Below are 96,721 nucleotides of genomic sequence, written 5' to 3' on the forward strand. Positions count from 1 at the left end.
CCCAGCTCGACCAAGAACAAAGAGCAGCAACGCGATCCGGAGATGCATCAGACCAAGAAAGGCAATCAGTGGCACTTTGGCATGAAGGCCCACATTGGTGTCGATGCCAAGAGTGGCCTGACCCACAGCCTAGTCACCACCGCGGCCAACGAGCATGACCTCAATCAGCTGGGTAATCTGCTGCATGGAGAGGAGCAATTTGTCTCAGCCGATGCCGGCTACCAAGGGGCGCCACAGCGCGAGGAGCTGGCCGAGGTGGATGTGGACTGGCTGATCGCCGAGCGCCCCGGCAAGGTAAGAACCTTGAAACAGCATCCACGCAAGAACAAAACGGCCATCAACATCGAATACATGAAAGCCAGCATCCGGGCCAAGGTGGAGCACCCATTTCGCATCATCAAGCGACAGTTCGGCTTCGTGAAAGCCAGATACAAGGGGTTGCTGAAAAACGATAACCAACTGGCGATGTTATTCACGCTGGCCAACCTGTTTCGGGCGGACCAAATGATACGTCAGTGGGAGAGATCTCACTAAAAACTGGGAATAACGCCTTAAATGGCGAAGAAACGGTCTAAATAGGCTGATTCAAGGCATTTACGGAAGAAAAGATCGGCTCAAACTGAAAAAATGAAATGACTGAGTCAGCCGAGAAGAATTTCCCCGCTTATTCGCACCTTCCCAAGATGGCCATCAAGCGACGAGCATGTCCTTTATCACGGGTGGCATGGATGATTTTGTGAATGCGGCGCCGTTGTGGTCGTGGCAGAGGTAGTAGGATAGGCATCAACTCAGTCCTTTGGGTGTGGCTTGTTTTGTTTAGCGACTAATCAGATCGCACAAACTGGACTGAGTTCCCTTCCTCCGGTGATCTACTATTCGGAACAGCTATTTAGATGATTAGCTTTGCAGGCATTCAAGAAATACGCATTTGACCAATATCAAGCAATGTTAACAATCCTTTATTCGTTGTTTAATTCTTGCTGCGTATCAAATAAATCCAGTTAGGGCTGTGATCTACATCACCTTCAACACTAACGAAAAGGCACTGGGATCACAAAAGTAAGTAAATAAGAACCATTTCTAGTTATATGGCTGACTTTATGTCAACGATCTCTGTATGGTGATGGAATTCACCGCAATCGTTAATAATTTTACAGGTTTTTTTCTTATATCTGTTCCATTCTGACAACTACAACGTTAGCTATCCCAAATCCTTTTAGAGTGTCACCGTGTTTTTTCTCATCATCAGGATCATAAAAAGTCACAACCCATTTAGCATCAGGTCTGACTGATTGAACCAACTTCTTGAAGTAAGGTAAATCTACGTCAGCTAATGAGTGACCGAGAACATATACTTCATCAATGTTGCCGAGTTTTGCAAAGAAGTCTTCATTGTTTTTTATGACCTGACCTGTGCCCTTGAAAGTGGCTGAGAAATACTGATTAATAGCATTTTTACCAAGATCGAATGAGTAGTCATATTGATCAGATTGATAATCCATCCAACGTTCTAAGTCTTCATCACTCAATCCTGATGGTGGTTCAGCAGGTTTCTCTTTGAAATTATCAGGGTTAACACCATGACCGAGAAATAACTCATCAACATGTGTATTGGCTTTTCCGTGAATAAATAATATGTTCTCATCGGGGACAGCGTAGTATTGAGAAAGTGTATCTGTGTAGTTGAATGTGAGGTAGACAGCGTCCCTATCAATATTTACTGAACGGCCATTATCAAACATAGGAAACTGCACAGCCAAAATGAACTCTTTGAATGCTTTATACAATTCAGTGGTTAGAAGGCCAAGTATTCTCTCCATTTCAATTAAAAGTGTGTATCTGTCTCGGTCTCTAAAGTCATCTGAGGAATAGTTTGGCATTGCATCCATGTTTGCTTCCAAAACAGAATCTTTATCAAGTAGTGACATACTTGTTTCAAATTCAGACCATAAAGGGTCTGACATTATTGTTGGATAATCTGGGTCTAAGTCAGCAAACCCGTAATAGTCGAGAAGTAGTTCATAAGTTTCCCTGTAGTTTTTTTTGAGATAAAGTCCAAAAGATGTATACCTAGTATCAAGGCCATGATGAACATCAAATCCATTACCTATTACATATAGCTTCATGTTATTCACCATTAATATCTAGTTCTTTGAAGCTAATGACTTTCGAGTCACCATCAGTCAGCTCAAAATATGTGTCTTGGAAGTAAAGCTCTTCAATGTGCGCGTTGGCTTTCAATCCATCTGGATAGGCAAGTGTTAGGTGAGCAGTATATGTTTCTTTGTGTTTTACGATTGACTCATTACTCAAGATTAATACATATTTCTTGTCTTCAGGATCCCAAGGCGAACGGTCATAATCTGAAAATTGGTACTCTGCCGTAACAACCACCTCAAACTCTACTTCGTATTCAGCACGCTCGGCATCGACATTCTGCAAGTTTTTCTTTTCAACATTCAGTGAGTTGATTTCTATAGAATTAATAATATCATCGAAAGGGTCTGCATGTTCATAGTTGAACTCGCCATCTTTTATAGCTTGCAGGGCATCCGCTTTGATTTTTTCTAGGAGTTGTTCGAAAACTTCGTCAGCAAATTCGGCTGGCTCTTTGTACGCTTTGTCGCTTCGAACAATTAAGTCAATTAGGTCATCTACTTTTTCAAGATGAATGAAGTTATCCTCTTTCTCACAGAAGGATTTCATATCGCCGTCGTCACTAACGATATAGACTGCATTCCCTCTAGCCAAGCTCACCTGTTTAATAGCCTCTAGCGCAAATGCATCAGGAAACTCGTGTTTTTTTGACTCTTTACCAAAAGGTGGGCGGTTGTTGAAGTAAGCATCAAATACAAGTTGAGGGTTAACAATGCTTACATTTATTGTTTCAACGTAGCCACTTTCAACAAAATCATCAAATTTCTTACTGACAACAGTATAAATATCCTCGCCTTTAACCTTGGTAAAGATTCCATGACAGTCAAGGTTGGGAGTGTTTCTTAGGAACATCCCATCTCTTTGCATCTTACTTATCATAGAAGCTGCTTCTTCAGATTTTCGTTTAAGATGAGAGTCGATCTCTTTCCTTGTCACATCAGTAATGAGCAAGTGAATTTTCTCATCCTCAATTAGTTCTTGAAGACGACCAAGGGCATATTGCCCAAATTGATAGTTTTTCTTTTCAAAAGCACTTGTATCTATAAAAGCTAGCCTTGTCTGTAATTCCATAGTCAATACCTTGAATACATGCTGTAAATTGCCAAAAAATAAATTAACAAAACAATCAATTTACTAAAAACCAAATGCATATTAATTCATTGCCAAATTTTGGACAAGTAACAAATTAGCAAGGTGTGATGAGGAATTACTTTAAATTATTATGGTTATTTCCGATGTTGCAAACGGCTTCAACTTGATACCAAAGGAAGGGCGCACGAAACACGAAAGTAGCGTAAACAAGACACCGGTTTAAGACCGGTGTCAGGTGATAGAGAGGTCTATATTCTATATTTTCTTCGCTAACCATTTAAAGAATTTCGGGAACTTTGATTTGCTAATAATTGCTTCATCACTCTCCCAGTCATAAATAACACCATCTTTTAATTCAAATTTTATATATTCAAGCTTTAAAATCAATTTATAAAGCTCATTGAATAAGTCCTCGTAGGTTTCCCCTCCTGAAACTTCGATCTTTTCTACTCTGGATTTTTGTATCGAATATTTCTCTGAGTATTCAAGTGCTAAACGTTTTTCAAGTAGAGCATCAGCCTCATTAAGCTTCCTTGTTAGCTCTTTTATTATGAGCTCCTTCTCCTCAATTTGCTTTTGTAAGCTGCGCTGGACAATATTAAACTCAATTGCAAGGTCTTTTTTGTGGGCAACTGTTTCAGGACTTACTTTCACAAGATATTTGATTAATATATCGTCATATTTTTTATTTCTACGTATGGTTGAGCTAGCAACAGGTTGGCCTTCCTCTTCGCTAAGTTTTTTAGCCACGTATTCACTTAGTTTTGTCCTGTTAGGGAATTTTACTTTAAGAGGAATTAGCTCCATTAATATTTTTGAGATTCTTTCTGCCCGAGCATCAGTGGTCTCGGAATAATATGCTTGTAGTGATTTAGCCTTGTCTTTATTAGATATTTTCATTTAAACTCACCAATTTTGATGCTTGAGGTAATCAAAGCTGGATTTGTTAGCTTTTTAGCCAGTTGAGTTTCACTTATTTTATTCGTGTTACATATAATCTTAATTAACCGAAGGGCTACTTCCGCTTCGCTATTTGAGTTATCTTCCAGTATTTCAATAGCTTCAATGTTCTTATTCATAAGAGCAGTAAGTTGGCGATTAAGCTTGCTCGCTTCTCGCTCAAGCTTGGGGGAGGTCATTGTACTAACACCATCTGACTCTATGAGTCTATCAATGATGTTTTGCCCCGAAAAAGAACCTGATATATGTTTCACCAATTTATCATTTTTTGAGCCAGTATAGAAATTACGAGAGTTAATATGGGTGGACAAAAACTGATGCCGCGCATACCATCCACTGACTGATTTTATAATTAATTGCCTGTCCCTTTTTAGGCTCTCTTTTTCTGCATCCAGGAGATTTGATCCATTTTTTATTTGCTTGGTTATATCTACTGCAATATCTCCAAGCCTTTTCAATTCAACGCCAATAGCAACCGCATGGTCACAGCAGATGATAGCGTAAGGACAGATGGCACAACACTTTTCACCAGCTAGGGCGGCTATGACATCTTTAGGGCATTCATTATTAAATGGACATATGTGTGTTCTGTTGAATGATATTTCGTTTGCTGATGCTTGAGATAGTGTCTCTATAGGTGAGCGCATACCGCTAACTGCGATTGAAGACATACTGTGGCAACCGAAGTCGTTGATGGCTGTACCTTGTTCATGCCTTTTTAGGTATTCGTTTTCATCAACTCGAATTTCATTGATAGACGCAATCCTGGCAGTTTCATTGCGACTCTGATCTAGAATTGATGGGGGGAATTGCTTTTTAAGACCACTTGCATCATGAATTGATCTGATTAAAGCGGATTCCTCATGTGTGTTTATTGTGTAATACCCTACAACTTTTTCTGATTGTCCGGTACAAATCTCACCTACCGCTTTTGGGCTCGCCAGCACGGAACAAACACTGTCAAAAGTGACCCTGAGAGAATGTGGAGTCCATATTACTGCACGCTTAAGTGGAGTGAATGCATGTCCTACTCCAGTGGACTTGTTTCTCAATGTTGCTGTGTAGTCTTGTTCCGCATGAACAAAGTTCTTCGTGTTTCTAAACGTTGCCTGGTTTGCATACAATGGAAGCCAATATAGTGAAGATTCAAAGTCTATTGGTTCTTGATTTTCCAGCATCATTTTTTTGTTATGTGCTAGAAGGCACTTTTCAAACTCAAGCAGTAAATGCAACAAGAAATTGCTTTCAGGGATTTTTTTGCCGCTACTATAATGGGTGAGATTTGCCTTAGTTCTTTGTAATAATGGTAGGATCTTAGGCCACTTTGAAGAGCTCTCTCCTTTATAATCGATTGGTTCATTAAAGCCTACCTTATTAACTTTCATTCTTAGCCGTGCAGCTCGATCTAGGAGGCGCATTACATGACCTGGAATTTGGCTTGTATATGGTTCTGTCTTCGCCTTATCGGTGTTGACGTATAAGTCTACAAAATCGTCATCTGTATATTCATTTTTACAGTATTGAGAATAATTTCTGACATCCAACCATAGGATATTTGAGTCTCTCAAACCGCTCCATGCCATTACAGTCATGTTTACCAGTCCATGATACTGCGTAAACTTAACAGGGTCTTTCCAGTCTTCAATATCAAAATCTTGTAACCAGAGTGCATTAAACTCCTCTATATGAACCTTGTGTTCTAACCACTCGATAGTTTTATTAACCTTGAAGTTATGTTTGTTTTTTCCTTTATTAAAAATGACATTCTCTGCATTCTCTAGAACAACTTTTGTTACTTCGCAGAGATACATACGAAGCAATACCCAATAGTCCAAACTAATCTTTTCTTTTACGGTGTGTTTATATGAGTATCCCTTGTGTGAATCTTTATCGAAATCAGAAATCGGGTTTGACTCCAATTTGCATGCAGGAACTCCTGAAAACTTAGCAATTACATAGTCAAAATATCTCTGAATGCCAGCTATAGTATCTCGTCCAGCATTGGTTTTTAAATAGCCTTTAGATGCACTCTTTTCTTCTGTGATTGCGTAGATGTAATCTAATAGTCCAACTGGATAGATTGTGGCTTCATGCTCACCAAAATGTACATGCTCCATTGTCTGGGATTGTGATACGAAAACAAAACTTAGAAATTCTGACGGAGATGATGGATATTTAATAGGTGTGTTTGGATGACTTCTAAAAAAAGTAGGAAGGTAGTCAAAGAGATAAGAATTTAGGTATGCCAGTCTAGATTCGTGTATTTTTTTTGTTCCTGATTCGGTTGCTGATGCCACGAAATCTAGTTGAGTCTTCTTCCAATAATTATCCTGTGATAATTCAGAGGGCCGAAAGCTAGACAAACTATCTCTAACCGAAAATGTATATTCACCAAATGAAATTACGGAAATTTCTCGAAGGGCTGTTTCAATTTCATATTCTTGCGCATTAATATTATTGTTAGTTAACTTTTTTACATCACTGGCGGTTGATGTAACTTTGATAAGATTTTTTTCCTTATTTTTATCCAAAGGTGATTCTATGACAAATGAGTTCCTAGCTATTGCTTTTTCATATTCTGTGCTCAATGTGGAACCGTTTGCTGAATCTAACATCTCCAAAATAATTAAGTACGTGACAGTGCTTATTTTGTTTTGAAGATCATTGGTTGATATGTAGTACCTAGCAGCTTCTTCATTAGCATTATAATATTCGATTAGAATATCTACGGAAACGCTATCCAATGAACTGGTTTTAGAGTATGTTAACGCCTCTATCATATTCATTGCCGCACGCTGCCTAGTTGAGCGCTTATCATTGCTTAAATCATCTATGAAAGGTCTATATTTTTCAGGTAAAAACTCTCTTAGCTCTGCATATCTAGGAGGCGTGGATGCCATGTAAACATGAGCCACACTGCTAACAATTAAACCTCGCACATAGAACCATCTAAATACATTTGGTGTCGCAGGGAGGTGTATTTGATGCCCGAAGCGTAGAGAAATATGCCCTTCAAATGAAAGATGGATAAACAGAAAGCTAATGATCAGGTAGATCATCGAGTCTGCTTTTTGACCATGAGTATGGTTCACTCCAATGAACCTGACCATATTTATTTTGTTTTCTATTGAGCTATCATTCTTTTTGAAATACAGTGATACGTCTTCAATGTGTTTAAGCCAGTTATATCCTCTAAGGCTTGCCAATACTAACTTTGCAAGGTATTCACTACGACAGTTATTCCAGTCATATTCATAATCTTCATCAAACGCTTGCTGCAACCATTTTTCAGCACAAGCGGTTGCATCATTAATATTTGTTATGATTTTTGTATCAACTCTCATGACTTAGTTCCCGCAATCAGATCTGAAATGATTTTTTGTTTATGTTCCAAAAGCATATTTTTGTCACTGTTAATTGATTTGTTTTGCAAAACAAGATTAGCTAATCTCATTTTTTCTTGAGCTACTATTTTGTCTGTAACTGCATATTTTTTTGTTGATTCAATATTTGCATGCCCCATCATATTTTGGACTTCGAGAAGACTAAAAGAGTGTCCATCTGCTGTTCTATGGAAATTTAATAGCCAGTATCCGTAGAAGTGACGGAGTGAATGTAATGTATATCTTTTATCTATATTGTTTTTTAATGGACATTCTATAGTCTCTTGAATCTTTTTAAACGAACTCCCTCTATTAGATCTAGACGTTGCGAAAAGCGGTCTGCCACGGCTGCGGTTTGAATTAGTAACAAATAGATAGTTATGTTCGAGACCTTTTGGTCTTTCAAGTCGAAGGTATTTTGTGATGGACTCAAAAAATATTTTATTGAATGGATAAATAAAGTAAGCTTCTTCTGTCTCTCTTCCCTTAAAGGATAATCTATTTATATCTTCATCCTTTATGCCTTCGAAGCACTCGATTCGATTGCGATAAGAGAAAACGTTGAGAGTTTCATTCACTATATCGACATCTGTAACAAGAAGCTGTGTCGCCTCACTGACCCGCAGACCAGTTCCAAACATCAGTGCCCATAGGGCTCTATCTCGGTAGGTCGGGGCTGCATCAAGGAGCGGCTCTATATGTGATACAGGGAAGTATTTGTATTCAGCCGTATGTCCGCCTTTTGGCAAGGCTTTAATGCTAAATAAACGAGTTTTTGTGTACTTTGCTCCACCGCGCATTACCTGGCAAAGAACGGATTGCTGTTGTAATCGCTTTCGCTCTGAAAGGCTTAATTTTCTTCGTGTAAGCAATTCTGCATGGATGTTCTCTGAGGGAACATCTATGTCAATGAGACCTAGCATTTTGGCCTCTTTGAGTTTTTGGTGAGCGTTAGCAGATGCGTCAATAAAGCCGTTCACAGAGCTCAGATTGCGATTGGCACTCTGTGGCTTGATTGGGGTATGGCCTGTAGCTGTAGCCGTGTCTCGCGCGATTGGTGCTGACGAATTGCTGCCGAGTGTCAGGTAATCAGGGTAGGACAGTATGATCTCTGCAAGTAGTGTGCTGTCGGTCTTCGCTCTTTGCTCAAAGAACAACTCCTGAGCGTTGATTACGTATTCAAGGAAAACCTTAAGGTCAGCAGCAATTGCATCAATTGTGTTCTGGGAACGCTTCTGATTGGCTACTTGCTCAGAAATTATTTTATGCAAATAGTCTGCATAGAAAGGGATGCTCTCTCCAGTCTCTGTGTCTAGAAGGTCATACCCCTTCATTCCAAGAGAGCCAATGCCAATTGCGACCTTTGCAAGTTTGCGCACCAAATCACCTTTGCACGTATCATTATGGAGTGCAATAGTAGTTTGCTTGTGCTCTTAGTGCAATAGATGAGCTGATAGATAAAAAAAAGGTGATACGCGTTTAAGCGAATCACCTTTACTTTTTCCATACAACGCATTGTTTTATGGAGGAAAATTCCGAGACGGTGGGGCACGATCCCACAACCTTCCCCTTAGGAGGGGGATGCTCTATCCAATTGAGCTACGCCTCGATAACAACCTACTCTATCATGTTTTCTATCGCACTAAAACCTATAGTACATAAGAACCAGTGGCCTGTCCCTTAGGAGGGGACCGCTCTATCCAGCTGAGCTACGGGAGCGAGTGGCGTGCATTATACAAAAAGAATCGCGCTTTTAAACTCTTGATTTCTATTCCAATAGGGCAAAATCGCCCACCTGGATGTTAAATGGCGAATATTTGTTCCGTGTCGCTATGATGGCGCCGTCGTCAAACAGCTGTACCACCTCGAACAGGCCGCTGGCGGGATTGCGCTGCATGCGGGCCTTGCCGTAGGGATCGGTGAAGTCGGCGCTGTGCTGGATGCGGAACTGATCCCCGAGCTTGACCCCGTTGCGCCGCCCCAGGTTGATGTGGGGGCCGCGCTCGCCCACGGCGACGATGCGGGCGGTGACCGGGGCGCAGCCGAGCTGGGCCTGGATGTCCTGCACCGCCTCCTTGAGCTGATAGTCCACCTCCTGGCCGTAGCTGGAGTGCCAGAACAGGCTGCTGTCGCTGCCGACCCGCTCCTGCTTGGCGAAGGTCCAGTCGGCCCGTCCCTCATACTCCTTGCGCCCCATCAGGGTGCCGTTGATGCCGTCAAACAGGTAGAGCTGCATGCGAAAGCTGCGGACCGGGTCTTGATACCAGCTGGTCAGCCGGTTGCCCTGGGGCTCGAGGGAGAGATCGTCCAGGCTGCCGAGCACCAGGTACTGGCTGTCGGTGCGAAGGCTCAGGGCCTTGATCTCCTCGAGGGCGCTGCGATCCCCCTGCTGCAGGTGCAGGGGGTCGATGGCGAGGTTCTCGTCGAGCCATTGATGGGCCAGCACCCCCTGGGGCAGGGCGGCCAGCTTCTCGAACAGGCGGCGTGACAGGCTGGCCGGCAGATCGTCGAGGGCGCCATAGCTGGCCTGCTCGGGGTGGCGCAGCCGCAGCCGTATCAGCGTCAAATCCTTGGCGTAGTGCTGGCTCTGGCAGAGCTGGCGCTCGGCCTGGATATCGGCCTGCACCGTGATGTACATGCGGCCGTTGCGCACCTCTTCCCGCTTGAGGCGGTATTGGCGGATGTCGCCGCCCGAGCGGATCTGGATCTGCTCGGATCTCAGGCTGCCGTTTTCCAGGCGCTGCACGCTGGAGACGGCGGCGCCGCTGGCCAGCAGGGCCTGGCGCAGGGCATCCCGGGTGGCCTGCTCGCGGGCATAGGCCTCGTCACCCCCCAGGATGGCGGCGCTGCCCTGGGCTTCGATCAGTTCCGCCCGGGCGCCGCCGGTGGCCAGCAGCAGGGCGATGAGCAGCGGTATCTTGATGCGTGTCATAACATGAACCTTGCAGGGGCAGGGAGATCCCGTGCCGACTCGGGTGTGGATATTGCCGAGAAGAAAGCAAGAGTCGTGCCTTATTCCCCACTCAAGCTTTGCCGGCCTCGTCCGATAACTGGTGAGACGCAGAGACAGGAACCTTATCCATGAACAAATTGATCACGGCATTGGCCCTTACCCTGGCCTTGTCTGCCTGTGGTTCCGACCCCATCAACCGCAAGGTGGGGGATCCCCGCCAGGCCGCGCCCGGCATGGAGTTGAACTGGCTGGTGGCCCGGCTGACGGATCAGCTGATGGAGCGCAAGTCCCTCTCCACCCTGACCGAACCCATCGCCGTCGCCTCCTTCGTCGATCTCGACACCCTGAAAGACACCAACTGGATGGGCCAGCAGATCGAGGAGAGCTTCATCTACGAGCTGAACCGGCGCGGCGAGGTGGTGGTGGACTTCAAGACCACGGGCAGCATCCAGGTGACCCCCCAGGGGGATTTCGTGATGAGCCGCAACTACAAGGATCTTTCCGCCAGGCTGCCCATCTCCCGCATCCTGACCGGCACCTTCAGCCGCAACAAGCAGGGGATCCTGGTCAATGCCCGCATCATAGACCTGCGAACCAGGATGGTGGAGACCACGGCCCAGAGCCTGATCCCCCAGCAGTATCTGACGGGGGCCAATAATTCGTTCGGACGAGCCTCGGTCAACCGTGGCTTGTTGCAGCGCGGCTCCGGGGCCAGCCCCCAGGGCCATCTGGTCAATCTGGTCCCCTGAGCGCCCAGGCGCCCGTGACCCACAGAGAGGAAGCAGACAAGATGAAGACCCTGTTTGGATGCCTGTTCGCCCTGCTGCTCACCGGCTGCAGCGGCAACCGCGTGGTGGAGTATGGTAACAGTGCCAGCGAGCCGGATGACTTTCCCGTGCTGAGGGCGGTGGGCTATGGGGTGATCGACATCCAGCCCGGCCCCTCCCAGGCGGAGAAGATGCTGCAGGCCATCCGCGCCTCCAAGATGGATGCCTATCGGGAGCTGGCGGAGCAGCTCAACGGCCAGCAGGTGAGCGGTCGCAGCAGCTACAAGGATCTGACCCAGACCGCCAACACCCTGGACGTGTCTGTGGCCGGCATGGTACGTGGCGCCCGTGTGGTGGCGAGCTACCCTCGCGGCAACACCTATGCCACCGAGCTCGAGCTCGACACCCGCAACCTCTATCACCTCAACCAGCTGATGGCGGGGCAGTTCTAGTCCCCGGGATTTCCGGATACAGCAAAACAGCGGCGGCCCCAGGGCCGCCGCTGTTGTTTGCGTCGATGGCTCGCGCCAGCGGCGGCAGGGGATTGCCGCCCGCAACCTAGCCCAGGATGACGGGGGGCACGGCGGTGGGTTTGACATCCTCGCTCGGGTAGCAGCCCAGCACCTTGATGTAGCGGGTGATCTGGGTCAGCTCCACCAGGGCGGCCTGCATCTCGGCGCTCTGCAGGTTGGCGGAGACATCCAGGTAGAACATCTCCTCCCAGGGATTGCCCTGCACCGGACGGGATTCCAGCTTGGTCATGTTGATGCTGTTGTTGCGCAGCACCAGCAGCGCCTCCACCAGGGAGCCCGGTTTTTGCGAGGTGGACATGATGAGGGTGGTCTTGGCCGGGATCTGGGGGGCCACGTCTATGGGCTTGCGCGCCACCACGATGAAGCGGCTGTAGTTCTCCTTCTGGTTGGCGAGCTGCTCGGCCAGCACCGTCAGGCCGTACAGCTCGCCGCCGTCCGCGCTGCCGATGGCGGCCGCCTCCGGGCTCCCCAGCTCCTTGACCTTCATCATGGCGCTGGAAGAGGAGTCGCAGATCTCGTGGCGCGCCCCCTCCAGCTTGCTCAGGTAATGGGAGCACTGCTGAAACACCTGGGGATGGGCGTAGAAGGTCTTGATGCGGGACAGGTCGGTCGGCACCGCGGTCAGCACGCAGTGCTCAATCGGATAAGTCAGCTCACCGACGATGGAGAGGCTGGTGTGCTGCATCACGTCATACACCTCGTTGATGGAGCCCGAACTGGTGTTCTCGATGGGCAGCACCCCGAAGGCGGCGCGTCCCGATTCGACCGAGTCGAGCACCTCGCGAAAATTCTGGCAGTTCACCTCGACCACCTGATCCTTGTAGCGGGCCAGATACTTGCGGGCGGCCAGGCTGGAGTAGGAGCCGCGCGGTCCCAGGTAGGCGACGCTGGTCATGGGCTCTTGCTGCTCCGGGTTGAGCAGCCCTTGCAGGTAAGCCTGCTGGGAGAGTACGGAGTCTTCGATGATGGTGTGATAGAGGCGGGTGACATATTGGGCGTCCAGGCCCAGGGCGCGCCCTTTCTGGATCAGGGCGACCAGCAGATCCTGCTCGCGCTGGTGGTCGCGGATGGGGCGGGGATTGGCCTGCTTGGCACGGGCGACCGCTATGCTCAGGGTCTTGCGCTTGGCCAGCAGGGCCAGCAGCTCCTGATCCAACTGGGTGATGTCCTGCCTGATGTCGTCTAGGGTTGCCATGTTACTTACCTGTCCAGATATGTCATTGATGATATGCGTAAAAAAGCCTCCGCTAGGGAGGCTCGATTCGTCTTTGGTTTCCGGTTTATACGACGAGTGGGCCTTCCCTCAGCTGGGCCGGATAAACGAGAAACGAAAGAAGAATAGTGAAAGCATGGAATAACCCTGAAATGTCAATGCCCTAGCTTTAAGGGATTTGCCGCCCTGATGCAAGTAAAAGTTGCCAGTCGGGGGAGGCGGGTCCTCCCGGTTGCCGGCATTCTGTCCGGGAAACGGGAAGAATTGATCTGGATCATGATTAATAGCCGTAGGCGATGGAAATGCTGATTTTCTCATGTTTCATTTATGGTCAGTTCAGCTTGATGGTCGCAAGATGGGCCCCTGCATTCACTATCGGGGCATCCATGGATACCAAGATCGTTGTACTGAATCAGGGATATGATCAGACGTTTCAGGCCAGGGAGCAGCGCCTCATCGAGACCTTGGCCGGCCACGGCGAGCTGGTCATCTCTTTTTCGGGACGGTTGGAATCCTGCTACGCCATGGAGCTGTGCCGTGCCGGCGGGGTGCGCGTGCGCGCCCTGACCCTGGACAACCCGCTGCTGAGCCGACGGGAACTGGCCCGGGCCCGTCGCTACTGTTTGCACCACGGCCTGGAGCAGAGGGTCATCAAGACCCAGGAGATGCTGTTTTGCGACGCGGGCCAGCTGCCCCCCGGGGCGCGGGATCCGCTGCAGCTGCTGGAGGAGGCCAGGGGCAAGCAGACGGACTGGGCCGCCCTGCCGCTGCTGATCCCGGCCTCGTTCGAGGAGATGCAGGCCTACCTCGGCCGCTTTGGGCCGCTGCCGGGCCACACCCTCTGGCCGTTCGCCGAGCAGGGCATGTCCCATCGGGACTTTCGTTACGGTTTTCATCGCCGGGAGCTGGATCGCTGGGGCAAGACCAGCGGCGGTTACCTCAATCGCCGTTTCCAGGATCTCAGCCGGATCGAAAGTCACCAGGTGCAGATGATCGACATGGCGGAGCAGCTTTTGGCCGACATGGGGTTTGACGAGGCCCAGGTCTTCTTCCATCCCCTGGGAGAAGAGCATGTTGCCCTGGCCCGCATCCGCCTGCCGGCGCATCAGCGTGCCCACGGTTTCGATCGTCAGCAAGATATCTACCGCGCCCTCAAGGGGATGGCGTTCGACCATGTGACCCTGGATCTCGTCCAGCCCCAGCGCCACGAGATCAAGGGTTGAGGGCGGCTCTGTGAGCGGCATCATAGGCAAGGAGGGGGCGACTGTTTATACTGACGCCCCTTTTTGTCTCTGCCCAACAGGAATGCCATGAAAGCCCTTCCCCTGCTACTGCTCCTCTCCCTCGGCCCCGTGCTGGCCCAGGCCGCCCCGCTCACCCAGGTGACCCTGGCCGATGGCCGGGTGGTGCAGCTCAATGATGACTTCAGCTGGGAGTATCTGCTGGTCAAGCCGGCCAGTGTCGCCAGCACGGCCGTCGGCGTGCAAGCGCAGAGCGCCCCACGGACGGTGGCCGCCCCTGTCTTGACCGAGCAGGCCCTGGCCAACCCCGCCTTGCTGAGCGAGGCCGCTCGGGATGGCGTCCAGGTTCGTCTGGACCGGCTGGAGACGGGGGACACCTATCGGCTGCGCTTCATGGTGCACAACACCGGCAGCCGCAACGTGGTGGGGGTGCGCGGTCACGTCAGTCTGTTCGACCGGCAGGGAGTCCAGCTCTCGCGCCAGGAGGCCCGTTTCTGGGTCGCCGAGAATCGCCTGCCGGAGACCTATCTGCGCAAGGGGGAGGATCGTCCCTCCCTCGAGGTAGAGATGGCGAAACCGGCCGGGCAGGGGGAGCGGCCCCTGGTGCGGGTCGAGATCGAGGAAGTGGTGTTTCGCTAAGGGTCGACAAACCTCCTGCGGGAGGTTTTTTATTTATTGAAACAGTAGGTTACGACAGACAGAAACAGTTGCTTACATCTGACATGGTTTGGCAACAGCTTGTCCCTCGGCATTTTTCGGGGGGCTCGGCACAATGGCTCCATCTCAACGAGGAGTCATCACAATGAAAAAAATCACGCTTTCCATCATGGCCCTGGCCGCCTGCTCTTCCGCCTCCGTCATGGCGCAGGATGCGTTCAGCTATGCCAAGGGTGCCGCTATCTGGACCCATACCCAGTCCGACTTCATCGGTGGCAAGGACAGCGACAACCGCGATTTCGGCGGCCTGAGCCTGGATCTCTCCAAGAGCTTCGGCTCCAACTTCTACGGCCGACTCGGCTCAGAATACAGCTCCCGCAACAGCGGCAATGACAGCATGGCCATCTCCAACCTGGGGGTAGGGGTGTTCACGCCCCTCAGCACCGGCCTGAACCTGTACGGTGAGACCGGCCTGATGGGCTACAGCCTGGAGCGCGAGCTGAGCCATGATGTCGATGGCTGGGACTCGGTGGCGCGCAAGAAGAGCGGCAGCCTGTACGGTGAAGTGGGCCTGCGTTACGACCTGGGTCAGGTGGAGCTCTCCACCGCCTATCGCTACGCCAACATGACCGACGACATGCAGGACTTCAAGGTGGGCGGCGCCTACAAGCTGACCCAGAACCTGGCCCTGACCGCCGACTACACCTATCGTCGCTGGGATCTGCAGCAAGGCTCCATCACCAGCCTGGGGGTGAAGTACAACTTCTGATCCCCGTCCCCTTCCTGCATACCCCTGCTCCTGCCCATGACGCCGTCATGGGCTTTTTTCATGTTCCTGTGATCCTGTGTTCGCTGCGGCATCGTATCGGTTGGCAATAGTTATACAACTTCCATTTCTTTGTATAACTGCTATAACTGAGTCAATACTTATACAAGGAGCGCCATCATGTACAAGATCAAGGTCGGTATCAGTGCCTGTCTGCTGGGCCAGGAAGTCCGGTTCGACGGGGGCCACAAACGCTCCAGCTTCTGCGAACGGGACCTTGGCGCTCACTTCGACTATCACCCCGTCTGCCCCGAGATGGCCATTGGCCTTGGCGCGCCCCGCGCCGCCATCCGCCTGGTGAAACGCCAGGGGGAGGTGCGGGCCGAGGCGAGCAACGGCAGCTTCGACGTCACGGAGAAATTGATCGCCTTCAGCGAGCAGAAGGTACGTCAGCTCGATTTTCTCTCCGGCTACATTCTTTGCGCCAAATCCCCCAGCTGCGGCATGGAGCGGGTGCGCATCTATGGCGCCAACAACGAGGGGAGCGCCAAGGAGGGGGTCGGCCTCTTCGCCAAGGCGTTGATGGAGGCCAACCCCCTGCTGCCGGTGGAAGAAGACGGCCGCCTGTGCGACCCCATACTGAGGGAGAACTTCGTGCTGCGGGTCTTCGCCTATCACGACTGGCAGCAGCTCTGCGCCCGGGGGATCACCGCCTCTGCCCTGATCCGCTTTCATTCCCGCTACAAGTATCTGGTGCTCTCCCACGCCACCAGCCACTACCGCACTCTCGGCAAGCTGCTGGGCAACCTCGGCAAGGCCAACCTGCAGCAGGTGGCGGACAGTTACATCCAGGGCCTGATGGCGGCCCTGCGTCTTCGGGCCAACCGTCGCAGCCACACCAATGTGCTGATGCACCTGCAGGGCTACTTCAAGCGGGTGCTGACCCCGGCCCAGAAGCAGGAGCTGTGTGACACCATCGACAAGTACCGCACCGGGGTCTTCCCGCTGCTGGTGCCCCTTACCCTGATCCGCCATTACCTGCGCGAGTACCCCAATGCCTACTTGTCCGAGCAGGTCTATCTCAACCCGCATCCCGATACGCTCAAACTGCGTTACGGGCTTTGAACACCCTGTGCAGGCCCCGGCGGATGGCCGGGGCCTCTTTCCCAATGTCTGATGGACCCTCTCATGTCTGATGAACCACAAGCAGCCGCGCCTCTCCCCGACGAGGGCGTCTACCCCATCCGCGAGGTCTCCCGCCTCACCGGGGTCAATGCCGTCACCCTGCGCGCCTGGCAGCGCCGCTACGGCCTGGTGCAACCCGCCCGCACCGAGAAGGGGCACCGCCTCTACAGCGAGCAGGATATCCGCCAGATAGGCGAGATCCTGAGCTGGCTGGAGCGGGGGGTGAGCATAGGCCAGGTGAAGGGGCTCTTGAGCGAGCCCCAGTCCGCGCCGGTGAGCGATCACTGGCAGCAGACCCTGGAGCAGTTTGGCCAGGCGCTGCTCGCCTTCAACCAGCGCAAGGCGGAAGCCGAGCTTAACGACCTGCTTGCGAGCTATCCGTTCGAGCTGGTGCGCAGCCGGGTGTTGCAGCCCCTGGTGGAGCAGCTGCTGGGGCTGTGGCGCGAGCGCCCCGATGGCGAGCTGCTGCAACAGGTGTGGCTGGGCTGGCTCCATACCCGCTTCGCCCGTCACCTCATCGAGCAGGAGAAGGGGGTGCCGGTCACCCTGGCAAGCTGGGGCCAGGTGGGGCCGCTCGATCTGGTCTGGGCCGCCTACGAGCTCATCGGTCAGGGCTATGAGGTGCAACTGCTGGGGGCGGTGGAGCCCCGTCATGCCACCCTGCTGGAGGGGCGCGCCATTCCCCCCTGGCTGGTGCTGCTGGGGGCCGGGCTCGGCAAGCAGGATCTGGCCACCCCCTGGCCCGCCGGTACCCGCTTCTTTGGCGAGCTGGGGCGCCTCTACGATGCCGACTGGCTGAACCAGCTGGGCTGGCGGGCGAGTCTGGCCGAGCGGATGGCGCAGCAGAGCGCCGGGCGCGGGAGGAAAACACCATGAGGCTGATCTGGTTTCGAAACGATCTGCGCCTGGCGGACAACCCGGCCCTGCGCTCGTGCTGCGGGAATGCCAGCGCCGCTGACGAGCCGGTGGCGGCTCTCTTTGTTATCTCCCCGGCCCAGTGGCGGGCGCACAAGATGGCCCCCGTCCGCCAGCGCTTCATCCTGGCCCAGGTGGATGTGCTGGGGCACGAGCTGGCGGCGCTCGGCATCCCGCTGCATCTGCTGCGGGTCGAGACCTTTGCCGAGGTGCCGGCGGCGCTGGCGGATCTGACGCGCCAGCTTGGGGTCACCCAGCTCTACGCCAATCAGGCCATCGAAATCGACGAGCAGCGCCGCGATGGCGCCGTCACCCGCGCGCTGGCACCGCTGGGGGTGAGTTGCCACTGGTTCAACGGCTGCTGCGTGCTGCCGCCCGGGCGGGTGCTGACCGGCTCGGGGGAGATGTTCAAGGTGTTCACCCCCTTTGGCCGCGCCTGGCTCAAGGCTCTCGACGAAGAGGGCTTCGTCATTCATCGCGCTCCTGCGCCGCGCGCCGCGCCGCTTGCCTGGCAGCCGCTCGCCGAGAGGGCCTTTGCCGATGAGACCCTGGGTGAACTGACCCCGGATCCCCGCTGGCCCGTGGGGGAGGCCGAGGCCCAGCGGCGGCTGCACGCCTTTCTGGATCAGGGGGTGCTGGACTATGGCGAGACCCGGGACTTCCCGGCGCTGGCGGGCACTTCCGTGCTCTCCCCCTACCTGGCGGCCGGGATCCTCAGTCCCCGCCAGTGCGTGGCGGCGCTGCAGCAGCGCCTCGGCGGCCGGCCCCAGTCCAAGGCGCAGCCCGGTTTCGTCTGGCTCAACGAGCTCATCTGGCGCGAGTTCTATCGCCACCTGCTGGTGCGGGTGCCAAGTCTCTCCATGAACCGCCCCTTCAAGCCCGAGACCGCGGCCCTGCCGTGGAGCTGGGACCCGGATGCCTTCGCCGCCTGGTGCGAAGGGCGTACCGGCTACCCCGTGGTCGACGCCGCCATGCGCAGCCTCAACGCCACCGGCTGGATGCACAACCGGCTGCGGATGATAGTGGCGAGCTTTCTCACCAAGGATCTCCACATCCACTGGCGGCTGGGGGAGGATTACTTCATGAGCAAGCTGATAGACGGGGATCTGGCGGCCAACAATGGTGGCTGGCAGTGGGCGGCGGGTACTGGCGCCGATGCGGCCCCCTATTTTCGGGTGTTCAACCCGACAACTCAGGGGCAACGATTTGATCCACAAGGAGACTTTATCCGTACTTGGGTGAAAGAACTGGCCGATGTCCCCCCTGCCTATATACATCAACCCCATGACTGGTTGAGACTCAAAGGGGGAGGTGATTACCCGGCTCCCATGGTGGATCACGCCCTCGCACGGGTGAAGGCCATCGAGATGTTTCGAAACCTGGAGAAATAGGATGAAGGACCCGCTGGCCCGCTTTATCGCCCTCTATCAGCAACTGGACAGGCAGCAACTGCACCGCCTGCCCGATGTCTATGCGCAGCGGGTGGTCTTCATCGATCCGGCCCATCGCATCGAAGGACTGGTGGCACTCACCGACTATTTTGCCGCCCTCTATCAGCGCCTGGCCTATTGCCGCTTCGAGGTAACGGACCAGCAGCTGCAGGGGCAGGGGGCCTGGCTCGGCTGGACCATGACCTTCTCCCACCCCAGGCTGCGGGGCGGCGAGCCGATCCGGCTGGAAGGGGCCACCCGCCTCGAGTTCGACCAAGAGGGCAAGGTGTGCCTGCACCGGGACTACTTCGATCTGGGGGCCATGCTCTACGAGCAGTTGCCGCTGCTGGGCCCCCTGGTGCACGCCATCAAGGGGAGGCTGGGATCATGAGCGGACGGGTACTGATCACCGGAGCCAGCTCCGGCATCGGCCGCCAGCTGGCGCTGGATTACAGGTGCGCCGGCTGGCAGGTGTGGGGCTGCGGTCGCGATGAGGGGCGCTTGCAGGCGCTGGCCGATGCAGGGATCACCCCCCTGCAGTTCGATGCAAGGGACAGCGCCGCCATGGCCCGGGTTGCCGCCGGGCTGCCCGTCCTGGATCTGGTGATCCTCAATGCCGGCAACTGCGAATACATGGATGTAGCCGAGGGGTTCGACGGCGCCCTGTTTGCCCGGGTGATCGAGACCAACCTCATCGCCACCGGCCATGCCCTGGCGGCCTTCCTGCCGCGACTGGCGCCCGGGTCTCGGCTCGCCATCGTCAGCTCGTCGGTGAGCTGGCTGCCCCTGCCACGGGCCGAGGCCTATGGCGCCTCCAAGGCGGGCCTCGACTATCTGGCCGACACCCTGCGTCTGGATCTAGCGACCCGGGGCATAGGGGTGAGCCTTATCCGCCCGGGCTTTGTCAGCACGCCGCTCACCGCGAAGAACGATTTTCCCATGCCCTGTCTGGTGACGGTGGAGGAGGCTTCCCGCGCCATCATGAGCGGGCTTGCCGCCGGCCGTCACCAGATCCACTTCCCCCGTCGCTTCATCTGGTTGCTGCGCCTGTTTGGTGCCCTGCCGACCGGGCTCTGGCTGCGCCTCGGTCGCACCCTCACCTCGAAAGGATCCCCTTCATGAAGAAAAAGATTGCCATCATAGGTTCCGGGATCTCGGGGCTTGGCGCCGGTTTTCTGCTCCACAAGCTGCACGACGTCACCCTGTTCGAAGCGGCCCCCATCCTGGGGGGCCATACCGCCACCGTCGATGTGACTCAGGCCGGTTGCAGCTATGCCATCGACACAGGTTTCATTGTCTTCAACGATCGCACCTACCCCAATTTCCTCACGTTGCTCGAACGCATCGGGGTGGCGCGCCAGCCCACCGAGATGAGCTTCTCGGTCAAGAGCCCGGCGGGGCTGGAGTACAACGGCCACAACCTGGACACCCTGTTTGCCCAGCGCAGCAACCTGCTGAGCCCGCGCTTCTACCGCTTCGTCGCCGAAATACTGCGCTTCAACCGGGAGGCCCGCGCCTGGCTGGCGGACAAGACCCGCCCGGAAAACGGCAGCGAACCGACCCTGGGAGACTTTCTGCAACGGGGACGGTTCAGCGACTACTTCGCCCGCCACTATATCCTGCCCATGGGGGCGGCCATCTGGTCCTCCACCCTGGCGGACATGCGTGCCTTTCCCCTGGGCTTCTTCCTGCGATTCTTTGCCAACCACGGCCTGCTCGAGGTGGCCAATCGTCCCCAGTGGTACGTGATCCCGGGGGGCTCGCGGGAATACATAGGCCCGCTCACTGCAGGCTGGCAGGCGCGGATCCGGCTGGCCAGCCCGGTACAGGGGGTTAGGCGCACGGCCGAAGGGGTGATGGTCCGAAGCCGCCACGGGGAGGAGCCCTTTGACGAGGTGATCTTCGCCTGCCACAGCGACCAGGCCCTCGCCCTGCTGGTGGATGCAAGCGAAGGGGAGCAGGCCATTCTCGGCGCCATGGCCTATCAGGCCAACGACGTCTGGCTGCACACCGACGCGAGCTGCCTGCCCGCTCGCCGCAAGGCGTGGGCCAGCTGGAACTATCAGCTGGGGGACGACGACGGGGCGCGTCCCCTGGTGAGCTACAACATGAACATCTTGCAGGGGATAAGCTCGCCAGAGCCTTTCTGCGTCAGCCTCAATCCCCAGGGGCGGGTGGACGAGAGCAAGGTGCTGCGCCGCTTCGTCTATCACCATCCCGTCTTCAATCAGGCTTCCATTGCCGCCCAGCAGCGCCGGGCCGAGATCTGCGGCCAGCAGCACACCCACTTTTGCGGTGCCTACTGGTACAACGGCTTTCACGAGGACGGGGTGCGCAGCGCCCTGGACGTGGCCAAGCGCTTCGGAGCCAGCCTGTGAAGGCCGCCGGCGACACCATCAGCGCCATCTGGCAGGGCTCGGTGCGCCACCGCCGCTTCGCCCCCAGGCCCCACGCTTTTTCATACAGCCTCTTCATGCTGGGGCTGGATCTGGACGAGCTGCCGGGGCTCAGCCAGGGGCGCTGGTTCGCCCTGGAGCGAGCGGGGCTGCTCTCGTTTCGCCGCGACGACTATCTGGGCGGTGGCGAGGGCAGCCTCAAGCAGGCGGCGTGGGACAAGGTGAGCGAACTGGGTGGCGATGCCGAGCCCGAGGGGCGGGTGCTGCTGCTCGGCAATGTGCGCTGCCTGGGATTCTACTTCAGCCCGGTCAACTTCTACTTCTGCTACCGGGCGGGAGAGGCGCGCTATCTGCTGGCGGAGGTGTCGAACACCCCCTGGAACGAGCGTCACTACTACCTGCTGGATCTGGCGGCCCTGGCGCCCCATGACAAGGACTTTCACGTCTCTCCCTTCATGGGGCTGGCCATGCGCTACCACTGGCGCATCCGGGCGCCGGCCCAGGAGACGCTGATCCATATCGAGAGTCATCCCACATCCGGCGAGGCCAAGCTGTTCGATGCCACCCTGGCGCTGCGCCGGGCGCCGCTGTCGCGCCGGGGGCTGGTGGCCCTGCTCGTCCGCTGGCCCTGGATGACCCTCAAGGTGCTGCTCGGTATCTACTGGCAGGCCCTGCGTCTTTTTATCAAACGAACCCCGATCTTTACCTATCCGGAGAGCCGCTAATGGAACTTGCTCAATCAACCCTCTCTGCCTCTTTCATCGACAAGGGGGCCAGACAACTGCTGCTCACTCTGCTGGGACGTCTCGAACACGGCCAGCTGCTGCTGCACGACGGCAGCGAGCGTCACCGCTTCGGGGTGGCGGGCACGGATCTCCACGCCGAGGTGATGGTGCAGGATCCGGCGTTTTATCGCCGCCTGCTGCTGGGGGGCAGCATAGCCGCCGGTGAAACCTGGGTGGAGGGGCTCTGGACCAGCCCGGATCCGGTGGCCCTGGTGCGGCTGCTGGCCCGCAACCTGCCGCTGCTCGACTCATTGGAGCGGCGCCTGGGCTGGCTCAGCTTCCCCTTCAACAAGGTGCGCCATTGGCGCAGCCGCAATACTCTGACCGGGTCGAGATCCAACATCGCCGCCCACTATGATCTCGGCAACGCCCTCTATCAGGGCTTCCTCGACAGCCACATGCAGTATTCGAGCGCCCTCTACCCGAGCGCCGAGGCCAGCCTGGAGCAGGGGCAGCAGGCCAAGCTGCGCACCATCTGCGAGCGGCTCGAGCTTGGGCCGGACGACCACCTGCTGGAGATTGGCACCGGCTGGGGCGGCCTCGCCGTCTATGCCGCCCGCCATTACGGCTGCCGGGTCACCACCACCACCATCTCCCAGGCCCAGCACGACTACGCCAAGGAGTGGATTGCCCGGGAGGGGCTGGGGGATCGCATCACATTGCTGCTGGAGGATTACCGCAAGCTGGAGGGACGCTTCGACAAGCTGGTCTCCATCGAGATGATAGAGGCGGTGGGGCACGCCTTCTTGCCGGACTACTTCCGCCAGCTGTCGCGCCTGCTAAGGCCCGGCGGTCGCCTGCTGATCCAGGCCATCACCATAGCCGATCAGCGCCACGCCCAGTATCTGCGAGGGGTGGACTTCATCCAGCGCTACATCTTCCCCGGCGGCTGTTTGCCGAGCGTCTCCCAGATGGCGGGGCTGCTCGCCCGGGAGACCGACATGCAGCTGGTGCGGCTGCACGATCACGGCCACCACTATGCCCGCACCCTGGCCCACTGGTGCGAGCGCTTCCTGGCGCTGGCCCCCGAGCTGCCGAGGCTCGGCTACAGCCAGGACTTCATCCGGCTCTGGCACTTCTATTTTGCCTATTGCGAGGGGGGCTTCTGGGAGCGGGCCATCAGCCTGGTGCAGCTGGAGGCGGCCAAGCCGGGCCCCCTCGGCTGGAGCGGTGACCTGCCAGTGAGCGGTCACTGACCATGTGGCAGTGGGCCCACCTGCTGGGGTTCAACCTCTACTGGTTGCTGGCGGTGAAATGGCAGCAACCTGGCCCCCTGCTCGGGATGCTGCTGCTGCATTTCCTCTTCTCGCCGAGCCGCCTGGGCGACTGGCGGCTCATTCCCGTCGCCCTGGCAGGCTGTCTGCTCGACATCCTGCTCTGGCGGATCGGCCTGTTCCAGTTTCCGGCCGGCTTCCCCCTCTGGCTGTTGCTGCTCTGGTGCGGTTTTGCCCTGACCCTCTCCCACGGTCTGCGCTGGCTTCGGCCCTTGCCACGCTGGCAGCAGGCGCTGTTTGGCATGGTGGGGGGCGCCAGCTCCTATGTGGCGGGGGCGGCCATGGGGGCCGTACACTTACCCTGGGGCATCGGGATCAGCGCGGCGCTGCTGGCGGTGATCTGGATGGGATGGTTGCCCGTACTGGTATGGGCAACGGTGAAGCTGGAGGGTGAGCCGAGATGAACACCTTTTCGACCGATACGCTGCTTTTTTCCAAATGGACCAGGGAGACCCTGTTCGAGCAGGCCGATCGCCATTTTCTGGTGATCTCCTGCCATAAAGACGAGCGGGGAGAGCTCGACAGGGTCACGGTGCAGGACATCAATACCCTGCAAGAACAGGAGCTGGATTGGCATGAACTGGAAGATCCCACTCGTTGGCACATGGGTTGGCATTAGCCTGCTCTGCTGGAGCGCCTTGAGCTGGGCTGCCCCCTGGCAGCAGCTGCGCCCCGTCGGACAGGGGGAGATGCACTGGCTCTGGTTCAAGCTCTATGACGCCACCCTCTACAGCCAGGATGGCCGCTATGCACCGCGCCGTTATCCCCAGGCCCTCTCCCTCACCTATGCCAGGGACATAGACAGACAGGATATCCTGGAGGCCACCGCCCAGGAGTGGCAGCGGCTGACGCCAGGAGACAGCCAGGCTCAGGCCCGCTGGCTGGCGGCGCTGTCCGGGGTACTGCCCGACGTGAAGGCGGGGGACAGGCTCACTTTCTACGTGGATGAGCAGGGTCAGGGAGAGCTCTGGCTGCGAGAACGCCCCCTTGGCCGGATCGCGGAACCCGGTTTTTCCGCCGCCTTTCTCGCCATCTGGCTGGCCGACAACAGCCGGGATCCCGCGCTGACCCGCCGTCTGCGTGGCCAGCCTTGAGCCATGGGGGAATTCCCTCGTATCGACCGGGTGATGACGACCATGGCCAGCCGCCCGGGCTGACGCTCAGCCAGGGCGACGTACCCCCTATTGCAATCAGGAGTCTGATATGACCTTGTCTGGTGGCCACTGGCGTGGCTTGATGCTTTCCCTGATGCTGCTGCTCGGTGGCTGCGGCACCAGCCTGGATGCCTATCGTGATCAGGGGCCGACCTGGGATCTCGCCCGCTTCTTCGACGGCAAGCTGGTGGCCCATGGCCTGGTGACAGACCGTAGCGGCGAAGTGACCAGTCGCTTTCGGGTCGAGATGCAGGGGCGCTGGCGCGCGGGCAAGGGGGAGTTGTTCGAGCAGTTCTATTTCGACGACGGTCGCCAGCAGACCCGCACCTGGTATCTGCGCAAGGGGGAGGACGGGCACTGGCGCGGCACTGCCTCGGACGTGGTGGGGGAGGCGGTGGGCAAGACGGCGGGCTTTGCCCTCAACTGGCGCTATCAACTCGATCTGGCCCTGCCGGATGAGAGCGTGGTGCGGGTCAGCTTCGATGACTGGATGTACCTGCTGGATCAAGATCGCCTCATCAACCGGGCCGAGATCAGCAAGTTCGGCATCTACCTGGGGGAGGTGATCCTCTATATCGAACGCACCGGCCCCCTTGTCACCCCTGAGGCCGTCACCCCTTGATTGATAGCCCATCGCTATCAATGACTCAGCCAGCAACTATTACCTTTTGAGTCTCTTACGCGCTAAGCTGACCCTGTTTTCAATCTGGAGGTGCATGATGAAGAACCCGATCGGCCTAGACGCCGCCCAATCTCAAGCCCTGGCAACCGAGCTGAATCAACTGTTGGCCAGCTACCAGATCCTCTACATGAATGTCCGCGGTTTCCACTGGAACATCCGCGGCAGCCACTTCTTCGAGCTGCATCTGAAGTTCGAGGAGATCTACAACGACCTGCTGCTGAAAGTCGATGCCCTGGCCGAGCGCATCCTGACCCTGGATAGCGTGCCCCTGCACAGCTTCAGCGACTACCTCAAAGTCTCCACCATCGCGGAGAGCAAGGGCCTGCACGACGGTCCCGGCTGCATCGGCTCCCTGCTGGAGGGATTCCGTGAGCTGCTCGGCGCCCAGCGCCGCATCCTGAAACTGGCCAGCGAGGCGGGGGACGAAGGTACGGCCTCCCAGCTCTCGGACTACATACAGCAGCAGGAGAAACTGGTCTGGATGCTGCGGGCCTATCTGGATTGAGTGTTTAGTTGCCAATACCCTGAATAGCTTCCTGTTCCTGTCTGATTATCCACCCATTTGCCGCCCCTTCGGGCGGCTTTTTTCTTTTGATCTGCATCAATGAAGCATTAATTGGCAAATTGAATGCCTATTAAGTTTTGGGCTGGAGGAATAGAATCGCCACAAAACAGACAACTGAAATGTCCAATTAGGAGAGACATGATGTTTTGTGTGCAATGTGAACAGACAATTCGTACCCCCGCAGGCAATGGCTGCGCCTATGCACAAGGCATGTGTGGCAAGACGGCCGAAACCTCGGATCTGCAGGATGTGCTGATCTATACCCTGCAAGGCCTCAGTGCCTGGGCCCTGGCGGCCCGCGAACACGGCATGGTCGATGACGAGATAGATGCCTTCGTGCCCAAGGCCTTCTTCGCCACCCTCACCAACGTCAACTTCGACTCCGATCGCATCGTCGGCTATGTCAACCAGGCGCTGGCCCATCGCCAGCAGCTGGCCGACCGTCTGACCGCGCTGGCGGTGCAGGTCGGCGAGCTGCCCGCCGCCGCCCGCTTCGAGCCGGGTCGCGATCTGCTGGCCCAACTGGCCCAGGCGCCCCAGACCGCGGTCAACCGGGGCAAGAACGAAGTCAACGAAGACATCATGGGGCTGCGCCTGCTCTGCCTCTACGGCCTCAAGGGCGCCGCCGCCTACATGGAGCACGCCCGGGTACTGGACCAACAAGACAGCGCCGTGGCGGCCGAATTCCACCGCATCATGAGCTGGCTCGGCACGGATCCCTGCGATCTGGATCCCCTGTTCAAGTGCGCCATGGAGATTGGTCTGCTCAACTTCCGCATCATGGAGATGCTGGATCGCGGTGAAACCACGGCCTTCGGCCACCCGGAGCCGACCCAGGTGCGCGTCACCCCGGTGCCGGGCAAGTGCATCCTGGTTTCCGGCCACGACATGGTGGATCTCAAGCTGATTTTGGAGCAGACCGCAGGCACCGGCATCAAGGTCTACACCCACGGCGAGATGCTGCCGGCCCTGGCCTACCCCTTCTTCAAGCAGTACCCGCACCTGGTGGGCAACTACGGCTCCGCCTGGCAGAACCAGCAGAAGGAGTTTGCCAACTTCCCGGGCGCGGTGGTGATGACCTCCAACTGCATCATCGACCCGAACGTGGGCGACTACAGCGATCGCATCTTCACCCGCTCCATCGTCGGCTGGCCCGGAGTCACCCATCTGGAAGGGGAAGATTTCTCCGTGGTCATCGAGAAGGCCCAGGCGCTGGAAGGCTTCAAGCACGTTGAACTCGAGCACTTCATCACCATCGGCTTTGCCCGCAACGCCCTGATGCAGGCCGCTCCCGCGGTGATCGACAAGGTGAAGGCTGGCGAAATCAGCCACTTCTTCCTGGTGGGGGGCTGTGACGGCGACCGCGCCGAGCGCGCCTATTACACCGAGTTTGCCAAGGCGATCCCGCAAGACAGCCTGCTGCTCACCCTGGGCTGCGGCAAGTACAAGTTCAACAAGCTCGACTTCGGCGACATTGGCGGCATCCCGCGCCTGCTGGACGTGGGTCAGTGCAACGACGCCTACTCCGCCATCCAGTTGGCATTGGCGCTTTCCGAGGCGTTCGAGTGCGGCGTCAACGATCTGCCGCTGACCCTGGTGCTCTCCTGGTTCGAGCAAAAGGCCATCGTCATCCTGCTCACCCTGCTGGCGCTCGGGGTCAAAGACATCCGCACCGGCCCGACCGCCCCGGCCTTCCTCACCCCGGCCCTGCTCAAGGTGCTGGAAGAGCAGTTCGGTCTCAAGGGAACCACCACGGCAGACGCGGATCTCGCCGAGATCCTGGCGGCCTGATCAGGGTGCTGGAGACATAGTCCGGCCTGAAAGGAACCACCACGGCAGATGCGGATCTGGCCGAAATCCTGGCGGCCTGAGCGGCGCCATATCAGCCTTACACGCTCAGCAAGTTGTAAGCGTTTGGCGAGCCCGATGGCTCGCCTTTTTTCCATGACACAGTTCAACGATCCCTTTTCAAGAAGAGGAGCCTTGCGATGACCTCCACCTCTTTTACCCTGCGCTGCATCGGCCGCCTGGCACAGACCCACGACGTGACCAGCTGGCAGTTTGCCGCCGCAAAGGGCAGCCTGCCCCCCGTGCTGGCCGGCCAGTGCGTCACCCTGCATACCGACATTGACGGCGAACCCTTATGCCGCGCCTACACCTTATCCTCCAGCCCGCAGGATCCTGGCTGGCAGGTGACCATCAAGGATGTGGGGCGGGTCTCCCACCATCTGCATCAGAGCTTGCAGGTGGGGGACGAGATCCGGGCCGATGGCCCGTTCGGCGACTTCACCCTGACGGCGCTCCCCTGCGAGCGGCCGCTGCTGCTGAGCGCCGGCTCCGGTATCACCCCCATGTGGGCCATGCTGCGCGACGAATTGGCCAGACGGCCCGATGCCGATATCCGCTTCATTCACAGTGCCCGCTCGCCAGCGGATGTGATCTTCGCAGATGAGCTGGCCGCCCTGGCCGAGGCGCATCCGGGAGTGCGCCATGCGCTGGTATTGGAGCAAGCCCCCGAGACTCACCCCTGGGTCGGTCGGCTCAGTCCCGCCATGCTTCAGGAGTTGGCGCCGGATCTCTTGAGCCGCCACGTCTATCTGTGCGGGCCCGCCCCCTACATGGCGGCGGTGAGCGCCATGCTGGTCGAGCTGGGCCTGCCGGCGGCGCAGCTGCATCAGGAGTCGTTCGGCCTGCCTGGGGCGGCATCGAGCGCGGCGCCCGCCCCAGCAAGTGGGGATCACTTCTGGCTGACCCTGACAAAAAGCGGCAAGAAGGTGAAGATATTGCCGGGCCAGACCCTGCTGGCGGCGCTCGAGGAGGCGGGAGAGAGCATGATGGCTGCCTGCCGCGCCGGGGTATGTGGCAGCTGCCGCTGCACGACACAAGGGGATATCGAGCGCCAGAGCGTGATGACTCTCAGCCCCCAGGATCTCGAGCGCGGGGTGGCGCTGGCCTGCTCCTGCACCGTCAGGGGGGATGTGAGCCTGGATTGCTGATGGGTGGAGGCGCTCACATGACTGAGATATCAGCCTTTTCCCGGGCGGGCCGGGCGAGTACACTTTGCCCAGTTTCACCAGAACACGGGAAAAAAAATGACAATACTGGTCACGGGCGGCGCCGGTTACATCGGCTCTCACACCCTGGTTGAGCTGTTAAACGAAGGGGAGCAGGTGGTGGTGCTGGACAACCTCTCCAACGCCTCCCCCGAGTCCCTCAAGCGGGTCGAGCGGATCACCGGCAAGGCGGTCACCTTCGTGGAAGGGGACATCCTGGACAGGGCTTGCCTGCAACGGCTGTTCGCCGCCCACAAGATCGAGTCGGTGATCCACTTCGCCGGCCTCAAGGCGGTGGGTGAGTCCGGCCAGATCCCGCTCACCTACTATCAGAACAACGTGACTGGCACCCTGGTGCTGTGCGAGGAGATGGCCAGGGCCGGGGTGTTCCGCCTGGTGTTCAGCTCCTCGGCCACCGTCTATGGGGATCCCGCCTCCGTGCCCCTGCGGGAAGATTTTCCCACCGGTGCCACCAATCCTTACGGCCGCTCCAAGCTGATGGTCGAAGAGATCTTGCGGGATCTGGCCAAGTCAGACCCCCGCTGGGCCATCGTGCTGCTGCGCTACTTCAATCCGGTCGGTGCCCACGAGAGCGGCCTCATCGGCGAAGATCCCAACGGCATTCCCAACAACCTGCTGCCCTACATCAGCCAGGTCGGCGTCGGCAAGCTCAAGGAGCTGGGGGTGTTTGGCAACGATTACCCGACCCCGGACGGCACCGGGGTGCGCGATTACATCCATGTGGTGGATCTCGCCATCGGCCACCTCAAGGCGCTGGCCCGCATCGAGGGCGACACTGGCGTCTTCACCTACAACCTGGGCACAGGCCAGGGGTATTCCGTGCTGGAGATGATCAAGGCGTTCGAGGCGGCCAGCGGTCGCCCCATACCCTATCAGATCAAGCCTCGTCGCCCCGGCGACATCGCCGAGTGCTGGGCCGAGCCCACCCTGGCCCGGGAGGAGCTGGGCTGGCAGGCCGAACGCGGCCTGGAGCAGATGATGGTCGACACCTGGCGCTGGCAGAGGGAAAACCCGAACGGCTACCCGGCCTGATCCTGAACCCGCCCCTGAAAAAAAGCCCCGGCAGCGATGCCGGGGCTTTTTCATGTGGGGGAGCAGGCCGTTACTGGATGGCCCTGCCGGCACGCACGTCCTCGATGGCGCCGGTCAGGCTGGCCATGTCGCGGGGTGCCCCACGCAGGATCTGGTCGCCGATGATGAAGGCCGGGGTGCCTGAGATACCCATGGCCTCGGCCAGTGCCCGGTTGGTGCCCAGAGCCTTGTCGATGCTGGCATCCTTGAACCTGGCTTCGGCCTTGCTCCAGTTCACACCGGCGCCCTCGGCAATCTGCTTGATCTGGGCCTCGTCGGCCAGAGGACCCTGATGGGCATAGAGGGCATCATGAAACGCCTGATACTTCTCCGGCTGGGTCAGTTGCACCGCCAGGGCGGCGCGGGCGGCATAGGCGGAGCTCTGGCTCAGGATGGGGAACTGCTTGTAGATGTAGCGAATATCCTTGTCTGCGGCCAGCAGCTGCTGGATCAGGGGGTGGGCCCGCTTGCAGTAACCGCAGTTGTAGTCGAAGAACTCGACCAGGGTCAGCTTGCCCTTGGGATTGCCTGCCTCGGGATCCTTGGTGGCGAAGAGCTCCTTGCCATGGGCCTTGATCATCGCCTTGTCGTTCTCGGCCTGCTGGCCCTCCTGCTTGGCACGCAGGGCATTGGACATCTCGACCAGGATCTCCGGGTTCTTGACCAGATAGTCCCGCACTATCTGCTCGACGTCGGACTTGGTGAGCTCGTTGGCCTGGGCGGGGGCCACGAACAGGGCGGCGCCGGCCAGGGCGCAGAACAGGGCATGCTTGATCGTCTTCATTTCATCTTTCCGACAGGGTGACAGTGCCGCTTATAGTGATTTACTCATGAGTCAAGTCAAGCCATCCGCTTGAAAAAGCGCACTTTATAGCCTTTTTGTCTGCCATCTGCGTCAGATAGCCCAATAAAGCAGCAAACAGTCGATGGGGGGATTTACAAGGCAGAGGGGCATGGGTAATATGCGTCGCACTGCTGCGGAGGGGTGGCAGAGCGGCTGAATGCACCGGTCTTGAAAACCGGCGATGGGCGACCATCCGTGGGTTCAAATCCCACCTCCTCCGCCATCTATATAGCCCAAGCGATTCAATCGCTTGGGCTTTTTCGTGTCTGCGGTGTGTGGTGGGCCACCCGTCAGGCCAGCGATGAGCCATCCCGTCCTGATCCCTTGTGGCCCGATAGCTGGCGACTGTGGTGGAGGGGCCTCACCCGATCCTCCTGCGAAAGTATCAATGAAACAGGGACTGGCGAAGCAGTCCCCGTGTCATTGGCATGATCCGGCCTGAAGCCGGTTCACCCATGGCCGTCGCCGAAAGGCTCAACCTTCTTGCCGGTCAATCAGTGGCACAGTTTGTAATACACCTCGTTCCAGCGCAGGGTCTCCTTGAGCGCGGGGATGCGGGTGTGCTCGTCGATGACCACGCACTCTATGCCCAGGATGTCGGCGAAGGTGCGCAGCTGCTCGATATCCACCGCCTGGGTGAACACCGAGTGGTGGGCGGCGCCCGCCAAGATCCAGGCCTCGGCGCTGGTCTGAAGGCTCGGCAGGGGTTTCCACAGGGCGCTGGCCACCGGGAGTTTCGGCATGGCCTCTGGCAGGTCCACCACTTCCAGCTGATTGACCACCAGGCGGAAGCGGTTGCCGAGATCGATGAGGCTGGCGTTGACCGCCTTGCCGGCCGGGGCCGCGAACAGCAGGCGGGCCGGATCGGCCTTCTTGCCTATGCCTAAGTGCTGGGCGTCCAGCACGGGTTTGCCTGCGGCGATGGAGGGGCAGACCTCCAGCATGTGGGCTCCCAGCACCAGGTTGTTGCCCGCCTCCAGGTGGTAGGTGTAGTCCTCCATGAAGGAGGCGCCCCCCGCAAGGCCATATCCCATCACTTTCAGGGTGCGCAGCAGGGCCGCGGTCTTCCAGTCCCCTTCTGCCCCAAAACCAAAGCCTTGCTCCATCAGGCGCTGGCAGGCGAGGCCCGGCAGCTGGTGCAGACCATGGAGATCCTCGAAGGTGGTGGTGAAAGCGCCAAAACCACCGTCGGTGAGGAACTTCTTCATCCCCAGCTCCTGGCGCGCCGCCTCATACAGTGAGGCACGCAGCGGTCCACCCGCCTGCACCGCCTCGGTCAGGGTGTAGGTCGCCTCATATTCGGCCAGCAGCGCCTCGATGTCGCTGTCGGGCACGGCGTCGATCACCTTCACCAGATCGCCGACCGGGTGGTAGTTCACCTGATAGCCGAACTGGATCTGGGCCTCAATCTTGTCGCCCTCGGTGACCGCCACGTTGCGCATGTTGTCGCCAAAACGGGCGATCTTCAGGTGGCGGCTGTCGTGGATGGCGGCGGCGATGCGCATCCAGTTGCCAATCTTCTGTCTGGCCTCTTCATCCTGCCAGTGACCCACCACCACGGTGCGGGGCAGCCGCAGGCGGGCCCCCATGAAGCCGAACTCGCGCCCGCCGTGGGCGGTCTGGTTCAGGTTCATGAAGTCCATGTCGATCTCGCTCCAGGGGAGATCCCGGTTGAACTGGGTGTGGAACTGCAGCAGGGGCTTTTGCAACTGGCCGAGGGCCGGGATCCACATCTTGGCGGGGGAGAAGGTGTGCATCCACACCATGAGCCCGGTGCAGCGCTGGTCGTGGTTGGCATCCCGGGCCACCGCGCTGATTTCATCCAGGGTGGTACCGGTGGGTTTGAGCACTATCTTGAGGGGCAGGTTCGCCCCCTCGTTGAGCTGGCTGGTGATGGTATGGGCGTGATCGGCCACCTGCTTCAATGTGGTGGCGCCATACAGGTGCTGACTGCCGACCAGGAACCACACTTCCAGCTGTTTCATCAATTCCATGAGTTTGTCCTCTTTTAGGCTTTTGTCTGGCCGTAATAGGCGTGTTTGCCATGCTTGCGCTGGTAGTGCTTCTCCAGCAGGTAATCGGGCAGTGGGCTGGCCCCGGGGTTTATCTGGCCGGTGAGCCAGGCCATGCGCGCCACCTCTTCCAGCACCACGGCGTTGTGCACTGCGTCCTCGGCGCTCTTGCCCCAGCTGAAGGGGCCGTGGTTGGCCACCAGCACCCCCGGCATGGTGAGGATGGGGGTCTGCTTGAGGGTTTCGACGATGAGATGGCCGGTCAGCCCCTCGTAATCCTCCTCGACCTCCCCCGGGGTGAGCAGGCGCGAGCAGGGGATCTCGCCGTGGAAGTAGTCGGCCTGGGTGGTGCCGAAAATGGGGATGGGGCGCCCCGCCTGGGCCCAGGCGGTGGCATGGGTGGAGTGGGTGTGCACCACGCCGCCAAGCTCCGGATAGGCGCGATAGAGCACCAGGTGGGTGGCGGTGTCGGAGGAGGGGCGAAGGCCCCCCTCCACCTGCGTGCCCGCCAGATCCAGCACCACCATGTCCTCGACCCGCATCCGCTCGTAGCTGACGCCGCTCGGTTTTATCACCACCAGATTGCGCTCTCGGTCGATGCCGCTCACGTTGCCCCAGGTGAAGGTCACCAGGCCATGGCGCGGCAGATCCAGATTGGCGGCGAGCACCTGCTCCTTGAGGGTCTTGAGGTTCATGCCGGCACCCCCCGGTTGTAGAGGGGTTCGGCGGCGGCGCCCCAGGCGAGGTAGCGCTGGTAGAGGCGTTCATACTCGGCGACCCGCTCTGGGTGTGGCTGGTGGGTGCGCTCCACGGCGCTCGCCATGTGGTGCTGGGCCTTGGCCACATCGGGATGGATCCCGGCCGCCACGGCGGCAAAGATGGCCGCCCCCAGGGCGCAGCACTGATCCGAGGCCACCACCTGGATGGGGCGATTCATCACATCGCTGCAGGTCTGCATCACGGTGGCGGACTTGCGGGCGATGCCGCCAAGGGCGATCACCTGCTCCACCGGCACCTGCTGGTGAGTCATGCACTCCATGATGCTGCGGGCGCCGAAGGCGGTGGAGGCCACCAGTGCGCCGAAGAGATCGGGGGCATCGGTGCCGAGGTTGAGCCCGGTGACGGTGCCCTGCAGGCGCTGGTTGGCATAGGGGGTGCGCCGGCCGTTGAACCAGTCGAGCACCACCGGCAGGTGCGCCAGGTCGCGCTGCTGCTCCCAGGCGGCGGCGAGGCTTGGCAGCAGCTCCCGCTTGTGGCGCTCGATGGCGGTGCGAAGCTCCGGATACTGGGCGGCGAGGCTCTCAAGCGGCCAGCCGAGCTGGCGCTGATACCAGGCATAGATGTCACCGAACGCCGATTGTCCCGCCTCCAGCCCCACCATGCCCGGCACCACGCTGCCATCCACCTGGCCGCAGATCCCGGCAATGGCGCGATCACCTATGGTGGCCTGGTCGGCGATCAGGATGTCGCAGGTGGAGGTGCCGATCACCTTGACCAGGGCATTGTTGCCGGCCCCGGCTCCCACAGCGCCCATGTGGCAGTCAAAGGCGCCGCCCGCTATCACCACCTCGCAGGAGAGGTGCAGGCGTTCGGCCCACTCCGGGGTCAGGGTGCCGACCGGCAGATCGGCGGTCCAGCTGTCGGTAAAGAGCGGATAGTCGAGATCTTCCGTCAGCAGGGGATCCAGGGCATTGAGGAAGTCGGCGGATGGCAGGCCGCCCCAGCTCGGGTGCCAGAGGGATTTGTGGCCGGCGGCGCAGCGCCCGCGCCGGATATCGGCCGGGGCCTGGGTGCCGCTCAGGATGGCGGGCACCCAGTCGCACAGCTCGACCCAGTTGCAGGCGGCGGCGCGCACCGCGGCATCGGCGCGGGAGACGTGCAGTATCTTGGCCCAGAACCACTCGGAGGAGTAGATGCCGCCGATGTAGCGGCTGTAGTCGGGGAACTGGCCGCCGTGGCACAGGGCGGTGATGGCCTCCGCCTCCTCGATGGCGGTGTGATCCTTCCACAGCACGAACATGGCGTTGGGGTTGTCGGCAAACTCCGGACGCAGGGCCAGCACGCGCCCCTCTCTGTCGATGGGGGCGGGGGTGGAGCCTGTGCTGTCCACCCCGATGCCGCGCACGGCGGTGCGCTGGGCCGGGGTGAGCTGGCTCACCACAGCCACCACCGCCTGCTCCATGGACTCCAGATAGTCGAGGGGGTGGTGGCGGAACTGGTTGTTGACCGGTTGGCAGTAGTGGCCTGCCTGCCAGCGGGGGTAATAGACGACCTGGGTCGCCAGCTCGGCGCCGTCCTGGCAGCGCACGGCGAGTGCCCTGACCGAGTCGCTGCCGAAATCGAGTCCGATGACTATGGGGTCGGATCTGAGGTGCTCAGACATATGTGCTCCTGACCATCAATGGGGGGTGACTGGGGGGAACCATAGGAGATGGGCAGGAGGGGCGGTTAGCCATTGGCTGCTGGAAATATGGATTTTAACGCTGTCAGTGCGACAAGGTGACGGCTCTCTAAAATTCAATATGTAACAATTTTGCTAAATATATAGACAAAATGGCTGCAATCTCATGGCGTGATCCTGCTCTCCATTTTTCCATGTGAAAACGATTACAACTTGGTTCGCTCAACCAGAAAAAACAATAAAGTCCTGTTTAAGCATGTTTTTAGATGGCTGCGACTTGATTGACTCAAGGAGCAGCACTGCGTGGATACATGGATTGATAGAACCGTTGGAGACATTCGCATGAACAAAATTGTTAAAGGCATGATCGCGATGGGGTTCGCCCTGGGTATGGCAAATTCTGCTTTCGCGGCCGAGGCGCTGAAGCTGGGCTACCTGGTCAAGCAGCCCGAGGAGCCCTGGTTCCAGACCGAGTGGAACTTCGCCGACAAGGCGGGCAAGGATCTGGGCTTCGAGGTGATCAAGATAGCCGTCCCCGACGGGGAGAAGACCCTCAATGCCATCGACAGTCTGGCGGCGAATGGTGCCAAGGGTTTCGTCATCTGCACCCCGGATCCCAAACTCGGTGCCGCCATCATGGCCAAGGCCAACAGCATGGATCTCAAGGTCATCACGGTGGATGACCAGTTCGTCAACGCCAAGGGCCAGCCCATGGAGCAGGTGCCCCTGGTGATGATGGCCGCCACCAAGATTGGCGAGCGTCAGGGCCAGGAGCTCTACAAGGAGATGGAAAAACGTCAGTGGGATGTGAAGAGTACCGGGGTGCTCGCCATCACCGCCGACGAGCTCGACACCGCCCGTCGCCGGGTCGAGGGCTCCCTGGGGGCGCTCAAGGCCGCCGGTTTCCCCGAGGGGCAAATCTACCGCGCGCCCACCAAGAGCAACGACATTCCGGGGGCGCTGGATGCCGCCAACTCCATGCTGGTGCAGCACCCCGAGGTCAAGAACTGGCTCATCGTCGGCATGAATGACAACACTGTGCTCGGCGGCGTGCGCGCCACCGAAGGGCAGGGCTTCAAGGCCGACAACGTCATCGGCATCGGCATCAACGGGGTGGATGCGGTGAACGAGCTCTCCAAGTCCAGCGCCACCGGCTTCCTCGGCTCATTGCTGCCAAGCCCGGACGTGCACGGCTACAAGAGCATCCAGATGCTCCATGACTGGGTCGTCAACGGCGCCGAGCCTGCCAAGTTCACCGAGGTGACCGACGTTGTGCTCATCACCCGCGACAACTTCAAGGCCGAGCTGCAAAAGAAAGGGCTGTGATCCCCATCCCTTGATACCCATGCCGGCATGGCGGAGTGCGCCGTGCCGGCTGGCTGGAGTCATCTCATGAATCAAGTTCCATATCTGGAGTTTTGCGGCATCAGCAAGGAGTTTCCCGGCGTCAAGGCGCTGCAGAACGTCTCCTTCGTCTGCCAGCAGGGCACGGTACACGCGCTGATGGGAGAGAACGGGGCCGGCAAGTCCACCCTGCTCAAGATCCTGAGCGGTTTTCAGGCGCCCACCCGCGGGGTGGTGAAGCTGGCGGGCCAGGAGAAGGTGTTCCAAAACACGGTCGACGCCCTGGAGAGCGGGATCGCCATCATCTATCAGGAGCTGCACCTGGTGCCCGAGATGAGCGTGGCGGAGAACATCTACCTCGGCCAGCTGCCGACCCGGCGTGGCGTCATCGATCGGGAGAAGCTCTATCAGGATGCGGCCATGCAGCTGGCGCGCCTCGGGATGGATGTGTCGCCGGAGACGCCGCTCAAGTACCTGTCTCTCGGGCAATGGCAGATGGTGGAGATCGCCAAGGCGCTGACCCGGGACGCCAGTGTCATCGCCTTCGACGAGCCGACCAGCAGCCTGTCGTCGCGCGAAATTGATCAGCTGTTTCGGGTCATCCGTCAGTTGCGCGGCGAGGGCAAGGTCATTCTCTACGTCTCCCACCGCATGGACGAGATCTTCGCCCTGTGCGACGCCATCACTGTGTTCAAGGATGGCCAGTTCGTGCGCACCTTCGCTTCCATGGCCGAGGTGGACCGGGATCTGCTGGTCAAGACCATGGTGGGGCGCGAGCTGACCGACATCTATGGCTACAGCCCAAGGCCGCTTGGCGAGGCGGGCCTCAAGGTGGAGCACCTGATGGGGCCCGGCCTCAAGGCGCCGGTGTCGCTCGAGGTCAAACGCGGGGAGATCCTTGGCATCTTCGGGCTGGTGGGGGCCGGGCGCAGCGAACTGATGAAGCTTATCTTCGGCGCCGAGAAGGCGCGTGGGGGCGAGATAGCCGTGTTTGGCAAACCAGTGGTCATCGGTAGCCCCATCGACGCCATTCGCAGCGGCATCATGCTCTGCACCGAAGACAGGAAGGCCCTTGGCATCATCCCCATCCATTCGGTGCAGGAGAACATCAACATCAGCGCCCGCCGCCACCACGGGTGGGGAGGCTTCTGGATCAACCAGAAGTGGGAAGACGAGAACGCGAGGCTGCGGATCCGCGACATGGGGGTCAAGACCCCGTCTCCCCAGCAGGCCATCATGAACCTCTCCGGCGGCAACCAGCAGAAGGCCATTCTGGGGCGCTGGCTGTCGGAAGACATGAAGGTGATCCTGCTCGACGAGCCGACCCGGGGCATAGACGTCGGGGCAAAGAACGAGATTTACAACGTGATTTACGATCTGGCCAAGGTGGGCATCGCCGTGGTGGTGGTCTCCAGCGAGCTGCCGGAGGTGCTGGGCATCGCGGATCGGATCCTGGTCATGCGGGAGGGGGAGATCGCCGGCGAGCTTTCCCACGACGAGGCCGACGAGGTCAAGGCGCTCAATCTGGCCATGCCGGCCCGTTGACCCGCTGACCGCAACGAGATAGCACCCGGAATTTTCAGGAGAAATACCATGACAACAACGACCTCGGTCGGCCAAGCCGCCAACGACACCGCGGCGAGCGGTACCCGCCTGCAACTGACCCGCATCTGGGATCAGTACGGCATGCTGGTGATCTTCGCCATCCTGTTCCTGCTCGCCTGCGTGCTGGTCCCCAATTTCGCCAGCCTGATCAACATGCGCGGGCTCGGGCTTGCCGTTTCCATGTCGGGCATGGTGGCCTGCGGCATGCTGTTCTGCCTCGCCTCCGGCGAGTTCGACATGTCGGTGGGCTCAGTGGTGGCCTGCTCCGGCGTCGCCTGCGCCGTGGGCATCAACGCCACCGAGAGCATCACGGTGGGCATCCTGGCCGGCCTCTCGGTGGGGGTGCTGTTTGGCCTCATCAACGGCATCGTCGTGGCCAAATTCAAGATCAACGCCCTCATCACCACCCTGGCCACCATGCAGATGGCGCGCGGGGTGGGCTACATCATCTCCGACGGCAAGGCGGTCGGCATAGTGGAGGAGGGCTTCTTCGAGCTTGGCAACTCCGCCCTGCTCGGCATCCCGACGCCCATCTGGCTGACGGCGCTCTGCTTCGTGCTGTTCGGTCTGCTGCTCAACAAGACCAGCTTCGGTCGCAATACCCTGGCCATGGGGGGCAACGAGGAGGCGGCGCGTCTGGCCGGGGTCAACGTGGTGCGCACCAAGATCATCATCTTCACCATGACAGGGCTCATCGCCTCCATCGCGGGGATCATACTCGCGTCCCGCATGACCTCGGGTCAGCCCATGACCTCCATCGGCTTCGAGCTGGTGGTCATCTCCGCCTGCGTGCTGGGTGGGGTCTCCATGAAGGGGGGGATCGGCAAGATTTCCTACATCATCGCCGGGGTGCTGATTTTGGGGCTGATGGAGAATGCCATGAACCTGCTCAACATCTCCCCGTTTGCCCAGTACGTGGTGCGCGGCCTCATCCTGCTCGCCGCCGTGCTGTTCGACCGCTACAAGCAGGTGCGCAAGGCGCGCGTCTGAGCGGTTGCCCCTCCGGCACCAGGTCGGCCCACGCTGGCCTGGTGCCTCCTTCAGGCAAGCTGTGAGCCAGTTCAATAAATTCACATCAGGCCGCTTGCGAAAATAGGTTGTTCCAACGCCGGATCTCTACAATGGCCCAAGCCGATTTTTTTACCCAAGCGCTGTTTTCCGCCATGTCCTCGATGCAAAAAGAGAAGCCGAAACAACTCAATCCCCTGTTGCCGGGCTACGCCTTCGACGTCTTCCTGGTCTCGGGCATGACCCCCATCGAGCAGGGGAGCGCGCTGGACTTCATCATCGACCGGCCCCAGGGGATGAAAGGCTTCATCGTCAACCTGACCATCAGGGGCAAGGGGCAGATCTTTCAGGGGGAGCAGGCCTTCACCGTGGAGCCAGGGGACCTGCTGCTGTTTCCGCCCGCGGCGGTGCACCATTACGGCCGGGCGCCGGATGCCAGGGAGTGGTATCACCGCTGGGTCTACTTCCGGCCGCGGGCCTATTGGGCTGACTGGCTCAAGTGGCCCCAGGTGACGGAGCAGGTGGGGCGATTGCAACTGGCGGACAGCCAGCTGCTCGCCGAATTCGACGCCCTCTTCCTCGACATCGAGGAGACCCACAAGCAGCTGCGGCCCATGTCGGAGCAACTGGCCATGAACCTCTTGGAGCGGCTGCTCATTCGCTGCTACGAGGCCTCGTCCCTCAGCGCCTACCCCACCATAGATCACAGGGTGCACCAGGCGTGCCAGATCCTGAGCGAGTCGCTGTCGGCCGAAATTTCGGTGGAGGCGCTGGCGGAGCAGGTGTTCTTGTCCCCCTCGCGCCTCGCGCACCTGTTTCGCGAGCAGGTGGGGGTGAGCATAGTGCGCTGGCGCGAGGATCAGCGGATCATGCGGGCCAAGCTGCTGCTGCAGACCACGCCGCTGTCGGTGGCCACTATCGGCCAGCAGGTGGGCTATGACGATCAGCTCTACTTCTCGCGGGTATTTCGAAAGCGGGTCGGGGTCAGCCCCAGCGAGTACCGCAAGTGCGCCACCCCGCTGTGACCCCTGTCCCTGTCAGCGAGTGACCCCCGCAGGGTGAGCGCCTGTCAGTGGCCTGTCACCGGCAGGCGATGGTGGGTGGGGCGCGGCCTTGCTGTCAGCTGGTTTGGCGCCCGATGCGTCCGAGCAGGCTGGCCATCGGCGGGGTCAGCCAGGCCAGGGCCCGCTCGCAGAGTGGCGTCAGCAGCAGCCAGGGCAGCAAGATGAGACACAGGGAGAGGGATCCCATATAGATGTCGGTGAACCAGTGGGCCCCCACCATGATGCGGGGCAGGGTAAAGATCACCACCATGACGCAGGCGAGCGCCCCCATCCAGCGCGGTGCGAAGCGCAGCATGAAGGCGGCGAAGATCATCAGCATCAGGCCGTGATCGCCAGGGAAGCTGTCACCGGCTGCGTCCTTGGTCGGGAAATCGATCAGGGTGGTCAGACGCAGGGCCCCCGGCATGGAGAGGGTCGGGCTCGCCCGCTCGATGGGGATCAGGTGGCCGATGCGGTTGAGCAGCAGGGCGGTCACTACCATCAGCAGGGCGATGGCCACCCAGCGGGCGCGCCCCTGAGCGTCACTGCGCACAAACAGCGTCAGCAGCATGGCCAGCATGCAGGAGAGGGAGACGAGATCGAACAGGCGATGATTGATGATGGCCAGGGTCAGTCGCCAGGGGCCGGGCTCGGCGATCAGGGCGTTGAAACCATAAAAGATCCCCATGTCCCAGCGGGCCCAGGCACCGTGCCCCGGCAGCAGAGACCAGCTCAGGGCGATCAGGGCGCCCAGCAGCGGCGCCAGATAGAGTCCACAGTGTCGCTTCATGTTCGATTCTTCTCTCCTCACGTTCACCAAGGGGCGCATGTTAATGGGACCCAGGAGAAACACAAGCAGCCAACTGTTTCCAGATGTTACATGCAACCTTGGCGCAGAAGCCGGTTCCGATCTAGTATGCTCCGGCCCTTTTCGACAAGGATCCCTCCATGCGCAGCTATCTGAGAATGGTGCTGTTCGCCCTCGGCCTGCTGGCCGGCGTACAGCTCCCGGGTCTGCTCGACCTTTACTTCCAGCGGATCGATGCCCGGCTGCAACAGGCCGAGCTCAGCCTCTCCCCGTTTCGGGCCAACGCCGAGCGCCACTTCGCCGGGGATCTTGGCGCCCTGCTGGGCCACTATCAGCAGAGCCAGGACCCTGTGGTACGCGGTGATGCAGAGGGCATTCGCCAGCTGATCGAGCAGCAACGCATGCTCCGCCAGGAACAAGCCCTGGCCGCCGCCCCCTGGTATCGTCAGGCGCTGCACCTGCTGGGCGGCGCCAATCGCGAGCTGGTCGGCGACACCCTGGCCCACTACGGCTATGTGGTGCCCCTCAAAGAGGAAGCCATAATCTGCGGCCTGCTGGCCGGGGTGCTGGGGGCCCTGCTGGGGGATCTGCTCTGGGCACTGCTGGCCTGGCCGTTTCAAGCGGCGCCGCACCGACGGGGCGAGCTGCGCTGAGTAGGCAGGCCGTCGCTCTCCTTACCCCCTTGAGGGGGCTATCTCTCTATGGGACCTCAGCCCCCTGACTCAGACCCAGTGTTTCGTGGGGGACCGAGCAGGGCCAGGGTCTGGCCTAAATCGGCGCAGACAATCGGGGCCCCTTTCCTTTATGCTCTGCCCTTTGCCCCTGACCCTGTGATGCCCCGATGAACCGCGCTCCCCTGTTGCTGATGATACTGGTCACCCTGCTGGCCGCCGCTGGCTGGCTCTTCTCGAAAGAGGCTATTCGCGAACTGCCCACCGCCGCCTTTATCGGCAGCCGCTTCCTGCTGGCCGCCCTGCTGTTGTTGCCGCTCGCTTGGTTGCGAGAACCGCCCCCCAGCGGTTCGCAGCTGCTGCGCGCCGCCGGCTGCGGCACCCTGCTCGGGGCCAGTCTGCTGTGCTGGGTCACCGCGATCAGCCAGAGCGATGCCCTGGGCAGCGGCGCCTTCATCATGAGCGTGGCCACCCTGATGGCGCCGCTCGCCGCCTGGGCCGCCTTCAAGGCCAGACCCGGCCGTCACTACTGGCTGACTCTGCCCGTGGCCGTCGCGGGTCTGCTGCTGCTCTCCAGCAGCACCCACTGGGGCGTGTCGCTCTCCCTGTTCTGGTTTCTGGCGGCGGCCGCCACTCTGGGCGTCCAGCTCGCGGTGCACCGCCACTTCGCCCAGTCCATCCCTCCTACCTGGCTCACCTGCATCCAGCTGGCGGTGACCGGGCTGCTCGGCAGCCTGCTCTCCCTGCTGACTGAGCAGTGGCCCGCCGACATCAGCCAGGGCATCTGGGGCTGGTTTGCGGCGAGCGTCCTGATCGCCACCACTCTGCGTTACTGGCTGCTCACCCACGCCCTGAGCCGGATGACCACGGCCCACGCCGCCCTGCTGATGCTGCTCGAACCGGTCTGGACCCTGATCTTAAGCACCCTCTTCTATGACGAACCCCTAGGCCCCGCCAAGCTGGCAGGCGCCGGCCTGGTGCTGGGCGCTCTGGTGCTCTACCAGCTCCCCCTTCTGCTGCGCAGCCGCAAGCTGAGAGCGCCTGTCTGAGCGTCAATGGCCGTACCGGTGCGATGTAAAGAGACGAAAAGGGCCTGCGATTGCAGGCCCTTCTGTTGCATTAAGGATGCGGGGAGCGCGGCTCAATCCAGCCTGGTCGCCAGCCACTGCAATCCTTGATTGCCGAAGGTAAACAGCTGGTCGCTATACCCCTGGCCAATCACACTACGGATGATCTCGGGGTCGATATTGAGATAGTCGTGCACCAGCGCGTTGCGAAGGCCAATGATCTTGCGCCAGCCGCTCAGCGTGTCGGGAGACAGCTCGCCACGCTGGGCAAGGATCTCGAATGCCTGATAGGCATCTTGCGGGGTATGGCCCGCCAGCGCTCTGGCCCAGTGTTTGGCCACACCGATACAGGCTTCGATAGAAACTTGCAGGGTGCGCTCGGCGGCGCGGTACTCCAGATTGGAAAGCGCACGCTGCGCCAGAATTGCCCGGATCTCTGACAGCTCGGCCTGATAGCGCGACAGGCTGAGGCGCAAAGCGCCGATATAGGCGTTATCGCTCATCTCTACTCCTCTGATGGATGCTTGCTGATATCGGTCTGGCGATGGGAATAATCAAGTTCCATTTGCGACATGATCCGCGCCTCCTCCCGCAAGCGTCGTCCCTCATCACGGCGATAGAGAGGGCGATTGGCATCGACCACGGCAAAGGCCAACGGAATGGGGGCCTGATTGATATCGACGACCGAGAGTGCCCCTTCCGCCAATCCCAGGGCTCGTTGCCACTCCTGCGCCAGCAGTTCTGGCCGCAACCGGTTCTCCAGTGCAACGCCCAGGGGACCATTCTGTTTGACCGGATCGAAGGCCACCGCCAGATCCCAGTCGCTGGTGGGGCTCGCCGTCCCCTTGGCGCGGGAGCCGTAAAGCCAAAGCACCTGCACCTGGGGGCTGCTGCTGGCGAGGCGGATCAACTGTTCGAGCATGTCGCTATCGGATGTCATATCGGGCGCAGCCATCTGGTCAACAAAGGGGGTTGGCATCTTGGTGATGATACAAGTGATGGCCGCACGTCAGCAACGCAGGGGACAATATGCGCTCCGCATTGCGCCGGGTTGGTGCCTTGCGGTTGGTCATGTCGCGCTAAGGTGGCGGTGCAATGCACGTTGTTCATTACCCCCTGCGGCTCTTGCGCGGCTTGGCGGTGGCCCGCTCGGCCTGAATGCGGGCCAGCAGGGCGGCGGCGCTATTGTCGCCACTGATAAGATCCGGGTTGGCGGCACGCCACTCCAAGGTGAACTCGCCACGAAACGCCTTGGCCAGAATAGCCTGGGTCAGCTTATCGACCCGCTCTTTGGCCGCCTTGGCCTGCTGTTCGATGGTATCGGCATAGGCAAACAGTTGTTCCACCCGACGGACGATTTCGGTTTGTTCTTGGGGGACAGGTAAATATACCTGGCAGTTTTTAACATCTTGCTGATTGATGCTTGCTTGGTTTACAGCAAGTTTTGCATTTTTTCTTAACTCTGAAAGGCCTGTTGTACTGCATAGAAATTTAACTATGTACTCAGGGATTGCTTCGTCAGGATTAACTCTGAATTTCATAATGTTGCTTTCAAAAACAGCAGATTCGGGTAGTTCACGGACAATTGCTGACTTACCTAAGTACTCAATGCTGTTAACCCTGTTAACTAAGATATCACCGACTTCCAACTTCCATCTGGAATACTCAAAGTCCTCTAAAGAAAGTCTTTTCACTTTATCCCAGCCAATAATTTCACCATCATAAAAACCATCAATGCGAATAATACGAACACCTTCACCATAAAATTTTTGTGCTTTGTACAATCCATTTTGTGGGCCTTCACAAATTATCTGTTCTAATTTTACTTCTTTTGGTAAAGGCAATTTATTACTTTCCCGCCACTCTTCCGTCAATTTCCCACTCACCGCAGCGGCCAACACGGATTGGCGGAAACGCTTGATAATACCCGGGATATGGGCCAGACGGGCTTGGGTGGCCGCGACCTGAGCCAGCAATTTATCTAGTCGTTCAGCGATCTCTTTTTGCTCAGCAAATGATGGGCACGGAACAGTAATTGTCAAAAATTCTTTGAACTTTAAGTTACGAAGATTATTGCTTCCTCCTTGATATTTAATCACCTCACCAGATAAATAGAATTTAGTTAGGAAGTAATTTAGATATGAGGAAGAGAAGAGTTTTGCTGGACGAGCAAGGCGCAAAAAGTTAGTACATATAGCAGGATAAGGTAATTGCTCCAGCACTTGTTCTGTTATAAGAACAGTTCTACCAACTGGTTGCTCTGGACCACCGCCTGAAATTTCAATAAGAACATCACCAGAACGAAGGTTTCTGGTGTCAAGGCTAGATTTTTTAATCTTGCGTGGTACTGCTGTTGCGCCTTGGTCTTTACGCCAGTTTCTAAACTCAGAACCACGTATACATGAGACGGTTTCATATTCAGCATCGAAAAAGTCATTGTCTTGCCCCCAGTCACCACCAATTACATGGATGAGGAGCTCATCTAGAGAACAACTGGTCCATTCATTCTGGATCATTGGTTCTATCACAATGAACCCTCCAAGGCTGTAATCAGTTTTTGCAGCTCACTTAAGGCCGCTTCCAACTCATCTTTAGCCTCACTGGCCAGCTCCAGCGGCTCGGGCAAGTCGGCGGCATCGACGCTGTTTTGATCCTTGAGCCAGCTGATATCCAACGAATCGCCCTTGTGGTCGCGGATCCACTCCCGGCTAAAGCAGCGCCAGCGGCTGCGAGCCAGCTCGGGGTCTGTGTTCTGGTTCGCGGCATCCTCGGCCAGCTCGACTTTTTCTGCGCCGAAGCTGTATTCCCCTTCCGTGCGTAGACCTGTGCCATTAGGGTCAGTTCCAAATACCAGCTCAAAGGGGCCCAGATGGGGATCTGTGCCGAACTCGGCCTCGGTAAAGCCAATGGCGGCATTGCCAAAGGGGGTGCGCTTGCCAAAGCTCGGCATATTGGTGCGAAGGTCATAGACCCAGACTGTCTGGGTGCAGGCCTCCTGCTGATAGGGGTCAGTGGCGCTGCCCTTCTGGAAGAAGAGCACATTGGTCTTGACCCCCTGGGCGTAGAAGATGCCGGTGGGCAGACGCAAGAGGGTGTGCAGGTTGCATGTTTCCATCAGGTCGCGGCGCACCTCGGTGCCGACCCCGGCTTCAAACAGCACGTTGTCGGGCAGCACTACGGCGGCGCGGCCACCGGGCTTGAGGCCGCGATAGATATGCTGCAAGAAGGCGAGCTGCTTGTTGCTGGTCTTGTAGGTGAGATCGTCGCGGGTATTGCTGGCCTCGCCCCCCTTGCTGGTGCCAAAGGGGGGGTTGGCGAGGATGACATCGACCCTGGGCAGCGCGGCACCCGCCTGTCCCAGGGCATTGCCAAGATGCACCACCCCCTCTTCGTCCCCTTCCATGCCATGCAGCAGGCAGTTCATCAGGGCGAGGCGGCGGGTATTGGGCACCAGCTCGACCCCGATAAAGGCGCGGCGCTTCTGAAACGCCTGCTCGGCCTTGCCAAGGTCATAGAGATCGTCGGTCTGGCTCTTGATGTACTGGTCGGCGGCGATGAGAAAACCGGCGGTGCCGGCGGCCGGATCCTGAATCACTTCCCCCGCCTGGGGCTTGAGGCAGCGCACCATGCTGTTGATCAGGGCGCGCGGAGTGAAGTATTGGCCGGCGCCGGATTTGGTTTCGCCGGCGTTTTTCTCCAGCAGCCCTTCATAGAGATCCCCCAGGCCATCCTGCTTGGCGCTGAACCAGTCGATCTGGTCGAGGGTCTTGATCATCTGCTCCAGATGGCGCGGCTCGCGCAGCCGGGTCTGGGCATCCGCATAGATGGCGGCGATCAGGGGATCCTGGTCTTTGGAGAGATCTACCAGCATCTGGCGATAGTGGTTGAGCAGGTTGAGGCCGGAGCGACTGGCGAGCTCTGGCCAGCGGCACTGCTCGGGCAGGGTGTGGGCGGCCAGAATGCCCGCCTCTTCGTTCTCGTGCACCATCTTGATAAAGAGCAGCAGCACCAGCTCGGTGACATAGTCGGAGTAGTTGATGCCGTCGTCACGCAGGACGTCGCACAGGTTCCACAGTTTTTGAACGATATCGTTGTTGCGCATGGGTGTTCCGGTTATCAGCTGTGAGCCGCCAGCAGGGCGCACAGGGGCTGGTTGATGTAGTAGTTGCCGCGACCAATCTTCTGTTTTTGCAAGAATTGCTGTTCGACCAGCAGATCCAGATAGCGGGTGGCGGTGATGCGGGTCACCCCGAGATCGCCCATGACAAAGTCGATCTTGGTGTAGGGGTGGTTGAAGAGGTTGTTGAGCAGATCCTGACTGTAGATCTTGGGCAGTTGTTCGCGTATGCCCTGCTTGTAGCTGGCCATCAGCTCCTTGATGCCGGTGATAAGGGCGATGGTGCTCTGGGCCGTGTCGATCACCGCATCGAGCATGTAGAGCAGCCAGGGCTCCCAGTCACCGGTATCGCGCACCGCTTGCAGTTCGCGGTAGTAGCGCCCCTTGTCCTGGATAAAGTAGCGGCTGAGATAGAGCACCGGCAGGTTGAGCAGCCCCTGAGCCACCAGATAGAGCAGGTTGAGGATGCGGCCGGTGCGGCCATTGCCGTCATAGAAGGGGTGAATGCTCTCGAACTGGTGGTGGATGATGGCCATCTTGACCAGAGGATCGGCATCACAGAGTTCGTCGTCATTGATATAGCGCACCAGGTTGTCCATCAGGGCGGCTATCTCGTCGCCGTGCTGGGGCGGGGTATAGATCACCTCGCCGGTGCGGGCATTCTTGAGATCGGTGCCGGGCAGACGGCGCAAGCCGGCGCGGTTTTTCTCCAGGTACTGCTGCACCGCCAGAATGTCGGCCAGCCGGATCAGCTGCTGACGGCGCACAGTGGCAAAGCCCTGCTTGAGGGCGGCGGCATAGTCCTGCACCTCTTTGGTGGCCGGATTGACCGCCTCTTCAAACAGGTTGGCGCGGTAGAGATCATCCTGGGTGGTGATGATGTTCTCGATCTCCGAGCTGTTTTTTGCCTCTTGCAGGGACAGGGTGTTGATGAGGATCCCCTCGTTGGGGATGCTGGCGGCCACCCCCTTGAGTTCGGCCAGGTAGCGGTGGGCCTCGGCGCTCTTCTTGAGCACGGCGCGGCTCTCCAGCTCGGCGATATTGACCAGCGGTAGCGGGGTGATGGGCATAGATAGTCCCCTTTTCTGTATATGGCGGCGATTGTATGTATAGAAATTTTAATTTTCTATACATATCACGGTCCACATAGATAAAAGGCGCCCTCTTCTATATCTGTCGGGGCTGCTGCCGCTTGTCAGGCCACTTGCCAGAGCGCGTCGCCAAGCTGCGTCAGCAGTTTATCCAGCTGTTTGCCGAGCAGGCCGTCGAGCCGCTTGGCGCCGCCATCATCGGCGAAGCGCTCGTTGATAAAGTCGCGATCGACGATCACCTCGTGCACCAACTGCCTGGCCAGCCTGTCCAGCCATTTGCGCTGGATGGGCGTCCAGCTCTGGCTGCGGTAGATCTGCTCCATTGCCAGCCGTACCCGTTCGCTATAGGGGATGAGCGGCTCGCCAAGGGCGGCACGGCGAATATGACCTATGATGCTGGCGGCGATGTCCTGATTGGTCTGGTTGCGCCAGGCACTCTGCAGGTTGGCCTCCTTGAAACCGGCGCTGTCGAGCAGCAGCTTGACCTCCTTGAGCTGGGCTCGGGTGAGGTTGCGTGGGGCATTGATCACCGCCATCAGCGCCGCATTGCCATTGACCTGCTGACGGATAAAGTCGGCGAAGCCATCCAGATAATCCTGTGGCCTGCCATAGGCACCGTAGCTCTGCTCGCGCAGGGTGAGTCTGTCTTGATGATCTGAAATCACCGGACGATATTCGCTGCCGATCAGCTCCTCCACCTGTGCCAGTTCCCTCAGCAGGGTGGCGTGCTGGCGCAAAAAGTGGCTGGCCTGCCTTGGCCCTAGCTGATGGAGGTGCTGATGCAGCTTGCCCGGCTCAATACCCCACTCTACCCCCAGTTCGGCCAGCTTCTGCTTCAGGGCCGGGTAGCGCTCCGCCTTGCTCTCTGCCTTGCGCAGCACCCGCATCAGCTTCTGGCTGAGCTGATTCAAGATGGTATCGGCCTGGCTCTGGCCCGGCTCGTCTCCCGCCACGTTGAGGGCTTGCTCCAGACAGCGCTCATCGCTCAGCTCACCAGCCAGCTGCGCCAGGGTGATATCGGGATTCTTGACCAGGGGTTGCATGGTGTTGACCTCGGCCAGCGCGGCATAGATATCCACCGGGTCATAGATGCGAAACACCGTCTTGCCTATCTCGTCGCAGCGACGGGTGGCCCGCCCCATCATCTGCTCATAGAGGATCCGTGACTTGACCCGACGCATAAAGACCAGATTGCAGATACGCGGCACGTCGATGCCGGTGGTGAGCAGGTCCACCGTGATGGCGATATTGGGGTAGCGTTCGTTCTTGTAGCGACTGATCAGGGTGCTCACCCTGTCACTCTTGCCGGTGATCTTGGCGACCGTCTCCTGGTTATAGCTTTCGCCGTAGAGGGTTTTGAACTCGGCATCCAGCAGCCGCTTGACCATGTCGGCATGGTTGTCGGTGGCGCAGAAGATCATGGTCTTCTCTTCGCCGAAGGGATCCAGCTCCTGTGCCAGCGCCTGACAGATGACCCGATTGAAGGATTCGTTGATCACCCGCTTGTTGAAGGCATCCACTTCGAAGTTGAGATCGTCTTCCAGCTCCGCGGTCTCGATCTCGCCGGTGCGGGTATCGATGGCGGCCACCTTCTCGCCCTTGCTGAAGTTGATGCCATGCTCGGTCAGCTCGGTCTGGAAACGGATCGGCGATTCGTGGTCGATCAGCCAGTCGTCGGCCACCGCCTCACGGTAGGAGTAGAGGTAGACCGGCTTGCCGAAAATCTCGCTGGTGTGTTTTGCCGGGGTGGCGGTGAGGCCAATCTTGACCGCATCGAAGTAGTCGAGCACCCGACGGTAGCTTGAGAGATATTGCGCGGCATCACGGGTGGAGAGCTCCCCTTCGGTCATCTCCTGATCCAGGGCGTAACCCCGGTGAGCCTCGTCCACTATGATGCAGTCGAACTCATCGATCGGCGGTCGGTTGTCACTGGTGAAGATACGTTTGACCATGGCCTGCACGGTGGCGACCTGAATGCGAGTCTCGGCTTGCGCCGCCATGTCTCCCAGCTCTGCGATGGTGTAGGCAGACCACAGGGTCTGGTTTTGTTCGAGGCGAGCATCCTTGAACGCATCCAGGGCTTGCCCGCCCAGTGCTGTTCTGTCCACCAGAAAGAGGATGCGGCGAAAACGCTCTGCCTTGAGGAAGCGATACATCAGACCAATGATGGTGCGGGTCTTGCCCGTCCCCGTCGCCATGGCCAGCAGACAGTCGCGCTGATCGCGCTCCAGTGCAGACTCCACCGCCTCGATGGCTTTCTGCTGATAGGGTCTCACCTTGAGGCAACCAAACCCCTCTTGCTTGAGTGTCTGCTCCGCTTGTTCGCGGCTGCGTTTGAGCAGATCCAGCAGCCCCTCCGGCGAGTGGAACTCTTGCAGTGCGCGGGCCAGATTGCTCGGGTGGCGGGCATCGCGAAACCAGATGCCGGATTGCTCGGCCAGCTGTTTGACAAAGGGGCGACCGTTGCAGGAGTAGAGGTAGGGGAGTTGATACTGTTCACCTTGACCATCGTGCCAGGGGGACGAGCGCCCCTCCAGCGCCCAAGGACTGACCATCAAACCTGACAGGGCATATCCCTTGCTGTAGCGCCCCGCCTGAGGGATCTTGCCGGCCACATTGGTATTCATCTTTTTCGCCTCTACGGCGGCGACCGGCATCAGGCCGATAAAGAGCACGTAATCGGCCCGACCCTTCTCCCCGTGATGCTCGGTTGGCCATTCGGCGATGGCCATGTTGCGCCCCTTCTGCGGACGAGCCCCCTTGCGGTAATCGAGTTGCTCGGAGTCCGCCTCCCAGCCAGCATCCTGCAACTGTTGATCGATGAGAATGCGGGTACTGGCCTCGTCAAGAACTAAGGTGTCGGTAATGCGCTTTGCCTTGCTGGCAAACCCTTGCAGGGCCAACGCTGCCTGCTTCCTGGCCTCTTCGCTTTGCTGCTGTAATTGCTGCTGCAACTCGGCAAGGCGGCGTTCGAACTCCTGCTGCTGAGTAGCGAGCGCCTTTTGGTGCGTCTTGGCCTGGGAGGCCAGCTCTCTGGCCTCGCTGTCCATCAGTTCAGCCAGCTCCTGATATTCCTTCTTCTCCCGCGCCAGCAACTCGGCCAACTCCTGATTCTGATCGAGCTGGCTGCTGGCACTGGTGAGCTCATCTCTGAGCCTGGCTATCTGCTCCTGCAATTGGTGCAGCTCGTCGCTGGGATCTTTGGGGACGATAAAGGGCTCTGGTTTGAAATGCTCGCTCCCCTTGCCAAAGAAACGGTGGTACCAGACCGCCAGGTCTCGAGCGACTTTGAGCCCGGCCAGGGCCTCCTTGTGACGGGTTTTGAACTGATGAACCGCATGATTGCCCGCCTTGCGCAGCCCATGAAACAGGTTCATCACGATCGGATCCAGCGACAGCTCACGACCAACCAGATAAAGCAGCTCGACCTGTGTGGTCTGCGGCTGGGCGGCAATGCCGCAGCGCATTGCAATATCCTGGGCCAAGGCTTCACTGAGTTGACGCAACTTGACCAGAGTCGTGTTGGGATCACCGGCGAATGCCCGTTCAGCGCCCTGCGCCAGCTCGAGCAAAATGGAGTCATGGGCTTTTAGGAAATAGAAGTTGCTGCGCTCGGTCATGGTCACTCTTCCGTAAAGTAATCCGAATCCAGGGTCTTGATGGTGAGGGTCTGGCGGGTGGTGACGCCGACGCCGTATTCAATCATCAGGGCGGCGAGATGTGGGCCGTCAATCAGGACGATGCGTTTTTCAATCAGCCCCACATACGCTTGCGCCTCGCGGCTAAAGCTTGAGGTAGTGATAAAGACCCCCTTGCGGGCCTTGTGCAGATCCAGCGCTCCTGCGAAGGCCTGGATCTCGGGGCGGCCTACCGTCTTGTCGGTGTAGCGCTTGGCCTGCAGATAGATGGAGTCGAGGCCGAGGCGGTCTTCCTTGATAATGCCGTCGATGCCGCCATCGCTGCTGTAACGGGTGGTGCGGGCCGCATCCTGCTGGCTGCCGCCATAACCCATGGCCACCATGAGATCGACTACCAGCTGTTCAAAGAAACGGGGCGAAAGGCCAAGGATCTCGGCCAGCAAGTCATCGGCAAGAGACTGATTGATGGCTGCCAGTGCTTGCTCAATCTGTTCTTGCGGTGTGCTGGCTTGCTCTGGCGTGGACTGTGTCGTTGCGTCCGTCACGATCCGGGGCGGATTGCCCACGCTCTCGCTGGAGGCCAAGGTGAACGCGACGAACTCGTTGAACCGGGCAAGGTAGTGGTTGTCGATGGCCTGACCCGACGCCAGTGCCGCCTTGCCCCGTTCGGTGATAAGGCAGAGGCCCCGCTTGGGCTGCTCGATTAATCCCGCCTTGACCAGATAGGTCTTGGCCCAGCCGACCCGGCTGCGAACCTTGGTCTGGCGGCCGCTTGGCAGGGTCTCGGCCAGCTGTTCCGGAGTGAAGGCATAGTACTGGCAGACTCGTTCGAACACCTCTCGTAGGGGGCGGGAGGTGCCATCGGCCAAGGCCTGCAACAGCACTGGCATCATGGTTTCGTAACTGGGCAGGATTGGTTGCATGGCGCGTGAGAAGAAGACAAAACAGGGGCTTATCTTGCCACAGTGGCCTGGTTGGGGCCAATTGCTGTCACTGGCATTCTTGGGGCTTTGTGAGCAAGCCCCCGGGCGTTGGCGGGGATAGGCACAAAAAAACACCGGCGCCCTGGGGCGCCGGTGTCTGCTGCGGGTGTCGCTGGCCGCATCGCGGCCGATGGACTCAGCGCAGTATCATCTGCTCGCGGCCCGGGCCGACGGAGACCATGGGCACGGGAACGCCCATCAGCTCCTCGATGCGCAGCACGTAGCGCTGGGCGGCCAGGGGCAGCTCTTCGAACTTGCGGCAGCCGGAGATGTCTTCGCTCCAGGCTTCCATGGATTCGTAGACGGCCTTGAGACCGGCGGTCTGCGGCCAGATCGGGTTTTCGGTGTGGGCACCCTCGTAGGCGACGCAGATCTTGAGATCCGGCATGCCGGAGAGGCAGTCCAGCTTGGTCAGGGCCACTTCGTTGGCGGCCTGGATTTCCAGACCCTGCTTGGTGGCGACGGCATCGAAGTAGCCGATGTCACGGGGACGGCCTGTGGTGGCGCCGAACTCGTTGGCGAACTTGCGGAACTCTTCCTGGTTCTCCATGGCGGTGATCAGGGTACCGGTACCGACCGAGGTGCTGAACGCCTTGGCCACGGCGATCACGCGCTCGGGACGCAGGGCCGGCAGGCCGCCACCGATCCCGGCGTAGGCGCCGGAGACGTGGGAGGAGGTCACCCAGGGGTACTCGCCGTAGATGAGGTCACGGCCGGCGCCCAGCTGGGCTTCGAACAGCAGGGTCTCGCCCTTGGCCTGGATGGCCTTGAGGGGTTCGCTGACGTTGCAGATGGCATCGCGCCACGGCTCGGACACTTCCAGCAGCCAGTCGGCCATCTCCTGGGCGGTCTGGCTGAACTCGAAGCTGGGGTAGAGGGCCTTGAGCTGGGGCAGTTTCCAGTCGAGGAAGAACTGGATGCGCTCCACCAGCACGTCCGGCTGTTTCAGCCAGCCGACCAGAATCGCCTTTTTCATGACCCGATCACCGTAAGCCGGGGCAATGCCCTGACGGGTGGAGCCGTAGGCGCCATCGCCCAGACGCACCTCTTCCAGGGTGTCCTCCAAGGCGTGGATCGGCAGGCAGAAGGTGGCCCTGTCGGAGATGGCGAGCTTGGGGTTCACGCCGGCGGCTTTCACTTCGGCCAGCTCGCGGGTCAGCGGCTCCGGGCTGATGACCATGCCGGGGCCGAGCACGACCAGGCAGTCGGGGTTGAAGACGCCGCTCGGCAGCTGGTGCAGCTTGAAGGTGCCCAGGTCGTTGACGACGGTGTGGCCGGCGTTGTTGCCGCCCTGAAAACGGATGCTGGCGGCGGACTGGCCTGCCAGATAATCGACGATGCGGCCCTTGCCTTCATCACCCCAGTTAGCACCTACGACTACGATAGACGACATGTGACTTTCTCCTAAGACGTTAGGCATCCATCCTAGGAGGCCGATGCGGATTAGAAAAATTAATTATCTTTATTGTTCTGATAACAAAACCATATAATTGCGGCGATATTATCGACGGCCGCGCCCCGTGGCCCGCTTCGGAGTGCTCCATGCTGGATATTCACTGGCTCAATACCTTCGTCACCCTGGCCCGCCTGCAGCACTTCGGCCAGACCGCCACCGAGTTGCACATGACCCAGCCCAACGTCAGCCTGCACCTCAAGAACCTGGAGCAGGCGACCCGGGTCAAGCTGGTGGAACGCAGCCCGTTCCGGCTGACCCAGGCCGGGGAGCGCTTGCTGCAAAGCGCCGAGCGCGCCCTCAACGAGCTGCAACTGTGCCAGGCCGATCTCAATGCCCTCGGCCAGTTCAGTCAGGGCAAGCTTGCCATCGCCGCCAGTGACATCATCTCGCGCCTGCTGCTGATCCAGCCGTTTCAGCGCTTCAAGCAGGCCTTCCCCGGCATCGATCTCACCCTGTTCAACACCACCTCGGATCAGGCGGCCGAGCTGGTGAAGGGGGGCAAGGCGGATCTCGGCTTCGTGATGGCGCAAAAGCGCAGCGAGCCGCTCTTCTATACCGAATTGCAACAGGTGACCTGGTGCGCCCTGGGGCAGGGGCTTACCCGCTGGCAGGCGCGGGCCAGGGCAGGGGAGAGCGACCCCCTCGACGAGCCCACCCTGATCCTGCTGGGTCACGACACCCGCACCCGGGCGCTGATCGACCCCTCCTTGCCCCTGCTCGGCCTGCCGAGCTGCCGCATCATGGAGGTGGGCAGCGTGGACGCCCAGCTCGACTGGGCCGAGGCGGGGTTCGGGGTCGCCATAGTGCCGGACTTCTCGCTCCACCCCAGGCTCAAGCTGACGGCGCCGGTCACCGAGCTCCATGATTTTCCCGGTACCAGTCTGGGGTACGTGGTGCGCCAGAACCAGGTGCTGTCCCGGGCCATCAAGCAGCTGCTGCACTGGGTGGAGGAGGAGATCCAGCGCCCCCATCCCTACCTTGACCCGGCGCCGGAGACGCGCAAGGAGAGCGGGGAGGGCGAGTAGCGGCGTCAAGGGGCCGAGTACGAAAAACATCAGGGCCACCGCGAGGTGGCCCTGATGCTGTCTGTCTGGATGAAAAAAGTCAGGGTGTGGCCGCGGGCTCGGTGGCGGCTGCGCCAGAGGGAGGTTGGGCAGGCGCCGCCTCGGCCTCTGGGGTTGCCGCTGATCCCGTGGCGGCTGCGCCAGAAGGGGTCTGGGCCGGCGCCGCCTCGGCCTCTGGGATTGCCGCCGAGCCGGTGGCGGCTGCGCCAGAGGGGGTCTGGGCAGGCGCCGTTTCCCCCTCCAGGATTGCCGCCGAGCCGGTGGCGGCTGCGTCAGAGGGAGTCTGGGCAAGCGCCGTTTCCCCCTCCAGGATTGCCGCCTCGTCCTCGAGGATTGCCGCCGAGCCGGTGGCGGCTGCGCCAGAGGGGGTCTGGGCCGGCGCGGTCTCCCCTTCGGGCGCGGTGCTCTCCTCGGTGGCCTCAGCCCCAGAGACGGTCTGGGTGGGCAGCGCCTCCGAGGGGACGCTGTCGGGTTGCAGGGACTCTGGCATCAGGGTGGGCGGGAGCGGCTCGGGCGCCCTGGGGTCATCCTGCATGGCGGCATGGGATGGCGCCGGGCTTGGCGCCGTCATGGTCTCCTGGGTGAGGGTGATGAGGGACGGATGCAGGCGGGTAAATTGCTTGAGGTGCTCATCCATTACCCGGCGCAGGCGATGGACTGTCTCGACCGGCAGGGTATCCTGGGTCACCAGGTCCGCGCGCACCCCCAGGGTGGGGATCGCCATGGTCTGGCCCGGGTAGAGGTTGGCCGGAATGCGGCCCCGCTCGTAATAGGTCGACCCCTCGATGAGCCCGGTTATCCTGGCATCATCGATGGGGAGCAGACGGGCCTTGCAGCGCCCGGTCAGATCCGAAATCACCTGATTGGGTTGACCCGCGACCACGAAGGCGGCGTCCAGGCTGCCATCACACAGGCCTTGCAGCCGATCGGCCCCCAGCCCGGCGGTGGGGGCAAAATCCTTGGCCTGCCAGCCCATGGCCTCGACAAGCGCCATGATGGTGACCCTGTCTCCGCCGTTGACGCTGCCAAGATCGACCCGTTTTCCCGGCAGATCCCCCAGGCTGCCGATCCGGCTCTGTTCACCGACCAGCAGGGCCACCGATTCGTGATGGAGCCGATAGAGGGAGCGCAGCGCCCTGTTGGGACCCTGGTCCGCGAAGGGGCCGGTGCCATGGACGGTGTGGTGGAGTACATCGGATTGCACCAGGGCGAGCTGGCTCTTGCCCTCTTGCAGATCCTGCAAGTTGGCAAGGGATCCCTTGGTGCTCCGCACGCTGCAGCGCAGGCCATCTGACCCGCTCTGTTCGTTGAGCAGGCGGCAGAGGGCGCCACCGACCGGGTAGTAGACGCCGGTGAGCGCCCCCGTGCTGATGGTGAGGTAATCGCTGGCGTGGGCGCTCGTCCCCCAGCAGAGCAGGGCAAACAGGGGGGCGAGCAGGGCAGGTATTCGTGGGCGCATAGGAAACCAGTCAGTCAGCAGGGATGGGAGACCCATATGGCTCATTTGAGCCGGGCCATGATGGCCCGTTCCATGCGAGCCAAGGCCTCGGTCAGGCGCGCCCGGGTGCAACCGAAGTTGAGGCGCACGAACTGCGCATCCCCGAACTGGGCGCCCGGGGAGAGGCCGACGCCAGCCTGTTCGAAGAAGGCGATGGGGTCTTCCAGTGTCAGGCCCGCGACATCGATCCAGGCGAGATAGGTGGCCTGGTTGCGCGCCAGCATGACCCCGGGCCAGCGGGCGACGGCCGCCTCGATCAGGGCCAGGTTGCCGCTCAGGTAGTCGAGCTGCGCCGCCAGCCAGGCATCGCCCCCCTCGTAGGCCGCCTCGGCCGCCACATAGCCCAGCAGGTTGACGTCGGCGCTGATGCCGCGCATCGCCTGTTGCAGCTTGAGGCGCAGCCTGGGATTGGCCACCACGGCGAAGGAGCAGCACAGACCGGCGATGTTGAAGGTCTTGCTCGGTGCCATCATGACGGCAGAGCGCTCGGCGGCTGCCGGACTCAGGGCACCGTAGGGGATGTGGCGGGCGCCTTGGTCCAGCAGCAGATCGCAGTGGATCTCGTCGGAGCAGATCACCAGGTTGTGGCGCTCGGCGATGGCGTCGATGGCTTCCAGTTCCTCCCGGGTGAAGATGGTGCCGCCCGGGTTGTGGGGGTTGCACAGCAGCAGCAGATCCGCCGAGGGGGCCTGACGCTCCAGCTCCGCTATGTCCAGGACCCAGCGCGCATCCTGCTCCACCATGGGCACGGTGAGCAGGGGCCTGTCATTGAAGCCCGGCGCCTGCAGGAAGGGGTAGTAGACCGGCTTGGGGGTAATGATGCCGCGGCCATGCTGGCTCCAGGCCTTGCAGGCGAGGTTCAGACCGGGCACCACGCCGGGCAGGAATACCAGCCACTGGGCCTCTATCTGCCAGCCATAGCGCTCCTTCATGCGGGCAATGATGAGTTCGATGAGACGGGGGGAGGGGCGTGAGTAACCAAAGACGCCGTGGGCGACCCGCTCGGTCAGGGCCTCGATGACGGCCGGGGGGGAAACGAAGTCGGTGTCGGCCACCCACATGGGCAGGACGTCCTTATCCTTGTACTTGTCCCACTTCAGGCTCATGGTGCCGCTGCGATCAATTTCCCTGTCAAAATCAAACATATTCAATCCTTTTACTGGCCAGACAAGCCGGGTGCCACGGGCTGGTGTCTGCTGCCCGTCCCTCGGGCAAGGGCGGTCGGCCGGCCATCTTGGTGGTTGCTGCCATCATGGGGCAATCTGGGCTTTCAATGTACGGTGTCGGCGGAGCCGTCGCAAGCCTTGAGCTGGTTCGAGATGGTGTCATAAGATGACCATCGTCCCTGCGCCTCCCGGCGCATCCCTTCCTCCAGTCTGGTGATAACCCTATGAAATCCCTCACCGCCGTCATCAAGCGTCCGGATCCCGTCTCACTGTCCTTCCTGGCGGTCACCTTCATGACCGGGGTGGCGGTGGCCTTGCAGGTGCCCACCTTGAGCCTGTTTCTGGCCGAGGAGGTGCAGGTGCGCCCCTTCCTGGTCGGCCTCTTCTATACCGTCAACGCCCTGGTGGGGATCCTCATCAGCCAGTGGCTCGGTCACAGATCCGATCACAGTGGCGATCGCAAACGCCTGATCCTGCGCTGCTGCGCGGCGGGCATAGTGCTCTCCCTGCTGTTCGCCTGGAACCGCAACTACTGGCTGCTGGTGAGCCTGGGGGTCTTGCTGGCGAGCCTGGCGGCCACCGCCAGCCCCCAGCTGTTCGCCCTGGCCCGGGAGCATGCCGACAGTCAGCAGAAGCGGGCCGACATGTTCAGCTCCGTGATGCGGGCCCAGTTCTCCCTGGCCTGGGTGGTGGGGCCTCCCATGGCCTTCGCCCTGGCCATCGGCTACGGCTTCGAGGCCATGTACCTGGCGTCCGCCTTCGCCTATCTGGTCTGCGCCCTGGTGGTGTGGCGCTGGTTGCCCTCCCTGCCGCTGCCGGCCAGGGACGAGAACCAGCCCAGGGTCAGCAGCTGGCGTGACCCTGCCGTGCGAGGGCTCTTCATCGCCTCCACCCTGATGTGGACCTGCAACAGCATGTACCTCATCAATATGCCGCTCTATGTCACCCGTGAGCTGGGATTGAATGAGACCCTGGCCGGGGTGCTGATGGGCACGGCGGCGGCGCTCGAGATCCCCTTCATGCTGCTGGCGGGCTACTACACCCGCCGCTTTGGCAAGCGACCCATGATGTTGCTGGCGGTGCTGGCCGGGGTCGGCTTCTACGCCGGGCTGGTGACCCTGACGAGCCAGCAGGCGCTCATCGCGCTGCAACTGCTCAATGCCATCTTCATCGGCATCATCGCCGGCATCGGCATGTCCTATTTTCAGGACCTGATGCCGGGGCGCGCCGGGGTCGCCACCACCCTGTTCGCCAACAGCATTCGCACCGGCTCCATCCTGGCGGGGGCCATCGCCGGTATCGTCGCCGAGCTGTGGAGTTTTCACGGTGTCTTCCTGGTCGCCCTGACCCTGGCCATGCTGGCCCTGGCCGCCTGCTGGCGGGTGCCAAACGTCTGAGGCGCCCCTTGAGCCATAGGCAAAGACCCGCCTGGTGCGGGTCTTTTGTCATGGAAAAAGGAGAGGGGTGTGGGTAGGGGCTAGCTTCGGCCCTGGTATTCGTCCCGCAGGCAGCGCAGCAGCAGCTCGCTGGCCGGGCCCAGGGCGTCCGGGCTCTGGGTGAGCAGATAGGTATAGAGGTGGCGCTCGCTGCCCCCCTCCAGGGTCAGGGGCACCAGGCTGCCGTCGGCCAGGGCCGTGCTGGCCAGGTGGCGCGGCAGCCAGCCGTAGCCAAGCCCCTGTTGCAGCAGGGCGATCACCTCCTGGTAATGGGTCACCTTCCAGCCGGTGTCCTCGGCATCGTGCCAGTCCACCGAGCGGTGGATGGGGGGATGCAGGCCAATCTGGTTATGGGCGGTCAGCCGCTCCAGGGAGAGGGGGGCCTGGGCTCCCGCCAGGGGGTGGCTCGGGGCGCACAGGGGCAGCAGGCTCACCTCGTCAAGGGGCAGGCCGGTACGATCCCCGGGCAGGTGTTCCGAGATCATCAGATCCCCCGGTTGCAGCGCGTTGAAGTGGCAGTGGATCCGCTCATGGAGATTGATGCGGCAGCCCCGGCTGCGGGGGTGAAAGCGGGCCAGGGCGCGATAGAGCCGCGTCCTGGGTTGCAGCGCCGAGACATAGAGGTTGATCTGGGGTTCCCACTGGCGCTCCAGGTTGTCGGCCAGGTTCTCGAGCTCCTCCACCTGCTGGCTGAGCTGGCGGGCCCGCTTGAGGAAAGCCTCCCCGGCCGGGGTCAGCACCGCCTTGCGGCCACGGACCTCCAGCAGTGCCACCCCCAGACTCTGCTGCAGCTTGGCCACCGCATGGTTGAGGGAGGACTGGCTCTTGTTCAGGGCCTCGGCCGCCTGGGCATAACCGCCGCAGTCGACCACCGCCTGAAAGATACGCCACTGCTCGAAGGTACTCTTGGGACGAAACATGACTCACCTGCTGGCTCGGCACCGGGCTCGCGTGAATGGACTCCAATAACTCTAATGGTCCTGGCCGCCGCGAGCCGTTTTTTTATGATTATCTGGGCTGGGCGACGAAGGTCTGGCCCGTCTTGCCCCGGCTGTCAGACCCCATCAGGTAGAGATAGAGGGGCATGAGATCCGCCGGTGTCTTCAGGGCCATGGGGTCTTCGGCCGGGAAGGCGCTGGCGCGCATCTTGGTGCGGGTGCCGCCCGGATTGATGCTGTTGACCCGCACCCCTGTGTTGTCCAGCTCGTCGGCCAGCACCTCCATCATGCCCTCCACCGCGAACTTGGAGATGGCGTAGCTGCCCCAGTAGGCGCGCCCCTTGCGGCCCACGCTCGACGAGGTGTAGAGGATGGAGGCCTCGCCATGGTCCTTGGCGGTCTGGCGGATGAGGGGCAAGAGCGCCTGGGTCAGCAGGAATTCGGACTTGACGTTGACCTGCATCACCTCGTCCCACTCCTTCTCCTGGATGTGCTCGAACGGCGACAGGGAACCCAGCAGGCCGGCGTTGAACAGGACGCCGTCGAGGCGGCCGAACTGTTCGGCGAAGGTCTCGGCCATGCCGCGATAGTGGCTGGCGGTGGCCCCTTTCAGGTCGACCGGGGCGATGGCGGGCAGGGGGTGGCCGGCGGCCTCGATCTGGTCGTAGACGGCTTCCAGCTTGGCCACGGTGCGGCCCAGCAGTATGACGGTGGCGCCGTGGGCGGCGAAGGTGAGCGCCGCTTCACGGCCTATGCCGTCACCTGCCCCCGTCACCAGAATGACTTTGTTGCTGAGCAAGGTGGCGGGGGCCTGATAATCGAGCATGACGACTCCTGTGAATTTCATGGAATTGGCCAGGGTCCTGCCCCGGCGTGTTGGGGCAAGTGTACTGAGGCCCCCGGCCGTTTGACCAGCGCGGCCGGATAAAAATGTGAAGGAAACGAGGCGCTTGCCGCATCTCTGCCTCGGGTGGGCTTTGATACCAGAGACTTTGCGCCCCCGAAACAAACTCCCTAGAATGGGAAAAATTTTCACTCTCAACGGAGTCTTCAGTGGCATTTTTGAGCGAATACGGCCTGTTTCTGGCCAAGACCCTCACCCTGGTGCTCGCCTTCGGCGCCCTGATCCTGATGCTGGTCAGCAGCCGTCACCCCAAGTCCCGCAAGGGAGAGCTGGTGATAAGCGATCTCTCCGCCGAGTTGGAGCAGACCCGCACCCGGCTGCAGGAATCCCTGGCCGGCAAGCAGGAGCGCAAGCAGCTGGAGAAGCAGCAGAAGGAGCGCAACAAGCAGCGCAGCAAGCAGGGGGATGAGCGGCGCCGCCTGTTCGTCATGGACTTTCATGGCAGCATGGATGCCAGGGAGGTGGCCTCCCTGCGCGAGGAGGTGAGCGCGGTGATCGGGGTGGCCCAGCCGGGGGACGAGGTGCTGCTGCGGCTCGAGTCCGGTGGCGGCGTGGTCCATGGCTATGGCCTGGCGGCGTCCCAGTTGCAGCGTCTGCGGGATCGCCAGATCACCCTGACGGTGGCCATCGACAAGGTGGCGGCGAGTGGCGGCTACATGATGGCCTGCGTGGCGGATCGCATCCTGGCTGCCCCCTTCGCCATCGTCGGCTCCATCGGGGTGATCGCCCAGCTGCCGAACTTCCACAAGTTGCTCAAGAAGCACGATATCGAGTTCGAGATGCACACGGCGGGCCAGTACAAGCGCACCATCACCATGTTCGGCGAGAATGACGAGTCGGGTCGGGAGAAGTTTCGCGAGGAGCTGGGGGCCATCCACGAGCAGTTCAAGGACTTCGTGGCCGCCCATCGCCCGGCGCTGGACATCGACAAGGTCACCACGGGGGAGCACTGGCTCGCCGGTCAGGCCAAGGAGCTGGGGCTGGTGGACGAGCTCTGCACCAGCGATGACTATCTGCTGCGCCGCGCCGAGGAGCGCCGGGTGGTGGGGTTGTGCTTCCAAAAGCCCAAGTCGCTGACCCAGAAGCTGGGTCAGCAGGGGGCCCAGGGGCTGCTACAGGGGCTGGAGCGGCTCTGGCAGCAGAGCCCCTGGCGCTGAGGCACCCCATGCACAAGGCCGGACATGAGTCCGGCCTTGTCGTTTCTGGCTGGGCTTGGCTCAGCGCTGGAAGGGGTAGACGGATCCCAGCTTGAGGATCTGGGTCAGCTCGTCCAGGGCGGTGCGGGACTCCTGCACCAGGGCGGGATCGCGCAAGTCGTCCAGGGCCAGGCTGTCGCGATAGTGTTTGTCGACCCAGGCGTCGAGGCGGGCGAACTGGCCGTCATTGATGAGGCAGGCCGGGTTGACGGCCGCCAGCTCACTGTCGTTCATGGCGACCCGCAGCCGCAGACAGGCGGGGCCGCCGCCATTGCGCATGCTCTGCTTCACGTCCATGTAGTGCACGCCCTTGATGGGGGTGCCCAGGGTCACCAGCCTGGCCAGGTAGGCCGATACCGCCGGGTTGTCACGGCATTCGGTGGGGGCGATGATGGCCATCTCGCCGGAGGGCAGGGTCAGGATCTGGGTGTTGAACAGATAGGATTTCACCGCATCTTGCACCGACACCTCATGGGTCGGCACCTCGATGAAATGCAGATCCCCTTCGCCAAACTTGGTGCGCACCTCGGCCAGCGCCGCTTCGGTATTGAGGAAGGCCTGCTGGTGGAAGAAGAGCACGTTCTGGTTGCCCACCGCGATCACGTCGTTGTGGAACACCCCCTGATCGATCACGTCCGGATTCTGCTGGATGAAGACGGCGCTCTCTTCCCCCAGGCCATGGAGACGGGCGATGGCCTGGCTCGCTTCCAGGGTCTGACGGGCCGGGTAGCGTTTGGGGGCGGGCTGGGAAACGTCGAAGGCACTGCGGCCATAGACGAACAGCTCGACCCCGGCCTCGCCATAGGCGCGGCACAGCCGGGTGTGGTTGGCGGCGCCCTCGTCACCGAAGTGATCGTTGTCCGGCAGATGGCTATGGTGGCAGAAGTGGCGATCCCCCGGGAAGACGGCGCGCAGGATGCGGCCGGTCACCTCGGGTTCGAGGGAGCGGTGGAACTTGTTGGTCAGGTTGGCCGGGGTGAAGTGGATGCGGCCATCCTGGGTATCGGCACTCGGGGAGACGGTGGCGGCGTTGGCGGTCCACATGCTGGAGGCGGAGTAGCAGGCGGCCAGCACGGCGGGGGCCTGCCTGGCGGCCTGCTCCAGCACCCTGGCGTCCGATCCGGTGAAGCCCAGGCGGCGCAGGGTGGCGAGATCGGGCCGCTCCTGGGGCGCCAGCACCCCCTGGGTCATGCCGAGATCCGTCAGCGCCTTCATCTTGCGCAGCCCCTGCTTGGCCGCCTCCTTCGGATTGGAGGCCGCCGATGCGTTGCTCTGGGACGCCACGTTGCCATAGGAGAGGCCGGCATAGTTGTGAGTGGGGCCGACCAGGCCGTCGAAGTTAACCTCGAAGTGCTTCATCAGAGTACATCCTTTCGATTTTTATATGGGTTGCGGTTCCTTCCGCGCACAAAGCTGCGGCATGTGGCCATTATAAAGAGATTTTGTCTTTTGTAACAAGCTGATAACGAAAGTGCTTTGTTATGTTGCGAGGGCGGTTTGTTATGTCGTTTCGGATATAAAAAACGGGGCTGAGCGGCATAAAAATGAAAAAGCGGTTGCGTCCATCCCCTGTGCTTCGCATTAATAAATAAAGAAGCGATGCGGTTGGAAACCACAAGCAAACTTGTCGCCAAGATTGCTTTTTGGCGTCAAATCTCTTATACAGCCCCACAAAACCGCACACCAACCCCGACGGGTGCAACGAGGATACAAGTTACAGCATGGGCAAATCACTGGTCATCGTAGAGTCTCCGGCCAAGGCCAAGACCATCAATAAATACCTGGGTAAAGACTACGTGGTGAAATCCAGCGTCGGTCATATCCGCGACCTGCCGACCAGCGGCAGTGCCAGCAGCGAACCCAAGAAACCCGTCATTCGCGGCATCAAGCTCAGCGAATCCGAGAAGGCAGCCAAGGATCGCAATGCCCTGTTTGCCCGCATGGGCATCAACCCCACCAATGGCTGGCAGGCCAACTACCAGATTTTGCCCGGCAAGGAAAAAGTGGTCAGCGAGCTGCAAAGCCTGGCCGAGAAGGCCGACACCATCTATCTCGCAACCGACTTGGATAGAGAAGGAGAGGCGATCGCCTGGCACCTGCAGGAGATCATCGGCGGTGACGACAGCCGCTACAAGCGGGTGGTGTTCAACGAGATCACCAAGAGCGCCATCCAGGAGGCCTTCTCCCAGCCCTCCGAGCTGAACATGCACAGGGTCAATGCCCAGCAGGCCCGTCGTTTCCTCGACCGGGTGGTGGGCTACATGGTCTCTCCGCTGCTCTGGAAGAAGCTGGCCCGCGGTCTCTCCGCCGGCCGGGTGCAATCCGTGGCCGTGCGCCTCATCGTCGACAAGGAGCGCGAGATCAAGGCGTTCGTACCGGTGGAGTTCTGGGATCTGCACGCGGATCTGATGACGGCGGGGGACGAGTCCCTGCGCATGGAGGTGCTCAGCCGCAATGGCGCCGAGTTCAAGCCGGTCACCAAGGCAGAAACCGACGCGGCCCTGGCGGCCCTCGACGGGGTCGACTATCGGGTCGTCAGCCGGGAAGACAAGCCGACCGGCTCCAAGCCGTCCGCCCCCTTCATCACCTCCACCCTGCAGCAGGCGGCCTCCACCCGGCTGGGCTTCGGGGTGAAGAAGACCATGATGATGGCCCAGCGTCTGTACGAGGCGGGCTACATCACCTATATGCGTACCGACTCCACCAACCTCAGCAAGGAGGCAGTCGAGGCGGTGCGTGACTACATCGCCACCCAGTATGGCGCCCCCTATCTGCCGAGCGAGCCGAACCTCTATGGCTCCAAGGCGGGGGCCCAGGAGGCGCACGAGGCGATCCGCCCCTCCAACGTCACCCTGACCACCGCCGATCTGGAAGGGATGGAGCAGGACGCCCTGCGGCTCTATGACCTCATCTGGCGCCAGTTTGTCGCCTGCCAGATGACCCCGGCCCACTACGATGCCACCACTCTCACCGTCAAGGCGGGGGAGTTCGAGCTCAAGGCCCGCGGCCGTATTCTGCGCTTCGCCGGTTGGACCAAGGCGCTGCCCCCCATGGGGCGCAAGGGGGACGACAGCCAGCTGCCGGCGGTGAGCGTCGGCGAGACCCTCAAGCTGGTCAAGCTGGATCCCCGTCAGCACTTCACCAAGCCCCCCGCCCGCTTCACCGAAGCGGCCCTGGTGCGCGAGCTGGAAAAACGCGGCATCGGCCGTCCGTCCACCTATGCCTCCATCATCTCCACCATCGTCGATCGTGGTTATGTGCGGGTCGAGAGCCGCCGCTTCTTCGCCGAGAAGATGGGGGAGATAGTGACCGACCGCCTGGTGGAAAACTTCGTCGAGCTGATGAACTACGAGTTCACCGCCAAGATGGAGGACAAGCTCGATGAGGTGGCGCAGGGGGAACAGGAGTGGAAGGCGGTGCTCGATGCCTTCTTCGCCGAATTCACCGCCGAGCTGGCCCAGGCCGACAAGCCGGCGGAAGAGGGGGGCATGCGCGCCAACCAGATGGTGCTGACCGATATCGACTGCCCCGATTGCGGCCGCAAGATGGGGATCCGCACCGCCACCACAGGGGTCTTCCTCGGCTGCTCCGGCTATGCCCTGCCGCCCAAAGAGCGCTGCAAGAAGACCATCAACCTGGTGTCGGCCGATGAATTCGTCTCCGCCATCGACGGGGAAGAGGCCGAAACCGAGGCGCTGCGTGCCAAGCATCGCTGCGGCATCTGCGGTACCGCCATGGACGCCTACATCATCGACGAGACCCGCAAGCTCCACGTCTGTGGCCGCAACCCGGACTGCGAGGGGTACGAGATAGAGCAGGGTCAGTTCAAGCTCAAGGGCTACGAAGGCCCCAGCATTGAGTGCGATCGCTGTGGCAGCGAAATGCAGCTCAAGAACGGCCGCTTCGGCAAGTACATGGGTTGCACCAACGAGAGCTGCAAGAACACCCGCAAGATCCTGAAAAACGGCGACATAGCGCCGCCGAAGGAAGATCCCGTGCCCCTGCCCGAGCTCAAGTGCACCCAGTCCGATGCCCACTTCGTGCTGCGGGATGGCGCCGCCGGTCTCTTCCTGGCCGCCAGCAACTTCCCCAAATCCCGTGAGACCCGTGCGCCTCTGGTGGAGGAGCTCAAGCGTTTCAAGGAGCGGCTCTCGCCCAAGCACCAGTACCTGGCCGACGCCCCGGCGTCAGATCCTGACGGAAACGCCGCCATCGTTCGCTTCAGTCGCAAGACCAAGGAGCAGTACGTGATGACGGAGGTGAACGGCAAGGCCACAGGCTGGACGGCCCATTACGACAATGGCAAGTGGCAGGAGAGCCTGGCCAAGGCCAAGAAGGCGTGAACCCGAGGTAACCAGGGCCCTGCAAATGCAGGGCCTTTTTCATGGCCGGAGGATATACTGCAAACGCTGCAAGGTAGCGGCAGGCAAGACAAGGAGTCGATTATGGATATCAGCGAGATCCGGCCTGGCATGAGTTGCCAGACCCGGGAGGGCCTCGCCTATGTGCTGGAGGTCGACAGACAGAACCAGCTGGTGTTGCTCCAGCGCGAAGCGGAAACCATCCCGGTGCAGGTGCGCAGCGACGAGATCCTCTCCCTCGGCTAGCACCTCGGCTAGAAGGGAAGCAGAAACAGCAGCTCGGCCAGGTCGGGCTGCCACTGCCACTCCTGCATCCTGACCCGTCCCTTGATCACCGGCACCCCCTCCTGTTGCAGGCGCCCCGTCTGCTCATCAAACCCCGTTGAGCCCCTTGGCAGAGCGATCTTTCCCCCGGCCCCCAGTACCCTGTGCCAGGGCAGCACCTTGTCTGTCTCCCGCAGCACCTTGCCCACCAGACGGGCGCGGCCCGGCAGGCCGGCGAGATCCGCCACCTGGCCATAGCTGACCACCTTGCCCTCTGGTATCAGCGCCAGGATGGCTTCTATCCTGGCCTGCTTGCTCTGTCCGGTTTGCGTTTCCCTCATGGCTGTTGCTATCCCGTCACGACAAAGGCGCCATTGTGGCGCCTTTGTCGTTGGGCGGGCAAGTTCGAAAAAGGCGCTGTCTCGACCGCGCCTTTGCTGCGGGCGGGCAGATTCAGCCGAAGGTCTGGCTCAGCCCCTTGAGCTGGCTGGCCTGGTTGAACAGGGCCTGACTCACGGTATCGACCTCGCGCATCTTGTGGCTGTTGTGCTGCGAGTGGGCCGAGATGGCCTGGATGTTGCGGCCCATCTCTTCCACCCCGGCCTGCTGCTGCTCGGCGGCGGCGGCAATCTGGGCGCCGTAGGCGCTGACCTGATCCATCTGGGCGAGCACCTGCTGCAGGCTGCAGGAACCCTGGCGGGTCAGCTCGGCGCAGCTCTGGGTCTGGTGCAGGTTGCTCTGCATCATGGTCTGCCACTGGCTCAGGGTCTGCTGGATCTGGCCTATGCTGCCCTGGATCTGCTCGGTCGCCTTGTGGGTGCGGGTGGAGAGGGTGCGCACCTCGTCGGCCACCACGGCGAAGCCGCGGCCCTGCTCGCCGGCCCGGGCCGCCTCGATGGCGGCGTTGAGGGCCAGCAGGTTGGTCTGATCGGCGATCCCCTGGATCTCGCTCATCAGGGTGCCGATGCGCGCCGACTCCTCGGCCAGGCTGACCGCGGTCTGATAGGCCTGCTCGGCCTGGCCGGTGAGGGCGGTGATCTGGCGTTCGGTCTGGGCTAGCTGATCATCGGTCTGCAGGCAGCGGCTGCGCACTTCATCGACCTGACCATGGGACTCCTGGATGTTGCGGGCTATCTCCTGGGCCGTGGTGGCCATCTGGGTCATTGCCGTCGCCATCTGCTGGGTCTGGGCATCCTGTTCGCCGATGGCGGTGCAGGCCTGGTTCGAGGCGAGCTTGAGCTCGCCAGCCAGCCGTTGCAGGGGGTCGGTGGCATCACTGACCCGACCAAGCACAGTGGTGAGCCGCGCCTCGCCCATCTTGAGGTGAAAATCGGCGATGGCCGCCGCCCCGCTGCCCGAGTAGACCTGGCGGGTCAGGCTGTCGTAGTCCTGGTGCAGCCGTTGCAGGTAGTGGCGAGTGCCGATGAGCTCGTCCCGGTAGAGCAGGCCAAGCAGCAGCAGGGGCAGGGGCATCAGCAGGGCGGCCTTGGCTCCGGCCAGCTGCCAGGCGAGGGCCAGCAGGGCGGCGAGCCCCGCCACGGCGAGCCAGGGACGCAGGGTGGTGAAGGCGGGAAGGGCCGATCCCTGGCCTTGCTCGGCCTGGCGCAGGGTCCGGTAGATGGTGCTGGCCCGCTGGATCAGCGCCGGGGTGGGCTTGCAGCGCACCGACTGGTAGCCGCTGATCTTGCCGTCCCGGTAGAGGGGGGTGACATAGGCATCGACCCAGTAGTAGCGGCCATCCTTGCAGCGGTTCTTGACCACGCCGCGCCACGGCTTGCCATCCTTGAGCTGTCGCCACAGATCGGCGAAGGCGGCCTTGGGCATGTCGGGGTGGCGCACCAGGTTGTGATGCTGTCCGACGAGCTCGTCGCGCCCATACCCGGCCACCTCGCAGAAATGGCGATTGGCGTAGGTGATCACCCCACTCAGGTCCGTGATGGAGACGAGCTGGACCGAGGCGGGGAAGAGCACCTCCTGGTCATTGTGGGGGGGCTGCGGGTGGGACATGGATGAACTCCTTTCATGTGGGGCGAACGCTGTCACGGATATCGGCTTCGATTGGAATATGTTAACGATTGTTTGCACGAGATGTGACGGTGGGCCGGATAAAGTGTATCCAGATGGCACGTTAAAAGCCGCGCGGAGTGTATGTCTTTTGCTGCAAAAAAGTAAACAGGAGGCTGGAGGCAGGATAAAAAAAGGCGGCCGCGCAGACCGCCAAAGAGAGTGACAACATTACCTTTGTGGCGTGCGGTAGCGCACCTGCTGCTGGTCGAGGATCGCCAGCTGACCGGGCAGGCGGGCGCAGAAGTGCCCCCAGTCCTTGTCACCTGGCAGGCTCCAGGCGACTTCCGCCGTGGCCAGCATGCGTGGGAACAGCATATAGTCGAGGCGGTCACGGGTGTGTACCAGCTCGGACCACAGGGGGCTCAGCACCCCCAGGATGTTATCGTTGGCATGGAAATCGGCCGGAGCGGGATCGCAGGAGTAGACCTGCTCCAGGTTGGGGGTGCCGGCCCAGTAGAGTCCCGGCTCCTCTATGTTTTCGCTGCACGCCAGATCCAGGTAGAGATACTGGGCGGCGGCCATCAGCACGGGGTAGCCCGCCGCCGCGGCATCCAGCCCCGCCTGGAAGCTGGTCCAGGCACAGATGATGGCCTCCTGGCTCACCTTGTCCCCCTGCAATATCTCCTCCCAGCCCACCATACGGCGCCCCTTGGCGGCCAGATAGCCCTGGCAGTGGCGCAGCAGGTGCCCCTGCAACTCGCGAATGTCCTGGTAACCCTGCTGAACCATCAGCCGTTGGCAGGCGGGGCTGTCGGTCCAGACCCCGTGGGGCACCTCGTCCCCTCCCATGTGGATCAAGGAGCTCGGGAACAGTTCGCACACCTCGTCCATCACGCGCTCGAGGAAGTGATAGGTGCCGGGCAGCGCCGGGTTGAGCACGTTGTCGTCGAAATATTGCACCGACAGGTAGCGGGAGTGATCCTCAGGCTCGATGAGCAGCTCGGGCAGTGCCTTGATGGCGGCGTGGCAGTGGCCGGGAATGTCGATCTCCGGGATCACCTCTATGCCGAGGCTGGCGGCGTATGCCACCAGCTCGCGGGCCTCGGCCTGGCTGTAGCTGCCGCCGTAGCGCGCGGCGCCGCCGCTGAGCTGGGGGCCGATGGCCAGACCATGGCCCCGCCAGGCGCCCACCTCGGTCAGGGTCGGGAAGGCCTTGATCTCCAGGCGCCAGCCCTCGTCATCGGTCAAGTGCCAGTGGAAGCGGTTGAACTTGTAGAGGCTCATCTGGCGGAGCAGGCGCTTGAGGCTCGCCATCGGCTGGAAGTGGCGCCCGCAGTCCAGGTGAATGACCCGCAGGCCAAAGCGGGGGGCATCCTCGACCTCGATGCAGGGCAGGCTCTCCCCGTGCTGCAGATACCACTGGGCCAGGCTCACCAGGCCGTGGCGCCAGCCGGCGACATCCCCGGCCGCTATCTCTATGCCCTGGGGCCGGATCAGCAGCCGGTAGCCTTCGGCGGGCAGCTCGGCCTGCACCAGGCTTATCTCGGCGTCATGGTCCTGCTCCAGGGCGAGGGAGGTCAGATCGTTGAAGTGGCCAAGCAGAGCCGCGAGGTTGCCCGGCCCCCTGACGTGGGCCCGCTCGGCGAGGCGAAAGTTGCCCTCGAGGCGCACCAGGCGCCGGGGCTGCGGCACTATGCCGTGCTCGGTCTCCACCTCGGCCAGCTCCTTGCCGGCGGGGGCGGGGGAGTCCAGCCCCAGCTCCTGGCCCGCTATGGTGACCGGGATGATCTGGGCTCCCTCCCTGGATTCGGGCAGGCTGAGAAAGAAGCCCTGGGGCAGGTCGGTGAGGCGCTTGAACGCCGTCTTGCGACAGCAGAGGGCAAGCTCCCTGCTCCCCGGGTGGGGTGCTATCACCTTGTAGCTGCCGCTCTGGTGGATGAGCTCTCCCCCCTCCAGGCTGCTGGCATCGATGTGACGGCCGAGGCAGAAGTGCAGCTGCCATGGTTCGCTTGGTACCCTGTCCAGGGTCAACAGGATCCAGACATCCTCCTCATCGCGGCGCTGGACGGCAATGGTGATCAAGGGTGTAGACATGGCAGTTCCTTCTGTTTTGCAAAGAGGATGGCGCCCTCCAGGGCGTCCGCCTGCGGGGTGACAAGGGGAAGGTGGCTCAGGCGCGGTCGCAGCCGCTCCCCGATGCCACCGAGCAGCGCGACCCGACTGGCGCCTTGTGCCAGCATGCCGCGGATCAGGGTGTCGAGCTGGGCCTGGGTCTGGGCCAGCAGCTCGAGGGCGAGGGGATCCTCGTCCTTCGCCGCCTCGAACACCCAGGGGGCGAAGCGGCCGTAATCGGCCGGGATCGCCCGGGCCGCCCAGCGCACCACCTCGGCCTGATCCCGCTTGAAGTGATCCAGCAGGCGCACCGCCAGCAGGCTGGGGGGCAGGATGCCGTCGTGGCAGAGCAGGGATTGCTGGATGGCCCTCAGCCCCAGCCAGGCGCCGCTGCCCAGATCCGAGATGGGGAAGCCCCGCCCGGAGCAGGTACGGATAAGGCCCCCCTGGAACAGGAGCCCGACCGAGCCGGTACCGGCGATGAGGATGGCTCCCTCGCCGCCGCCGAAGGCCCCCAGACAGGCACCGAACGCATCCGAGGTGAGCCGGGTCTCGGCAAAGGGCAGGGGCTGGGCCAGGAAGTCGCGATAGCAGGTGTGCAGCTCGGCGGAGGCGATGGCGAGACCAGCGCTCATCCGGCCCATGGCGGACGCCGGCAGCCCGGCGGCCGCCATGGCGGCGTGCACCGCCGCCAGCACCTGGCGCTGGGCCATGTCTATGCCCAGCTCCAGGTTGGAGCCACTGGCGCGCCCCTCGCCGAGCAGCGCACCGCTGCGATCCCGGATGCGGGCCCGGGTATGGGTGCCGCCGCCATCGACGCCGACCCAGTAGGCGATAGCCTTATCCCGGTCATCCATGGTGGGCCCCCTGCCAGCTGATGGCCAGGGCAAACCAGGCGCCGTGGGGGATCCACTGCTCCCCCCAGCGCCAGTTCTGATCCAGCCTGTCCTTATACTCTGCCGGGATGAAGGCGACATCGGCCTCATCCTCGAATCCCGAGGTGATGCCGTTGCAGATGCCGCCTGGGGCATTGGGATAGCCGGCGGTGTAGGCGGGGTTCTTGATGCCGTGGCCCATCAGCATGCAGGCGTCGAAGGGGTTGCGCCCCAGGATCCAGTCCAGCTGATGCTGGCCGTGGGCCTGCAGGGGGGCGGCGATATCCGGCAGCCGTTGTGCGGCGGCGAAGGCGGCGGCGGCCAGGGAGGCGAGCCGGGCGTTCTCCCCCTGCCACCAGTAGCCGGACTCGTTGTGGTGGGGCATGAAGAAGCTGATACGCGCCTCTTCGCCGACCCCCTTCACATACTGGCGGGCGAGGGCGAAGGGGTTGTGTGGGCGCGCGGTCAGGGCCAGCTCGGCCAGCAGGGCCTGGCGCACGACGCGTTCGACCCCGGCGATGCGATCGGAGTCCGTCTCCAGGGCCAGGTATTCGAGCAGGGCCAGCACCGGCAGGCCGGCCTCGGCGGCGTGGTAGTAGGGGCGAGAACCGTCGTCGTTGGCCGACCAGTAGTGGCCGAGCTCCCCGTGGGGGCGCAGCCGGGCGCAGAGTCGCCCGGCCCAGTGGCGTGCCTCGGCCAGCCACTCGTCCTCGCCGCCGTGGGTCGGCTCTGCGGCCTGGGGTGGCCGGTCGTCTGTCCCCCTGGCCATGAAGGTGTGACTCAGTTCCACCGCGGCCAGCAGGGCGCAGTAGTCGTCGATGATGTTCTCTACCCCGTCGTCCAGATAGGCGAGGTTGTGCTCGCGCAGGTGCAGGTAGCCGCGCCTGGCCGCCTCGCCATAGTGATGCTGGTCGAAATCACCGCAGCTGCCCGCCCGGGCGGCGCGGGCCAGGGCGGCGATGGCCATGCCGCCCCCCTGGCGAAAACCCGCCTGCCAGCTGGCGGACTTGATCCCCTGCTGGGTGGCATAGGCGCACAGCTCGCGCTGCGCGGGATCCTTGCTCCACTTGTCAAACAGCGTCATGTAGAAGAAGCCGCTCTCATCTTGCATGCGGCAGAGGAAATCGGCGCCGTGGAGTCCCTCATCCTCGAGGCGCTTGCAGAGGTTCAGGCTGTCGATGTCGCTTGCCCCGGCCAGCAGCGCCCGGCTCTTGAGCAGGCTCCACACCACCAGGGGGGTCTGCTGGGGATTGAGGTAGTTGGCGTAGGATAGGTGGCTCAGGTATTTGCTGACGTCGCCGCTGGCGTCATACCAGCCGCCGTGCACGTCGCGGCGCCCATCCTGACCAAACAGGGGGGCAGCCCGGTCCGCCTTGTCATACTGACCGCTGCAACGCTGACTCTTGAAGTAATGGATGACATCGGACAGGCAGCGCTGGACCAGCAGCTGCTCGCCGAGGCGAAAGCGCGCCGAGCGCACTATGCCATGGGCGGTGATCACCTCGAGCCGGTAGTCTCCCTCCTGGCGCAGGGGGCCGAAGTCGATGCACCAGAAGGCGCGATCCCGCCAGCCGGGCACCCTGATCTCCTCTGTGAGCGGCGCCTCGAACAGGGCGGGGCCACCGGTCAGGGGCAGCAGCCGGGCCAGCCCCTCCTGCACCTGGCCGGGCCGGGTCTGCAGCAGGGCTATCTTGGGGCCCGAACACTCGTAACCCACCTGATTGACAAGCAGTTCCATCGATACCTCTATCGTCGGGGAAAAGGGGGGCACGACGGAGCCCCCGGGAGTCTGGCGCGGGCGGCCGGGCCGCCCGTCACCCTTATTCGTGCAGGTAGCAGCGCACGAAGTGGTTGTCGGCAAGCTTGGTGACCGGCGGCATGGCCTCCTTGCAGCGGGCCATGGCCTGGAGGCAGCGCCCGGCGAAGGGGCAGCCGAGGGATTCCGGGGTCCAGAGCGGTATCTCCCCCTTGCGGCCCCCCTCCAGCTCGGCGTGGATGCTCTTCTCGGGGTCGGGCACCGCCGAGATGAGCAGCTGGGTGTAGGGGTGCTGGGGGTGGTGCAGTATCTCGTCCACCTCGCCCCATTCGACCATGTGGCCCACGTACATCACCGCCAGATCCTCGGCCACGTAGCGGGCGGTGGCGATGTCGTGGGTGATGTAGAGCATGGAGACCCCCAGCTCGTTCTTCATCTGCTCCATCAGGTTGAGGATGCCGATGCGAATGGAGACGTCGAGCATGGAGGTAGGCTCGTCCGCCAGCACCACCTCGGCCTCCACCGCCAGGTTGCGGGCGATGTTGACCCGCTGGCGCTGGCCGCCGGAGAGCTGGTGGGGGTACTTGGCGGCGGTGGCCTTGGCCGGGGTCAGCCCCACCTTTTCAAGGAGACCATGGACCATGTCCGGCAGATCCCGCTTGTCCAGCACCTTGCTGTGCAGCAGCAGGGGGCGGGCGATGTGGTGATAGATGGTGTGGGTCGGGTTGAGAGAACCGAACGGATCCTGCCACACCATCTGCACGCTCTGGCGGTAGTCCAGCAGGGCGGTGCCCTTGTTGAACTCCTCCAGATCCCGGCCGCGATAGAGGATGCGGCCGCTGGAGAGCTTGTACATCTTGGCGATGATCTTGGCGATGGTGCTCTTGCCCGAGCCCGACTCCCCCACCACCGCCAGGGCGCGGCCCCGGTGCAGGTTGAAGGTGATGTCGGACAGCGCCCGCATCTTGCCACTCTTGATGGCGTTGGAGTTGACCGCGAAGTCCTTGTAGAGGTGCTCGACCTGAATGATGGGAGCCTGGGTATCGGCGATGTGCATGGAAGACTCCTTAACAGCCAGCGGCCTTGGCGAAGATGAGAGGGTCGGATGCCTGCTCGTCGCCGAGGCCATCGGCATAGAGGTGGCAGGCGGTCTGCTGGCCGGGACGGATCTCGGCCAGAGCGGTGTACTCCTGGCGGCAACGGTCGTGCACCTTGGCGCAGCGGGCCTGGAAGCGGCAGCCCACCGGCACTTCCAGCAGGTTGAGCGGGGTGCCCGGGATCCCCTCCAGCACGGTTTTCGGGCCGTGCAGGGGCGGGAAGGAGTTGCCCAGACCCCGGGTGTAGGGGTGCAGGGGCGCGGTCAGGATCGCCTTGGACGGCGCCACCTCCACCAGCTCCCCCGCGTACATGATGCCGATGCGATCGCAGAACTCGACCATGAGGGAGAGGTCATGGGTGATGAAGAGGATGGAGAAGTTGAACTTCTCTTTCAGGGCATAGACCTTCTGCAATATCTCCCGCTGCACCACCACGTCCAGCGCCGTGGTGGGCTCGTCCATGATGAGCAGCTCGGGGTTGAGGGCCATGGCGATGGCGATCACCAGCCGCTGGCGCATGCCGCCGGAGAACTGGTGCGGGTAATCCTTGAGCCGGCTCGGGTGGATGTCGACGATGGCGAGCAGCTCCTGGGCGCGCTTGATCGCCTCGTAGCGAGTCAGGCCGGGATTGTGGGCTTGCAGCACGTCGCAGAACTGCTCCTCCATGCGCAGCACCGGGTTCAAGGCATTCATGGCGGACTGGAACACCACGCTCGCCTGGCGCCAGCGGTAGCTGCGCAGCCGCTCGTCGTCGAAGCCGAGGATGTTCTCCCCCTTGAACAGGATCTCGCCGCCGCTGATGTAGGCGGGCGGCTTGTGCAGCCGGGCCACCGAGAAGGCGACCGTGGACTTGCCGCAGCCGGACTCGCCGGCGAGGCCGAATACTTCGCCGGGGGCGATGTCAAAGCTGACCGAATTGACGGCGCGCACGTCGCCGTTCTCCGTAATGTAGTCGACGCAGAGCTTGCGTACCGACAGCAGGGGTTGCTGCTTCATGCTGTCTTCTCCTGAACGTTGATCTGGGCCGGGGCTGAGAGTTTCTTCCAGCGATTCAAACCCTTGTGGGAACGCAGTTGCGGGTTGGCGATTTCGTCGATGGCGAAGTTGAGCATGGCCAGGCCTGCGCCCAGGGTGGCGATGGCGAAGCAGGGGGCCAGAATTTCCCACCAGGCGCCCACCAGGATGGCGCTGGAGGTCTGGGCGTTGTAGAGCATGATGCCCCAGCTCACCACTGTGGGGTCGCCCAGGCCCAGGAACTCCAGGGTCGCCTCGGTGACGATGGCGTAGATGATGGAGCCGATGAAGCTCACGCCGATGATAGAGATGAGGTTGGGCAGTATCTCCACCAGTATGATGCGCCAGGCCGGCTCCCCCAGCACCTCGGCGGCGATGACGAACTCTTTTTCCCGCAGCGCCAGGGTCTGGGCGCGGATGACCCGGGCGCCATAGGCCCAGGAGGTCAGCCCTATGATGAGGGCGATCACCAGGGGGGAGGCTTCGCCGATGAAGCTGGCCAGCACCAGCAGCAGAGGGAGCCCGGGGATCACCAGCATGACGTTCATCAGGAAGGTGAGGCACTCGTCGATGAGGCCGCCGAAGTAGCCGGCGGTGATGCCGATGCTGATGGCCAGGACGCAGACCAGCAGGCCGGCCCCGAACCCCACCATGAGGGAGATGCGGGCGCCGTTGGTGAACTGGGCCCAGATGTCGTGTCCCATGCGGGTGCTGCCCATCACGTATTCGGCGCTGGGGGGCTGGTGGGGGCGAGCGACCCGCTTGGTGGGCTCGTTGCTGGCGAGCAGGGGGGCAAACAGCGCCATCAACACGAAGGAGACGACGATGGCGAGACCGAAGGCGGCCTTCTTGTTGCCCAGCAGGATCTTGAGGATGGTAGGCATACGCATCTTATTTACCTCCGGTACGCAGACGGGGATCCAGGAAGACGTAGAGCATGTCGGCCAGGAAGTTGAAACTGAGCATGGTGATGGTCATGATGAGCAGCTGCCCCTGGATGAGGGGGTAGTCGCGCGCCAGTATGCCCTGGTACAGGGTCAGGCCCAGGCCCGGGTAGTTGAAGATCACCTCTGTGATGAGGGAGCCGCCGATGACGAAGCCGAGCGCCATGGAGAGGGCGGTGACGCTGGGCAGGATGGCGTTGCGGGCGCCGTAGTTGAAGATGACCCGGTTGCTGGAGAGCCCCTTGGCCTTGGCCATGGTGATGTAATCCTCCCCCAGCAGGTTGATCATGTTGTTGCGCATGGTGATGAGGAAGCCGCCAATCTGGACGATGGCCAGGGTGCCCACCGGCATGATGGCGTGCAGCATGATGCTCTTGATGTGCTCCCAGCCGTAATCGGCGGTGATCTCCGGGCTGTAGGCGTAGCCGATGGGCAGCCACTCCAGGCTCACGCCGAACAGGAAGAGGGCGAGCAGGGAGACCACCACGGGGGGGATGGCCTGCATCACCAGGGTGAGGGGGGAGAGGATGCTGTCCATGCGACCGCCCCGGTACCAGGCGGCGAAGATGCCGACGATGGATCCGAGCGAGAAGCTGATGATGGTGGAGGTGCCCACCAGGAACAGGGTCCAGCCGATGGCGCGACCGAGCACGTCGGCAACCTGCTGCGGGTAGTAACGCACCGAGGTGCCGAGATCCCAGGTGAAGACACTCTTCACATAGGTGAGAAATTGAGCGCCAATCGGGCCATCCACAAAGCCGAAGGTGGCCTTGAGTGCCTCGAGGGCGGCGGGTTCCATCATGGCGCCGGCCCGGGCAAACATGACGGAGACGGGGTCCCCCGGCATGGCTCTGGGTAGCAGGAAGTTAATGGTGGCGGCCACCAGGAAGGCGACCAGATAGAAGGAGAAGCGTCTTAGTATAAATCCCATGATGATACCTTTTACTGCAAGCCTGCCCCGCGCCGGGCATAGCTACCCCAACCCCGGCAGATCCGGGCAATGGGTGGGCGGCGGGGAAGAAGGCCCCCCGCAGGGGGCCGAGGTGGTTAGCTGTTCGGCTTGAGGGAGAGCACGTGCAGCAGACGCTCAGGGGTGTCCGGGTGGACCTGGGGCTTGGCGACCGGGTTGTCGGCGCTGAACCAGCCATTGAAGCGCTTGGTGCTGTACTCATACCAGGTCGGGTTGTTGAAGACCGGGATGATGGTCTGGTTGGCACCTACCTTTTCCTGGATGGCGAACATGATCTCCTTCTGCTTGGCCGCATCGGCGGTCTGGGTGAAGTCGTCGATCAGCTTGTCGAGCTCGGGATCCTTGTAGCGGTTGGCCGCGAAGCGGTTGCCACGCTCGCCCATGTTGCGCGAGTGGAAGGCGGTCTCGAAGTACTTGTGCGGGTTGGCACCGGCAAAGTAGCCCTGCAGGGCGACGTCGAAGTCACCCGTGACCAGGGCTTCGGTCCAGACGGTGGCTTCCGGGGTGGAGGTCTTGGCGTTCAGACCCAGGGCCTGCAGGCCTTCCACGCCGATCTGGACTGTGTTGACCCAGTCGGTCCAGCCGTTCGGTACCAGCACCTTGAACTCGATCTTCTTGCAGCTCGGGGTATCGAGGAACTTGTCGCCGTCACAGTCCTTGTAGCCAGCCTGCTTGAGGAGCGCCTTGGCACCCTCGATGTCGAACTTGCTGAACTTGCCGTATTTCTTCTCGACGTCCGGGTTGTCCCAGGAGGCGAATGCCTTGCCCAGACCTGACGGATAGTCGTTGACCGTGGGGTAGCCGTAGCCGGCGATGTCCACCATGGACTGTCTGTCCATGGCCATGGAGAAGGCGCGGCGGAAGTTCACGTCATTGAAGGCTTCCTTGTTGCCCGGATCCTTGCTCTGGAAGTTGACGTTGAAGGCGACCGTGCCGGAGGCGGGGAACCAGTACTTGTTGTTCTTGGGATCGTTGCCGACGTAGAGACGCTCGATATCCGGCACGAAAGATCCGAACCAGTCCACATCCCCCTTCATGACGGCGGCCAGCACCTGGTCGTTGGTGGCCATCTGCGGCATGCGGATGCAGTCGATGGCCAGGTTGGCGTTGTCCCAGTAATGAGGGTTGCGGCACTGGGTGTAGAGCTGGGCGGAGAAATTGTCCACTTCGGTGAAGGGACCTGTGCCGACCGGCTTGTCGTTGGTGAAGGCGACCGGGTCTTTCACCGCTTTCCACTGATGCTCGGGCACGATGGGCACCAGCACCAGGTCATTGACCACGTTGGTGTTCACTTCGGCCAGATCGAACCTGATCTTGTGTTCACCCAGCTTCTCTATGCCCTTGATCTGAGTCCAGATGGAGCGTTCGTCCAGGGCCTTGTTGGCCTTGACCAGGTTGAAGGAGTAGATGACGTCATCGGCGGTGAAGGCTTCACCATCGGACCACTTGACCCCGTCGCGCAGGTCGAAGGTGACCGATTTCAGGTCATCGGCGAACGCATAGTTGGTGGCCAGACGGAACACCGGCTTACCGCCCTGCATGTCGTTGAAGATCACCAGGGGCTCATAGATGAAGTGACGGGTGGTGTGCAGCAGGCCCGCCTGCAGGAAGGGGTTGAAGTTCTTGACCCAGGCGGTCTCCTGTTGGGCGACCAGGGTCAATACAGTCTTGTCGGCGGCCATGGCGCTGCTGGTGGCACCAGCGATCATCAGGGTTCCCAGCATGACTGAGGTGGCTATTTTGGATACTTTGGCAAGCATATTTTTTCCTTTCTTATTGGTCTTCCATGTTTTGGAATGGAGCACCGGATCCCATGCTTGGATACCGGCCCTCGATGTTGGTCAGGTTTTTCACCCTTGTCGTTATCTCATCCAACGTCCCTAGCAAAGCAGAGTTAACAGAAGAACAACAAGTGCTGATTTCGTCGATTTCGTAAAAACTGAATAGTCGTCGTCATTCTCGTCAAAATGTTTTTTAAATCCTTTTAAATTATAGAGTTATATTTATTCACGCCAAGCATCAAGTGGTGCGGAAAACCCGACGTCTGCCGATAGTGTGAAGCTGATCGTCCCCCTTTTTTCTGCTCTTTGCCGCCCTTTTTTTGGCGCTAAAAACAAGAGCCAAAAGACCCTCTGACTCTGTGCTCCTGCTCACACAAAGGGGCTGATGGGGCGGTTGGCTGCCGGGGCGGGGCGCTGCGTGTTGACGATGGGGGGATGGCTGGGAGCGCAATAGGGGGTTTGGGTTTGTGAGGTTGAAGCTTGAGGTCGGAAGCCCTAAGAGCAAGGCCCGGCCTTGCTGCCCCGGAAACGGGTGTCAGGCTGATCGCCTCAGCCTCAGCCTCAGCCTCAGCCTCAGCCTCAGCCTCAGATTTAGATTCAGATTCAGATTCGGCCTTCGTCTCAGGCCAGGCCTTTTTTGCCTGTGGGCGATGGCCACCGCTTGCCGGTCGCCGTGTCCCGGCCTGGTGGCGCCTGGCGCCACCAGGGTGTGGCGGGAAGGCAAGCATCGCGGGCAAGGGAGGTGCCATGGGCAGGGAGAGTGTTGCGAGCAAGGGCGGGGGTTCCGGCGACCCACGACGCCGGGGCAAGGGGCCATGGCTGCGCCAGGGGGAGAGGGGGGCACGGGCGTATCCGGGATGGCGGCGGGCGCCATGAAAGCGGGCCCCGTGAGGGGCCCGTGTGCAGGAGAGTCGGCCTCAGACGTTGGGCTTGAGGGCGAGCACGTGGAGCAGGCGCTCCGGGGTGTTGCTGTGCACCTGGGGCTTGGCGACCGGGTTGTCGGCATTGAACCAGCCATGGAAGCGTTTGGTGTTGTACTCATACCAGGTGGGGTTGTTGTAGACGGGGATGATGGTCTGGTTGGCCCCGACCCGCTCCTGGATCTCGTTCATGATGGCCTTCTGCTTGGCGAGATCCGCTGTCTGGCTGAAGCCGTCAATCAGCTTGTCGAGGGCGGGATCCTGATAGCGGGGCGCTGCGAAGCGGTTGCCGCGCTCACCCATGTTGCGCGAGTGGAAGGCGGTCTCGAAGTAGTTCTGGGGGTTGGCGCCGGTCAGGTAACCCTGCAGGGCCACATCGAAGTCACCCGTGACCAGGTTGTCGGTCCAGACGGCGGCTTCCGGGGTGGCCGTCTTGGCATCTATCCCCAGGGCCTTGAGTCCTTCCACCCCGATCTGGACTGTGTTGACCCAGTCGGTCCAGCCGTTGGGCACTATGATCTTGAACGCAATTTTCTTGCAGCTCGGGGTATCGAGGAAGCTGTCGCCGTCACAATCCTTGTAGCCAGCCTGCTTGAGCAGCGCCTGGGCGGCGGCCATGTCGAACTTGTTGAACTTGCCGTACTTCTGATCCACCTCTGGGTTGTTCCAGCTGTCGAACAGCTTGCCAAGGCCAGAGGGGTATTCGTTGATGGTGGGATAGCCGTAGCCGGCGATATCCACCATGGATTGTCTGTCCATGGCCATGGAGAAGGCGCGACGGAAGTTGATGTCATTGAAGGCTTCGTGGTTGCCCGGATCCTTGGTCTGGAAGTTGACGTTGAAGGCGACCGTGCCGGAGGCGGGGAACCAGTATTTGTTGTGCTTGGGATCGTTGCCGACGTAGAGACGCTCGATATCCGGCACGAAGGAGCCGAACCAGTCCACATTCCCCTTCATGACGGCGGCCAGCACCTGGTCGTTGGTGGCCATCTGCGGCATGCGGATGCAGTCGATGGCCAGGTTGGCGTTGTCCCAGTAGTGAGGGTTGCGGCACTGGGTATAAAGCTGGGCGGAGAAGTTGTCCACCTGGGTGAAGGGGCCGGTGCCGACCGGCTGGTCGTTGGTGAAGGCGACCGGGTCTTTCACCGTTTTCCATTGGTGCTCGGGCACCAGGGGCACCAGGGCTATCTGGTTGACCACCCCGGTATTGACCCGGACCAGGTCGAATTTGACCTTGTACTGGTCCAGCTTCTCGACCCCGGAGATCTGGGTCCAGATGGCCCTTTCATCCAGGGCCTTGTGGGCCTTGACCAGGTTGAAGGAGAAGATCACGTCGTCCGCATCGAAGCCTTCACCATCGGACCATTTGACCCCCTGGCGCAGATCGAAGATGACCGAGGTGAGATCCTTGCTGAATTCGTACTGGGTGGCGAGGCGAAACTCGGGGCGACCGCCCTGCAGCTCGTTGAAGATGACCAGGGGTTCGTAGATGAACTCCTTGGTGGTATGCAGCAGCCCGGCCTGGAGGAAGGGGTTGAAGTTCTTGACCCAGGCAGTCTCCTGCTGGGCGACCAGGGTCAGCACAGTCTTGTTGTCTGTGGTGCCGTCGGCGGCATGGAGCTGGGGGGCGGCGAGCATCAGGCTCCCCATCATGCAGGCGGTGGCGACCCGGGATAGGTTGGCAAGCATAGTGTTTCCTTGTTATGTGAACGTCCCTGTGAGGGGATGCCAAGGGGCACCCGACCTCAGTCTGGGGTCTGTATGACCCCCCTCTAGCTAAGCAGGTTTAACAAGAAAGAAACATTCAATCGTCACGTCGATATCGTAAAAATCCTCCCTTCGACGTCAATATCGTCAAATAATGAATTTATCCATTCATTATCAATGCATTAGGTTAATTGTTTTCGCGTAAAAAGCGCAGTGAAGGCATAGGATCTTGACGATAATGTGACGGATATCCGTACGGTTTTTCCTCGTTCACGGGATCTTCATTTTGTCTGGGAACAAACCCTGTGAGTTCCTGTTCTCTGGCGAGCCGTGATGGCGTGCGAGGCGCTTCCTCTTCCGTCTCCGGTGGCGGGCGATGACGGCGGCGTGCCAGCCGGTGCGGCGCCGACCGTCAAGGGCTTGCCAGCAAAGGGAGGGGGGTGAGGGCAAGCGCGCCGCCGCAGATGGCGCAGCGGGTATGAAAGCCATTGCCGACGCTGAAGCTGATGGTAGGCAAGGCGCAGCACGGCGGTGCCAAGCTCCTGATGGTGGGCAAGGTGCAGCACGGCGGTGCCAAGGTCCTGATGGTGAGCAGGATCATGGCGCGGTAACGGGTATGACAGCCATTGCCGACGCTGAAGCTGATGGTAGGCAAGGCGCAGCACGGCGGTGCCAAGCTCCTGATGGTGGGCAAGGTGCAGCACGGCGGTGCCAAGGTCCTGATGGTGGGCAGGATCATGGCGCGGTAATGGGTATGACAGCCATTGCCGACGCTGAAGCTGAAACTGATGGTGGGCAAGGTGCAGCACGGCGGAGCCAAGGTCCTGATGGTGAGCAGGATCAGGGCGCGGTAACGGGTATGACAGTCATTGCCGACGCTGAAGCTGAAACTGATGGTGGGCAAGGCGCAGCACGGCGGTGCCAAGGTCCTGATGGTGGGCAGGATCATGGCGCGGCCTGGGCGTCGATTGCCATGGCTGGGCGACAACGAGGCTGCGGCAAGGGGAAGGCTGGGCTGGCAGGCCAATTGGGCCACCACCGTGGGCCTGATGCACCGCACCTCACCGAAGGGGCCTGGATAAGGGAGCCTGGTGGAGAGGAGGGCAGGGCCGGGGCGGCGTGGCAGGAGCCGCCCCGGCTCGGGATCACCCCTTGCGGTGGGCGAGCTGGCGCAGCAGCTGGGCGCTCTGGCTCAGACTCTGGCGCTGGGCCTCGCTGAGTGGGCATTGTTTGAGCACGTACTCGGCTGTGGCGATCACCGTCTTCCAGCGGGGCGCCTTGGGCAGGGTATCCAGGCTCAGATACTTGTCCAGGGTGCGGGTCTGGGGACTGGATCTGTCCATGTAGACGCGCCACAGCTTGCTCTTCTCGGCCAGCACTATCTTGCCCTTGCCCGTGCTCTGCTGCCAGGCATCGAGGGCGAGGCGCATGGTATCGACCAGGGCGTGGCGCAGGGGATCCTCATCCTGCTGGCGGATCAGGTTGTCGGCCAGGGAGCGGAACTCGCCCCCGAGCCGGCTCAGCTCACCGAGCAGGTGATCGTCTTCAATGATGGCCTGACGGGACAGACTCTTGAGGGCGTTCTCCAGGGCGGTGATCCTGTATTCATCCGGCGCTATCTGATTGCAGATGAGGGCGTAGGCATGACGGTCGTTGAGGCGGATGGGCAGGGCCCGCACCAGGGTCGATTCGCTCTGGCCGGCCACGCAGAATCCCAGGCTCTGTTCGGTGCGGCTTGCCATGTCCGGCCACTGCTCGGCCAGGGGCTGGCTGAGCCACTCGTCCAGCGCCAGTCCCTCCATGGCCTCGGGCTCCTGGCCCAGGCGGGTGGCCAGGGCGCGGCTGGCAAACAGCACCACTCCCTGCTCGTCGATGAAGGCCATGGCATCCCCTCCCTCGCTGATGAGGGCGAGCAGCCGCTGCTGATCCTGGCGCAGGCTCTCCTGCAGGCTCAGCCTGTGCTCTATCTCCTGCTTGAGCAGACGGTTCTCCACCAGGGTGGCCCGTCCCTGTCTCGCCTCGAGCAGGGCCCGTACCCGGGCGAACAGCTCCTCCTTGCAGAAGGGTTTGACCAGATAGTCGTTGGCGCCGGCATTGAACCCCTCCTCTATCTCCTTGGGTTGATTGAGGGCGGTGAGCAGCAGCACAGGCAGCTGATCCTTGGGGCTCTGCTGGCGCAGGCGCCGGCAGACATCGAACCCCGACAGGGTGGGCATCATGACATCGAGCAGCACCAGATCCACCGGCTCGCTCGCCAGCTTGGCCAGGGCGTCGTGGCCGTCGCTGCTCGGCAGTATGCGATAGCCGCAGGGCTGCAGGAGGTGGCGCAGTATGTGCAAATTGATGGGCTCATCATCCACCACCAGCAGCAAGGGGGCCCCGGGAGGGGGGGGCGGCAGATCTTCGCTCTCCCATTCGGGCAGGCTCAGGGGCACGTGGCGCACCAGGGCCAGCTCCTTGGGGCGAGGCTCGCCGGGGGCGGGCAGGGCATCCTGATGGGAAAGGGGCAGGCAGACGCTGAAGGTGGAGCCGACGCTGGGCTCGCTCTGCACCGTCAGCCTGCCCCCCATCAGCTCGACCAGCTGGCGGGTGATGGAGAGGCCCAGGCCGGCCCCCTGCTTGCCAGCCTCGTGGCTCATCTGCACCAGGGGCTCGAAGATGTGCTCCAGGTTGTCCGGCGCTATGCCGATGCCGGTATCCGTCACCTTGAGCCAGAGTCCCTGCGCATCCTGGCTGGCGCTCAGCACCACCTTGCCCTGGGGAGTGTACTTGATGGCGTTGCCCACCAGGTTGTAGAGCACCTGTTCGAGCCGCTGTTCGTCCGCCAGCACGGGGGGCAGCTCGTCCGGGGTGATGTCCACCAGGGTCAGCGGCTTGGCCTGCACCAGGTGCTGGCAGAGATCCAGCACCAGCCGCACCACCCCCTTGGGGTTGACCGGGCGGGAGTGGATCTCCAGCTGGCCGTAGCGCATCTGATGGTAATCGAGCAGATCGTCCACCAGGCGCGCCAGGCCGTCGGCACTCTTGATGATGAGGCCGAGCTGTTGCTGCTGGCCGTCGGTCAGCTGCTGGCGACTTGCCAGCATGGCCTCCGCCATTCCCTTGATGCCATGGATGGGGGTGCGCAGCTCATGGGAGGTGTTGGCCAGCAGCTCATCCTTGAGCTTGTCCGCCTGTTGCAGGCTGAGGTTCTGCTTGTGGGTCAGCTTCACCTGCTGTTGCAGCTCCAGGGTCTGACGCTCGATCAGCTCTATCTTCTCCTTCACCGAGCGCTGCATGTGGCGAAACGCCTGGGCGAGGCGGTCTATGTCATCTTCGGTGCGGGGGATGGCGATGGGGTGATCCAGGGCACCATCGGCCACCTGCTCGGCGGCGGCGGTGAGGGAGCGCAGGGGGGCCGTGATGGAGTTGGAGAGCCAGCGGGAGAAGAGGATCAACAGCACCAGGGAGCTCAGCCCCAGCAGCAGGGAGAGGGTCTCCAGCTTGCGAATGGGATCATAGGCCTCCCGGGTCGAGATCTCGGCGATGAAGGCCCATTCGGTGTCGAATACCTTGACCTGGGTGTAGGCGGCCAGCACCTCGTCCCGTTGGTAAGATTCGAACAGGCCCACACCCTGCTCCCCGGAGAGCGCCTTGAGGATCAGCGGGGTCTCGGGGGGACGAAAATCGGGGGAGAAGCTCTTCTCCACGCTGAAATCCGGCGCCAGCCAGGCATCGGCGCGCATCCGCTTGTCCGGGCCGATCAGGATGGTTTCGCCTGTCTCTCCCAATCCTTCCCGCTCCCCCATGATCTCGTTGAGCTTGTCCGGGCGCAGCTCGAAGATGACCACACCGCGCACATAGTCATATTGCATCACAGGAGTGGCGAGGTAGGCGACCACTTCGCCGGTCAGCTCGTTGCGGCCAAAGTCGGTGAACTCGAAGATCTGCTGGGGCGCCTCGCCGCTGTCGAGACGGCGTTTGATGCGGGTGAAGGTGTGGCCAAGGCCGCTGCCCTGGTAGGGGCCCGACAGCAGGTTGGTGGCGAAGTTGGCGCGCTTGGTGACCGAGTAGACCACATCGCCGTTGATGTCGATGAGGAAGATGTCGCTGTAGTTGGACTTGCGCACCATGTCGGCATAGCCGCGGTGAAAACGCTGATGAACCCGGCCATACATCTCGTCCGCCAGTATGAGGGCGCTGATGGCGGGTTCTATGTCTGCGTTCTGGCTGTCGGGCTTGCGCAGCTGATCCCAGGATCCCGTGATATAGCGTTGCTGGGCGCGCTGACGGGCGGCCTGGGGCGTGGTGCCCAATTTTTCGAAGGCGCCGGTGAAGCCGTAGAAGCGGCCTATGCTGTTGCCGGCAAAGTCCTGCTGGGAGAAGGCGAGGATCTGGGCCTTGAGGTTGGCGAAGTAGTCTTCCAGCTGACTCTTCTTGATGTTGCGCACCGACACCAGGTGATTGGAGGTCTGGGCGGTGAGGTCCTTGCCATGGGTATGAAGAAAGAAGAGGGCGACCACCAGAAAGGGCACCATGCCCAGCATAAAAAACGCCAGCATCAGTTGGGTCTTGAGTCCGCGCGCCTTGAAGATCCATTTCATCGTGAACAGTTCATTCAATTGAGAAGCCAGTTAGTAACCACGGCAGTCTCGGGCCAAAGAGTAGTCATTTCAATGGCTTTATCCAAATTTCGCCTGCGGGGTCACAGGGGACGCACTTTTTTTACGCAAAGCGAATAAAGCCTGAGCAAACGGTGGGAGAGAGGGGGAAAAGCCGCAAAAAAGGGTTGTGCTGCGTCTCGGGGTACGTATAATGCGCCTCGTTGTCAGGCAAGACCGGACAGCATGGTTCAGGCGGGAATAGCTCAGTTGGTAGAGCACGACCTTGCCAAGGTCGGGGTCGCGAGTTCGAGTCTCGTTTCCCGCTCCAAATTATCTCATCGACACCAAGGATGAGATGTCAATTCAAGGGTTGCCCTTGACCGTGTGGCGCGTTAGCAAAGCGGTTATGCAGCGGATTGCAAATCCGTTTAGTCCGGTTCGACTCCGGAACGTGCCTCCATCTTCTTCCTCTTTTTTCCCTGCTTCCAAAAACAAAGACGATTTATTGTCATCCCCTTGCGATCTCTGCAAGAAGTTCCCTTTTGCCCTCTCCCTCGTTATCCCTGCTCCAGCAAGAATTCACACCCGAGCGTCTGCCATTTGCCGGCCAGATAGCGTTGCAATGATTCCGCTTCCTGCTGCGGCATGGACGACGCTGGCATCCGTCTCTCCTCCAGTTCGGCCATCTGCTGCCTGAGCAGGCCACATTGCCACAGGCTGACGCTGGGTACCCCCTTGTCAGCGAAGGTTATCCTGTCATCGAGATTGCCGCGCCACTCCTGCCATTCGCCATGGGCCAGGAGGGCGAGCAGCACCAGGATCACCAGGTTGCCCACCTTCATGCGTCATACCTCCCTGCCGTCTCTATGCTAACTCTGGTCAAGGGATCCGGCCTTGACAAGTCGTGTTGTATTTTCGTTAAAAAACGTAATTTATACTCATGTTTAGCCTTGGATGGAGATGGTTGACCATGAAAGGGAAAATGGTGTAGTAATCCAACAACGTTTGGCGTAAACTTTGTTCAGTGGTCTTACCAGTGAGGCGTTCCATCATGTTTCATCCCTTCTCCCTGATACACATCCTTGTGCGTCGTACCCTGGTGCTCCTGGTCGGCGTGTTGGCGTTTCCCGTCATGCTGTTTCGTCGCGATCGGGCCCGTTTTTACAGTTATCTGCACCGGGTCTGGTGCAAGACCAGCACCAAACCCGTCTGGCTGAAGATGAGCGAGCGGGGCGAGCGCATCTTCTACTGACTCCGGTAGAAGAGGGCGACGCGCAAACGACAAAGCGAAAAAAGGCAGCATGGGCTGCCTTTTTTTATTTCTTTTTTTCATGTTTAAAAACAGCGGATTAGCGTGACTTCCTCGGGCGCAGAGCAAGGGGCTTGCCCTTGAGAAGGGGCCGGACTGAAAGCGTTGTGGCCCGGGGCCGGTTCTATAGAGTGATCCGCGCCGCGGTTCATCCACCCGTCGACCTCTCTATTGATAAGGAAGCTGAACATGAAGATATCGATCGCTCACGCCTGTGCCATGACAGGCCTGCTGGCCCTGGGTAGCCAGTTTATGGCCGCACCCGCCCAGGCGGCCGAGGAGAAAGAGAAGTGCTATGGCGTCGTCAAGGCGGGCCAGAATGATTGCGCGACCAAGACCAGCTCCTGCGCCGGTACCGCCAAGACGGATGCCGCAGGGGACGCCTTCGTGGTCATGCCCAAGGGGCTGTGCGAAAAACTCGCCGGTGGCAGCCTGCAGCCGAAGTGAGCACTCATGGGGTGGCGCCGTCATGACGCCACCCCATGGGTCAGATGAGGAGAGAAACCATGCACAGCGCCATCGGCATCGGTCTGCGCCCGCCCCATTATGAGATCATGCTGGCGACCCGGCCCGCCGTCGGCTGGCTCGAGGTTCACAGCGAGAACTATTTCGAGCCCCACGGTCGCGCCTTCGCCGTCTTGGCGGCCCTGGCCGAACATTACCCCGTCAGTCTGCACGGCATCGGCATGTCACTGGGGTCAAGTGATCCCCTCGATCCTGGCCATCTGGCCCGGCTGCGCGCCCTGGTGGCCTGCGTCAAGCCGGTGAGGGTCTCGGAGCACCTGAGCTGGGGCAGCGTGGATGGCCGTTACTTCAATGATCTCCTGCCCATGCCCTACACCCGGGCCGCCTTGGCCAGGATGAGCGACAAGGTGAGGCGGGTGCAGGATCTGCTGGGCTGCGAGCTGCTGATCGAGAATCCCTCCTCCTACCTGCAATTTGAGGGGGAGATGCCGGAGTGGGAATTTCTGGCCCGGCTGCAGCAAGAGAGTGGTTGCGGCATCCTGCTCGACCTCAACAACCTTCATGTCAGTGCCTTCAACCAGGGCTTCTCCTGCGCCGACTATCTGGCCGCCATCGATCTGGCGACGGTCAAGGAGATCCATCTGGCCGGCTTTACCGACAAGGTGCTCCCCGAAGGGCACCTCTATATCGACACCCACAGCTGCCCCGTGGCCGACCCCGTCTGGGCCCTCTATCGCACCCTCTGTGCCTGGGGCCCCCGGCCGACCCTGATCGAATGGGACAGCGAGATCCCGGCCCTGCCCGTGCTTATCGCCGAGGCGGACAAGGCCAGCCTCATCCTGGAAGCGGCCCTGGCCGAGGGGAAGGAGCCGAGCCATGTCTGACTCCCTGGACCATGAGCCGGATTTGCTCGGCCTGCAGCGGGCGTTTGCCGCCAGCCAGCTGGGGATCTCCGATGAGGTCGCCGCCCGGGTGATGCCGGGCCGCTTCACGGCCGAGGCCCTGCTGCAGCTCTATCGCAACAACTTCATCCTCAGTCTCACCGAGGTGCTGGCCGCGACCTATGGCGCGACCCGTGCCATGGTCGGGGAGGCATTCTTCGATGCCGCCGTCCGCGGCTTCATCCTGGCCGCTCCCCTCCAGGAGGGGAACGTCATGGGTTATGGCGCCGGGTTTGCAGACTGGCTTCGCGGGTTGCCGACCACGGCGCACCTGCCCTGGTTGCCCGAACTGGCGATGTTCGAGTGGCAATTGGAGCGCTCCGCCCTGCTGCCGCCCGAGACGCGGCGCTGGCCGGCACAGGCGCTGGCGGCCCTGGCCCCTGAGGCCTGGGGGCGGGTGCGACTCCTGCTGGCCGACAACCTGACCCTGCTCCATTGCCGCGCCGATGTGGTCGGGCTGTGGCGCATGGCGCTGGCGCAAGGGGATCCCCCCGCGGATCCCGATGCCCCCTGCTGGCTCGCCCTGCAAAAACAGCCGGATTTCAGCGTGGTGCCCCTGCCCCTGGAAGAGGGACACTATCGGCTGCTGCATGCCTGCCAGCGGGGGGTGAACCTGGCCTCCCTCGACGATGAGCCCGAGCTGGCAACCCTGCTGCCAGCCCTGGTGAGACGGGGATTGCTGGTGGGGTTTTCACAAGATGGGGATGAGCCCGCCGCTGGGCCATCTGCCCCCATGCCATTGGTCGAGACTGGGCCCGGTCATGCCGGGGTCGCCGACACACAAGGAGAGAGTCGATGAGAGCATGGATCGCACGGGGCCAGCAACTGGCCGAACGTTGGCAAGGGACTCTGGCGGGGGCGGTGCTGCTGCTGGCCAGGCTCTGGGTCGCCGTCATCTTCCTGAGAGCCGGCTGGCTCAAGTTCACGGCCTGGGACAGCACCCTCTATCTGTTCGAGTTCGAGTATCAGGTGCCCCTGCTGCCCTGGTTGTGGGCGGCCTATCTGGGCACGGCGACCGAGCTGCTGCTGCCGCTCTTCCTGCTGGCAGGTCTGTTTACCCGGCCCGCCGCCCTGCTGTTGTTCGGCTTCAACGCCATGGCGGTCATCTCCTATCCCACCCTCTGGGCCGGGGGCTTTTATGATCACCAGCTGTGGGGCTGGATGCTGCTGACCCTGGTGGTGTGGGGCGCAGGCCCCCTGGCGCTGGACAGCTGGCGCCTTGCCAGGGGGCGTGGCGGCCATTAAGGTGGGAGCCAAATGAAGGGGCCCTGGCGCCCCTCTTGTCATCATGGTGATGCACCCAAGGAGAGAGGCATGATGGTTCGCGAGGCCCTGGCCGCCGATATTCCAGCCCTGACGGATCTGCGCATGGCGCTGTTTTTCGAGCTGGGGGAGCTGGCGCAACCGGATGCCGATCCCGCCCTCAGACAGGCGACGCAGGCCTATTTCATCCAGGCGCAGCAAGAGGGCAGCGCCCGCACCTGGCTGGTGGAAGAGGGGGGCGAACCGGTGGCGTGCGCCACTCTTGCCCTCTTCGTGCGGCCACCCTATCCGGGCAATCTGGCGGGGCGGGAGGGATATCTGCTCAACCTCTACACCCGGCCGGCGTGGCGCAAGCGCGGCATGGCGAGGGCTCTGCTCCATGCCATGGTGACCCATGCCAGGGAACAGCAGCTGGGCAAGCTGTGGCTCCATGCCAGCGAGCAGGGGCGAGCACTGTACGAAACATTCGGTTTTTCGGGTAACCCGGCCTGCCTGGAGTGCTCCCTAACCCCCTGATGCCGACGCCGGTTTTTCACCCTGATCCCGACGCCGGCTTTTCACCCTGATCCCGACGGGATCCTGCCTCGTACTGACGCTCTTGGCGACACAGCCGCTTTTCTATACACTGCGCGCCCGCCCCTTCACAGAGCTCTGACCACCGAGTCTGGGCCGTCAGGATCACTGGGGGCTGGGTGCCACTCCGGACCGTCAACGAGGTAGAAGCATCATGTTCAATCACAAACTCAAGGGACAGCTGCAGGCTTGTCAGACCCGGCTCGATGAGGCGCAGAGCATAGTCGAGGCTATCCAGGGGGGCGCCGCGACCATCCTCTTCAGTCCGGACGGGGAGATCCTGGAGGCGAGCCCCTCCTTCCTGGCGCTCATGGGGTATGGCACAGGCGAACTGCCGGGGCGCCACCACAGCCTGCTTTGTCCCAGAGGGATGGACAAGCCTGGCGACGAGCAGCAGTTCTGGCGCCGCCTCGCCCAGGGGCAGCCCCAGTCCGGTATCTTCGAGCGGGTCAACCAGCGAGGGGAGACCCGCTGGCTCGAGGCAAGCTATTTCCCGGTGCAGCAGCAGGGCAGGGTGGCCCGGGTACTCAAGATTGCCCGCGACGTGACGGCGCGCCATCAGCGGCTGCAACGGCTGGAGGCGCTGGCCCAGGCACTGGACTGCTCTCAGGCGATCATCGAGTTCACCCCGGGCGGCGAGATCCTCGATGCCAATGCCAACTTCCTGGACACCATGGGCTATCGGTTGAGCGAGCTGGTGGGCAAGCATCACAGGATCTTCTGCGACGAGGCCTTTTGGCGCGAACAGCCCCACTTCTGGGAGGAGCTGGCCCGGGGCCAGTTCAAGTCCGGTCTCTTCATGCGCTACAACAGCCGGGGGGACGCCATCTGGCTGGAGGCCACCTACAACCCGATCCGGGATGAGGGCGGCAAGGTGGTCAGGGTGGTGAAATTCGCCAGCGACATCACGGCCCGCATTCATCAGAGCCATGCCACCCGGGAAGCGGCCCGGCTCGCCCACAGCACGGCACAGGAGACACTGCACAGTGCAGAGGAGGGGGCCGGGTTGCTGCGCGCCGTGGTCGATACCTCCTCTCTCATCGCCACCCGGGTGGATGAGACCAGCGCCCTCATCGCTCAGCTCAACGAGCAGTCCAGGAGCATAGAGGCCATCGTTTCGACCATCAGTGCCATCGCCGATCAGACCAACCTGCTGGCCCTCAACGCCGCCATCGAGGCGGCCCGGGCCGGGGAGCAGGGGCGGGGCTTTGCGGTGGTGGCCGACGAGGTGCGCCAGCTGGCGGCCCGCACCAGCCTCTCCACCGACGAGATAGCCAGGGTGGTGCAGAAGAACCGGGAGCTGACCGCCAGGGTGACCGAGGACATGGCCGGGGTGGCGGGCAGCGCCGAGCTCGGCAAGCAGCAGATAGCCGGCGTGGACAGGTTGATGACAGAGATCCGCCAGGAGGCGAGCCGGGTCTCCCAGACGGTGTCCGCCCTCTCCCTCTGAGCGCGGTCGTGGCGCCCTGGCTGAAATGTCGCCAGATGGATATGATGCCGGTCACTGACCGGCATTTTTATGGGGGAGGCACCCCGGGAGCAGGGATGAAGATAGCCATACTGGACGATTACCAGGAAGCCAGCCGGACGCTGGCCTGTTTTGACAAGCTGGCGGGTCACGAGGTGACCCTGTTTCGGACCCCGGCCGCGAGCCGGACCGAGCTGGTGGAGCGGCTGCGCCCGTTCGAGGCCCTGGTGCTGATCCGCGAGCGCACCCGGATCGATGAGCGCCTGCTCGCCCGGTTGCCCCGGCTGCGACTGGTCAGCCAGACCGGCAAGGTGAGCCAGCATCTGGATCTCGCCGCCTGCAGCCGCCACGGCGTGCTGGTGGTGGAGGGAAGCGGATCCCCCGTGGCGCCGAGCGAGCTCTGCTGGGCTCTGATCCTGGCGGCGAGCCGGCACCTGCCCGCCTATTGGCATGGGCTCAGGCAGGGGCAGTGGCAGCAGAGCGGCCCCCTGGGCCTGGGGCGCTCCCTGTCGGGGCTGACCCTGGGCATCTGGGGGTTTGGCAAGATAGGGCGCAAGGTGGCCGCCTTCGGCCAGGCCTTTGGCATGAGGGTGCTGGTATGGGGCAGCGAGGCGTCCCGGGAGGCGGCAGAGGGGGCGGGCTATCTCGCCGCCCCCTGTCGGGAGGCGCTGTTTGGGCAGAGCGATGTGCTCAGCCTGCATCTGCGCCTGTGCGACCAGACCCGCCACTGCGTGGGACACACCGAGCTGGCGCTGATGAAGCCAGATGCCTTGCTGGTCAACATCAGCCGGGCCGAGCTGCTGGCCCCCGGCGCCTTGCTGGCGGCCCTTTCGGCCGGGCGACCCGGCTTTGCCGCCCTGGACGTGTTCGAGCAGGAGCCCCTGGGCCGGGATCCCCTGCTCGCCATGGCCAACGTGATAGCGACCCCGCACCTGGGCTATGTCACCCGGGACAGTTATGAGTGCTATCTGGGACAGGCGTTTGACAACCTGCTCGCCTTTGCCGCCGGGGCCCCGGTCAACATGGTGAACCCTTCATGCGGCTGGGAGGGGCGCGTGCAGGAGCCCCCCTCGGCGTGATGCCCCGCGGCTATCTCACGGCCCGTGGCGATTATCTGCGCGATCGCGCCGCCAAGCTGAATCACGGCTGTACTGGCCAGACCTTGCCGATTGTTGCCCGGCCCACCCTTGATTAGGCTGTGCCCCTCCTTTTTCAATATGGTGTAAGTAATTGACATGGCACGACTGATGGGCAAGAAGGCGGCGCTGGCGCTGCTGCTGGCGACGGGCACTCTTGGGCTAGGTGGCTGCATGGGGCAGATGGGGCTCTCCGCCATGGTGACCCAGGCCAACCTCAAGGTGGTGGATAACAGGTATGGTCGCGCCGGTGTCTTCGTGCTGCTCTCTCCCGTCTATGGCCTGGCGGCCACCGCGGATCTCTTCGTGGTCAACACCATAGAGTTCTGGTCCGGCAAGAACCCGGTGACCGGCAAGTCCCCGGCGCTGGTGGATCACAAGGCCGATGCGGTGCTCAAGGTCAACCCGCACCTTGATCCTGCACTCAACAAGGTGCCCCTGGCCATGCTGCCCCAGGGAGTACGCGAGGTGGAGGTGCACTATCCGGATGAGCATACGGCGCAGATGGAGATCCACTACCAGGATGGCAGTCAGGGCACCATGCGCGGCGAGCGTCGTGGCGAGGTGGTGGATCTCTACTATCAGGGGCGTCTGGTCTCGACCCTGAGCCAGGATCAGCTGGCCGCCATGAGCCGGGCCGGCTCCGCGACCGGTTGAGGGCCGCGCCCGGGCGAACCAGGGGGAAGTGCGACTTGCCCTCGTCAGACAGGCCCCGCTTCGGCGGGGCCTTTTCATGGGCGTTCGGACGACCCCATGGTCGAGACTGGGGCGCTCATGGGCGCGCCGAGGGCGCATGGTAGGGTTGCAGCACCAGCCCCAGCAGACGATGGAGATGCACTATCTGCTCGGTGAGCTGCAGATTGAGCCAGAGATAGCCGCTGATGGTCGCCTCGTCATCGGCCCCCGGGCGCACTTCGGCCTGTACCTGGGCGGCCGCTTCCTGCAGGCGACTGATGGCCTCGTCGGCGGCCGTGGCATCGCCGCTGTGGAGCATGAGGGCGAGCTCGGTGAGCACGGCCTCCGTGGCCTGCTGGCAGGCGCGAAGCCCCGGGTGGCTCTGCATCAGGAAGTGGCTCTGGCGATCGCGCCAATAGGTGTTGGCCAGCATCTCCAGGGTGCAGAAGGTGTTGCGCATCGTGGTCTGGACGGCCTCGAACAGGGTGCTGTTGAGACGGGTCTCCTTGACGGCGGGCGCCAGCAGGGGCCGCAGGCTCACTATTCTGGCGAGCAGGCGGGCATGGCTCTGAGTGAGCCTGGGACGCTCCAGCATGTTGGGGGAGAGGTGGGTGTGATAGATGCGCTGGGCCTGCAGCAGGCTGTCGTGCATCTGCATGCGCCAGTGGGTATAGGCCCGCTGGGGATAGATGCTGCAACACAGCAGGGCCAGCATGGATCCCAGGATGACGTCGCCGCTGCGCCAGAGCGCCATCTCTATGTCCCCCGGTCTGGCCCCCATGGTCACCGCGAGAGTGATACCGATGAGCAGCCCTGCATAGGGGCGTTTGCCCAGCGCCAGATAGCCGCACAGAAACATGATGGCACTGCACCAGGCAAGCATCAGGGGCAGGGCATAGAGCTCCAGATAGAGGGCCACCACGCCACAGGCTGCGCCAAAGATGGTGCCCACCACCCGTTGCAGGGCGCGGGAGAGCACGTTGCCCCAGAACGAGATGGGGCCCATCACCACCACCAGGGTGATGAGAGGCCAGGTGCTTTCCGGCAGCTTGAGCTCCCGGGTCAGCAGGAAGGTGAGGGTGAAGGCCAGGGCAATGCGCAGGCCGTGTACCAGACGGTAGCGACCATAGATCAGCAGATCGAAGCGGGAGAGCGGTGTGTTCAGGCGCAAGGGCGTCGTCTCATGTCAGGTTGATCTTCTCGTGTCGCCGCACCGACGGGCAGTCGCCGTCACGGCAACCCCCCCGGCAAGGGGTGGATCCGGACCCGCTCGCCGGGGGAGATGGCCGTTCGGGCAGGGAGCTCGATCAGGCAGTTGGCCGGGAGCAGGGCAGAAGGCATGAAACCACTTGCCGGGCGGACCTGCAAGTGCCCGTCGGCATCCTGGCTGAGGTAGCCGGGCAGGCAGGCCTCCCGCGCCGGATTGGGGATCGCCTCAAGGGCCCGGGCGAGCAGGCGCAGCGGTGGCACAGGGGACGGGTCATGGGCATCCTGCCGGGGCAGTCTGGCGCAGACGAAGTCGGCGATGGCGTCCAGCTCGTCGAAGGCGAACCGGGGCAGGGTCGTGGCCTGGGGGGCGTCGCTCACCAGGGCGATGATGTCGGGGTCATGGGGGAAGAGCAGGGGCCTGCCGAGGGCGGCGCGATGAAGCTCCACCTTGGGAAAGCGCCTGTGCTTGAACCCCTCGACCAGCAGCAGATCCAGGGCACTGGCATCGAAGCGGGCCAGCAGCGCCTCGAAGGGGGGCTCACCGTCGGGCGTCTCCTGGATCAGGGCGTGACGCAGGCTGGAGGCCGCCATTACCTGGGCGGCCCCCGCCTGGCGAAGGCGGTGGCTGTCCTTGCCGGGCTGGTCGATGTCAAAGGCGTGGTGGGTGTGCTTGAGCACCCCGAGGCGCAGGCCGCGCGCCACCAGACGCGGGATGAGGCACTCCAGCAGGGTGGTCTTGCCGGTGCCG

General features: G+C 61.2%; 84 protein-coding genes, 4 tRNA genes, 2 pseudogenes and 1 other annotated feature. Of the genes and pseudogenes, 48 read left to right on the forward strand and 42 right to left on the reverse strand.

The window, feature by feature from the left end:
- A pseudogene (locus tag BN1119_RS14855) lies at nucleotides 1-534 on the forward strand (IS5-like element IS5 family transposase); the annotation flags it as partial.
- A 145-nt stretch (nucleotides 535-679) separates the two neighbouring features.
- Here the strand turns inward: BN1119_RS14855 and BN1119_RS20525 are convergent.
- The 8 genes and pseudogenes from BN1119_RS20525 to BN1119_RS14885 form a co-directional block, all read right to left on the reverse strand.
- Nucleotides 680-784 (reverse strand): annotated as a pseudogene (locus BN1119_RS20525) (IS630 family transposase); the annotation flags it as partial.
- A gap of 382 nt (nucleotides 785-1,166) precedes the next feature.
- On the reverse strand, nucleotides 1,167-2,126 hold the full coding sequence (locus tag BN1119_RS14860; RefSeq protein WP_041999622.1) for a bacteriophage abortive infection AbiH family protein: 960 nt from the start codon (nucleotides 2,124-2,126) through the stop codon (nucleotides 1,167-1,169).
- Between the two features lies 1 nt (nucleotide 2,127).
- Nucleotides 2,128-3,228: a PIN domain-containing protein gene (locus tag BN1119_RS14865; RefSeq protein ID WP_041999625.1), complete on the reverse strand. Its 1,101-nt coding sequence runs from the start codon at nucleotides 3,226-3,228 to the stop codon at nucleotides 2,128-2,130.
- Between the two features lie 276 nt (nucleotides 3,229-3,504).
- Nucleotides 3,505-4,149: a hypothetical protein gene (locus BN1119_RS14870; protein ID WP_059167981.1), complete on the reverse strand. Its 645-nt coding sequence runs from the start codon at nucleotides 4,147-4,149 to the stop codon at nucleotides 3,505-3,507.
- Entirely contained in the window at nucleotides 4,146-7,553 is a 3,408-nt protein-coding gene (locus tag BN1119_RS20530; protein WP_094762219.1) for a hypothetical protein, read from the reverse strand. The genes BN1119_RS14870 and BN1119_RS20530 overlap by 4 nt, the downstream gene beginning before the upstream one ends.
- Entirely contained in the window at nucleotides 7,550-8,971 is a 1,422-nt protein-coding gene (locus BN1119_RS20190; RefSeq protein WP_059167980.1) for a tyrosine-type recombinase/integrase, read from the reverse strand. The genes BN1119_RS20530 and BN1119_RS20190 overlap by 4 nt, the downstream gene beginning before the upstream one ends.
- Nucleotides 8,972-9,127: 156 nt before the next feature.
- Nucleotides 9,128-9,201, reverse strand: a tRNA-Arg gene (locus tag BN1119_RS14880).
- Nucleotides 9,202-9,360: 159 nt separating this feature from the next.
- A complete protein-coding gene (locus tag BN1119_RS14885) occupies nucleotides 9,361-10,515 on the reverse strand; it encodes a flagellar assembly protein FlgT (RefSeq protein WP_042000090.1) in 1,155 nt (384 codons plus the stop codon).
- Nucleotides 10,516-10,673: 158 nt separating this feature from the next.
- Here BN1119_RS14885 and BN1119_RS14890 point away from each other — a divergent pair, with 158 nt between their 5' ends.
- Both BN1119_RS14890 and BN1119_RS14895 read left to right on the forward strand, forming a co-directional pair.
- Entirely contained in the window at nucleotides 10,674-11,294 is a 621-nt protein-coding gene (locus BN1119_RS14890; protein ID WP_041999636.1) for a FlgO family outer membrane protein, read from the forward strand.
- A 41-nt stretch (nucleotides 11,295-11,335) separates the two neighbouring features.
- Complete coding sequence (locus tag BN1119_RS14895; RefSeq protein ID WP_041999638.1) at nucleotides 11,336-11,764, forward strand: LPP20 family lipoprotein; 429 nt, start codon at nucleotides 11,336-11,338, stop codon at nucleotides 11,762-11,764.
- A 106-nt stretch (nucleotides 11,765-11,870) separates the two neighbouring features.
- Here BN1119_RS14895 and BN1119_RS14900 read toward each other — a convergent pair whose 3' ends face one another.
- Nucleotides 11,871-13,040 carry a chorismate mutase gene (locus BN1119_RS14900; protein WP_041999641.1) on the reverse strand — a complete coding sequence of 390 codons (1,170 nt, stop codon included), beginning with the start codon at nucleotides 13,038-13,040 and terminating at the stop codon, nucleotides 11,871-11,873.
- A gap of 37 nt (nucleotides 13,041-13,077) precedes the next feature.
- Nucleotides 13,078-13,200: a sequence feature (Phe leader region), on the reverse strand.
- 244 nt (nucleotides 13,201-13,444) lie between these two features.
- Between BN1119_RS14900 and BN1119_RS14905 the strand changes: the two genes are divergently transcribed.
- The 19 genes from BN1119_RS14905 to galE all read left to right on the forward strand — a co-directional run bounded on the left by BN1119_RS14905 (nucleotide 13,445) and on the right by galE (nucleotide 30,214).
- Nucleotides 13,445-14,281, forward strand: coding sequence for an adenine nucleotide alpha-hydrolase family protein (locus BN1119_RS14905; protein WP_041999644.1), 837 nt, complete (start codon nucleotides 13,445-13,447; stop codon nucleotides 14,279-14,281).
- An 87-nt stretch (nucleotides 14,282-14,368) separates the two neighbouring features.
- Nucleotides 14,369-14,938, forward strand: a complete 570-nt coding sequence (locus BN1119_RS14910) for a DUF3157 family protein (protein ID WP_041999647.1) — start codon at nucleotides 14,369-14,371, stop codon at nucleotides 14,936-14,938.
- 163 nt (nucleotides 14,939-15,101) lie between these two features.
- Nucleotides 15,102-15,725, forward strand: coding sequence for an autotransporter outer membrane beta-barrel domain-containing protein (locus tag BN1119_RS14915; RefSeq protein WP_041999650.1), 624 nt, complete (start codon nucleotides 15,102-15,104; stop codon nucleotides 15,723-15,725).
- Nucleotides 15,726-15,902: 177 nt separating this feature from the next.
- Entirely contained in the window at nucleotides 15,903-16,847 is a 945-nt protein-coding gene (locus tag BN1119_RS14920; RefSeq protein WP_041999653.1) for a YbgA family protein, read from the forward strand.
- A gap of 63 nt (nucleotides 16,848-16,910) precedes the next feature.
- The gene (locus BN1119_RS14925; RefSeq protein ID WP_041999656.1) at nucleotides 16,911-17,783 is read left to right on the forward strand and encodes a MerR family transcriptional regulator; all 873 of its coding nucleotides are present in this window, start codon (nucleotides 16,911-16,913) and stop codon (nucleotides 17,781-17,783) included.
- Nucleotides 17,780-19,213, forward strand: a complete 1,434-nt coding sequence (phrB, locus tag BN1119_RS14930; protein WP_041999659.1) for a deoxyribodipyrimidine photo-lyase — start codon at nucleotides 17,780-17,782, stop codon at nucleotides 19,211-19,213. The genes BN1119_RS14925 and phrB overlap by 4 nt, the downstream gene beginning before the upstream one ends.
- Before the next feature lies 1 nt (nucleotide 19,214).
- Nucleotides 19,215-19,643, forward strand: coding sequence for a nuclear transport factor 2 family protein (locus BN1119_RS14935; RefSeq protein ID WP_041999662.1), 429 nt, complete (start codon nucleotides 19,215-19,217; stop codon nucleotides 19,641-19,643).
- Complete coding sequence (locus tag BN1119_RS14940) at nucleotides 19,640-20,374, forward strand: SDR family NAD(P)-dependent oxidoreductase (RefSeq protein WP_041999665.1); 735 nt, start codon at nucleotides 19,640-19,642, stop codon at nucleotides 20,372-20,374. Before BN1119_RS14935 ends, BN1119_RS14940 begins: the two co-directional genes overlap by 4 nt.
- Nucleotides 20,371-21,630 (forward strand): NAD(P)/FAD-dependent oxidoreductase, encoded by a 1,260-nt coding sequence (locus tag BN1119_RS14945; protein WP_041999668.1) that lies wholly within the window; start codon nucleotides 20,371-20,373, stop codon nucleotides 21,628-21,630. The genes BN1119_RS14940 and BN1119_RS14945 overlap by 4 nt, the downstream gene beginning before the upstream one ends.
- The gene (locus BN1119_RS14950) at nucleotides 21,627-22,373 is read left to right on the forward strand and encodes a DUF1365 domain-containing protein (RefSeq protein ID WP_041999671.1); all 747 of its coding nucleotides are present in this window, start codon (nucleotides 21,627-21,629) and stop codon (nucleotides 22,371-22,373) included. Before BN1119_RS14945 ends, BN1119_RS14950 begins: the two co-directional genes overlap by 4 nt.
- On the forward strand, nucleotides 22,373-23,629 hold the full coding sequence (locus BN1119_RS14955; protein ID WP_041999674.1) for an SAM-dependent methyltransferase: 1,257 nt from the start codon (nucleotides 22,373-22,375) through the stop codon (nucleotides 23,627-23,629). The genes BN1119_RS14950 and BN1119_RS14955 overlap by 1 nt, the downstream gene beginning before the upstream one ends.
- A 2-nt stretch (nucleotides 23,630-23,631) precedes the next feature.
- On the forward strand, nucleotides 23,632-24,111 hold the full coding sequence (locus tag BN1119_RS14960; protein WP_041999677.1) for a DUF2878 domain-containing protein: 480 nt from the start codon (nucleotides 23,632-23,634) through the stop codon (nucleotides 24,109-24,111).
- Nucleotides 24,108-24,326 (forward strand): TIGR02450 family Trp-rich protein, encoded by a 219-nt coding sequence (locus tag BN1119_RS14965; protein ID WP_041999680.1) that lies wholly within the window; start codon nucleotides 24,108-24,110, stop codon nucleotides 24,324-24,326. The genes BN1119_RS14960 and BN1119_RS14965 overlap by 4 nt, the downstream gene beginning before the upstream one ends.
- On the forward strand, nucleotides 24,283-24,801 hold the full coding sequence (locus BN1119_RS14970) for a chalcone isomerase family protein (RefSeq protein WP_041999683.1): 519 nt from the start codon (nucleotides 24,283-24,285) through the stop codon (nucleotides 24,799-24,801). The genes BN1119_RS14965 and BN1119_RS14970 overlap by 44 nt, the downstream gene beginning before the upstream one ends.
- 109 nt (nucleotides 24,802-24,910) lie before the next feature.
- Nucleotides 24,911-25,483 carry a DUF3833 domain-containing protein gene (locus BN1119_RS14975; protein WP_041999686.1) on the forward strand — a complete coding sequence of 191 codons (573 nt, stop codon included), beginning with the start codon at nucleotides 24,911-24,913 and terminating at the stop codon, nucleotides 25,481-25,483.
- Between the two features lie 97 nt (nucleotides 25,484-25,580).
- On the forward strand, nucleotides 25,581-26,048 hold the full coding sequence (locus BN1119_RS14980; RefSeq protein ID WP_041999689.1) for a Dps family protein: 468 nt from the start codon (nucleotides 25,581-25,583) through the stop codon (nucleotides 26,046-26,048).
- Between the two features lie 201 nt (nucleotides 26,049-26,249).
- Nucleotides 26,250-27,899, forward strand: a complete 1,650-nt coding sequence (gene hcp / locus BN1119_RS14985) for a hydroxylamine reductase (RefSeq protein ID WP_042000093.1) — start codon at nucleotides 26,250-26,252, stop codon at nucleotides 27,897-27,899.
- Nucleotides 27,900-28,096: 197 nt separating this feature from the next.
- Nucleotides 28,097-29,104, forward strand: coding sequence for an FAD-binding oxidoreductase (locus BN1119_RS14990; protein WP_041999692.1), 1,008 nt, complete (start codon nucleotides 28,097-28,099; stop codon nucleotides 29,102-29,104).
- Nucleotides 29,105-29,200: 96 nt separating this feature from the next.
- The gene (gene galE, locus BN1119_RS14995; RefSeq protein WP_041999695.1) at nucleotides 29,201-30,214 is read left to right on the forward strand and encodes a UDP-glucose 4-epimerase GalE; all 1,014 of its coding nucleotides are present in this window, start codon (nucleotides 29,201-29,203) and stop codon (nucleotides 30,212-30,214) included.
- Nucleotides 30,215-30,284: 70 nt separating this feature from the next.
- On the opposite strand, the gene BN1119_RS15000 is transcribed toward galE, so the two are convergent.
- Nucleotides 30,285-31,037 (reverse strand): DsbA family protein, encoded by a 753-nt coding sequence (locus BN1119_RS15000; RefSeq protein ID WP_041999698.1) that lies wholly within the window; start codon nucleotides 31,035-31,037, stop codon nucleotides 30,285-30,287.
- A gap of 195 nt (nucleotides 31,038-31,232) precedes the next feature.
- On the opposite strand from BN1119_RS15000, the gene BN1119_RS15005 reads away from it, so the two are divergent.
- Nucleotides 31,233-31,320, forward strand: a tRNA-Ser gene (locus BN1119_RS15005).
- Nucleotides 31,321-31,591: 271 nt separating this feature from the next.
- On the opposite strand, the gene araA is transcribed toward BN1119_RS15005, so the two are convergent.
- Genes araA through BN1119_RS15020 form a run of 3 tightly spaced genes read right to left on the reverse strand, consistent with a single transcriptional unit; the run spans nucleotide 31,592 to nucleotide 35,492 of the window.
- On the reverse strand, nucleotides 31,592-33,091 hold the full coding sequence (gene araA, locus BN1119_RS15010; protein ID WP_041999701.1) for an L-arabinose isomerase: 1,500 nt from the start codon (nucleotides 33,089-33,091) through the stop codon (nucleotides 31,592-31,594).
- 14 nt (nucleotides 33,092-33,105) lie between these two features.
- Nucleotides 33,106-33,804: an L-ribulose-5-phosphate 4-epimerase gene (locus tag BN1119_RS15015; protein WP_041999703.1), complete on the reverse strand. Its 699-nt coding sequence runs from the start codon at nucleotides 33,802-33,804 to the stop codon at nucleotides 33,106-33,108.
- Nucleotides 33,801-35,492 (reverse strand): ribulokinase, encoded by a 1,692-nt coding sequence (locus tag BN1119_RS15020; protein WP_041999706.1) that lies wholly within the window; start codon nucleotides 35,490-35,492, stop codon nucleotides 33,801-33,803. The genes BN1119_RS15015 and BN1119_RS15020 overlap by 4 nt, the downstream gene beginning before the upstream one ends.
- A gap of 360 nt (nucleotides 35,493-35,852) precedes the next feature.
- Here BN1119_RS15020 and BN1119_RS15025 point away from each other — a divergent pair, with 360 nt between their 5' ends.
- From BN1119_RS15025 to araC, 4 genes are all read left to right on the forward strand, one after another.
- Complete coding sequence (locus BN1119_RS15025; RefSeq protein WP_041999708.1) at nucleotides 35,853-36,836, forward strand: arabinose ABC transporter substrate-binding protein; 984 nt, start codon at nucleotides 35,853-35,855, stop codon at nucleotides 36,834-36,836.
- Between the two features lie 66 nt (nucleotides 36,837-36,902).
- Nucleotides 36,903-38,399, forward strand: coding sequence for an L-arabinose ABC transporter ATP-binding protein AraG (araG, locus tag BN1119_RS15030; RefSeq protein ID WP_041999710.1), 1,497 nt, complete (start codon nucleotides 36,903-36,905; stop codon nucleotides 38,397-38,399).
- Between the two features lie 48 nt (nucleotides 38,400-38,447).
- Nucleotides 38,448-39,449 carry an L-arabinose ABC transporter permease AraH gene (araH, locus tag BN1119_RS15035; RefSeq protein ID WP_041999712.1) on the forward strand — a complete coding sequence of 334 codons (1,002 nt, stop codon included), beginning with the start codon at nucleotides 38,448-38,450 and terminating at the stop codon, nucleotides 39,447-39,449.
- Between the two features lie 131 nt (nucleotides 39,450-39,580).
- Complete coding sequence (gene araC, locus BN1119_RS15040; protein ID WP_041999715.1) at nucleotides 39,581-40,492, forward strand: arabinose operon transcriptional regulator AraC; 912 nt, start codon at nucleotides 39,581-39,583, stop codon at nucleotides 40,490-40,492.
- 94 nt (nucleotides 40,493-40,586) lie between these two features.
- On the opposite strand, the gene BN1119_RS15045 is transcribed toward araC, so the two are convergent.
- Complete coding sequence (locus BN1119_RS15045; RefSeq protein WP_041999718.1) at nucleotides 40,587-41,300, reverse strand: phosphatase PAP2 family protein; 714 nt, start codon at nucleotides 41,298-41,300, stop codon at nucleotides 40,587-40,589.
- A gap of 158 nt (nucleotides 41,301-41,458) precedes the next feature.
- Between BN1119_RS15045 and BN1119_RS15050 the strand changes: the two genes are divergently transcribed.
- Entirely contained in the window at nucleotides 41,459-41,971 is a 513-nt protein-coding gene (locus BN1119_RS15050) for a DUF2937 family protein (RefSeq protein ID WP_041999721.1), read from the forward strand.
- 188 nt (nucleotides 41,972-42,159) lie between these two features.
- The gene (locus tag BN1119_RS15055; protein ID WP_041999724.1) at nucleotides 42,160-43,038 is read left to right on the forward strand and encodes a DMT family transporter; all 879 of its coding nucleotides are present in this window, start codon (nucleotides 42,160-42,162) and stop codon (nucleotides 43,036-43,038) included.
- 92 nt (nucleotides 43,039-43,130) lie between these two features.
- On the opposite strand, the gene hepT is transcribed toward BN1119_RS15055, so the two are convergent.
- From hepT to BN1119_RS15100, 8 genes are all read right to left on the reverse strand, one after another.
- A complete protein-coding gene (gene hepT / locus BN1119_RS20730; RefSeq protein ID WP_041999727.1) occupies nucleotides 43,131-43,559 on the reverse strand; it encodes a type VII toxin-antitoxin system HepT family RNase toxin in 429 nt (142 codons plus the stop codon).
- Between the two features lie 2 nt (nucleotides 43,560-43,561).
- On the reverse strand, nucleotides 43,562-43,996 hold the full coding sequence (gene mntA, locus BN1119_RS20735; protein WP_041999730.1) for a type VII toxin-antitoxin system MntA family adenylyltransferase antitoxin: 435 nt from the start codon (nucleotides 43,994-43,996) through the stop codon (nucleotides 43,562-43,564).
- A gap of 169 nt (nucleotides 43,997-44,165) precedes the next feature.
- Entirely contained in the window at nucleotides 44,166-45,572 is a 1,407-nt protein-coding gene (locus BN1119_RS20195; RefSeq protein WP_084205501.1) for a restriction endonuclease subunit S, read from the reverse strand.
- Between the two features lie 8 nt (nucleotides 45,573-45,580).
- Nucleotides 45,581-47,158, reverse strand: a complete 1,578-nt coding sequence (locus tag BN1119_RS15080; RefSeq protein WP_041999740.1) for a class I SAM-dependent DNA methyltransferase — start codon at nucleotides 47,156-47,158, stop codon at nucleotides 45,581-45,583.
- A gap of 14 nt (nucleotides 47,159-47,172) precedes the next feature.
- On the reverse strand, nucleotides 47,173-48,243 hold the full coding sequence (locus BN1119_RS15085) for a Fic family protein (RefSeq protein WP_041999742.1): 1,071 nt from the start codon (nucleotides 48,241-48,243) through the stop codon (nucleotides 47,173-47,175).
- Between the two features lie 125 nt (nucleotides 48,244-48,368).
- Nucleotides 48,369-51,884, reverse strand: coding sequence for a type I restriction-modification system endonuclease (gene hsdR / locus BN1119_RS15090; protein WP_041999744.1), 3,516 nt, complete (start codon nucleotides 51,882-51,884; stop codon nucleotides 48,369-48,371).
- Nucleotides 51,885-51,886: 2 nt separating this feature from the next.
- Nucleotides 51,887-52,795 (reverse strand): restriction endonuclease, encoded by a 909-nt coding sequence (locus tag BN1119_RS15095; RefSeq protein ID WP_244463748.1) that lies wholly within the window; start codon nucleotides 52,793-52,795, stop codon nucleotides 51,887-51,889.
- A gap of 226 nt (nucleotides 52,796-53,021) precedes the next feature.
- A complete protein-coding gene (locus BN1119_RS15100) occupies nucleotides 53,022-54,278 on the reverse strand; it encodes an adenylosuccinate synthetase (RefSeq protein ID WP_041999747.1) in 1,257 nt (418 codons plus the stop codon).
- 149 nt (nucleotides 54,279-54,427) lie between these two features.
- Between BN1119_RS15100 and BN1119_RS15105 the strand changes: the two genes are divergently transcribed.
- Nucleotides 54,428-55,366, forward strand: coding sequence for a LysR family transcriptional regulator (locus tag BN1119_RS15105; RefSeq protein ID WP_041999749.1), 939 nt, complete (start codon nucleotides 54,428-54,430; stop codon nucleotides 55,364-55,366).
- Between the two features lie 79 nt (nucleotides 55,367-55,445).
- On the opposite strand, the gene BN1119_RS20790 is transcribed toward BN1119_RS15105, so the two are convergent.
- Both BN1119_RS20790 and BN1119_RS15115 read right to left on the reverse strand, forming a co-directional pair.
- Nucleotides 55,446-56,864 (reverse strand): TAXI family TRAP transporter solute-binding subunit, encoded by a 1,419-nt coding sequence (locus tag BN1119_RS20790; protein WP_209434927.1) that lies wholly within the window; start codon nucleotides 56,862-56,864, stop codon nucleotides 55,446-55,448.
- Nucleotides 56,865-56,905: 41 nt separating this feature from the next.
- Entirely contained in the window at nucleotides 56,906-58,048 is a 1,143-nt protein-coding gene (locus BN1119_RS15115) for a MalY/PatB family protein (protein WP_041999752.1), read from the reverse strand.
- A 245-nt stretch (nucleotides 58,049-58,293) separates the two neighbouring features.
- Here BN1119_RS15115 and BN1119_RS15120 point away from each other — a divergent pair, with 245 nt between their 5' ends.
- A complete protein-coding gene (locus BN1119_RS15120; RefSeq protein WP_041999755.1) occupies nucleotides 58,294-59,466 on the forward strand; it encodes an MFS transporter in 1,173 nt (390 codons plus the stop codon).
- A gap of 80 nt (nucleotides 59,467-59,546) precedes the next feature.
- Here the strand turns inward: BN1119_RS15120 and BN1119_RS15125 are convergent, their stop codons facing one another.
- Nucleotides 59,547-60,425 carry a LysR family transcriptional regulator gene (locus tag BN1119_RS15125; RefSeq protein ID WP_041999758.1) on the reverse strand — a complete coding sequence of 293 codons (879 nt, stop codon included), beginning with the start codon at nucleotides 60,423-60,425 and terminating at the stop codon, nucleotides 59,547-59,549.
- Nucleotides 60,426-60,513: 88 nt separating this feature from the next.
- A complete protein-coding gene (locus BN1119_RS15130; RefSeq protein WP_041999761.1) occupies nucleotides 60,514-61,269 on the reverse strand; it encodes a YciK family oxidoreductase in 756 nt (251 codons plus the stop codon).
- A 227-nt stretch (nucleotides 61,270-61,496) separates the two neighbouring features.
- Between BN1119_RS15130 and sohB the strand changes: the two genes are divergently transcribed.
- A complete protein-coding gene (gene sohB, locus BN1119_RS15135) occupies nucleotides 61,497-62,504 on the forward strand; it encodes a protease SohB (RefSeq protein WP_041999764.1) in 1,008 nt (335 codons plus the stop codon).
- A gap of 60 nt (nucleotides 62,505-62,564) precedes the next feature.
- Here sohB and astB read toward each other — a convergent pair whose 3' ends face one another.
- Nucleotides 62,565-63,902, reverse strand: a complete 1,338-nt coding sequence (gene astB, locus BN1119_RS15140; protein ID WP_041999766.1) for an N-succinylarginine dihydrolase — start codon at nucleotides 63,900-63,902, stop codon at nucleotides 62,565-62,567.
- A 362-nt stretch (nucleotides 63,903-64,264) separates the two neighbouring features.
- On the opposite strand from astB, the gene topA reads away from it, so the two are divergent.
- Both topA and BN1119_RS20740 read left to right on the forward strand, forming a co-directional pair.
- Nucleotides 64,265-66,886 (forward strand): type I DNA topoisomerase, encoded by a 2,622-nt coding sequence (gene topA / locus BN1119_RS15145; protein WP_041999769.1) that lies wholly within the window; start codon nucleotides 64,265-64,267, stop codon nucleotides 66,884-66,886.
- A gap of 102 nt (nucleotides 66,887-66,988) precedes the next feature.
- Nucleotides 66,989-67,150 (forward strand): hypothetical protein, encoded by a 162-nt coding sequence (locus BN1119_RS20740; protein ID WP_167335482.1) that lies wholly within the window; start codon nucleotides 66,989-66,991, stop codon nucleotides 67,148-67,150.
- Nucleotides 67,151-67,158: 8 nt separating this feature from the next.
- On the opposite strand, the gene BN1119_RS15150 is transcribed toward BN1119_RS20740, so the two are convergent.
- From BN1119_RS15150 to BN1119_RS15200, 11 genes are all read right to left on the reverse strand, one after another.
- Nucleotides 67,159-67,509: an MGMT family protein gene (locus tag BN1119_RS15150; protein WP_041999772.1), complete on the reverse strand. Its 351-nt coding sequence runs from the start codon at nucleotides 67,507-67,509 to the stop codon at nucleotides 67,159-67,161.
- Nucleotides 67,510-67,621: 112 nt separating this feature from the next.
- On the reverse strand, nucleotides 67,622-69,175 hold the full coding sequence (locus BN1119_RS15155; protein WP_041999774.1) for a methyl-accepting chemotaxis protein: 1,554 nt from the start codon (nucleotides 69,173-69,175) through the stop codon (nucleotides 67,622-67,624).
- Between the two features lie 228 nt (nucleotides 69,176-69,403).
- Nucleotides 69,404-71,269 (reverse strand): beta-N-acetylhexosaminidase, encoded by a 1,866-nt coding sequence (locus BN1119_RS15160; RefSeq protein ID WP_041999777.1) that lies wholly within the window; start codon nucleotides 71,267-71,269, stop codon nucleotides 69,404-69,406.
- Nucleotides 71,254-72,144 carry a glucosamine kinase nucleotide-binding domain-containing protein gene (locus BN1119_RS15165; protein ID WP_041999780.1) on the reverse strand — a complete coding sequence of 297 codons (891 nt, stop codon included), beginning with the start codon at nucleotides 72,142-72,144 and terminating at the stop codon, nucleotides 71,254-71,256. The genes BN1119_RS15160 and BN1119_RS15165 overlap by 16 nt, the downstream gene beginning before the upstream one ends.
- Nucleotides 72,137-73,900, reverse strand: a complete 1,764-nt coding sequence (locus tag BN1119_RS15170) for a glycoside hydrolase family 9 protein (protein WP_041999784.1) — start codon at nucleotides 73,898-73,900, stop codon at nucleotides 72,137-72,139. The genes BN1119_RS15165 and BN1119_RS15170 overlap by 8 nt, the downstream gene beginning before the upstream one ends.
- A gap of 82 nt (nucleotides 73,901-73,982) precedes the next feature.
- Complete coding sequence (locus BN1119_RS15175; RefSeq protein WP_041999787.1) at nucleotides 73,983-74,975, reverse strand: ABC transporter ATP-binding protein; 993 nt, start codon at nucleotides 74,973-74,975, stop codon at nucleotides 73,983-73,985.
- A 10-nt stretch (nucleotides 74,976-74,985) separates the two neighbouring features.
- Nucleotides 74,986-76,011 (reverse strand): ABC transporter ATP-binding protein, encoded by a 1,026-nt coding sequence (locus BN1119_RS15180; RefSeq protein WP_041999790.1) that lies wholly within the window; start codon nucleotides 76,009-76,011, stop codon nucleotides 74,986-74,988.
- Complete coding sequence (locus BN1119_RS15185; RefSeq protein ID WP_041999792.1) at nucleotides 76,008-76,919, reverse strand: ABC transporter permease; 912 nt, start codon at nucleotides 76,917-76,919, stop codon at nucleotides 76,008-76,010. Before BN1119_RS15185 ends, BN1119_RS15180 begins: the two co-directional genes overlap by 4 nt.
- A gap of 1 nt (nucleotide 76,920) precedes the next feature.
- Nucleotides 76,921-77,904, reverse strand: a complete 984-nt coding sequence (locus BN1119_RS15190; protein ID WP_041999795.1) for an ABC transporter permease — start codon at nucleotides 77,902-77,904, stop codon at nucleotides 76,921-76,923.
- Nucleotides 77,905-78,020: 116 nt separating this feature from the next.
- Nucleotides 78,021-79,703 (reverse strand): ABC transporter substrate-binding protein, encoded by a 1,683-nt coding sequence (locus BN1119_RS15195; protein ID WP_041999800.1) that lies wholly within the window; start codon nucleotides 79,701-79,703, stop codon nucleotides 78,021-78,023.
- A 938-nt stretch (nucleotides 79,704-80,641) separates the two neighbouring features.
- Nucleotides 80,642-82,333 carry an ABC transporter substrate-binding protein gene (locus BN1119_RS15200; protein WP_041999802.1) on the reverse strand — a complete coding sequence of 564 codons (1,692 nt, stop codon included), beginning with the start codon at nucleotides 82,331-82,333 and terminating at the stop codon, nucleotides 80,642-80,644.
- A gap of 506 nt (nucleotides 82,334-82,839) precedes the next feature.
- Here BN1119_RS15200 and BN1119_RS21055 point away from each other — a divergent pair.
- From BN1119_RS21055 to BN1119_RS15205, 3 genes are all read left to right on the forward strand, one after another.
- Nucleotides 82,840-82,962: a hypothetical protein gene (locus BN1119_RS21055; RefSeq protein ID WP_280136492.1), complete on the forward strand. Its 123-nt coding sequence runs from the start codon at nucleotides 82,840-82,842 to the stop codon at nucleotides 82,960-82,962.
- A 15-nt stretch (nucleotides 82,963-82,977) separates the two neighbouring features.
- Nucleotides 82,978-83,100, forward strand: coding sequence for a hypothetical protein (locus BN1119_RS21060; protein WP_280136493.1), 123 nt, complete (start codon nucleotides 82,978-82,980; stop codon nucleotides 83,098-83,100).
- Between the two features lie 120 nt (nucleotides 83,101-83,220).
- Nucleotides 83,221-83,433 (forward strand): hypothetical protein, encoded by a 213-nt coding sequence (locus BN1119_RS15205; RefSeq protein WP_041999804.1) that lies wholly within the window; start codon nucleotides 83,221-83,223, stop codon nucleotides 83,431-83,433.
- Between the two features lie 63 nt (nucleotides 83,434-83,496).
- Here the strand turns inward: BN1119_RS15205 and BN1119_RS15210 are convergent, their stop codons facing one another.
- The gene (locus BN1119_RS15210) at nucleotides 83,497-86,934 is read right to left on the reverse strand and encodes a hybrid sensor histidine kinase/response regulator (RefSeq protein WP_041999807.1); all 3,438 of its coding nucleotides are present in this window, start codon (nucleotides 86,932-86,934) and stop codon (nucleotides 83,497-83,499) included.
- Nucleotides 86,935-87,186: 252 nt separating this feature from the next.
- Here BN1119_RS15210 and BN1119_RS15215 point away from each other — a divergent pair.
- Together BN1119_RS15215 and BN1119_RS15220 are read left to right on the forward strand one after the other, a co-directional pair.
- Nucleotides 87,187-87,262: transfer RNA gene (locus BN1119_RS15215), tRNA-Gly, on the forward strand.
- A 58-nt stretch (nucleotides 87,263-87,320) separates the two neighbouring features.
- Nucleotides 87,321-87,394: transfer RNA gene (locus tag BN1119_RS15220), tRNA-Cys, on the forward strand.
- 97 nt (nucleotides 87,395-87,491) lie between these two features.
- Here BN1119_RS15220 and BN1119_RS15225 read toward each other — a convergent pair.
- Nucleotides 87,492-87,776: a hypothetical protein gene (locus tag BN1119_RS15225; protein WP_041999810.1), complete on the reverse strand. Its 285-nt coding sequence runs from the start codon at nucleotides 87,774-87,776 to the stop codon at nucleotides 87,492-87,494.
- 209 nt (nucleotides 87,777-87,985) lie between these two features.
- On the opposite strand from BN1119_RS15225, the gene BN1119_RS15230 reads away from it, so the two are divergent.
- The 9 genes from BN1119_RS15230 (at nucleotide 87,986) to BN1119_RS15270 (ending at nucleotide 94,746) form a co-directional block, all read left to right on the forward strand.
- Nucleotides 87,986-88,186, forward strand: coding sequence for a YbfA family protein (locus BN1119_RS15230; protein WP_041999813.1), 201 nt, complete (start codon nucleotides 87,986-87,988; stop codon nucleotides 88,184-88,186).
- 246 nt (nucleotides 88,187-88,432) lie between these two features.
- Nucleotides 88,433-88,690: a BufA1 family periplasmic bufferin-type metallophore gene (locus BN1119_RS15235; protein WP_041999815.1), complete on the forward strand. Its 258-nt coding sequence runs from the start codon at nucleotides 88,433-88,435 to the stop codon at nucleotides 88,688-88,690.
- 59 nt (nucleotides 88,691-88,749) lie between these two features.
- The gene (gene bufB, locus BN1119_RS15240; RefSeq protein ID WP_041999818.1) at nucleotides 88,750-89,592 is read left to right on the forward strand and encodes an MNIO family bufferin maturase; all 843 of its coding nucleotides are present in this window, start codon (nucleotides 88,750-88,752) and stop codon (nucleotides 89,590-89,592) included.
- Nucleotides 89,585-90,448: an HvfC/BufC N-terminal domain-containing protein gene (locus BN1119_RS15245; protein WP_084205503.1), complete on the forward strand. Its 864-nt coding sequence runs from the start codon at nucleotides 89,585-89,587 to the stop codon at nucleotides 90,446-90,448. The genes bufB and BN1119_RS15245 overlap by 8 nt, the downstream gene beginning before the upstream one ends.
- A complete protein-coding gene (locus BN1119_RS15250; protein ID WP_041999821.1) occupies nucleotides 90,445-90,894 on the forward strand; it encodes a DoxX family protein in 450 nt (149 codons plus the stop codon). The genes BN1119_RS15245 and BN1119_RS15250 overlap by 4 nt, the downstream gene beginning before the upstream one ends.
- Before the next feature lie 69 nt (nucleotides 90,895-90,963).
- Entirely contained in the window at nucleotides 90,964-91,428 is a 465-nt protein-coding gene (locus BN1119_RS15255; protein WP_041999824.1) for a GNAT family N-acetyltransferase, read from the forward strand.
- Between the two features lie 211 nt (nucleotides 91,429-91,639).
- A complete protein-coding gene (locus tag BN1119_RS21065) occupies nucleotides 91,640-92,935 on the forward strand; it encodes a methyl-accepting chemotaxis protein (protein WP_041999827.1) in 1,296 nt (431 codons plus the stop codon).
- Nucleotides 92,936-93,030: 95 nt separating this feature from the next.
- Complete coding sequence (locus BN1119_RS15265; RefSeq protein WP_041999830.1) at nucleotides 93,031-94,032, forward strand: D-2-hydroxyacid dehydrogenase family protein; 1,002 nt, start codon at nucleotides 93,031-93,033, stop codon at nucleotides 94,030-94,032.
- Between the two features lie 156 nt (nucleotides 94,033-94,188).
- Nucleotides 94,189-94,746 carry a DUF3332 domain-containing protein gene (locus BN1119_RS15270; protein WP_041999833.1) on the forward strand — a complete coding sequence of 186 codons (558 nt, stop codon included), beginning with the start codon at nucleotides 94,189-94,191 and terminating at the stop codon, nucleotides 94,744-94,746.
- Nucleotides 94,747-94,861: 115 nt separating this feature from the next.
- On the opposite strand, the gene BN1119_RS15275 is transcribed toward BN1119_RS15270, so the two are convergent.
- Both BN1119_RS15275 and mobB read right to left on the reverse strand, forming a co-directional pair.
- A complete protein-coding gene (locus tag BN1119_RS15275) occupies nucleotides 94,862-95,935 on the reverse strand; it encodes an FUSC family protein (RefSeq protein ID WP_041999836.1) in 1,074 nt (357 codons plus the stop codon).
- Nucleotides 95,936-95,994: 59 nt separating this feature from the next.
- On the reverse strand, nucleotides 95,995-96,721 hold a 727-nt coding region (gene mobB, locus BN1119_RS15280), incomplete at its 5' end, for a molybdopterin-guanine dinucleotide biosynthesis protein B (protein WP_041999840.1).

Origin of the sequence: Aeromonas bivalvium (assembly GCF_000819765.1) — a bacterium.
GTDB classification, from domain to species: Bacteria; Pseudomonadota; Gammaproteobacteria; order Enterobacterales; family Aeromonadaceae; genus Aeromonas; species Aeromonas bivalvium.

Excerpts from the sequence above, each read along its gene's own strand:
- BN1119_RS14970 (WP_041999683.1), top strand. The coding sequence starts at position 24,283 with ATGAACTGGAAGATCCCACTCGTTGGCACATGGGTTGGCATTAGCCTG.
- BN1119_RS14965 (WP_041999680.1), top strand. The coding sequence starts at position 24,108 with ATGAACACCTTTTCGACCGATACGCTGCTTTTTTCCAAATGGACCAGG.
- BN1119_RS15185 (WP_041999792.1), bottom strand. The coding sequence starts at position 76,919 with ATGCGTATGCCTACCATCCTCAAGATCCTGCTGGGCAACAAGAAGGCC.
- BN1119_RS14870 (WP_059167981.1), bottom strand. The coding sequence starts at position 4,149 with ATGAAAATATCTAATAAAGACAAGGCTAAATCACTACAAGCATATTAT.
- mntA (WP_041999730.1), bottom strand. The coding sequence starts at position 43,996 with ATGACATCCGATAGCGACATGCTCGAACAGTTGATCCGCCTCGCCAGC.
- BN1119_RS15200 (WP_041999802.1), bottom strand. The coding sequence starts at position 82,333 with ATGCTTGCCAACCTATCCCGGGTCGCCACCGCCTGCATGATGGGGAGC.
- BN1119_RS15045 (WP_041999718.1), bottom strand. The coding sequence starts at position 41,300 with ATGAAGCGACACTGTGGACTCTATCTGGCGCCGCTGCTGGGCGCCCTG.
- BN1119_RS15020 (WP_041999706.1), bottom strand. The coding sequence starts at position 35,492 with ATGTCTGAGCACCTCAGATCCGACCCCATAGTCATCGGACTCGATTTC.
- BN1119_RS20740 (WP_167335482.1), top strand. The coding sequence starts at position 66,989 with ATGGATATCAGCGAGATCCGGCCTGGCATGAGTTGCCAGACCCGGGAG.
- araH (WP_041999712.1), top strand. The coding sequence starts at position 38,448 with ATGACAACAACGACCTCGGTCGGCCAAGCCGCCAACGACACCGCGGCG.
- bufB (WP_041999818.1), top strand. The coding sequence starts at position 88,750 with ATGCACAGCGCCATCGGCATCGGTCTGCGCCCGCCCCATTATGAGATC.
- BN1119_RS14915 (WP_041999650.1), top strand. The coding sequence starts at position 15,102 with ATGAAAAAAATCACGCTTTCCATCATGGCCCTGGCCGCCTGCTCTTCC.
- BN1119_RS15115 (WP_041999752.1), bottom strand. The coding sequence starts at position 58,048 with ATGTTTGATTTTGACAGGGAAATTGATCGCAGCGGCACCATGAGCCTG.
- BN1119_RS14860 (WP_041999622.1), bottom strand. The coding sequence starts at position 2,126 with ATGAAGCTATATGTAATAGGTAATGGATTTGATGTTCATCATGGCCTT.
- BN1119_RS15175 (WP_041999787.1), bottom strand. The coding sequence starts at position 74,975 with ATGCACATCGCCGATACCCAGGCTCCCATCATTCAGGTCGAGCACCTC.
- BN1119_RS15155 (WP_041999774.1), bottom strand. The coding sequence starts at position 69,175 with ATGTCCCACCCGCAGCCCCCCCACAATGACCAGGAGGTGCTCTTCCCC.
- BN1119_RS15085 (WP_041999742.1), bottom strand. The coding sequence starts at position 48,243 with ATGCCCATCACCCCGCTACCGCTGGTCAATATCGCCGAGCTGGAGAGC.
- BN1119_RS15000 (WP_041999698.1), bottom strand. The coding sequence starts at position 31,037 with ATGAAGACGATCAAGCATGCCCTGTTCTGCGCCCTGGCCGGCGCCGCC.
- BN1119_RS15025 (WP_041999708.1), top strand. The coding sequence starts at position 35,853 with ATGAACAAAATTGTTAAAGGCATGATCGCGATGGGGTTCGCCCTGGGT.
- BN1119_RS14920 (WP_041999653.1), top strand. The coding sequence starts at position 15,903 with ATGTACAAGATCAAGGTCGGTATCAGTGCCTGTCTGCTGGGCCAGGAA.
- BN1119_RS15235 (WP_041999815.1), top strand. The coding sequence starts at position 88,433 with ATGAAGATATCGATCGCTCACGCCTGTGCCATGACAGGCCTGCTGGCC.
- hcp (WP_042000093.1), top strand. The coding sequence starts at position 26,250 with ATGTTTTGTGTGCAATGTGAACAGACAATTCGTACCCCCGCAGGCAAT.
- astB (WP_041999766.1), bottom strand. The coding sequence starts at position 63,902 with ATGAAGCACTTCGAGGTTAACTTCGACGGCCTGGTCGGCCCCACTCAC.
- phrB (WP_041999659.1), top strand. The coding sequence starts at position 17,780 with ATGAGGCTGATCTGGTTTCGAAACGATCTGCGCCTGGCGGACAACCCG.
- BN1119_RS14935 (WP_041999662.1), top strand. The coding sequence starts at position 19,215 with ATGAAGGACCCGCTGGCCCGCTTTATCGCCCTCTATCAGCAACTGGAC.
- BN1119_RS15130 (WP_041999761.1), bottom strand. The coding sequence starts at position 61,269 with ATGCTCGATTATCAGGCCCCCGCCACCTTGCTCAGCAACAAAGTCATT.
- BN1119_RS15160 (WP_041999777.1), bottom strand. The coding sequence starts at position 71,269 with ATGTCTACACCCTTGATCACCATTGCCGTCCAGCGCCGCGATGAGGAG.
- BN1119_RS15190 (WP_041999795.1), bottom strand. The coding sequence starts at position 77,904 with ATGGGATTTATACTAAGACGCTTCTCCTTCTATCTGGTCGCCTTCCTG.
- BN1119_RS14895 (WP_041999638.1), top strand. The coding sequence starts at position 11,336 with ATGAAGACCCTGTTTGGATGCCTGTTCGCCCTGCTGCTCACCGGCTGC.
- BN1119_RS15265 (WP_041999830.1), top strand. The coding sequence starts at position 93,031 with ATGAAGATAGCCATACTGGACGATTACCAGGAAGCCAGCCGGACGCTG.
- BN1119_RS14960 (WP_041999677.1), top strand. The coding sequence starts at position 23,632 with ATGTGGCAGTGGGCCCACCTGCTGGGGTTCAACCTCTACTGGTTGCTG.
- BN1119_RS15170 (WP_041999784.1), bottom strand. The coding sequence starts at position 73,900 with ATGGAACTGCTTGTCAATCAGGTGGGTTACGAGTGTTCGGGCCCCAAG.
- galE (WP_041999695.1), top strand. The coding sequence starts at position 29,201 with ATGACAATACTGGTCACGGGCGGCGCCGGTTACATCGGCTCTCACACC.
- BN1119_RS20195 (WP_084205501.1), bottom strand. The coding sequence starts at position 45,572 with ATGATCCAGAATGAATGGACCAGTTGTTCTCTAGATGAGCTCCTCATC.
- BN1119_RS15050 (WP_041999721.1), top strand. The coding sequence starts at position 41,459 with ATGCGCAGCTATCTGAGAATGGTGCTGTTCGCCCTCGGCCTGCTGGCC.
- BN1119_RS15120 (WP_041999755.1), top strand. The coding sequence starts at position 58,294 with ATGAAATCCCTCACCGCCGTCATCAAGCGTCCGGATCCCGTCTCACTG.
- BN1119_RS14910 (WP_041999647.1), top strand. The coding sequence starts at position 14,369 with ATGAAAGCCCTTCCCCTGCTACTGCTCCTCTCCCTCGGCCCCGTGCTG.
- BN1119_RS15100 (WP_041999747.1), bottom strand. The coding sequence starts at position 54,278 with ATGTCGTCTATCGTAGTCGTAGGTGCTAACTGGGGTGATGAAGGCAAG.
- BN1119_RS15225 (WP_041999810.1), bottom strand. The coding sequence starts at position 87,776 with ATGAAGGTGGGCAACCTGGTGATCCTGGTGCTGCTCGCCCTCCTGGCC.
- BN1119_RS15270 (WP_041999833.1), top strand. The coding sequence starts at position 94,189 with ATGGCACGACTGATGGGCAAGAAGGCGGCGCTGGCGCTGCTGCTGGCG.
- BN1119_RS20530 (WP_094762219.1), bottom strand. The coding sequence starts at position 7,553 with ATGAGAGTTGATACAAAAATCATAACAAATATTAATGATGCAACCGCT.
- BN1119_RS15245 (WP_084205503.1), top strand. The coding sequence starts at position 89,585 with ATGTCTGACTCCCTGGACCATGAGCCGGATTTGCTCGGCCTGCAGCGG.
- BN1119_RS14975 (WP_041999686.1), top strand. The coding sequence starts at position 24,911 with ATGACCTTGTCTGGTGGCCACTGGCGTGGCTTGATGCTTTCCCTGATG.
- BN1119_RS14980 (WP_041999689.1), top strand. The coding sequence starts at position 25,581 with ATGAAGAACCCGATCGGCCTAGACGCCGCCCAATCTCAAGCCCTGGCA.
- hsdR (WP_041999744.1), bottom strand. The coding sequence starts at position 51,884 with ATGACCGAGCGCAGCAACTTCTATTTCCTAAAAGCCCATGACTCCATT.
- BN1119_RS20790 (WP_209434927.1), bottom strand. The coding sequence starts at position 56,864 with ATGCGCCCACGAATACCTGCCCTGCTCGCCCCCCTGTTTGCCCTGCTC.
- BN1119_RS15125 (WP_041999758.1), bottom strand. The coding sequence starts at position 60,425 with ATGTTTCGTCCCAAGAGTACCTTCGAGCAGTGGCGTATCTTTCAGGCG.
- BN1119_RS15180 (WP_041999790.1), bottom strand. The coding sequence starts at position 76,011 with ATGAAGCAGCAACCCCTGCTGTCGGTACGCAAGCTCTGCGTCGACTAC.
- BN1119_RS15015 (WP_041999703.1), bottom strand. The coding sequence starts at position 33,804 with ATGAACCTCAAGACCCTCAAGGAGCAGGTGCTCGCCGCCAATCTGGAT.
- BN1119_RS14925 (WP_041999656.1), top strand. The coding sequence starts at position 16,911 with ATGTCTGATGAACCACAAGCAGCCGCGCCTCTCCCCGACGAGGGCGTC.
- BN1119_RS15230 (WP_041999813.1), top strand. The coding sequence starts at position 87,986 with ATGTTTCATCCCTTCTCCCTGATACACATCCTTGTGCGTCGTACCCTG.
- BN1119_RS15080 (WP_041999740.1), bottom strand. The coding sequence starts at position 47,158 with ATGCGCAACAACGATATCGTTCAAAAACTGTGGAACCTGTGCGACGTC.
- BN1119_RS14945 (WP_041999668.1), top strand. The coding sequence starts at position 20,371 with ATGAAGAAAAAGATTGCCATCATAGGTTCCGGGATCTCGGGGCTTGGC.
- araG (WP_041999710.1), top strand. The coding sequence starts at position 36,903 with ATGAATCAAGTTCCATATCTGGAGTTTTGCGGCATCAGCAAGGAGTTT.
- BN1119_RS14990 (WP_041999692.1), top strand. The coding sequence starts at position 28,097 with ATGACCTCCACCTCTTTTACCCTGCGCTGCATCGGCCGCCTGGCACAG.
- hepT (WP_041999727.1), bottom strand. The coding sequence starts at position 43,559 with ATGAGCGATAACGCCTATATCGGCGCTTTGCGCCTCAGCCTGTCGCGC.
- BN1119_RS14900 (WP_041999641.1), bottom strand. The coding sequence starts at position 13,040 with ATGGCAACCCTAGACGACATCAGGCAGGACATCACCCAGTTGGATCAG.
- BN1119_RS15150 (WP_041999772.1), bottom strand. The coding sequence starts at position 67,509 with ATGAGGGAAACGCAAACCGGACAGAGCAAGCAGGCCAGGATAGAAGCC.
- BN1119_RS14940 (WP_041999665.1), top strand. The coding sequence starts at position 19,640 with ATGAGCGGACGGGTACTGATCACCGGAGCCAGCTCCGGCATCGGCCGC.
- BN1119_RS14865 (WP_041999625.1), bottom strand. The coding sequence starts at position 3,228 with ATGGAATTACAGACAAGGCTAGCTTTTATAGATACAAGTGCTTTTGAA.
- BN1119_RS15255 (WP_041999824.1), top strand. The coding sequence starts at position 90,964 with ATGATGGTTCGCGAGGCCCTGGCCGCCGATATTCCAGCCCTGACGGAT.
- BN1119_RS15055 (WP_041999724.1), top strand. The coding sequence starts at position 42,160 with ATGAACCGCGCTCCCCTGTTGCTGATGATACTGGTCACCCTGCTGGCC.
- araC (WP_041999715.1), top strand. The coding sequence starts at position 39,581 with ATGGCCCAAGCCGATTTTTTTACCCAAGCGCTGTTTTCCGCCATGTCC.
- BN1119_RS15210 (WP_041999807.1), bottom strand. The coding sequence starts at position 86,934 with ATGAAATGGATCTTCAAGGCGCGCGGACTCAAGACCCAACTGATGCTG.
- BN1119_RS15250 (WP_041999821.1), top strand. The coding sequence starts at position 90,445 with ATGAGAGCATGGATCGCACGGGGCCAGCAACTGGCCGAACGTTGGCAA.
- BN1119_RS14905 (WP_041999644.1), top strand. The coding sequence starts at position 13,445 with ATGGATACCAAGATCGTTGTACTGAATCAGGGATATGATCAGACGTTT.
- BN1119_RS15095 (WP_244463748.1), bottom strand. The coding sequence starts at position 52,795 with ATGATGCCAGTGCTGTTGCAGGCCTTGGCCGATGGCACCTCCCGCCCC.
- BN1119_RS15165 (WP_041999780.1), bottom strand. The coding sequence starts at position 72,144 with ATGGATGACCGGGATAAGGCTATCGCCTACTGGGTCGGCGTCGATGGC.
- BN1119_RS14955 (WP_041999674.1), top strand. The coding sequence starts at position 22,373 with ATGGAACTTGCTCAATCAACCCTCTCTGCCTCTTTCATCGACAAGGGG.
- BN1119_RS15195 (WP_041999800.1), bottom strand. The coding sequence starts at position 79,703 with ATGCTTGCCAAAGTATCCAAAATAGCCACCTCAGTCATGCTGGGAACC.
- BN1119_RS14890 (WP_041999636.1), top strand. The coding sequence starts at position 10,674 with ATGAACAAATTGATCACGGCATTGGCCCTTACCCTGGCCTTGTCTGCC.
- BN1119_RS21065 (WP_041999827.1), top strand. The coding sequence starts at position 91,640 with ATGTTCAATCACAAACTCAAGGGACAGCTGCAGGCTTGTCAGACCCGG.
- araA (WP_041999701.1), bottom strand. The coding sequence starts at position 33,091 with ATGGAATTGATGAAACAGCTGGAAGTGTGGTTCCTGGTCGGCAGTCAG.
- topA (WP_041999769.1), top strand. The coding sequence starts at position 64,265 with ATGGGCAAATCACTGGTCATCGTAGAGTCTCCGGCCAAGGCCAAGACC.
- BN1119_RS15105 (WP_041999749.1), top strand. The coding sequence starts at position 54,428 with ATGCTGGATATTCACTGGCTCAATACCTTCGTCACCCTGGCCCGCCTG.